At 30.2% G+C, this 115343-nt stretch carries 98 protein-coding genes and 1 tRNA gene (2 of these 99 running past the window's edge); 29 read left to right on the forward strand and 70 right to left on the reverse strand.

Annotated elements, in window-relative coordinates:
- The 5 genes from arsM to IPM32_04460 form a co-directional block, all read right to left on the reverse strand.
- Positions 1 to 308, reverse strand: partial view of an arsenite methyltransferase gene (arsM, locus tag IPM32_04440; protein MBK8944503.1) — the start only. 487 nt of this gene lie to the left of the window's left edge; 308 of the gene's 795 nt are visible here — the first part of the coding sequence; the start codon lies at positions 306 to 308; its stop codon lies off the left edge, out of view.
- Positions 309 to 325: 17 nt separating this feature from the next.
- On the reverse strand, positions 326 to 694 hold the full coding sequence (locus IPM32_04445) for a DMT family protein (protein MBK8944504.1): 369 nt from the start codon (positions 692 to 694) through the stop codon (positions 326 to 328).
- A 22-nt stretch (positions 695 to 716) separates the two neighbouring features.
- Complete coding sequence (gene arsB / locus IPM32_04450; protein MBK8944505.1) at positions 717 to 1748, reverse strand: ACR3 family arsenite efflux transporter; 1032 nt, start codon at positions 1746 to 1748, stop codon at positions 717 to 719.
- Between the two features lie 29 nt (positions 1749 to 1777).
- Positions 1778 to 2122 (reverse strand): winged helix-turn-helix transcriptional regulator, encoded by a 345-nt coding sequence (locus tag IPM32_04455; GenBank protein MBK8944506.1) that lies wholly within the window; start codon positions 2120 to 2122, stop codon positions 1778 to 1780.
- 66 nt (positions 2123 to 2188) lie between these two features.
- Complete coding sequence (locus IPM32_04460; protein ID MBK8944507.1) at positions 2189 to 2731, reverse strand: helix-turn-helix transcriptional regulator; 543 nt, start codon at positions 2729 to 2731, stop codon at positions 2189 to 2191.
- Positions 2732 to 3127: 396 nt separating this feature from the next.
- On the opposite strand from IPM32_04460, the gene IPM32_04465 reads away from it, so the two are divergent.
- A complete protein-coding gene (locus IPM32_04465) occupies positions 3128 to 3433 on the forward strand; it encodes a hypothetical protein (protein ID MBK8944508.1) in 306 nt (101 codons plus the stop codon).
- Positions 3434 to 3442: 9 nt separating this feature from the next.
- Positions 3443 to 4102, forward strand: coding sequence for a hypothetical protein (locus tag IPM32_04470; protein ID MBK8944509.1), 660 nt, complete (start codon positions 3443 to 3445; stop codon positions 4100 to 4102).
- Here the strand turns inward: IPM32_04470 and IPM32_04475 are convergent.
- Together IPM32_04475 and IPM32_04480 are read right to left on the reverse strand one after the other, a co-directional pair.
- A complete protein-coding gene (locus IPM32_04475; GenBank protein MBK8944510.1) occupies positions 4075 to 5346 on the reverse strand; it encodes a galactokinase in 1272 nt (423 codons plus the stop codon). The two genes, IPM32_04470 and IPM32_04475, sit on opposite strands and share 28 nt — an antisense overlap.
- A gap of 18 nt (positions 5347 to 5364) precedes the next feature.
- Positions 5365 to 6384, reverse strand: a complete 1020-nt coding sequence (locus IPM32_04480) for a UDP-glucose--hexose-1-phosphate uridylyltransferase (protein ID MBK8944511.1) — start codon at positions 6382 to 6384, stop codon at positions 5365 to 5367.
- 150 nt (positions 6385 to 6534) lie between these two features.
- On the opposite strand from IPM32_04480, the gene IPM32_04485 reads away from it, so the two are divergent.
- A tRNA-Lys gene (locus tag IPM32_04485) sits at positions 6535 to 6607 on the forward strand.
- A gap of 33 nt (positions 6608 to 6640) precedes the next feature.
- On the opposite strand, the gene IPM32_04490 is transcribed toward IPM32_04485, so the two are convergent.
- The 7 genes from IPM32_04490 to IPM32_04520 all read right to left on the reverse strand — a co-directional run bounded on the left by IPM32_04490 (position 6641) and on the right by IPM32_04520 (position 15606).
- Positions 6641 to 7297, reverse strand: coding sequence for a TrkA family potassium uptake protein (locus tag IPM32_04490; protein ID MBK8944512.1), 657 nt, complete (start codon positions 7295 to 7297; stop codon positions 6641 to 6643).
- Positions 7298 to 7300: 3 nt separating this feature from the next.
- Positions 7301 to 8677, reverse strand: a complete 1377-nt coding sequence (locus IPM32_04495) for a hypothetical protein (GenBank protein MBK8944513.1) — start codon at positions 8675 to 8677, stop codon at positions 7301 to 7303.
- 6 nt (positions 8678 to 8683) lie between these two features.
- Positions 8684 to 10795, reverse strand: a complete 2112-nt coding sequence (locus IPM32_04500) for a M3 family metallopeptidase (protein MBK8944514.1) — start codon at positions 10793 to 10795, stop codon at positions 8684 to 8686.
- A 143-nt stretch (positions 10796 to 10938) separates the two neighbouring features.
- Positions 10939 to 12399 carry a glycogen synthase GlgA gene (gene glgA / locus IPM32_04505; GenBank protein ID MBK8944515.1) on the reverse strand — a complete coding sequence of 487 codons (1461 nt, stop codon included), beginning with the start codon at positions 12397 to 12399 and terminating at the stop codon, positions 10939 to 10941.
- 43 nt (positions 12400 to 12442) lie between these two features.
- Positions 12443 to 14500: an acetate--CoA ligase family protein gene (locus IPM32_04510; GenBank protein ID MBK8944516.1), complete on the reverse strand. Its 2058-nt coding sequence runs from the start codon at positions 14498 to 14500 to the stop codon at positions 12443 to 12445.
- Between the two features lie 8 nt (positions 14501 to 14508).
- Positions 14509 to 14727 carry a hypothetical protein gene (locus IPM32_04515; GenBank protein ID MBK8944517.1) on the reverse strand — a complete coding sequence of 73 codons (219 nt, stop codon included), beginning with the start codon at positions 14725 to 14727 and terminating at the stop codon, positions 14509 to 14511.
- 183 nt (positions 14728 to 14910) lie between these two features.
- On the reverse strand, positions 14911 to 15606 hold the full coding sequence (locus tag IPM32_04520; protein ID MBK8944518.1) for a hypothetical protein: 696 nt from the start codon (positions 15604 to 15606) through the stop codon (positions 14911 to 14913).
- Positions 15607 to 15922: 316 nt separating this feature from the next.
- Between IPM32_04520 and IPM32_04525 the strand changes: the two genes are divergently transcribed.
- From IPM32_04525 to IPM32_04540, 4 genes are read left to right on the forward strand one after another with little or no spacing between them, the layout of a single operon-like run.
- Positions 15923 to 17632, forward strand: a complete 1710-nt coding sequence (locus tag IPM32_04525; protein MBK8944519.1) for an amidohydrolase — start codon at positions 15923 to 15925, stop codon at positions 17630 to 17632.
- Positions 17619 to 18566 (forward strand): 1-aminocyclopropane-1-carboxylate deaminase/D-cysteine desulfhydrase, encoded by a 948-nt coding sequence (locus IPM32_04530; GenBank protein MBK8944520.1) that lies wholly within the window; start codon positions 17619 to 17621, stop codon positions 18564 to 18566. The genes IPM32_04525 and IPM32_04530 overlap by 14 nt, the downstream gene beginning before the upstream one ends.
- Positions 18567 to 18609: 43 nt before the next feature.
- A complete protein-coding gene (locus IPM32_04535; GenBank protein ID MBK8944521.1) occupies positions 18610 to 19143 on the forward strand; it encodes a DUF2911 domain-containing protein in 534 nt (177 codons plus the stop codon).
- On the forward strand, positions 19144 to 20364 hold the full coding sequence (locus IPM32_04540) for a 4-hydroxy-3-methylbut-2-enyl diphosphate reductase (GenBank protein MBK8944522.1): 1221 nt from the start codon (positions 19144 to 19146) through the stop codon (positions 20362 to 20364).
- A 52-nt stretch (positions 20365 to 20416) separates the two neighbouring features.
- Here IPM32_04540 and IPM32_04545 read toward each other — a convergent pair whose 3' ends face one another.
- The 9 genes from IPM32_04545 to IPM32_04585 form a co-directional block, all read right to left on the reverse strand.
- Entirely contained in the window at positions 20417 to 21025 is a 609-nt protein-coding gene (locus IPM32_04545) for a hypothetical protein (GenBank protein MBK8944523.1), read from the reverse strand.
- Between the two features lie 12 nt (positions 21026 to 21037).
- A complete protein-coding gene (locus tag IPM32_04550) occupies positions 21038 to 21646 on the reverse strand; it encodes a hypothetical protein (GenBank protein ID MBK8944524.1) in 609 nt (202 codons plus the stop codon).
- Entirely contained in the window at positions 21618 to 22178 is a 561-nt protein-coding gene (locus tag IPM32_04555) for an RNA polymerase sigma factor (protein ID MBK8944525.1), read from the reverse strand. The genes IPM32_04550 and IPM32_04555 overlap by 29 nt, the downstream gene beginning before the upstream one ends.
- A 129-nt stretch (positions 22179 to 22307) precedes the next feature.
- Entirely contained in the window at positions 22308 to 23021 is a 714-nt protein-coding gene (locus IPM32_04560; GenBank protein ID MBK8944526.1) for a hypothetical protein, read from the reverse strand.
- Between the two features lie 174 nt (positions 23022 to 23195).
- A complete protein-coding gene (locus tag IPM32_04565; GenBank protein ID MBK8944527.1) occupies positions 23196 to 23615 on the reverse strand; it encodes a hypothetical protein in 420 nt (139 codons plus the stop codon).
- Between the two features lie 17 nt (positions 23616 to 23632).
- Entirely contained in the window at positions 23633 to 24244 is a 612-nt protein-coding gene (locus IPM32_04570; GenBank protein ID MBK8944528.1) for a DUF502 domain-containing protein, read from the reverse strand.
- Between the two features lie 178 nt (positions 24245 to 24422).
- Positions 24423 to 26318: a M1 family metallopeptidase gene (locus tag IPM32_04575; GenBank protein MBK8944529.1), complete on the reverse strand. Its 1896-nt coding sequence runs from the start codon at positions 26316 to 26318 to the stop codon at positions 24423 to 24425.
- A 220-nt stretch (positions 26319 to 26538) separates the two neighbouring features.
- On the reverse strand, positions 26539 to 28080 hold the full coding sequence (locus IPM32_04580; GenBank protein MBK8944530.1) for a M28 family peptidase: 1542 nt from the start codon (positions 28078 to 28080) through the stop codon (positions 26539 to 26541).
- A gap of 26 nt (positions 28081 to 28106) precedes the next feature.
- Positions 28107 to 28772 carry a DUF2461 domain-containing protein gene (locus IPM32_04585; protein ID MBK8944531.1) on the reverse strand — a complete coding sequence of 222 codons (666 nt, stop codon included), beginning with the start codon at positions 28770 to 28772 and terminating at the stop codon, positions 28107 to 28109.
- Between the two features lie 364 nt (positions 28773 to 29136).
- Between IPM32_04585 and IPM32_04590 the strand changes: the two genes are divergently transcribed.
- Positions 29137 to 32091: a PAS domain S-box protein gene (locus tag IPM32_04590; protein ID MBK8944532.1), complete on the forward strand. Its 2955-nt coding sequence runs from the start codon at positions 29137 to 29139 to the stop codon at positions 32089 to 32091.
- A gap of 438 nt (positions 32092 to 32529) precedes the next feature.
- Positions 32530 to 34782, forward strand: coding sequence for an NADP-dependent malic enzyme (locus IPM32_04595; protein MBK8944533.1), 2253 nt, complete (start codon positions 32530 to 32532; stop codon positions 34780 to 34782).
- 281 nt (positions 34783 to 35063) lie between these two features.
- On the opposite strand, the gene IPM32_04600 is transcribed toward IPM32_04595, so the two are convergent.
- The 12 genes from IPM32_04600 to IPM32_04655 all read right to left on the reverse strand — a co-directional run bounded on the left by IPM32_04600 (position 35064) and on the right by IPM32_04655 (position 45687).
- Positions 35064 to 35951 carry a hypothetical protein gene (locus tag IPM32_04600; protein ID MBK8944534.1) on the reverse strand — a complete coding sequence of 296 codons (888 nt, stop codon included), beginning with the start codon at positions 35949 to 35951 and terminating at the stop codon, positions 35064 to 35066.
- Positions 35952 to 35995: 44 nt separating this feature from the next.
- Positions 35996 to 36571 carry a DUF4126 domain-containing protein gene (locus tag IPM32_04605; GenBank protein ID MBK8944535.1) on the reverse strand — a complete coding sequence of 192 codons (576 nt, stop codon included), beginning with the start codon at positions 36569 to 36571 and terminating at the stop codon, positions 35996 to 35998.
- Positions 36572 to 36573: 2 nt separating this feature from the next.
- Positions 36574 to 37701, reverse strand: a complete 1128-nt coding sequence (locus IPM32_04610; protein MBK8944536.1) for a beta-lactamase family protein — start codon at positions 37699 to 37701, stop codon at positions 36574 to 36576.
- A gap of 326 nt (positions 37702 to 38027) precedes the next feature.
- Positions 38028 to 38558, reverse strand: coding sequence for an SRPBCC family protein (locus IPM32_04615; protein MBK8944537.1), 531 nt, complete (start codon positions 38556 to 38558; stop codon positions 38028 to 38030).
- A 19-nt stretch (positions 38559 to 38577) separates the two neighbouring features.
- Positions 38578 to 39942, reverse strand: a complete 1365-nt coding sequence (locus tag IPM32_04620) for a TrpB-like pyridoxal phosphate-dependent enzyme (protein MBK8944538.1) — start codon at positions 39940 to 39942, stop codon at positions 38578 to 38580.
- Between the two features lie 175 nt (positions 39943 to 40117).
- A complete protein-coding gene (locus tag IPM32_04625; GenBank protein MBK8944539.1) occupies positions 40118 to 40921 on the reverse strand; it encodes an MOSC domain-containing protein in 804 nt (267 codons plus the stop codon).
- A gap of 8 nt (positions 40922 to 40929) precedes the next feature.
- Complete coding sequence (locus tag IPM32_04630; protein MBK8944540.1) at positions 40930 to 41376, reverse strand: DinB family protein; 447 nt, start codon at positions 41374 to 41376, stop codon at positions 40930 to 40932.
- 112 nt (positions 41377 to 41488) lie between these two features.
- Positions 41489 to 41944 carry a DUF2147 domain-containing protein gene (locus IPM32_04635; GenBank protein ID MBK8944541.1) on the reverse strand — a complete coding sequence of 152 codons (456 nt, stop codon included), beginning with the start codon at positions 41942 to 41944 and terminating at the stop codon, positions 41489 to 41491.
- Positions 41945 to 41976: 32 nt separating this feature from the next.
- Positions 41977 to 42633 (reverse strand): hypothetical protein, encoded by a 657-nt coding sequence (locus IPM32_04640; GenBank protein ID MBK8944542.1) that lies wholly within the window; start codon positions 42631 to 42633, stop codon positions 41977 to 41979.
- A gap of 24 nt (positions 42634 to 42657) precedes the next feature.
- Entirely contained in the window at positions 42658 to 43893 is a 1236-nt protein-coding gene (locus IPM32_04645) for a metallophosphoesterase (GenBank protein ID MBK8944543.1), read from the reverse strand.
- Between the two features lie 53 nt (positions 43894 to 43946).
- Positions 43947 to 44582, reverse strand: coding sequence for an HAD family hydrolase (locus IPM32_04650; GenBank protein MBK8944544.1), 636 nt, complete (start codon positions 44580 to 44582; stop codon positions 43947 to 43949).
- A gap of 340 nt (positions 44583 to 44922) precedes the next feature.
- Complete coding sequence (locus tag IPM32_04655; protein MBK8944545.1) at positions 44923 to 45687, reverse strand: SDR family oxidoreductase; 765 nt, start codon at positions 45685 to 45687, stop codon at positions 44923 to 44925.
- Between the two features lie 142 nt (positions 45688 to 45829).
- Here IPM32_04655 and fbaA point away from each other — a divergent pair, with 142 nt between their 5' ends.
- The 3 genes from fbaA to IPM32_04670 all read left to right on the forward strand — a co-directional run bounded on the left by fbaA (position 45830) and on the right by IPM32_04670 (position 48874).
- Positions 45830 to 46861: a class II fructose-bisphosphate aldolase gene (gene fbaA / locus IPM32_04660; GenBank protein MBK8944546.1), complete on the forward strand. Its 1032-nt coding sequence runs from the start codon at positions 45830 to 45832 to the stop codon at positions 46859 to 46861.
- Positions 46862 to 46982: 121 nt separating this feature from the next.
- Positions 46983 to 47651, forward strand: coding sequence for a DUF4395 domain-containing protein (locus tag IPM32_04665; protein ID MBK8944547.1), 669 nt, complete (start codon positions 46983 to 46985; stop codon positions 47649 to 47651).
- A gap of 320 nt (positions 47652 to 47971) precedes the next feature.
- Positions 47972 to 48874: a DUF1684 domain-containing protein gene (locus tag IPM32_04670; protein ID MBK8944548.1), complete on the forward strand. Its 903-nt coding sequence runs from the start codon at positions 47972 to 47974 to the stop codon at positions 48872 to 48874.
- Here the strand turns inward: IPM32_04670 and IPM32_04675 are convergent.
- The 7 genes from IPM32_04675 to IPM32_04705 all read right to left on the reverse strand — a co-directional run bounded on the left by IPM32_04675 (position 48871) and on the right by IPM32_04705 (position 59877).
- Positions 48871 to 51465, reverse strand: coding sequence for a PAS domain S-box protein (locus IPM32_04675; protein MBK8944549.1), 2595 nt, complete (start codon positions 51463 to 51465; stop codon positions 48871 to 48873). The genes IPM32_04670 and IPM32_04675 overlap by 4 nt on opposite strands.
- On the reverse strand, positions 51462 to 52943 hold the full coding sequence (locus IPM32_04680; protein ID MBK8944550.1) for a HAMP domain-containing protein: 1482 nt from the start codon (positions 52941 to 52943) through the stop codon (positions 51462 to 51464). Before IPM32_04680 ends, IPM32_04675 begins: the two co-directional genes overlap by 4 nt.
- A 2-nt stretch (positions 52944 to 52945) precedes the next feature.
- The gene (locus IPM32_04685) at positions 52946 to 53815 is read right to left on the reverse strand and encodes a PhnD/SsuA/transferrin family substrate-binding protein (protein MBK8944551.1); all 870 of its coding nucleotides are present in this window, start codon (positions 53813 to 53815) and stop codon (positions 52946 to 52948) included.
- A gap of 52 nt (positions 53816 to 53867) precedes the next feature.
- On the reverse strand, positions 53868 to 54794 hold the full coding sequence (locus IPM32_04690; GenBank protein MBK8944552.1) for a PhnD/SsuA/transferrin family substrate-binding protein: 927 nt from the start codon (positions 54792 to 54794) through the stop codon (positions 53868 to 53870).
- A 24-nt stretch (positions 54795 to 54818) separates the two neighbouring features.
- Positions 54819 to 55724 (reverse strand): PhnD/SsuA/transferrin family substrate-binding protein, encoded by a 906-nt coding sequence (locus IPM32_04695; protein ID MBK8944553.1) that lies wholly within the window; start codon positions 55722 to 55724, stop codon positions 54819 to 54821.
- Positions 55725 to 55729: 5 nt separating this feature from the next.
- Complete coding sequence (locus IPM32_04700; protein MBK8944554.1) at positions 55730 to 57130, reverse strand: TolC family protein; 1401 nt, start codon at positions 57128 to 57130, stop codon at positions 55730 to 55732.
- Positions 57131 to 57264: 134 nt separating this feature from the next.
- Positions 57265 to 59877, reverse strand: coding sequence for a PAS domain S-box protein (locus IPM32_04705; protein MBK8944555.1), 2613 nt, complete (start codon positions 59875 to 59877; stop codon positions 57265 to 57267).
- A 157-nt stretch (positions 59878 to 60034) separates the two neighbouring features.
- Here IPM32_04705 and IPM32_04710 point away from each other — a divergent pair, with 157 nt between their 5' ends.
- On the forward strand, positions 60035 to 60679 hold the full coding sequence (locus IPM32_04710) for an HAD family hydrolase (GenBank protein ID MBK8944556.1): 645 nt from the start codon (positions 60035 to 60037) through the stop codon (positions 60677 to 60679).
- Positions 60680 to 60691: 12 nt separating this feature from the next.
- Here the strand turns inward: IPM32_04710 and IPM32_04715 are convergent, their stop codons facing one another.
- From IPM32_04715 to msrA, 3 genes are all read right to left on the reverse strand, one after another.
- Positions 60692 to 61288: a class I SAM-dependent methyltransferase gene (locus IPM32_04715; protein MBK8944557.1), complete on the reverse strand. Its 597-nt coding sequence runs from the start codon at positions 61286 to 61288 to the stop codon at positions 60692 to 60694.
- 35 nt (positions 61289 to 61323) lie between these two features.
- Entirely contained in the window at positions 61324 to 63075 is a 1752-nt protein-coding gene (locus tag IPM32_04720; GenBank protein ID MBK8944558.1) for a PAS domain-containing sensor histidine kinase, read from the reverse strand.
- An 81-nt stretch (positions 63076 to 63156) separates the two neighbouring features.
- A complete protein-coding gene (msrA, locus tag IPM32_04725) occupies positions 63157 to 63783 on the reverse strand; it encodes a peptide-methionine (S)-S-oxide reductase MsrA (protein ID MBK8944559.1) in 627 nt (208 codons plus the stop codon).
- Positions 63784 to 64117: 334 nt separating this feature from the next.
- On the opposite strand from msrA, the gene IPM32_04730 reads away from it, so the two are divergent.
- Genes IPM32_04730 through IPM32_04750 form a run of 5 tightly spaced genes read left to right on the forward strand, consistent with a single transcriptional unit; the run spans position 64118 to position 66622 of the window.
- Complete coding sequence (locus IPM32_04730; GenBank protein ID MBK8944560.1) at positions 64118 to 64702, forward strand: YceI family protein; 585 nt, start codon at positions 64118 to 64120, stop codon at positions 64700 to 64702.
- 3 nt (positions 64703 to 64705) lie between these two features.
- Entirely contained in the window at positions 64706 to 65155 is a 450-nt protein-coding gene (locus IPM32_04735) for a MarR family transcriptional regulator (protein ID MBK8944561.1), read from the forward strand.
- Between the two features lie 43 nt (positions 65156 to 65198).
- The gene (locus IPM32_04740; GenBank protein MBK8944562.1) at positions 65199 to 65345 is read left to right on the forward strand and encodes a CDGSH iron-sulfur domain-containing protein; all 147 of its coding nucleotides are present in this window, start codon (positions 65199 to 65201) and stop codon (positions 65343 to 65345) included.
- On the forward strand, positions 65345 to 65788 hold the full coding sequence (locus IPM32_04745; protein MBK8944563.1) for a hypothetical protein: 444 nt from the start codon (positions 65345 to 65347) through the stop codon (positions 65786 to 65788). Before IPM32_04740 ends, IPM32_04745 begins: the two co-directional genes overlap by 1 nt.
- A gap of 3 nt (positions 65789 to 65791) precedes the next feature.
- Entirely contained in the window at positions 65792 to 66622 is an 831-nt protein-coding gene (locus tag IPM32_04750) for an aldo/keto reductase (protein MBK8944564.1), read from the forward strand.
- Between the two features lie 27 nt (positions 66623 to 66649).
- Here IPM32_04750 and IPM32_04755 read toward each other — a convergent pair whose 3' ends face one another.
- The 5 genes from IPM32_04755 to IPM32_04775 form a co-directional block, all read right to left on the reverse strand.
- Entirely contained in the window at positions 66650 to 67585 is a 936-nt protein-coding gene (locus tag IPM32_04755; GenBank protein MBK8944565.1) for a glycoside hydrolase family 5 protein, read from the reverse strand.
- Between the two features lie 319 nt (positions 67586 to 67904).
- Positions 67905 to 68537 carry a cation transporter gene (locus tag IPM32_04760; protein MBK8944566.1) on the reverse strand — a complete coding sequence of 211 codons (633 nt, stop codon included), beginning with the start codon at positions 68535 to 68537 and terminating at the stop codon, positions 67905 to 67907.
- Entirely contained in the window at positions 68538 to 69827 is a 1290-nt protein-coding gene (locus IPM32_04765; protein MBK8944567.1) for a TolC family protein, read from the reverse strand. It lies immediately after the preceding gene.
- A 17-nt stretch (positions 69828 to 69844) separates the two neighbouring features.
- Positions 69845 to 73000, reverse strand: a complete 3156-nt coding sequence (locus IPM32_04770) for an efflux RND transporter permease subunit (protein ID MBK8944568.1) — start codon at positions 72998 to 73000, stop codon at positions 69845 to 69847.
- Between the two features lie 35 nt (positions 73001 to 73035).
- Positions 73036 to 74160: an efflux RND transporter periplasmic adaptor subunit gene (locus tag IPM32_04775; GenBank protein ID MBK8944569.1), complete on the reverse strand. Its 1125-nt coding sequence runs from the start codon at positions 74158 to 74160 to the stop codon at positions 73036 to 73038.
- A gap of 288 nt (positions 74161 to 74448) precedes the next feature.
- On the opposite strand from IPM32_04775, the gene IPM32_04780 reads away from it, so the two are divergent.
- Positions 74449 to 75342, forward strand: coding sequence for a hypothetical protein (locus tag IPM32_04780; protein ID MBK8944570.1), 894 nt, complete (start codon positions 74449 to 74451; stop codon positions 75340 to 75342).
- Here IPM32_04780 and trxB read toward each other — a convergent pair.
- The 4 genes from trxB to IPM32_04800 form a co-directional block, all read right to left on the reverse strand.
- Entirely contained in the window at positions 75334 to 76272 is a 939-nt protein-coding gene (trxB, locus tag IPM32_04785) for a thioredoxin-disulfide reductase (protein MBK8944571.1), read from the reverse strand. The two genes, IPM32_04780 and trxB, sit on opposite strands and share 9 nt — an antisense overlap.
- A 1-nt stretch (position 76273) precedes the next feature.
- On the reverse strand, positions 76274 to 76621 hold the full coding sequence (locus IPM32_04790) for a thioredoxin (GenBank protein ID MBK8944572.1): 348 nt from the start codon (positions 76619 to 76621) through the stop codon (positions 76274 to 76276).
- Positions 76622 to 76836: 215 nt separating this feature from the next.
- The gene (locus tag IPM32_04795) at positions 76837 to 77082 is read right to left on the reverse strand and encodes a hypothetical protein (GenBank protein ID MBK8944573.1); all 246 of its coding nucleotides are present in this window, start codon (positions 77080 to 77082) and stop codon (positions 76837 to 76839) included.
- A gap of 185 nt (positions 77083 to 77267) precedes the next feature.
- Entirely contained in the window at positions 77268 to 78389 is a 1122-nt protein-coding gene (locus tag IPM32_04800; protein ID MBK8944574.1) for an aminopeptidase, read from the reverse strand.
- A 77-nt stretch (positions 78390 to 78466) separates the two neighbouring features.
- On the opposite strand from IPM32_04800, the gene IPM32_04805 reads away from it, so the two are divergent.
- Both IPM32_04805 and IPM32_04810 read left to right on the forward strand, forming a co-directional pair.
- Positions 78467 to 79465, forward strand: a complete 999-nt coding sequence (locus IPM32_04805; GenBank protein ID MBK8944575.1) for an isoaspartyl peptidase/L-asparaginase — start codon at positions 78467 to 78469, stop codon at positions 79463 to 79465.
- A 350-nt stretch (positions 79466 to 79815) separates the two neighbouring features.
- The gene (locus IPM32_04810) at positions 79816 to 80958 is read left to right on the forward strand and encodes a CoA transferase (protein ID MBK8944576.1); all 1143 of its coding nucleotides are present in this window, start codon (positions 79816 to 79818) and stop codon (positions 80956 to 80958) included.
- Between the two features lie 102 nt (positions 80959 to 81060).
- Here IPM32_04810 and clpB read toward each other — a convergent pair whose 3' ends face one another.
- Positions 81061 to 83682, reverse strand: coding sequence for an ATP-dependent chaperone ClpB (clpB, locus tag IPM32_04815; GenBank protein ID MBK8944577.1), 2622 nt, complete (start codon positions 83680 to 83682; stop codon positions 81061 to 81063).
- Positions 83683 to 83906: 224 nt separating this feature from the next.
- Between clpB and mnmE the strand changes: the two genes are divergently transcribed.
- The 4 genes from mnmE (at position 83907) to murQ (ending at position 88903) form a co-directional block, all read left to right on the forward strand.
- Positions 83907 to 85265: a tRNA uridine-5-carboxymethylaminomethyl(34) synthesis GTPase MnmE gene (gene mnmE, locus IPM32_04820; GenBank protein MBK8944578.1), complete on the forward strand. Its 1359-nt coding sequence runs from the start codon at positions 83907 to 83909 to the stop codon at positions 85263 to 85265.
- Between the two features lie 138 nt (positions 85266 to 85403).
- Entirely contained in the window at positions 85404 to 87281 is a 1878-nt protein-coding gene (gene mnmG / locus IPM32_04825; GenBank protein MBK8944579.1) for a tRNA uridine-5-carboxymethylaminomethyl(34) synthesis enzyme MnmG, read from the forward strand.
- Positions 87282 to 87296: 15 nt separating this feature from the next.
- Positions 87297 to 87977 (forward strand): 16S rRNA (guanine(527)-N(7))-methyltransferase RsmG, encoded by a 681-nt coding sequence (gene rsmG / locus IPM32_04830; GenBank protein MBK8944580.1) that lies wholly within the window; start codon positions 87297 to 87299, stop codon positions 87975 to 87977.
- Positions 87974 to 88903, forward strand: coding sequence for an N-acetylmuramic acid 6-phosphate etherase (gene murQ, locus IPM32_04835; protein ID MBK8944581.1), 930 nt, complete (start codon positions 87974 to 87976; stop codon positions 88901 to 88903). The genes rsmG and murQ overlap by 4 nt, the downstream gene beginning before the upstream one ends.
- A 34-nt stretch (positions 88904 to 88937) precedes the next feature.
- Here the strand turns inward: murQ and IPM32_04840 are convergent, their stop codons facing one another.
- A complete protein-coding gene (locus IPM32_04840) occupies positions 88938 to 90353 on the reverse strand; it encodes a T9SS type A sorting domain-containing protein (protein ID MBK8944582.1) in 1416 nt (471 codons plus the stop codon).
- A gap of 169 nt (positions 90354 to 90522) precedes the next feature.
- On the opposite strand from IPM32_04840, the gene IPM32_04845 reads away from it, so the two are divergent.
- Complete coding sequence (locus IPM32_04845) at positions 90523 to 93777, forward strand: glycosyl hydrolase (GenBank protein MBK8944583.1); 3255 nt, start codon at positions 90523 to 90525, stop codon at positions 93775 to 93777.
- 39 nt (positions 93778 to 93816) lie between these two features.
- Here IPM32_04845 and IPM32_04850 read toward each other — a convergent pair whose 3' ends face one another.
- The 11 genes from IPM32_04850 to IPM32_04900 form a co-directional block, all read right to left on the reverse strand.
- On the reverse strand, positions 93817 to 93972 hold the full coding sequence (locus IPM32_04850; GenBank protein ID MBK8944584.1) for an Arc family DNA binding domain-containing protein: 156 nt from the start codon (positions 93970 to 93972) through the stop codon (positions 93817 to 93819).
- A 64-nt stretch (positions 93973 to 94036) separates the two neighbouring features.
- On the reverse strand, positions 94037 to 94897 hold the full coding sequence (locus IPM32_04855; protein ID MBK8944585.1) for an SPFH domain-containing protein: 861 nt from the start codon (positions 94895 to 94897) through the stop codon (positions 94037 to 94039).
- Positions 94898 to 95113: 216 nt separating this feature from the next.
- Entirely contained in the window at positions 95114 to 96421 is a 1308-nt protein-coding gene (locus IPM32_04860) for a metallophosphoesterase family protein (GenBank protein MBK8944586.1), read from the reverse strand.
- Positions 96422 to 96619: 198 nt separating this feature from the next.
- Positions 96620 to 99943: a UTP--glucose-1-phosphate uridylyltransferase gene (locus tag IPM32_04865; protein MBK8944587.1), complete on the reverse strand. Its 3324-nt coding sequence runs from the start codon at positions 99941 to 99943 to the stop codon at positions 96620 to 96622.
- A 5-nt stretch (positions 99944 to 99948) separates the two neighbouring features.
- Positions 99949 to 100812 (reverse strand): UTP--glucose-1-phosphate uridylyltransferase, encoded by an 864-nt coding sequence (locus IPM32_04870; protein MBK8944588.1) that lies wholly within the window; start codon positions 100810 to 100812, stop codon positions 99949 to 99951.
- A gap of 109 nt (positions 100813 to 100921) precedes the next feature.
- Positions 100922 to 101692: a creatininase family protein gene (locus IPM32_04875; protein ID MBK8944589.1), complete on the reverse strand. Its 771-nt coding sequence runs from the start codon at positions 101690 to 101692 to the stop codon at positions 100922 to 100924.
- 75 nt (positions 101693 to 101767) lie between these two features.
- Positions 101768 to 102523, reverse strand: a complete 756-nt coding sequence (locus IPM32_04880; GenBank protein MBK8944590.1) for a sulfite exporter TauE/SafE family protein — start codon at positions 102521 to 102523, stop codon at positions 101768 to 101770.
- An 86-nt stretch (positions 102524 to 102609) separates the two neighbouring features.
- Entirely contained in the window at positions 102610 to 103113 is a 504-nt protein-coding gene (locus tag IPM32_04885; GenBank protein MBK8944591.1) for a PaaI family thioesterase, read from the reverse strand.
- A gap of 89 nt (positions 103114 to 103202) precedes the next feature.
- On the reverse strand, positions 103203 to 103430 hold the full coding sequence (locus IPM32_04890; protein MBK8944592.1) for a ferredoxin: 228 nt from the start codon (positions 103428 to 103430) through the stop codon (positions 103203 to 103205).
- Between the two features lie 130 nt (positions 103431 to 103560).
- On the reverse strand, positions 103561 to 104799 hold the full coding sequence (locus tag IPM32_04895; GenBank protein ID MBK8944593.1) for a U32 family peptidase: 1239 nt from the start codon (positions 104797 to 104799) through the stop codon (positions 103561 to 103563).
- 150 nt (positions 104800 to 104949) lie between these two features.
- Positions 104950 to 106623: a thiol-activated cytolysin family protein gene (locus IPM32_04900; protein MBK8944594.1), complete on the reverse strand. Its 1674-nt coding sequence runs from the start codon at positions 106621 to 106623 to the stop codon at positions 104950 to 104952.
- Between the two features lie 134 nt (positions 106624 to 106757).
- On the opposite strand from IPM32_04900, the gene IPM32_04905 reads away from it, so the two are divergent.
- Positions 106758 to 107330 (forward strand): sigma-70 family RNA polymerase sigma factor, encoded by a 573-nt coding sequence (locus IPM32_04905; GenBank protein ID MBK8944595.1) that lies wholly within the window; start codon positions 106758 to 106760, stop codon positions 107328 to 107330.
- On the forward strand, positions 107327 to 110107 hold the full coding sequence (locus IPM32_04910) for a serine/threonine protein kinase (GenBank protein MBK8944596.1): 2781 nt from the start codon (positions 107327 to 107329) through the stop codon (positions 110105 to 110107). The genes IPM32_04905 and IPM32_04910 overlap by 4 nt, the downstream gene beginning before the upstream one ends.
- A gap of 23 nt (positions 110108 to 110130) precedes the next feature.
- Here IPM32_04910 and xth read toward each other — a convergent pair whose 3' ends face one another.
- From xth to IPM32_04925, 3 genes are all read right to left on the reverse strand, one after another.
- The gene (gene xth, locus IPM32_04915; protein ID MBK8944597.1) at positions 110131 to 110904 is read right to left on the reverse strand and encodes an exodeoxyribonuclease III; all 774 of its coding nucleotides are present in this window, start codon (positions 110902 to 110904) and stop codon (positions 110131 to 110133) included.
- Positions 110905 to 110978: 74 nt separating this feature from the next.
- Positions 110979 to 111935 (reverse strand): hypothetical protein, encoded by a 957-nt coding sequence (locus tag IPM32_04920; protein ID MBK8944598.1) that lies wholly within the window; start codon positions 111933 to 111935, stop codon positions 110979 to 110981.
- 30 nt (positions 111936 to 111965) lie between these two features.
- Positions 111966 to 113000, reverse strand: coding sequence for an alcohol dehydrogenase catalytic domain-containing protein (locus IPM32_04925; protein ID MBK8944599.1), 1035 nt, complete (start codon positions 112998 to 113000; stop codon positions 111966 to 111968).
- A 191-nt stretch (positions 113001 to 113191) separates the two neighbouring features.
- Here IPM32_04925 and IPM32_04930 point away from each other — a divergent pair, with 191 nt between their 5' ends.
- On the forward strand, positions 113192 to 115343 hold the 5' portion of the coding sequence (locus IPM32_04930) for a glycoside hydrolase family 9 protein (GenBank protein ID MBK8944600.1). It continues 314 nt past the right edge of the window; the window shows 2152 of its 2466 coding nt (coding positions 1-2152); its start codon is at positions 113192 to 113194; its stop codon lies beyond the right edge, outside the window.

Genomic DNA, 115343 nt, shown 5'->3' on the forward strand with positions numbered 1-115343 from the left:
TCAATTCCTATTAATTTTCCTTCTTCACCGACAAGTGGTCTTGCAACGAAAATATCATTTCCGGCCCCGCAACCTAAATCAACAACAATATTACCCTTTTTAATGCCCGCAAATTCTGTTGGAACTCCGCAACCCAAACCCATATCAGCATCTTTTACATATCCATCAAGATTTGAATAATCATCTTGCATCATGCTGTAATCAATAACTTTTGATTTTTTTCCGCCGCAGCAACATCCGGAATTTGCAACTGCAATTTCCGCATATTTATTTTTTACGGAATCTTTTATTTCTGTTTCGTTATTCATAATTTCTCCTAAAATTTTTATTTCTTAAAAATGAAGTAAACAGCCAAAACCAAAAATATAAATCCAATTACATGATTTGTTCTAAATGTTTCTGTTTTAAATAACAAAAGTGAAAACAATGTAAAAACCACAAGTGTAATAACTTCTTGCAGAACTTTTAATTCAACTAAACTAAATGAGCCGCCATTTCCGTTGTAACCGATTCTATTTGCAGGAACTTGAAAACAATATTCAAAAAATGCAATTCCCCAGCTGATTATAATTACTGTAAAAAGTCCGAAATTTTTAAATCCATCCATTTCTTTAAATTTCAAATGTCCATACCAAGCAAACGTCATGAACGTGTTTGATGCAGCAAGTAAAAGTATTGTGTAAATGGAATTCATAAATTTCCTATAAACATGATATTTATATAAAATATTTTTTCTTAAAATAGAGTGATAAATTTACCAAAGAAATTAGTATCGGAACTTCAACAAGCGGACCAATAACTGCAGCAAAGGCTTCACCGGAATTTATCCCAAATACTGCAATTGCAACTGCTATGGCTAATTCAAAATTATTGCTTGCAGCTGTAAAAGAAAGTGTTACCGAAATTTTATAATTTGCTCCAATTTTTTTGCTGATGAAAAACGAAGCGAGAAACATTATTATAAAATAAATTATTAGCGGAATAGCAATTCTAATTACATCAAAAGGAAGCTGAACAATATATTCTCCTTTGAGAGAAAACATTACAAATATTGTAAAAAGCAATGCAATCAATGTTATTGGAGAAATTTTGGGAATGAATTTTTTTTCGTACCAGTCTTTGTTTTTTATTTTTAACAAAAAATATCTTGTTAACATTCCGGCAAAAAATGGAATTCCCAAATAAATAAAAACACTTTCTGCAATTTGTCCAATTGTAATATCAACCGCAAAAGTTTGAAGACCAAACCAAGATGGCAAAATTGTTAAAAACACATAAGCATAAATTGAAAAGAACAATACTTGAAATATTGAGTTGAATGCTACAAGTCCGGCAGCATATTCTGTATCACCGTTTGCTAATTGATTCCACACAATTACCATTGCAATGCATCTTGCTAAACCAATTAAAATTAAGCCCGCCATATAATTTGGAAAATCATGCAAAAAAATTATTGCAAGCAGAAACATTAAAATTGGTCCAATCAACCAATTTTGAACAAGAGAGAGAATTAGAACTTTTACATTTTTAAAAACATCGGGAAGTTCTTCATAATTTACTTTTGCAAGCGGCGGATACATCATTAAAATTAAGCCAATAGCAATGGGAATATTTGTTGTACCAATGCTGAATGAATCCCAAAATTTCGCAAAGTTTGGAAATAAATAACCGGAAAAAACACCTAAAAGCATTGAGAGAAAAATCCACAACGTTAAGTATCTATCTATAAATTTTAATTTTGTTTTCATAATATTTCGTTAGTTAGCGTAATGACTTATTAATTACAACAAATAATATTTCTATCCAAACAAGAAATTTGCTTTTTGTCTTCAATTATTATTATTTCATCATTAATCCAAAAATCAAGCTGAGATAAAATTGCAGAAATTCTAACATCTTCCGGTTTAAAATTAATTTGATAATTTACCCATTTACCAGCTTTTTGTTCAATAATGAAGCCGGCTTCTTTAAGAATTTTTAAATGTTGGGAAACTGTAGAATTTGCTAATTTTAACAATTCTCTAATTTCACAAACGCAGAGAATTTTTGTTTGAAGCGCTTTTAATATCCGCAAACGATTTACATCAGAAAGAGCTTTGAATATTTTTGTTTTGTCGTTCATTTACATTTCGTTAGTTACCGAAATATAAATGATAATTATAATTTTGTCAATATTAAAAATCGCAATTTATGAATGAATTGATTTTCCCAGCCAATAACCAAAATTTAAGTTATCCTCAAATCCGTCAATTTGATAAATAACTCCCAACGTTGCGCCAATTGTTGCATTTTGAATCATAAATTCATCTTGCGAATTAATATTCATGACAACAATTTCTTTGCAAATTTTTGCAATTTTAGAATAAGACGGTTTAGTATAATCATCAGAAAGTTTAATTAACATTTTCCAATCTTTTTCATTAATCAATAATTTTCCACTGCTAACCAGAAAATTTGAGTAATTAGATTTTAGTAAATTTTTAAGTGAGTAAAATCTCTGCTTATTCATTAGAAAAAATTCATCGTTAATTTGCAGAGCAGATTTTAGTTTAAGTAGTGAATCTAAGGTTGGATTTGCAGTTCCACTTTCAATTGTTGAAAGAATAGGTCTGGTTATTTTAGTTAGTTTCAATAAATCTTCATGATTTAAATTTATTGATTTGCGTGCAACAAAAATAATTAGAGCAATTTCTTCTTTAATTTTCGCTAAATTTTGTTTTAATTCTTCCATAATGTAAATTATATTTTACTAAATTAATGTAATATTAAAATTATATAATTATTTAGACAATTTGAAATTTTATAATGTATAATGATTTTATTTTTAATTTACAGCATTTAGTAATATTGTATTGATAATTCAGAAAACAGTAATTTTAAGAATTTAAACAATTCTATTTCTTAAAAATAATATTAACAAATTACATTGTTTTCAAAATAATTTCGATTTGTAAAATATATTTTACAATAGTGCAGATAATTATCATTTAAGATAAATATTATAATCATTAGATCAAATTTAATTTTTTACAAAATTCAAAAAGGAAAATTTAAAATAAAAAAGAATGTTCTTTAAAAATTCGAAAAAAAATTGCATCTTAAATCACCAATTAAAAGTGGAGGAAATATGCAGAAATCAGTATTTGCAGAAGTTCATAATCATAAAATTGAAAACGAACAGTTTGAGAAATACAGAAAAAATAGTAGAGAAAAGGGAAAAAGATTTAAAAATCATTTTCCGATTGAAACATTTGATGTAAAGCAAGTTTTAGATTTAGTTTCTAAATCAAGTGTTGTTCGTTTGGGAATTGTGCAAGGTGTGGATGATAAAGGTCAAAAAATTTCAATGCTTGCCGCATATAATTCAAAAGGTGTAATGGTTGGAAAAGGTTTACAAACCGGCGATCCATGTCCCCCGCCAAAATGCGAATAGGATTTTAAAGTGCCAGAATATTTATCGTTACTTCGCGAATTAAGTGTAAATTCAATTTACGCACTTGCTGTTTTGGTAATAATTTTACTTTTTGTAAAAGGAAAAATCGTAAATCAAGAATTCAAGTTTGTTTATTATGTTTGGCTTCCTATCGCTGTAATTACACAATTTTTAATGACGTATTACCGAGTTATTTTAGGTAATTCAAATCTTCCGATAATGAATTTCTATTTAATGATTGAGTTTACACTTTTCGTAATTATTCTTTTACAAGTGAAGAAAAATATTTTTGGAAAAAAAATAAATTTTAAAATATGGGGATTTATAATCTTAATTGGTTTAGCTCTTCATCTAATTGATAAATTAGACACAATTCACTCTGCGGCAATGTTGTTTGTTGCAATAATTTATTTTCAACTATCAGTTAATAGTATTGATTTAGAAAGAATTGATGAGTTGCTGAAAAATCCGTTTACAGTTTTAAATATTACAATTTTTGTAAAGGCATTTGGATATTCATACTTTTTGATATATCAAACGGATTATACTTTTCCGCTTAGTATTTACAGCGGAGTAAATTTTCTTGTTCAAATATTATTTGCACTAACTTTGATAATGTATTACAAAAATCTTAATAAAAATTATAACATTAAAACAGAACCAAATTGACGAATACTTATAATGTTTACTGAATTTTCGCCGAATATTTTTTCCATAATTTTCTGATAATCTTTAACATTTTTTTGAGGTAGAAAAACTTGAATTGTTCCGGCAAAACCTCCACCGTGAACTCTGCAAGCTCCTTCACCAATTTCCTCTAAAAAATTTTCTGTGATTGCCAAAGCCAATGAAATGGGCTGTTCTTCAACATTTTTATTTGAATAAATATTTTGAAGGAATTTGTAAGATGAGCTCCCAGATTGTTTTACCAAATTTAAAAATTGATTTAAGTCATTATTTTCCAGCGATTTTATTTGTTCATCAACTCTAATGTTTTCGGTTAAAAAATGAAATGCGCGCAAAATTGATCTATCGTTTATAGATTTTCTTAATTCATTAATATTTTCTAAAAATTGATTCAAACTAATTTCCGAACATTTTTCTTTATTAAAAAAATTAGCGACTTCTTTCATTTCATTTGGAATTGCCGAATAATCATCCGTTAAATTTTGATGAGTTCCGCCGGTATCAACAACAATTAATTTATATCCAAAGTCCTCTAATTTAAAATTAACTTTATGAATTACCGGATTTTTATTATCAACAAAATCTATTTTAATAATTCCGCCAACAGCACACGCGGTTTGATCCATTAGTCCGCATGGTTTTCCAAAAAATTTATTTTCTGCAAATTGACCAATCTGAGCAATAACGAAATCGGGAATTTCATTATTGTTATATAAAAAATTTAGAACTGAACCAATTGTAACTTCCACCGATGCTGATGAACTTAACCCGGAACCTTGTAAAACATTGCTTGTGAGCACGGAATTAAATCCACCTATTTTAAAACCACGAATTACAAATTGTGCAGCAATTCCACGAATCAAAGAATTTGTTGTTCCAATTTCATTTTCGTGCGGAGAAAGATTGTTTAAATCAACTTTAAATATTTCATCATATTTATCAGATTTTATAGAAATAATATTTTCTGATTTTGCAAACGCAATTACCGTATCTAAACTTATGCTTGCGGCAATTACCTTTCCGCCGTTGTGGTCTGTGTGATTTCCGCTTAATTCAGTTCTTCCGGGCGTACTAATTATTGAAATATTTTTTTCTTCACCAAATATATTTTCAAAATTTTCTAATAATCTTTTATATCGTTCAATTTGATAATTAATTTCATCAACTTGATTTTCATAAATATTAGTGAAATTATTTTTTAGTATTTCAAGAATTTCAGATTTCATTTTAATCCAAATTTTTAACTATAATTTTCTTAACAAATCTGCAGCACTTTCCGCCGTAATATCCCTTTGCGGATTTGCAAGCATTTCATATCCAACCATAAATTTTTTAATTGTAGCCGAGCGCAATAACGGCGGATAAAAATGCATGTGTAAATGCCATTCTTTGTGAAGTTTTCCATCGGTTGGTGATTGATGAATTCCCGCAGAATATGGAAACGACACATTAAATATTTTGTCATATTTTGTTGAGAGAACTTTTATACTTTCCGCAAAATCTGTTTTAGTTTGTTCATTAAATTCCAATAAATTTGTTATGTGATTTTTCGAAATAATCATTGTTTCAAACGGCCAAACTGCCCAAAAAGGAACAACAATTATAAAGCTGGAATTTTCAAAAAAGATTCTCTCTTGTTTTTCAATTTCTATTTTTATGTAGTCTTGTAAAATTGTTGATTTGTGAACTTCGTAATATTTCTTAAAATTATTTTGTTCTTTTTGTGGTTCCATGGGAATTGTATGCTGCGCCCAAATTTGTCCATGCGGATGCGGATTGCTTGCGCCCATTACGGAACCTTTATTTTCAAAAATCTGCACATAATTTATTTCATTGTTATTTCCAATTTCCTCATATTCATTTTGCCAAGTTGTTACTACATTTTTTATTTCATCCAAATTCAGTTCAGTTAATGTTTTGTTATGGTGAGGAGAAAAACATACAACTTTACAAATACCATTTTCACTTTCTGCTTTTACCAAATTATTGATATTAAGAGTTTCCCTTTCACTATTCATTGTAAGCGAGCTGAAATCATTCACAAATACAAATGTGTTATGGTAATCGGGATTTTTTTCACCGTTTGATCTTGAATTATTTGGGCACAAATAACAAGTTGGATCATATTTCGGTTTTTCAATTTGCGAATGAGTTTCATTTTGTCCTTGCCAAGGTCGTTGAGTTCTATTTGGCGAAACAAGAATCCACTCATCTGTCAATGGGTTATATCTTCTGTGTGTATTTTTCAAATTAATGCCGGAAATTTAAATGAGTATTTAAAAATCTCAAAAATTTATGATGAAAATATAATTTTATTTCAGCTAAGATTGAGGAGAAAACTTTGAGAGATTTTGAGAAATGTAAATTTCAAACTTTCATTTTTTTGATTAACAGAATTTCCGTATTTTTGCACCGCACCCTTAGCTCAGCTGGTAGAGCAGTTGACTCTTAATCAATTGGTCGGGGGTTCGAGTCCCCCAGGGTGCACATTAAAAACCCTCTTTCTGAGGGTTTTTATTTTCATGTTAAATCATCTTGCAAAGCACTTATGCTTCTATTATCTCCAATAATATAAAGTATGTCGCTATCCTTAAAAACAAATTCTCCATCTGGAATTACAACTCGCTCGGGAATAATTTCTCGCACCATTGAAATTTGAACTTTGTATTTTTTTCGTAAATCAACTTCTTTTAATTTTTTACCAATCCATTCACGTGTAGGACTAACTTCAATTAAACTAAAACCTTCTGTAAGCGGAATAAATTCTAAAAAGTTTGGTGAAGCAATTGTATGCGCCATTCTAATTCCCATATCTCTTTCGGGAAAAATTATTCTTGTGGCACCTATTTTTTCTAATATTTTTGCATGATCTTCATTTATTGCTTTGGCAATAATTTCACTAATTTTTAATTCTTTCATGTATAAAGTAATTAAAATACTTGTATCCATTTTGCTTCCAACAGAGATGATAACCGTATCAAAATCTGCAATTCCAAGTTGGATTAAAAAATTTTTATCTCGCGCATCACCAATTACTGCTTTTCTCACAAACGGTTTTACTTGATTGACTAATTCCGGTTTTAAGTCAATTGCCATGATGTTAAAACCGTGTTCATTTAGTGCTTCGCACAAATAATAACCAAAACTGCTTAATCCTATTATTGCTATGTTTTTCATTTTTTATCCTACTAAAATATTATCTTCTGCATATCTGATATCAACTACTTCTTTTGAACCAACAAGTGAAGCAATTGTAAGCGGACCAACTCTTCCGGCAAACATTAAAATTATTAAAACTAATTTTCCATAAATTGATAATGATGCTGTAATTCCAGTCGATAAACCAACCGTACCAAAGGCAGAAACTGTTTCAAAAAATAATTGCATAAATTCATCACTGTTCGAATTAAAAGGAATATTTTCCATTTCGGTAATTGTTAAAACAAAAGATGAGATTACAATTATTGTAATTGCAAATGCTAAAATAATTACAGTTTTTGAAATTACTTGAAAAGGAAGACTTGTAAATTTTAGATTAACATTTCGGGAATCTTTTACTCTTGAACGAATGAATGCAATAATAACTGCAACCGTTGTTGTTTTAACACCGCCTCCCGTGGATGCTGGTGAAGCCCCGATAAACATTAAAGTAATAATCGCAAATATGGAAGGCATAGAAAAATTATAAATATCAATTGTATTAAAACCTGCTGTTCTTGACGTGACCGAATGAAAAATTGAAGTCATAATTTGTGTTTTCAAATCCATTTCTTTTAATGCAACATTATGATCAAAGATGAAAATTAAAATTCCTCCTATCAGAATTAAAAATAAAGAAACTTGCAAAACAACTTTTGTATGTAATGATAATTTTCTGAGCCCGTGCTTTTTCCCAATTGAATTTTTTAATTCGTACAAAACAATAAACCCAATTCCTCCAAGAAAAATTAATACTGATATAACAATGTTGATAAAATAATCCGATTGATATTCAACCAAATTTGTTGCAAAGTTACTAAATCCAGCATTGCAAAATGCTGATATTGAGTGAAAAATTCCGGCAAAAAGTGCATCATAAAACGGCATGTAAAAATTAAATCTAACCGTTAATAATATTGCACCAATTGATTCAATTACAATTGTATAAATAAATACAGATTTAAGTAATGATTTTAAATCCCTAGTATTAAAAAAAGAAATTGTTTCTTGAATTATTTCACGGCTGCCAATTCCAAATTTTCCTTTAAGAAAAAATAGAAAAAGTACGGAAAAAGACATTACGCCTATTCCGCCTAATTGCATTAAAGCTAAAAGAATAATTTTTCCAATAAGTGAAAATTTTGTTGCTGTATCAACAACCGTTAATCCGGTTACACATGTTGCAGAAGTAGATGTAAAAAGAGAATCAATAAAAGAAATGTCTTGTCCTCTTAAAGAAAACGGCTGCATTAAAAGTATTGCGCCAATCAACATTACAGCAATAAAAGAAAATACCAAAAATGCTTGCGGGCTGAATTTATGAACAAAACTATCATATAAATCTAAAAATTTCTGCATGTTATTTTAATTCAATCCTCTTTTATTTAGCAATGGATTTATTGATGGATCGGCACCTCTAAATTTTCTATATAATTCCATTGAATCTTCCGAACCACCAGATGCCAAAATAAATTGTCTATATTTTTTTGCTAAATCCGGATTATAAACATCGCCAGAATTTACAAAAGTATCAAACGCATCTGAATCTAAAACTGCCGACCAAATATAGCTGTAATATCCGGATGAATAGGAGCCGGAAAAAATATGTCGGAAATATGTACTTCTGTAACGTGGAATAATTTCGCTTATCAAACCAATTTTACTCATTGACTCTTTTTCAAATTGATCAACATTAATATTTTTTTCTTCAGAAATTGTATGCCAATCCATATCCAAAAATGATGCGGCTAAATATTCTACGGTTTCAAATCCTTGATTGAACAATTTTGCATTTTCTAATTTTTTGATTAATTCATCCGGAATTATTTCTCCGGTTTTAAAATGTTTTGCATAAGTTTTTAAAACATCGGGATGCAAAGCCCAATTTTCCATTACTTGAGATGGAAACTCAACAAAATCTCTCGGGGTTTCAGTTGCTGCAACAGATTCGTAAGTACAGTTTGAAAGCAATCCGTGAAGTGCATGACCAAATTCATGAAATAATGTATTAACTTCATCTAAACTTAATAGCGCCGGTTTACTGGAAGTTGGTTTGGAAAAATTTCCAACATTATAAATTATGGGCGAAATCATTTTTCCATCTTTTTTAAATTGCCTGCGGAATTCATCCATCCAAGCTCCGCCGCGTTTGCTTGCCCGCGGAAAATAATCCGTGTATAAAATTCCAATATGATTTCCATCTTTTTCTTTCACTTCAAAAACTTTTACATCGGGATGATATTTTGGAACATCATTTCTTTCTTCAAATTGAATTCCCCATAATTTTGTTGCTAATCCAAAAACTCCGTTAATTACATTTTCCACTTTGAAATACGGGCGCAATTGTTCTTCATCCAAATCATATTTTGCCTTTTTTACTTTTTCTGCATAAAACCACCAATCCCAAGCTTCCAACTGAAAATTTTTTCCTTCGGCAAAAATTAATTTCTGCATTTCGTCTCTTTCAGTTGTGGCTCTTTTCAATGCCGGTTTCCAAAGTTTATTTAGCAAATCATATACATTTTCGGGAGTTTTTGCCATTTGTTCTTCAAGCACAAATTCAGCATGATTTTTGTATCCAAGAATTTTTGCTCGTTGCAATCTTAAGTTTGCAATTTTTATAATTAAATTTTTATTATCGAGAGAATCGTTATTATCACCTTGCATAAAATAAGCTTTGTAAATTTTTTCTCTAAGATTTCTTTTTGTAGAATATTGTAAAAACGGAATCATGCTTGGCTTTTGAAGTGTAAAAATCCATTTATTTGGTTTACCATTTTCTTTTGCGGTTTCTGCTGCGGTGGAAATTACACTTTCCGGAAGTCCTTCCAAATCATTTTTATCTTCAATTATTAACTCAAACTTATTTGTTTCCTTTAAAACATTATCACCAAATTTCAGATTAAGCAAAGCCAATTCTTCATTTATTTTTCTGAATTCAATTTTTTGTTTTTCATCTAAATTTACTCCGCCGCGAACAAAATCTTTATAATATAATTCCAATAATTTTTGCTGTTCCGTATTTAAATTAAATTTTTCTCTGTTATCATAAACATCTTTCACTTTTGCAAATAACTTTTCATTTAGATTAATATCATCTTCATGTTTTGTTAAAACCGGAGTAATTTCTTCAGATATTTTTTGAATTTCTTCACTGCTCATCGATTCTTCCATTGCAGAAAAAATTCGATTCACTTTTTTCAGTAATTCACCGGATTGATCCAAAGCAACAATTGTATTTTCAAAATTTGGTTTTTGGGAATTATTAATAATTAGCAGAATTTCTTCATCGTGAATTTTTAACGCTTCTTTATACGCCGGCAAATAATGATCATTTTTAATTTCATCAAACGGAGGAGTTCCAAACGGAGTTTTCCATTCGGTTAAAAAAGGATTTTCTTCTTTCTCTGTTTTTGTATTTTGATTGCAAGCTGAAATTAAAAGTAATGAACTAAGAAAAATCATAATTCTCCCAATAAACATTTTCTCTCCAAAAAATGATTTAGTAAATAATTTAGTGTGGTTAAATTAAGAAAATAAAGTGAATTTTGATGATTAATGAAATCTAAATAGATCTCCTTAAAATTGAATTTGTCGTAAATCAATACGTATATTTCAAATTATTTTGCCAATGTCTTTTTATATAACTCAACATATTTCTTTGCAGAAGTTTCCCACGAATAATCTTTTATCATACCGTTCATTTGTATTTGATGCCAAACAGGTTTATTGTGAAAATCATTAATTGCTCTTTTTATTGCATGAATAAAAGCATTTGCGGAATATTCATAAAAAGAAAATCCATTTCCAATCGATTGCCCATATTCATTAAATTCATTCCAATCTTGCACAGTATCTGCAAGTCCACCTGTTTTTCTAACAACCGGAACTGTTCCATATTTCAATGAATAAATTTGATTTAAACCACATGGTTCATACTGCGAAGGCATTAAAAAAATATCTGCACCTGCTTCAATTTGATGTGCGGCTTCTTCACTATAACCGAAATATGCACCAATTTTATGTGGAAAATATTGAATTGCATCTCTAAAAATATCTTCATAATATTTTGATCCGCTTCCCAGTATAACAATTTGTGCATCGAGATTAAGCAATTGTGGAAGTGCTTCTACTAAAATATCTACCCCTTTTTGTGAAACCAATCTTGATACAATTCCCATTAATGGAACGTTTGGATTGAATGGCATTTCTAATTTACTTAATAAAAATTCTTTGTTTTTTATTTTACCACTTAAATCATTCATCGAATATTTATGCGGAATATATTTATCAACTTCAGGATTCCAAACTTCATAATCAACGCCGTTTATAATTCCGTAATAATCATTATATCTTTGCAATAAATAATTATACATTCCGGCACCATATTCCGGAGTGAGTAATTCCTTTGCATAAGTTTCGCTTACAGTATTTATTACATCCGAAAATAAAATTGCTGCTTTCAAAAAGTTTGAATCATTTTCGTGAACTAAAACCCCATTGTTATCAAAAAGATATTTTGGCAATTCTGCGCGCTTGTAAGATTCCAAAGAAAATCTTCCTTGGTAACCAATATTGTGAATTGTAAAAACCGTTTTTGTTTTATGAAATAAACTATCCCAACTGTAATTTTCTTTTAGAAAAACCGGCAGTAATCCGGTTTGCCAATCATTTGCGTGAACAATATCCGGCGCCCAGCCCAGCTTTTGCATAATTTGAATTACGGCTTTTGAGAAAAGAATAAATCTTTCATCTTCATCCCAATCTTCCGTATATATTTTGCTTCTGTGATAAAAATTTGGATAGTGCACAAAATACGCATCAACATTTGAGTGGGGAAGTTTTCCATAAAAAACGTGAACGCTATGCTGATAACCACCAGTGGAAATTTTCATTTCACCAATTAAGCTATCATAATGATGACCATATTCATGTTCATTCACTTGATAATATTTTGGCATAAAGACTTTAACTTCATGACCTAATTTTGCTAATTCAATTGGCAAAGTTCCGCTCACTTCTCCAAGTCCGCCGGTTTTAGCAAACGGAATTATTTCACTTGATGCAAATGCTATTTTCATAAAATTATCTTTTTTTGTTTTGCAAAAATAATGATTTAAATAATTAATCTTCCGATTTTATTCTAACGTCAACAGCAAATAAATTATTTTGTTCATCAACAATAATTGGATTAAAATCAAACTCCAAAATTTCTTCATTTTCAATCAACATTTTTGCAGACGAATAAATTAAACTTTTCACTTTTTCCAAATCAATACTTTTTTCACCGCGCACGCCTTTTAAGATTTTTCCAATTTTCGTATTCTCAATAATTTCAGACATATCATTTTCATTTAAGTATGCAGATTTAATTTTCGTATCTTCAAAAACTTCAACGTACTTTCCGCCGGAACCAAATATTATTATTGGTCCAAATGATGAATCTCTAAATCCACCGATTAGCAATTCGTGTTTGGTTTTTATAAATGACTGAATTAAAAATTTTTCAACTTCAATATTATTTTTTTTGAATGATGATATTATTTCATCAATTGCAGATTTTAATTCTTCATAATTTTTGATATTCAATTTCACAGCATTTAATTCAGATTTGTGAATTGCCTTATCAGATATACCTTTAACAACAATTGGAAATGTAAATTTAGAATTTACAATTTCTGTTTCATTCAATAATTTTTGTTCAACAATTGGAATTTTATATTTCTTACAAAGTTCGAAAATTTTATTTTGATCGAGAAATTTTCCTTCAACGGTCGTATTTATAAAATTATTTTTCTTTCCGGCAAAATCATATTTATTGTTTTTCTTTTCTTCAAACAATAAAATGTTGGAAATTATTTCTGCCGGATCTTCTGGATTTCTGAAAATCGGCAATTTATATTTTGATTCAGATTTATACTTTTCCCAAAACTCTGGCAAAGGCATACAAACTTGATAAATTGGTTTTTCTGACTTTATGGAATTTACAGATTCAATAACTTCAAATGCATTTACCATTACGGGTTCTACAAAAATTGAAATTACCGCATCTACATTTTCATCTTGAAGAATTACTTCAATTACATTTTTATAACTTTCCGGATTGCCGCCGGGTAGTAAATCTATTGGGTTATTTACACTTCCTTCCGGATGAACAATTTCTCTTAATTTAATTTTTGTACTTTCTGAAATTTGAGCGAGATTTAAATTTCTTTCTTCTAATTTATCAACAGCTAAAATTGCGGGTCCGCCGGCGTTTGTGATTACCACAATATTTTTTCCTTTTGGAATTGAAAAATTCTCAAAACCCTTTGCTGCATTGAATAATTCACTTAAATTTTTTACTCGTATAATTCCAAATTGATTTAAAAGCGAATCAACAATTTTATCATTGCTGCTTAAAGCTCCAGTATGCGAACTTGCGGCTTTCATTCCGGCTTTGGTTTTGCCGGCTTTTAAAATTATAACCGTTTTTTTTGTTTTTGCAGAATTTAAAATATTTAGAAATTCGAAACCATTTTCAAAACTTTCCAGATACATTGTGATAACTTTAACAGTGTCATCCTCAAGCCAGAATTGAAGTATATCGTTTTCAGAAACATCGGCTTTATTTCCTACACTAATAAATTGTGAAAACTTAATATTTGTTTCAGTTAATGAATTTAAAACCATTGCACCAAGTGCGCCGCTTTGTGAAAGAAATGAAATACTTCCGGGCTGCGGTTTTTCTCCAACGAATGTTGCATTTAGTTTTACATTTTCTAAAGTGTTGATTATGCCCATGCAGTTTGGACCAACCAATCTAATATTATTTTCTCTAACTTTTTTAAGAATTTTTGCTTCGTGAATTTTTCCTTCTTCGCCGGTTTCTTTAAATCCCGCAGTGATTAAAATTATTGATTTAATATTTTTTTCAATCAACTCATCAATTGATTTTTCCACAAATTGTTTTGGAACTACAATTATTGCCAAATCAATATTTTCGGAAATATCAGAAATTGTTTTATAACATTTAAATCCTAAAATGCTTTCTGATTTTGGATTTACGGGAAATATTTTACCGGTATAATTATTATCCTTTATCGATCTCAGAATTTCATAACCAATACTTTTTTCTTTAGATGAAGCTCCGGCAATGCAAATTGAATTAGGATAAAAGAAATTTTTAATTTCGGGATTCATAAAGTTTTCTATGAATTTATGATTGATTGAATTTTATCTAATCTGATTTTTACGTTATTTACTAACAAAAACTCGGCTTTGTTTTCGGAAAATATATTTTGAATTGTTCCTTCGATTTCTTCTGTCGATTGATTTTCGGTAAGATATTTTATTTTAACCTTTGATTTTGATAATGCGAGATTTTCCAATCGATCAAATAAATTGCAGCTTATTCTTTGATATTCCACAAACACTCCATTTTAACTTTTTAAAGTTATAAAGAGTATTTGTATTAAACATCTGCAAATTTCAAAATCTGTTTCAAATGTGGTTATTAAAATACACTCCCAAAAAGAGTAAGATTAAGAATAAGATTATGATTAAGAAATTTTAAAGTATTGCAAGATGTTGTTTGTGGTAATTTTTAAATATCAAAATAAAGACTTTATTCTAATCATAAAACCAAGTGAAATACTCACTGTTTCATACATTACAAAATCTTCTTTTAATAATTTTGAAGCAAAAATTATTTGTCCCTGAAATTTAAAATATGGTCCGCCTAATCTTTCAAATATTGCCGGCTCAAAGAAAATACTGCTTGGTTTTCCGGTAAATTCAAAGTTTTCAAATTTATATTTGGTGAATTCTAAATAAGCAAATCTAAATGCAATTCCTCCTTCAAAAAATTTCATTTTACTTCCTACATCGCCTTGAATAAACATTTTGTAAAATTCACCTTCGGCATAAGTTTTATCTTTCGAAAAAATATTATAATTATCCAATGCTGATGAATTTCCCAAACCGCCGCCACCAAAAATTTCTAAAACCATTGTCTCGTTGAATGGATAATAATATCCAAATGCTGTTTCATAATAATTGAGTTTATTCTGTGGATTATTTGCGTTTATTCTTTTTTTATCTTTTGCATTAATATTACTTTCACGATTTTCAGTATTTATTTGTACTGCAAAATTATCAAATATTGAATAAGCACCTTGAAAATTAATTCCATTTGTGCCGTAATTTGCATTAATTATTGCTTCGTCTTTTTTAGTAAAAAGTGGTACATTTACAATATTAGGAACGTAAATCGGAGCACATGAATTAGGTTTAATAGTGAAAAACACAATACAACTTTATGTTTTATTTTCATTTTGTTAATGTTTTTAGTAAAAAGTTTTTTATAAAATTCATTGTTTTATTAAAACTAAAAGACTTTTCATTAAGTCTAAAACCAGTGTTAAAAATAATTTTAATTATTAAAATTATGTTATTTCAATTTAAAAAAGTATTTAAAAAATTACTTGTCTTTGCCTTCCATACAGTAATAGAAACTTACAAGTCATCTAGTGGCTGATGAATATGAAATAAAACATATTTAGCATATTATTTGTTTTGATTATCTTGCAAATTAAAAATTCAAAAAGATAATTTGAGAAAAATATGTCGAGATTTATAAAATATATTTTGTTTACAATTATAATTTTTCAAATGACCAACTGCTCAAACAATAAAAAAATTGCGGATTTGGTTTTGTTGAACGGAAATATAGTTACGGTTGATTCCGCAAATGCTATTTCTCAAGCAATTGCAATTTCCGGAGATACAATTATTGCAATTGGAAAAAATGATGAAATAAAAAAATTAATCGGCTCATCAACAAAAGTTATTGATCTAAAAGGTCAAACTGCTATTCCGGGATTTATTGAAAGCCATGCACATTTTATTTCTACTGGTGAAGCTTTGCTGGAATTAGATTTATCAAACGCAAAAAATTGGGATGAAATAATTCTGCTTGCAAAAAATGCAGCGGAAAAATCTAAAATTGGCGAATGGATTATTGGAAGAGGATGGCATCAAGAAAAATGGAATTCAATTCCCGAAGATGCTGTTGAAGGCTTTCCCACACATAAAAAATTAAGCGAAGCTGTTCCAAATAATCCAATAATTTTTTCTCACGCAAGTGGACATGCAATTTTTGCAAATGCAAAAGCGATGGAAATTTCTAATGTTACAAATCTGACTCAAAATCCAGCTGGTGGAATAATAATAAAAGATAAAAATGGTTTTCCGACCGGAATATTTTTAGAAGATGCAGAAAAATTAATTACAAAAAAATACAATGAAGATTTGAACAAAAAATCTAAGCGAGAATTAAAAGATAAAATTAAAAAAGCAATAAAATTGGCAAATGAAGAATGCTTGAAAAACGGTATTACAACTTTTCACGATGCCGGAGAATCTTTTGAAAGTTTGAACATTATAAAAAATATGGTTGAAAATAACGAATTAGATATTCGTTTATATGTAATGCTCGGAGAAAATTATGTTGCGCTAAAAGATTCTTTAAGAAAATATTTTACAATCGGTTACGTAAATAATCATTTAACTGTCCGCTCAATAAAACTTTATATGGATGGAGCTTTGGGTTCGCGCGGGGCTTGGCTGCTTGAACCTTATTCGGATATGCCGAATCAATATGGAATGAATACAACAAGTTTGGATGAAATAAATTTAATCTGTAAAATTGCCGCAGAAAATGATTTTCAAATTTGTACTCACGCAATTGGCGATAAAGCAAATAGAGAAATATTAAATGTTTATGAAAATATTTTTAAAAATTATCCCGGCAAAAATTTTAGATGGAGAATTGAGCATGCTCAGCATATAAATCCAAATGATATTCCAAGATTTAATCAGCTTGGAGTAATTGCCGCAATGCAAGGAATTCATTGTACATCTGATGCGCCTTTTGTTGAAAAAAGATTAGGAAAAGATAGAGCAGAATCCGGAGCTTACGTTTGGAAATCTTTAATAAATTCCGGAACAATAATTTGTAATGGAACAGATTCGCCGGTTGAAAAATTAAATCCAATAAAAAATTTCCATGCAACCGTAACTAGAAAAACAAATGATGGAAATTTATTTTATGAAAATCAAAAAATGAGCAGATTGGAAGCTTTAAAATCTTACACAATTAACGGAGCTTTTGCAGCTTTTGAAGAAAATATAAAAGGAAGTTTAGAAATCGGGAAGCTTGCAGATATAACAATTTTATCTCAAGATTTGTTAAACATTTCCGATGACGAAATTCTAAATACTGAAATTATTTACACAATTGTTGGCGGTAAAATTCTGTATGAAAGAAAATGATATTTACGAAATAATCGAAAAAAATATTACTGAAGATGCAACCGTATTACAAAAAATTGAATTGCCGAATATTCAAAAAAATGTTAATGTATTTTTAAAACGCGAAGATTTAACACATCCGGTAATTTCCGGAAATAAGTGGAGAAAATTAAAATATAATTTAATTTACGCTAAAGAAAATGGATACAAAACTTTGCTTTCGTTCGGCGGAGCTTATTCAAATCACATTCATGCATTTTCTAAGGCGGGAGAACTATTTGGATTTAATACAATCGGAATTATTCGCGGTGAAGAAACTTTACCTTTAAATTCAACTCTTTCTTCAGCAAAAGAAAGCGGAATGAAAATAGAATATGTTTCAAGAACTGATTATAGAAAAAAACGTGAAAGTGATTTCATCGAAAATCTAAAAGAAAAGTTTGGTGATTTTTATTTAGTTCCCGAAGGCGGAACAAATAATTTAGCAATTAAAGGTTGTACGGAAATTATAAATAATATTAATATCGATTTTGATTATGTGGTTTCGGCATGCGGAACCGGAGGAACTTTATCCGGTTTAATTTGCGGATTAGACGGTAATAAGAAAGTTTTGGGAATTCCGGCTTTAAAAGGTGCAGATTTTCTTAACAATGAAATTGAAAATTATGTTTATAATTACACCGGAAAATATTTTAATAATTGGGAATTAAAACTTGATTTTCACTTTGGCGGTTTTGCTAAAATTGATAAACCTTTATTCGTGTTTATGCGTGAGTTTGAAAAAATAAATCAAATTAAAATTGAGCCAATTTATACCGCAAAAATGTTGTTCGCAGTAAAATCATTAATTGAAAATAATGAGATTACGGAACACTCAACGGTTATTGCTTTACATACCGGAGGTTTGCAAGGTAAAACCGGAATGCAACAAAAAATAAATAAAATTTTATCATAAATTATATTATAAAAAATATTTAAAAATCTAATTTGGAAGAATAATGAAATACTTAAATAAAATACTGTTAGCCCTTTTTGTGTTTAGTTTAACAATAATTGCACAAAATAATCCGCCAAGATTAAGTCCTAAATGTTATGTGGGACAAACAATTGGTTATACAAATGTAGAGATAAAATACGGATCGCCGGGAGTTAAAGACCGTAAAATTTGGGGCGAGCTTGTTCCTTATAATAAAGTTTGGAGAACTGGCGCAGACGAAGCTACAACTATTGAATTTGAAAATGATGTAATTATAAAAAATAAAATAATTCCCGCTGGAATTTATTCATTGTTCACAATTCCAAATGAAAAAGAATGGACAATAATTCTTAACAAAGTTTATGATCAATGGGGAGCTTTCAAATATGATCCGAAAGAAGATTTTTATCGATTTAAAACAACTCCAAAGCAAAATGAATTTACCGAAAGATTAAAATTTAGTTTCTATTATAAAGAACCTTATATTACTGAAGTTAGTATAAGATGGGAAAAAATAAAAGTAGCATTTGAAATAAATTCAGAAATAAAAAAGTAAATGAAAAATTTTGAAATTCCGGTTTATTATAAAAGCTCAATAATTCAGAAAATTAAAGAATTGAGAAAAAGTAAGGATCATTATAAAAAAGATTTTTCTCCAACAATTTTAAAATTTGATAATATCAAAATTTATTTAGCACGCCATTTCGGATTTTGTTACGGCGTAGAAAATGCTATAGAAATTGCATATAAAACAATTGAAGAAAATCCCGGTAAAAGAATTTTTTTGTTAAGTGAAATGATACACAATCCCGGCGTTAATGCTGATTTACAAACCAATGGAATTGAATTTATTCTTGATAATTTTGGAAACCAAATTATTGATTGGGATGAAATAACTGAAAATGATATTGTAATAATTCCCGCTTTTGGAACAACTTTAGAAACAGAAGAAATTTTACGCAATCGAAAAATTGATACTTTAAAGTATAACACAACTTGTCCCTTTGTAGAAAAAGTTTGGAAAAAATCTGATTTGCTTGGAAAGGAAAATTTCACCGTAATAATACACGGAAAAGCAAAGCACGAAGAAACCAAAGCAACTTTTTCACATGCAAAAGCAAATACGCCAAGCGTAATTATTAGAAATATTGAAGAAACGAAAATTTTATCAAAAATAATTTTAGCTGAAATTGATAAAAATGAATTCTACAAATATTTCGATGGAAAATTTTCTGTTGGATTTGATGTTGAAAAAGATTTGATTCAAATTGGAGTTGTTAACCAAACTACAATGCTGGCTTCAGAAACGCAAGATATTGCCGATTGCTTAAAAGATACAATGATAAAAAAATATGGCAGAGAAAATATTGATTCTCATTTTGCTGATACGAGAGATACTTTGTGTTATGCAACAAATGATAATCAGCAAGCTACAATTGAATTGTTAAAAGAAAATGTAGATTTGGCAATTGTCGTTGGCGGATATAACAGCTCAAATACATCTCACATTGTTGAATTGCTTGAAGAAAAATTCCAGACATATTTTATTTCTGATCAATCAAAATTAATTTCTAAAAAATTGATTAATCATTTTGATTACGGTACCAAAACAGAAATTTCTACCGAGAATTTTTTGCCGGAAAAAGAAATAATAAATATTATAATTACAAGCGGTGCATCTTGTCCGGATTCTGTTGTAGAAGCTGTGATGTTGAAATTACTAAGTTTTTATAATGTAGAAAATCCAATAGAAAAAATATTCTCTCAATATAGTTAACAAAAGACTCAATAAAAATTGAGTCTTTTGTTAAATTTTATTTACCAAATATCTATTCCCAATCTAAATATTTATCTTCTTGTAAAAGTTCTTGCATTCTTCTATTTATAATTTCATTTTTATTTTGCATTCTAACTTGTAAAGATTGTTTTAATTCTTTTAATTCTTGCTCAAGTCTTGCAACTTCTTGTTTTCTTTCTTCTTCTTTCTGATTAAATAATTCTGTTAACTGTTGTTTCAAATCATTTTTAATTTTTTCTTTTTCGGATTTATTTGCAGAATCATATTTTGATGCAAGAGATTCGGTTTTAACTTCCAACTCAAAAATTTTCTTTTCTCTATCTCGCGCTTCTTTCTCTTGTTTATTTACGAAAGGGAAATTCATATTCTTAAATTGTGATTCTCTCAGCAAATCAAAATATCTGTTTTTATTCACATTTTTAATATTCTTCAATTCCCTTTTTATTTCTTCCCTAACATTTTTTAATATTTCTTTTTCTTCTTCTTCACTTATCGTGTTAAAGTTTTGAAAATCGAAATCAAAATCATATACCGGCGGAGCTGGTGGCGCGGGAACTACTTCGTTTTCTTGCGCAGATAAATTCAACGAAATAAAAATTATTGTTACAAAAAATAAATATTTAATTTTTCCACTTTTCATTTTACACCTCTTTTATAATTCTTTACTATTAATTTCTTTTTTTAGTTCATCTATATTATTTCCAATATAATTTAGATTCTTATCAACATTTTCTGACGCAAATCCATATTTAGAATATCTTTTGTAATCTTCATCTTTTGCGAGTTTTAATAATGTTTCAACTTTGTTAACTTGATTTTCAAAATATTCCGGATTCCACTCAAGCAATTCGCTGTTTATTGTTTTGCTGAATTTATTAACCGGATTTGGTCTGTTTGAAATTATTGATATTATTACTGCAGCAACAATTAAGAAACTTGCAAATGCAATTTTTCCAAAATTGAATTCAGTTTCACTTGCAAAAATATTTGAGAAAATCTGCTTTGCTTTTTCAACAAATGATTTTTTCTCAATTGCTTTTTCTATCATTAAATCAAACTTATTTTCATCAACATTAATTTGATTAGAAAATTTATATTCATTTGAAATTGATAAATATTCATCCAAATATATTTTGAGAGATGGATTCTTTTCAATTTTTTCATCCCAAAATAATTTACGTTTTTCGTCAAGTTGATTATCAAGATATAACCAAACTTCTTTTTCAAAATCTTTATATAACTGATCTTCGTTGTGGTTCATCTTCTTTTGCCAATTGTTTTTTAATTTTTTTTACTGCATAGTGCATATGACTAATAACAGTATTTAACGGCTCATTTATTGCAACAGAAATTTCTTTAAAAGTTAATTCACCGTGCTGTCTTAATAAAAAAACCGATTTTTGTTTTTCTGTTAAATTTTCTACCGTACGATTTATAATTTCAATTCTTTCTTTTTTTACAAAATCTTCATCCGGTCTTGCAAAACTTTCTAAATCATTGTTTTCATTTATTGCCAAAATATTTGTTTCGGTTTTTCGTTTTCTTAAAGAATCCATTGCAACATTGTGCGCAATTGTAAAAAGCCATGACGAAAATTTTTGCTGATTATTATATTTTTTCAAACCTTTCCAAACTTTTATTAATGTTTCTTGAAACATTTCTTCGGCTTCAAATCTTGTACTGCTAAATCGCCAAAAATATCCAAACAGTTGAATTCTATAAATATTTATCAACTGCTTAAAAGCTGTTCCGTTTCCTTTTAAACATTTATCTAAAAGTTCATTTTCAAGCATAAGTTTTTCATCTTTCTGCTTATGTAAACGAATTAAATTTGTTTTTATTGTATCGAGATTTGAATTTTATTTAAAATACCTAATTATAAATAATTAGGCACTTTAAATGTAGAATTAAGTGAAATGAATCTATTTTGATATTTGTTTGAATTTATAAACGTGTGTTGTGTTTCCTAATGGAATAAATAGTTTTACATATTTTGCGTAAGAAAAAATCGGTACTAATAATATTCCTTGAACTGATTCTTCCGAATCAAGATTTGTAATTCTTAAAACATCATTTTTCCAAAAATCTTTTTGATTCTCAAAATAATTTTTGTCCTCACTATAAGAAATTTCTTCATTTATTTGATTATCAGCAAATATTGCAACATTTTCTGCAACTTCTTCAACATCATTATCTTCATCATCAGCTAAATCTACAATTGTACTTAAAAGAGAAAATGCAATATTTAATCCGGTTGCGACATTGTGATCGGTTTCTCTGTTCTCAATATCTTCATTTATTTTACTAATTTGATTTTCCGGATCTAAAGCAAAATAATTTTCTTTATTTATTGGCTTTCTATCTTCGTTATAAACTCTGAAATAAACTTCTTTTGGATCAACCGTAATTTTTTCACCGCTTTTGTTGTAAACGTATAAATCCAAAACATATTCTCTTTGTGAACTTTCTTCAAAAGTTAAAGATGAAAATGCAATGCTGTCTTCTTTTTCAATTATTTGCCTTCCCATTTCCAATTTTGATTCTTCATCCGGAAAAAGTGAATACAGTGTTGATGAGCAATTTGTTAAGCCAAATAGGAATGTGAAACTTAATAGTAAATTTTTTACAGTTTTCATAAATCACCAATGTTGATATTTGTAATTATGATTTCAACAAAAGTGCCAATAATTAATTTGAATTTGGTGAAGAATTTATTACTGAAAAAATGAATTTGTCTAATTTAAAATAAATTATGTTTTGTAAAATGGACAGAAATAAATGAATTTGTTTTGAGGACAAAAAGTGCTTTTTTACTTTTTCTTAAATCCGTAGTGTTCTTTGTATTTATAAACATGATATGCGGCTAAACCAATTGCAGCAGCGGCATTTGTATATCCTAAAATATCACCAACAACTCCTAAATCATTTTTGTTCAATCCTTTTTTGTAAATCTGCAAACTTTGATTTATATTATTTCTTAACTGCATTATAGAAATTGCTTCGGTCTGAGGAATTTGTTCCTCAAAATTTGGTAAAATTAATTGGGAATGTGGATCTTCATAAATTGGCATTTTAAAAGAGAAGAGCGGAGAAATGTAAAGTGAATTATCATTTAGTCGAAGTTTATATTCTGATATATTTTTTATTGAATCTTGATTTGTGTTGCTTTGTGCAAAAGAAACTAATGATGAAAAAATTAATATTGTGAAAATCAATTTTGATAAATTCATATAAGACTTCATGCAATTTATTTATTATTTTCAACATTATACATTTCAAGAATGTTTTTTGATCCCGCACCAAGGCTAATAATTGTTTTCATTGCTAAATCAATTGGATAATTAATTTTATGCACATATTTTGCCGGAAGATGATATGTAAACCCAGCAGTAGGCGCCGGTCCCGATGGAATAAAAACCGTAAACCATCCGTTTGAATGTTCGTCTGTAATAAATGCGGTTGTTAAAGTTTCATTTCCAAATAAATTTATTAACGCAACTCCGGAAAAAAGATTTTTTTGACTTCCGAAAAGTTGAACAATTGTTTCTTTAATTATCCTGTAACCCGGAACTTTTTTTAGAATATTTTCTTCAAATAAATTGTATGCAAAATTTCCGTAGCGAGTTCTCACAAATAATCCGAGCAAAAAACAAATTCCTAAAAAAATTATTATTGAAATTAAAAGAGCCAAATATTCATGAATTTTTGTTGTTTGAACAAGTATTGATGAGATTGGATTTAAATTTTCTGACACAAATTCAAAAATCCAATTTATTGTAATTGCTAAAATTACAAGTGGAAGAAAAATTAAAAATCCACCGATAAATGTTGTTGAAATAAATGATTTTACTCTAATCACCAAACACCTCAAGAAAATATTTTCGCATTCTTAAAATATTAAATTTATTCATCTTAATTGCGTTTAGATAAATTCATTTTAAAAATATAAAGGCTTTCACCAAGATTGATAAAAGCCTAATATTTATTTTAGATTTAAAGACGCAATCTTTTAAAAAGATTGCACCTTTGATTTTCATTTAATTTGTGGAAACTTCGAAAACATTATTTCCTTCAATGCTATCCGGTATATGTTTATCGCCGACAATTACTTTGTTTAATTTTTTATTGCTCTCAATATTTATCGAAATTGAATGATTTCCATCTTTCCAAACATTTGCAGATTTTTCAATTGTTTCATTTGTTCCGTCATCAAATTCAAAAATAACTTTTACGTTTGTGGGAATGTTTCCAAGTTTTACAACTTTTACGGAAATTTTTCCGTAAAGATTTTCCACATTTTCTATTGTCAAATCGGGATAACCAAATTCGTAAAACCAAGGTTTCCAAAACCATGATAAATCCTCTTTTGCAACTTCATTAATTGTATTAAAGAAATCCAACGGAATCGGATGTTTACCAAACCATCTGTTTATATATTCCAGAATTGCTTTTTTGAAAAGTTCATCACCTAATAATTCTTTTAATTGATAATATGCAACTGATGGTCTATCATAAAATCCAGTTCTTGAAAATGTAGTTAAGTGAGAATATGAAACAACCATTGGCGGAAGCTCTGCTTCTCTTCCCGCGGTATTTTGAAATCCATCAACTTCACCTTTTAAATAATCATGTGATGGAACAAATTTATCTACTACATCTCTTGGAAGAAACGATGCCCAGCCTTCATCCATCCAAGCATATTTTCTTTCGTTCGTTCCCATCATAAATGGAAAATAATTGTGCGCAATTTCATGGAAAATTAATCCAACATGATTTGCTAATTTTTCCGGCGCTCCGTCATTTGCCATCATCGGAGTTTCCATTCCGCCGCCTTTATTTCCGTTGCAGTAAGATGTTACATGAGAATACGGATATGGAAATCCCGGAAATTCATATGATAAATATTTAATTGATTCACGAGAATATTGTGCGGCGTTTTCATAGTGAATTGTTCCGTCTTTATATACAACATCTGTTAGAGCTCTTCTTCCGGTTTGGTTATCTACAATTACACTTGCTCCATCCCAATTATAGCTTTTGCTTAACGCGAATGAAAAATCCGTAACATTATTTGCAACAAAGTGCCAAATATTTTTTTTATTTTCTGAAGTTACTGATCCTTTTTTATAATCTTCTTGTGTAACAATTCTGATTGTTTCATCAGAAATTTTTGCTTTTTCATATTTATCAAAAATATCTTTTCTTAAAACTTTATCTGCATTTTGAAGTTCACCGGTTGCCCAAGCCAAAAATCCCGCGGGAATTTTAATCTGTATATCATAATTATTAAAATCATTATAAAACTCAACCGTACCTTGATAATCTTGATTATCCCAACCGTCAATATCATCAAACACAGCAATTTGCGGATACCAATATGCAACAAAGAAATTTCCGTCTCCGTAATTTCCCATTCTAATTTTAAAATCATTTGGAATTACAAACTGCCATTTAATTTCCAAACTCAGTTCAGAGTTTGGTGGAAGAATTTCTTTTAATCTCACATTTAAATTTGTTGAACCTCTAAAAACATTTTTGCTTGTATCGCTTAAATCATAAGATTTATTATTTACAATTAACTCTTTTAATTCAACGCCATTATTTAAATGTTTTGCATTTACATACCAATTTCTTGAGGCATTTGTTTTTGCAATATCTTGATAAAGTCTTATTACAATTCTTTTTAGTGAATCCGGACTATTATTATAATATTTAATTTTTTCCTCGCCAATAAGCAAACCTGTTTCTGTATTTACTTCAACATTAATTTTATAATCACTTTTGTTTTGCCAATAATTTTTTCCTGGTAAACCGTTTAATGTTCTCGTTTCATTTTTAATTGCATCTTTAATTTCAAATGGCATATAAAGCGAATTTGTCTGTGAATAAATTTGCGAAGTAAAAAATGCAAAAATTAGAAGTAACTTTTTCATCGAATATTTTTCCTTGAATGATATTTTATAAACTATATTTTAGAATCTTCATCAGACTAAATTAAATTGTTTTGTGTATTCACTTTTCTATTTTAATCGATTCCGGTATGTTTCGATAATCCGTTGGCTAATGGACAGCAACCGGAATGACAATTATTTTTTCTTTTTAACTTTATTATTTCTTTACGTCTCTACGTTTACGCGTCTCAACGCATTTATTTCAATCAATTTTAAATTTGTGATCAAGATTAGAAATTCTGTTTGTTAAATTTTCCAACAGATTTACCATTTTAACAATTTTAACAAAATTTATTTTTTCAACATCATCAGTCGGTTTATGATAATCTTCATTCATATAATCATAAAAGAATGCAATTGGAATTCCTTTTTCTGCATAATGAATATGATCGCTTCTATAATAAAATCTATTCGGATCATTCGGATCATCAAATTTGTAATTTAGATAAAACTTCGATGAATTTTCATTTGCTTCTTCAACTAAATTTCCTAATTCTTTGCTAAGTTTACTTGCACCAATGCAGTAAATGGAATCTTCACTTTCTCTTCCAACCATATCAATATTTATGTAAGAAATAATTTTATCAATAAAATTATTATGACTTGTTAAATACTCAGCACCTTTTAATCCTTTTTCTTCTCCAGTATGAAAAATTATTAACACCGGTCTTTCATTATTTTTCGATTGAGCTAATTTTCTTGCAGTTTCCAAAATTGTTACTGTGCCAGAACCATTATCATCAGCTCCGTTATAAACTTGATTTCCCTTAATTCCTTCATGATCATAATGCGCGCCAATTGCAACAAACTCATTTTGTAATTTGGGATTATTGCCTTCAATTATTCCGATTACATTTCTCGCAATTTTTGTCTCACTGGAAACTTTATAGTTTAGTTTAACTTTTGCATTGAGCTCAAAAGTAATTGGGTTTTCAAGATTATTTTTTAAGAATTCAAAATTATATTTTTCATTTACCAATATTGATTTTGCAGCATTTTCATTTAACACAAGTGATGGAATATCTTTTTGATCTTCCGAAATTATTTCTTGCTCAAGAAAAAAATTTTTCGATTTTCCCATTTGTCGAATAAATTCCCAATAGCTCAACAATTCATCATCGGCAATACTAATCATTGCAACCGCGCCTTTTTCTTTTGCAATTTTACTTTTTGCATTTGATCTTTTAAATTTTCTAACTGAACTTTCACTTAAAATTTCTTTTCCATCTTTTTTAGGTGTTCCAACCAAATACAAAATTACTTTTCCGTTAACATCAACATCTTTATAACTATTATAATTATCTTCTTCAGATTCAATTCCATAACCGACAAAAACTATATTAAAAATTTTATTAGCACTTTTTTCCGAAGGAAGTGATCTTGAAAAAAATATAATATCTGTTCCGTTTTCATAAATTATTTTTGAACTGTCTTCAAATTGAAAAGCAAGATTTGCACCTTCTTCAAAACTTTCAACAACAATATTGAAATTTTGAAAATAGGTTCCGTTATCTCCAAAAGGTTTAACGCCATATTTTTCCAATTCTTCAGAAATAAATAACGATGCTAATTTTTCTCCTCGTGAACCGAATTCTCTTCCTTCTAATTCATCAGAAGCAAGAAATTCTAAATTTGATTTTACGTAAGTGTAAGAATTTGTATTTACAATTTCTTTCTGCGAAAAAATTAACTGTGCAGATATAAAAAATATTAGAAATGAATTTATTTTAATTTGTGTTTTCAATTATTCACCTTAAAGTTTATTCAAATTTATTTAACCGCCTTTTTCAAAAAATCATTCATTGGCTGAACGATTAATGAAAGTTTTACCAAATCATCTGCTAAATTTTTGCTTAAGATTTTGTTCTGCGGAAGTTTGTGAAAATAATAAAATTGTTTATTTGCAATTAACGGTTGAACTTTTGCAGCTTCTTTAAATTCTGCTGGAAGCACTTTATTTTGTTCACCTTGTATGGTTTTAAAATATTTTTTAAAATCTTTTTCATTCAAAAGTTTATTAAATTCATTTAGATGCGATACAATATAACTTCTTGTACTGTAAATTTGCTCTTTGGTCATTTCATAAATGCCGCTGTAAAAATTTAATTCATTTGCTTTTATCTCAATATAAACACCTGGATCTCTAAAATTTTTTCTTCCGCCGTTTGCAATAATTGCAGAAACTTGGTTTTTGTAAGGAGTTTTATCTTTGCTGAATCTTATATCGCGGTAAATTCTAAAAATTGCTTCTTCCGGAGTTATATTTAAATTTTCATCAATTTCTTGAAATTTATAAATCATGTGCTGAATAAAATTTTCAAACGGAATTTTTACAAATTTTTCATATCGTGGTTTATTAGACGTGAACCATTCACGATTGTTATTTTTTTCCAACTCGCTCATAAATTCTATAAATTCTTTATTAAAAAAGTTCATATAATTCTTCCTTTATTTATTATTTTCTTTCCAAAAAAATTAGTAAATCATTTAGATAAAAAACCAAAAATTATTTTAACTTTTTAATGAATTTTCTTGCTAAAAAGAAACCTCTGAAAAATATAAATTTTTGTCATGCTGAACCTACTTGCAGTAGGCAAGCTTGTTTCAGCATCAAGAAAATTAGATTTTGAAATAAAACTTGCCGGACGGCAGTCCGGTTCAAAATGACAAACATTATGATTTACAATACTGTGTAATTTTTCAAATGTTATTAAAAAGTAGTTTTTCTAAGAATTTCTATAAATATTGCGATAATAAACTAAATTTATGCTATTGTTACTTTAAAAAGTAGAAAACTTAAATGTTACTTAAAAAAATAGATAAAAATGAATTAATACCAATTTCTGTGAGCAAAGCAGAGAAAGAAAATGAACTTCCTCCGTTTTCCACATCATTTAATATAAATGAACTTAACAAGCTTATTGTTGAAAATTCCCATGACGGAATAATTGTTATTGATGAAAAATTTAAGGTTGAATATGCCAATAACCAAATTTTTGAACTTACCGGTTTACCAATAGATTCAATTTTAAATCAAGATTTTAGCAAATTTTTTAATACTGCAAAATTATCTACATTTTTAAATGAATTCATTTACGATGCAAAAGATAAACTTCTCGATTCTGCAATTGAAGTTCCAATTTTCACCAAAAATGATCAAGAGAAAATTTTAGAGATAAGAAAAACAAAAATTATTAATTCTGATGGAAAAATTAAAATATTACTGAATTTTAAGGATATAACACAAAGTAAACGATTTGCCGAAGAGATTAAACAATCAGAAGAAAAATTTAGATCAATAGTAGAAAATTCTCATTTGGGAATTGTAATTATTGATATGGATTATAAATTCGAATATGTAAATGATCAATTTTGTAAAATTCTTCATTCAACAAAAGATAAATTAATCGGAACAGATTTTAGAAAAATATTATCAAAAGATTCGGTTGAATTGGTTTCCGAAAGATATAAAAAAAGACAGATGGGAATTGATGTTCCTTCCGAGTATGAAATAAAATTACTAAGAAATGATGGTGAAGAACGAAATGTAAAATTAAGTTCATCGATTGTAAATTTTTCTGGTAAAATTAAAACCATTGCTCAACTTTTAGATATTTCTGAAATAATTAAAAAAGAAAAACTTCAGACAGCAATTTTAAATATTTCGCAAGCCGTAAATGAAGTTTATAATCTAAAAGAATTTTTAAAAAAGGTTAGAGAAGAACTTGCCTCTATTCTTGATACTACAAATTTCTACGTTGCATTATATGATAAAAATTCCGACGCTTATCATTTTCCGTATTTTGTTGATGAATTTGATAATTATGATGAACTTACTCAACTTGAGTTAAAAGACAGTTTAACAGATTACGTTAGAAGAAAAAAGAAAGCAGTTCTTGTAAATAGTAAAATGCAAACCATTTTGGAAAACGAAGGTGAAATAAAAGGTGTGGTTGGCAGTAATTGTCCCGTTTGGCTTGGCGTTCCGTTAATTGTAGATAATCTTGCAGTTGGTGTAATTGTGGTTCAAAATTATTACAATGAAAATGCATATAATGAAACTGATTTAGAATTACTTAAAATAATTTCTGAAAATGTAAGTTCTGCAATTTGGAAAAAACAAATTGTTGATAAATTAACTGAAAGCGAATTACGTTACCGCGATTTTATTTCAAGAAGTTCTGAAGGAATTTACAGAATTGATTTTGATCCGCCAATTAATATAAGTTTATCTGAAAATGAACAAGTTGAACAAATCTTAAAATGCGGAAATATTGGCGAGTGCAATGATTCGTTTGCAAAAATGTATGACCAAAATACTTATAAAGATATTGTTGGAAAAAATCTCAATGTGTTTTACGGCAATAAAATTACAGAACAAATAATTAATTATTATTTGGATTTTATTAAATCTGATTACAAAACAATAGATAGTGAAACTATAAAAATTTCTGCAAGTGATGAACAGTTAAGTCATTTAAATAATTCAATAGGAATTATAAAAGATGGGTTTTTGTTAAATATCTGGGGAATTCAAAAAGATATAACAGAAAGCAAAAAATTACAAAATGCTCTTAAACAAATTGCGGAAGGAATTTCAACATCAATCGGTGAAACTTTCTTCAGATCTTTAGTTAGCTTTTTAGGTGAAACATTAAAAGTTGATTTTGCATTTATCGCTAAAATTTCGGAAGATTTTAAAACTGCAGATTCTCTAGCTTCTTGGCAAAAAAATAAACTTGTGGATAATTTTAGTTATAAGTTGGAAAATTCACCGAGTAAATATGTTTTAGAAAGAAATGTAACAACATTAATTACAGATGTTCAAAAAGATTTTCCTAATGATGAATTTTTAAAAAGTCTCAATATCAAAAGTTATATGGGAAGACCTTTAGTTGATACTAAAAATAAAATAATTGGAATAATAGTAATTCTTCAGCAAGGTGAAATTCGTAATGTAGAATTTACAAAATCGGTTCTAGAAATTTTTGCTTTGCGGGGTTCTCAAGAAATTGAAAGACAAAAATATGTAAAAGAAATTGTTGAATCTAAAGAACAAGCAGAAAGATCAAATAAATTAAAATCAGATTTTTTAGCGCAAATGTCTCATGAAATTAGAACTCCGGTAAATACAATTTTAAGTTTTGCATCTTTAGTTAGAGATAGTTTAGAAAATCAGTTGGATGAAGATCTTAAAGATTCATTTAAAATAATTGAAAATGGCGGAAGAAGATTAATCAGAACAATTGATTTAATATTAAACGTATCACAAATTCAATCCGGAAGTTTAATTTTAAATCCTACAAAATTAAATTTAGTAACAATTCTAGAAGATCTTGTTGCAGAATTTAAACAATCCGCATTAAAGAAAAACCTTGATCTTACTTTAGAAAAAAATCATGCTAACTTAAACCTTTTTGTTGATCAATATTCTTTAACACAAATTTTTGCAAACCTTATACATAATGCAATAAAATATACAAATAGCGGTTTTGTAAGAATTGTAGCAATCAAAAATGAACAAAAAGAAATTTTTGTTGAAGTTATAGATTCCGGTGTTGGAATGAGCGAGAAATATTTAAATGAATTATTCGATCCGTTTTCTCAAGAAGAAACCGGCTATACAAGAAAGTTTGAAGGAACCGGATTAGGATTAACATTAGTAAGAAAATATTGCGAGTTAAATAATGCAGAAATATCTGTAAAAAGTATAAAAAACGAAGGTTCTACTTTTACTGTAAAATTTAAAAAGTAAATAATTTTTAACTTCCCTAAAGAAACCCTCTAAGAAATTAGAAGCGCTGATCATTCTGAAGAGTCCAATAATTAAAAGATTCGAAATGACAATTTTTTTAATTTTTAAATAATTAAGAAGTTTCCCATGGTAATATTTAATAATAAAAATAGTAATGTATGAAAAAAGTCCTTATTTTTGATATGAATATTTAGATTTTCACATCTAAGAGCTGTTACGAAAAATATTCTAACCATATTAAATATTTGTCACGCAAATAACTTTGAAGGCAAATATCAAATCCAAAGTGTTCCAACGAAATTTTATACTATAAATCAATATTTTAAAACTTATATTTCTGTCACAAAAAAATATGACTTTGATATCGTAATTAAATTAATCAATAAAAATTTATGTTAAAAATAATTTTAGTTGGGATGTAAAAAAGGAGTATTAACCATGAGCGTAACAAAAGAAGAAGCACTTAAATATCATTCAGAAGGACGAAAAGGAAAAATTGAAGTTATTGCTTCTAAACCTTGCTTTACTGCAAGAGACTTGTCTTTAGCATACACACCGGGAGTTGCCGAGCCATGTAGAGAAATTGAGAAAAAACCCGAAGATGTTTATCAGTATACCGCAAAGGGAAATTTGGTTGCTGTTGTAAGTAATGGAACAGCGGTTTTGGGATTGGGTGATATTGGTCCGGAAGCCGGAAAACCGGTTATGGAAGGAAAAGGAGTTTTGTTTAAAAGATTTGCTGATATTGATGTTTTTGATATTGAGTTAAAAACAAAAGATCCTAAAGAAGTAATTAGAGCAGTTCAATTATTGGAACCGACTTTTGGCGGAATTAATCTGGAAGATATTAAAGCTCCCGAGTGTTTTGAAATTGAAGAAGAATTAAAACGTACAATGAACATACCCGTTTTTCATGATGATCAACACGGAACTGCAATAATTTCTTGTGCTGCGTTAATAAATGCCGCTGAATTAGCTAATAAAAAACTTGAAGATTTGCGATTAGTTGTTTCTGGTGCCGGAGCTGCAGCAGTTTCGTGCTGCAAACTTTACATTAGAGCCGGAGTAAAGGTTGAAAATATTGCAATGTTCGATTCAAAAGGTCATATTCACAAAGGTAGAACCGATTTAAATTCCCAGAAAATGGAATTTGCACAAGATGTTCATTTTCCTACTTTGGAAGACGGAATGAAAAATGCTGATGTATTTATCGGACTGTCAAAAGCAAATGTGGTTTCAAAGGAAATGGTAAAATCAATGGCACCAAATCCTATTGTGTTTGCTATGGCAAATCCCGATCCTGAAATTACATATGAGGATGCAGTCTCTGTAAGAACAGATATAATTATGGCAACAGGAAGAAGCGATTATCCAAACCAAGTAAATAATGTTTTGGGATTTCCATTTATTTTCAGAGGTGCTTTGGATGTAAGAGCGAGCGCAATTAATGAAGAAATGAAAATGGCAGCAACAAAAGCATTGGCATCATTAGCAAAAGAAAAAGTTCCGGATGCTGTTATTCGTGCTTATGGAGGAACTGATTTTGAATTTGGAAAAGAGTATATAATTCCCAAACCTTTTGATGCAAGAGTATTGTGGAAAGTGGCACCAGCGGTTGCAAAAGCTGCAATGGAAACTGATGTTGCGCGCATTAAAATTGAGGATTGGATAAAATATGAAGAGCAATTGAAAGAACGTCTTGGATATTCAACTGAAATAATTAGAATGATGATTCACAAAGCACAAAAAAATCCAAGAAAAATTGTTTATGCAGAAGGTGAAGAAGAAAAAATTATCCGCGCTGCAAATTCTGCTCTTAATGATAATATCAGCATTCCTATTTTGATTGGGAACAAACAAATTATTGAACAAAAATTAGATGAACTTGGGTACAATAAAAATAAATTTGAAATAGTTGATCCAAATAATTTTGCCAAACATGATGACTATGCAAATGAATTTTATAAGCTTAGACAACGAAAGGGCGTAACATTAAACGAAGCAAAGGAATTAATGAAACTCCCTAATTATTTAGGCTCAATGCTTGTTTTAATGGGAGATGCCCATGCATTAATTGGCGGATTGGGACATAGTTATCCCACAACAATAAAACCAGCTTTAGAAACAATTGGTGTTAAAAAAGGAATAAAAGTTGTCTCCGGTTTATATATTGTTATAATAAATCGTAAAGTATATTTCTTGGCAGATACAACCGTTAATGTAAATCCTAATGCTGAACAGCTTGCGGAAATTGCAATCAGTGCTGCAGATACGGCAAAACAATTTGATATTCAACCTGTTGTTGCGATGCTCTCATTTAGTAATTTCGGAAGCACTCATTACCCAGAATCAACAAAAGTAAGAGATGCCGTAAAAATTGTAAATGAATTACGACCTGATATAATAATCGATGGCGAAATGCAAGCAGATACAGCTGTTGTTCCTGAAATTTTAGAAAATGAATTTCCATTTGCAAAAATTAAAGGCGGAGCAAATGTTTTAATTTTCCCAAATCTTGATTCGGGAAATATTGCATACAAACTTCTTGATAGATTAACTGAATCAATAGTTATCGGACCAATTTTAATGGGAATGAAAAAACCGGTTCATGTTTTACAAAGAGATGTAACAGTTGATGATATAATTAATTTATCAGCAATTGCCGCTGTAGAAGCAATGAATAATAAATAAAGAATAATTCTTAAAAATTTAAAATGTAATTCCAGTGATCCATCATATTGCGGACGGAAATCTGAAGCATTCTCACTGGATGAGAATGCTTCATGGGTGTCATTCCGAATTTATTTCGGAATCTAGTTTGTAGAAAGAAGCAGAAATATTGATGCTGAAATGAATTCAGCATGACAAACAAGAATTATTTATTTTTCTGATGGTTATAACTATAGAATGGAACGCGGATTACGATGATTAAAATCATAAAAAATCATAATAATCTGCGTTCTATTTTTTTATCAAAAACAATTCGGTTGGGTTCCTTCAACAGTGCTATCTTGGTAAGTTCTAAAGTATCTATTTCCGTTTAGAAAAGTTTTTTCTCCGTCAAATGTTAAAACATAATCATGTACTTTTCCATCAGCAAAATTAAGCTTTAAAATTATCTGTTCACCATTTTGAATAACGTCCCAATTTCCCGAACCATTTTTTTCACCAGCAGAATATCCGCTTACATCTTCTGTGCTCATAACAACTTGACTTTCATCATAATAATTAAAATATCCTTGGGCACATAAATCAATCATTATTTTATCTTGAATTCCGCCGCTGCCAAAACCGCTGTTATAACTATTCATATATGTTAATCTGCAATTGTTTAATGCTTGTTTCCATTCATCTGCCAATGATGATTTAACACGTTCGGAAAAGTTTATACTTTCGCAAATTTGATTAACAACAATTTTATAATTTTCAGAAAAACTTTCTGATTCAACAAAAGCAAATACAGAAATTCCTCCACCAAATGGTGATAATAAACTTTTAGCAAATGCCGTTGCGGCTTGTCCTTCTAAAAATCCTTCAAATATTGCGGAAGCAAAATTTTCTTTTATTTCTAAATTATCCGTAAGAGTAAGATATGTTCCATTGTTTTCAGTAATTCCCATTTTTGCATTTTCAACAATTTCATCAACACTATTAAAATTGTGAGGAGTAATTAAAACAAATCCTTTATCAACATCAGAAACAAAAATATATCCTTGAGGGATTTTTTGACCTTTCCAGCTTTCAGGAATTTCAAACGAAACACCAATCGTTGAATCATTAACAATCCCAGTAATTGTTTGCGAGATTAGTATTTGAACAAATATAAAATTAGAAAAAGTGAAGTGTAATAATTTCTTCATATTATCCTTTACAAATTTTTAAATATTTCTTAATCTTTTTAAGATTAGTTTGAACTTGGTTTAAGTAATTTGTTGTAAACTTTTTTAACAGTCCACAATAGAAAAAGAATGATTAAAATGCCAATAAAAATTGGAAATAAAATTGCGAGAATTGAAATTCCAAAGGAAGCTCCCGCTTCGGTTGTTGAAACAATATGATTGCCAATTCCACCAGTTGTTACCGATGAAGCTCCGCGTGTAATTGTTGTTAAACTTTGAACCAATCCGGCAGCGCCGCCTCCGGCAACAATGGCAAGAACCCATTTAATTAACGGATCTAATTCAACAATTGATGACGCCATTACAATTGATCCGGCAATTACAGCCGCGGGTGAAGAAATTGTATCTAAAAAATTATCAATGAAAGGAATGTAATATCCGGCAATTTCAAAAAGTGTGGCAGCGCCAAAAATTATTAATGCTGGAATTGTTCCAATCCATTCAAATCCGGAAGAAATATTTAAATAACCAAGCAATGATGCAATGCTCATAATCAGCAGTGGAACAAAAATTCTAAAGCCAACAGCTGCGGCAAGACTTACGCCTAATAAAAAACTTATTACAGAATCAAAATTTATCATGGTTAATTAAATAATTGAATTAAGTCTTTTGTTCCAAATTTAGCTTTATTCGGGAGATTACTCAACACAATAATTGTTTTTTTCTTTCCCAATTCTCTAATAAAATATGAGCGAAATCCTTTCCACCATCCGGTATGATAAACAATTTTATTTGTAGAATCTTCTGCGTTTATTCTCCAGCCTAATCCGTAATTATCATTTATCAAAAGTCTTGTGTGCATTGGTTGAAATGCTTCTTTTAATATTTTATCTTCAACCGGATTACCATTGTATAAAGCTCTATCAAATTTTAATAAATCTTCAACCGTTGTGTAAACCCCTTTATCACCAACAACTCCGTTTAAAAATGTTTCTTGCGCTTTAATATTTTCTTTTTCGTAACCGGTTGCAATATTATTCTGTTCAACTAAATTTACCGCATTATAAATAAAAGTGTTTTTCATTTGGAGTGCATCAAAGACTTCTTCTTGCATAAAATCAATAAAATTATCTCCAGTGATTTTTTCAACAATTGCGGCAAGTAAACAATAATTTGTATTCACATAATTATATTTTTTATCGGGCAAATAATATCTGTTGGGAAATTTTTCTACCATTAAATCAATAACATCCGTATTTGTAATTGGTGTTTTTTTGTCTTCCCACAATTTATCTGCAAAATAAAAATATTCTGGCAAACCAGATTTATGAATTAGCAATAATTTTATTGTAATTCCTTTGTATGGAAATTCTGGAAAATATTGCTGAATGGAATCTTCAAGACTTAATTCATTTCTTTGTTTGAGCAGCATTATTGCATAAGCAGTAAATGGTTTGGAAACCGATGCAATTTGAAATTTTGTGTTAAGATTATTTTTTGTTTTTGATCTAATATCTGCGTAACCGAAAGAATTTTCATAAACGATATTTCCATTTTCTGCAAAAAGAACATTTCCGTTAAAACCGTTAACTTCATTTCTATGTTTAAAATATTTATGTATTTCTTTCGATTTAAGTATTTGCTCTTTGGTTAATTTATTTCTTAAAATTTCGTTATTATTTTCTTTGGTATAGAGTTTATCTTTTAAGATAATAAACAAAACGATAAGTAAAATGAAAATAGAAGAGGGAAGTAAAAATTTTTTATGCATGAATAATTTGAACGATAATTATTTTGAAAATCAACTTTTAAAAATAAATCTTTATTGAATAAATAACCCAGTTTATTTAAGCCAGACAAAAATTGTTTAAACAATAAATTATATATTTTTTTGTTGGTCTAATTTATTTAAAAATTAGTTTTGACCTAAAATTTACCAAATAAAATGTAGCATCAAGCTTTAGCTTGAGAAAATTACCGCAACTTGAAAGTCGCGGCTACAAAAGAATTAATTGTAGTCATCGACCACTTGATGACGGTTGTAAATACGCCACTGTTTGGACAGTGGCGGTAAAGACTGGATGGTTAAGTAAATAATTACAAAGCCTCACATTTTTCTTTAAGAGTTTTTGCACCTTCTTCAAAATTTGTACCAAGAAAACTATCCATCATTAATCCCATGTATCTTCCAACGGGATAATCTGCTTCTCCGATAATTGCCCAACTGAATTTTGTGGAGTTTCCGTTTGCTTCAAATACGAAATCAACAATTCCTTTTCCTTGTTGCGGAGTTAAAAATTCAATATCGGCTTTAATTAAATCAAAAGGTTTTAATTCGGTAAAAACCATTTGTCCGGAACCGATAATTTCTCCTTCCCAATAATATTTTTGACCAACTGTTGCAGAATCTCCGGTAACTTCAACTTTATGAGCGGGTTCAAACGGGCTCCACGGATTCCAATCTCTGAAATTATTAAAATCAGAAACATAATTAAAAACAACAGATGCTGGTTTGTTTATTTCAATGTTTCGTTCAACTTTATATTCCGATGGAAGAAACAATGCTACTACTAGAAACAGAACAATAATTACAAGAAGAATTTTGAAAATTATTTTAAGTATTTTCATATTATCTCTCTTTCTGATTTTAAATTGTTGGTGTGTTCAAATTTTTTAATCCCGAATGAAGTTCTTCTTCCGTAAAATAATGATCAATAAGTTTTCCTTCAAAATAATCTTGATAAGAACTCATATCAAAATGTCCGTGCCCGCATAAATTAAATAATATTGTTTTTGATTTTCCTTCTTCTTTTGCTTTATTTGCTTCGCGAATAACGGCTGCAATTCCATGTGTTGCTTCCGGAGCCGGAACAATTCCTTCTGCATTTGCAAATTTAACTCCGGCATCAAAACATTCTAATTGCTGAATTGCCAAAGCTTCAACTAATTTATCTTTTAAAAGTTGACTTACCAATGCACTTGCACCGTGATACCTTAAACCTCCGGCGTGAATTGGTGCCGGAACAAAATTGTGTCCCAATGTAAACATCGGAATTAGCGGCGTTAATCCAACCGAATCACCAAAATCATAACGGAATTCTCCTTTTGTTAATTTGGGACAAGAAGCCGGTTCCACAGCAATACATCTTGTGGTTTTTCCATCTACAATATTATGATGAACAAAAGGAAAAGACAAACCGGCAAAATTTGATCCCCCGCCTAATGGAGCAATTACTATATCGGGATAATCATTTGCCAATTCCATTTGTTTTAGTGCTTCTAATCCAATTACTGTTTGGTGAAGAAGAACATGATTTAATACACTTCCTAATGAATATTTAGTCTCGGGATCTTTTGCGGCTCTTTCAACAGCTTCGGAAATTGCAATTCCTAAACTTCCCGGAGAATTTGGATCTTCGGCTAATATTTTATTTCCGGAATCTGTAAAATTTGTTGGAGATGCAAAAACTTTTGCTCCCCATGTATTCATCAATAATTTTCTATATGGTTTTTGTTCATAACTAATTTTCACCATATAAACTTCAAGATCAATTCCAAATTTTTGACAAGCATACGCAAGTGCACTTCCCCATTGACCCGCACCGGTTTCTGTTGTAATTTTTTTCACACCTTCCATTTTATTATAATATGCTTGGGCAACCGCAGTATTTGGTTTGTGAGAACCAGCCGGACTAACACCTTCATATTTATAATAAATTTTTGCTGGCGTATCCAATAATTTTTCTAACCCTATTGCTCTAACCAAAGGGGTTACACGCCATTCTTTATAAACATCTCTTACTTCTTCTGGAATTTCAATCCATCTTTCTCTTGTAACTTCTTGTTTTATTAATTCCATTGGAAACAACGGAGCCAAATCTTGCGGACCAACCGGCTGCAATGTTCCCGGATGAAGCGGCGGCAACATTGGGTTGGGCATATCGGCTTGAATATTATACCAATGTGTTGGAATTTCTTTTTCATCAAGTAAGTATTTTTTTTGCGTATTCATAATTATCCTATTTTTGAATTATTGTAATTATTAACTGAGAGAATAATTGGAATAGAAAATATTACTATAATTTAATTGATGCAATGTGAAAGTAAAATTTTTACATTTTTTATTAAAATCTAGATGTGTTTATCTATTTTACTGAGAAAATATTCATTATATAAAATTGTCAATTTTATTCGAATGAAATCGTTTCACCGACTTTTATAATTCCCTCATTGTGACAAATTACATTTTGTCCGAACATAATTTTATTATTAAAATTTCTGTAAGTATTTAAAGTATTTAAAGGTTCTTTACTTTTATTTCCGCTTTGCTGATCTATTGTTGTAATTACGCATCTTGCACAAGGTTTAACAACTGTGAAATTTAGATTACCAATTTTAATATTTTTCCAATTATCTTCATCATGGGGATTTCCGCCGGAAAAAACGAAATTGGTTCTAAATTGATTCATGGAAATTGGATTTGATAATTTTTCATTTAATAATTTTAAAGACTCTTCTCCAATTATTAAAAACGGATATCCGTCTGCAAAACTTACATTTTTACTTTCCGGAAAATATTTCGTTGATGTTTTTCGTTCAAATAAATCGGGCATGTAAACCAATTTACAATTAAAATCCAGTGCTTCGCTAAACCAATCGTTTACAATTTTTTCATATTCAACAGAATCACAAAAATCTTCCCAAACCTGAACTTTAATTTTGTTATCCGGAAAAACTCTTAGGGAAATTTTTAATAGTTCTAAGTTTTTTCTTTTATGGTTAAAAACTAAATCTTCATTTTCAATTTTAACATCAATAAAAATCATTTTAGGAAAAAGTCGTTGCGTAATAAACATATTCTCGGAATCGACAAGCATCCATCTTCTATCAAATTTCAATCCTCTTTCTTCTACTAATGATTCTTGCAAAGAAATTCCCGATAAAGATTTTACCGGGAAAATGTTTATTTGAGTTAAAGTGTATTCCGACATTATTAATTTTAGTTTAGTTGAAATCTTCTAAGATAATTTATTTGTCCTAAATGATAATTAAGATGTGTTATTAAGTGAAGTAAAAAATGTCCAATCTCAACATCACCAAGAGAAATTTTTTCCGTATAAATTTCAGAAAATCTTGATTCATCAAAATCATTTAGAGTTTGTAATACAATTTTTTTTGTTTCATTTATGTTTTGGATTATTTCATTTTTAGAAATATTTTTTAGTGAAAATTCTTTGTCTCTTTCTCTTGTGTATTCAAAACCACCAAGTCTAAATCCAATAAAATGTTTTAAATTTCCGCAAAGATGTAAAGCTAAATTTCCGGCTGAGTTTTTAATGTCGCCCATAACAATCCATAAATTTTCTTCTATTTCAAAAAGTTGAATTTCCGAGATTAACTTTTCCAAATCTCTTTCAAATATTTTTATCAAATTATCTTTAAACATTTCTTTTCCTTTCCAATGCAAAGGTGGCATCTTTATTTTTTTGCTTTTACATTTTAATTATTAAAGATCCGTCTCGAAAAAGAAAAGATGTGATCTTTGCTTAATTATAAATTTAAATTTCACCTTCATACTTTAACCATTCTTGCGTTCTGTGGAAAAATAAAACATATCCGCGGACTTGCAATTTTCCATTTTCAACCCAAAGTTTGCAATCGTAAACTTTACCTTTTTTGGGGTCAAGAATTTCTCCATCTTCCCAAACTCCATCATCTCCTTTTTCCATATCGGTTATAATTGTCATTCCCAGTATTTTTTTATTTTTTCTCGAATCATCGTCATCACACTTATCACAAATTGGATCGGGATCTTCGCCGGCTTTTCTAAATAGTTTAACAATATCACCGAATACTTTTCCGTCTTTTACATAAACCTTAACAACAGATTTTGGCTGACCGGTTTCGTCATCGATAGTTTTCCATAATCCTTCAACTTTTTCTTTTTGAGCATAAATATTTGCACTTAATATAAATGCAACCAAAACAACAAATACATAAATTATTTTTTTCATTTAGATCTCCTAAAAAGTATTGTTATCAAAAATTAATTTAATTCTTTTTCCAATGCAATTTTTAATTCTTTACATTTTTGTAAAGTTTCTTTGTATGTTGTTAATTGTTGTATAATTGTTATCCTAAAACCAATTATAATGTTTTTTAGTTTTCTATCTACTTTTAGGTTTTCGTAGGTAAAATTTTTTGATAAATCTATTTTGTCTATAACATATTCGGTCCAATATTTGTCAAGAAACTTAATTGTTATATTTTCTATAAAAGGTATTTTTTTATAAAGTTCATAGGTTTCAATAATAAGATTTTTCAAATTTAAGTTTGATATTGCCTCAAACCCACCGGAATATTTAATCGACTCAAATGCTGCAGAAATGGTATTTATTTGTGAAATATTCCCCATTGTTCCAATGTGTGAAAACAAATTTTGAACATTAAATTTGTTTGATTTAATTAAATCGATAGCACTTTTATTATGCATTGAATCTTGTTCCGTGGATTTAATTTCTTTTTCTAAATTTTGAATATTTGCGTTAGTTTCTTCAATGATACTTTTTAAATATTTTACTTCTAATTCTTTATCCTTTCTACCCTCATTCCAATTATTTAAAGCAAATGCTGCCGTTATGCCAATAAAAACAACTATTAATTCTATAAAGTGATTTATCCAATTAATATTTTTATTAACCATTTCTAACTCCAATCTATTTTCAAACTATTTTTTACTTTCTAATTTAATAACAGAAACTTCCGGAGTTGAATTATATCTTACGGGAGCAAGTGACATTCCCAAACCTTTTGTAACAATCATTAACATATTTTCAAATTTAAATTCACCTCGCATATACGGAGTTTCAATCATTGTTGGTGAAAGATTTTGAAAAGGAAACAGAAATGTAATTTGTCCGCCGTGCGTGTGTCCCGCTAAAAATAAATCATAATTTTTTTCATGCGCTTTTTTAACCAAAAATTCCATTGGCTGATGTGTAAGAAATATTCTCAAATCTGCGTTGGAATTGTTTGAAGTTATCAAATCTAAAGTGTTTTCCGAAATTGTTTCAACGTAAGTGTTAGTAACAAATGTTACTTCAAGATTTGCATTTTTTATTCCCAAAATTAATTTGTTATTATCAATCATTGGAATATTAACTTTAGATAATGCATTTGTAACTTCGCTTAAACTTCTTTCATTATCACCACGATAAGCCCAATTATCATGATCACCAACACATGTGAAAATTCCATATTTAGATTTCAGTTTACTTAACTGATTTGCAGAAAGTTCAATAAAATCCGGCGTGCTGGTAATCATATCACCAGCCATTAAAATTAAATCTGGATTTGTAGCATTAACTTTTTCAAAAAAATTTGACAATCTTTTTTCATCGGTATATCTATCTGCTTGAATATCTGAAATAAATGCAATCTTAAATCCATCTAAACTTTTAGGCAAATTTGCTTTCGTGAATTTTATTTCATTTATATCAACTGCGTTGTAATCATAAACAATTCTTGAAGGAACGTAAATTAATGCACAAATAAATATGAGGAAAAAAAGTAAGGATTTTACATAAATAATTTTTGATTTAACATTTTTGATAAAAGGTAAACTTAACAGATGAAGTATTTCTATAATTAGAAAAAACAATGTCGCTTGAACAATTATCATTGTTCCAACCCAAAACGGATAAAGAACAAAATAATCGAAAAAAATATTTTCCGGCGGCTGGAAGTAACCGATTTTATTGATGAAAACGTAAATCCATGCAAAAATTGCAATTATTGGATAAATGTTAACGATTGTTAAAAAAAACCATTTTACTATTTTTATTTTCTTTTCAGAAATTTTAGGAAATAAAAACTTTATTGAACTTACTACTTTTTTTACAAAGTAAATTTCAAGAATTATTACAGAAAGCAAAACAAGAATTACTTTAATAGCGAACGGCATATTTTTTTATTTTTTAGAGAGTTTTTATTTCCAAAAATTACATTATTTATAAACTAAATTATATTAATTATTTCTATCAAATCATTTATAAAATAATCCGGATTGTAAGTTTTTAATTCTTCCAATTTTCTATATCCATAAGCAACAACTGCGGTTTTGGCTCCGGCATTTTTTCCGCAAAGTATATCTAATTCCGTATCCCCAACCATTAAAGAATTTTTTGGATTTGCTTTAACTTCATCACAAATTTTAAAGAATTGATCCGGAGCCGGTTTAATCTGAATTCCAATTTTTCGTCCTTCAATAACATCCAAATATTTTGTTATTCCAAAATGATTACAAATATTTTCCGCTTGATCCTGTGCTTTTGTGGTAAGCAATCCGGTTTTAATATTTTGCGATTTTAATTCTTGAAATAAATTTTCTGCATTGTTGTATAAATGCGAATCATCAATAAAATCAAAGTAAAGTTTTTTATATTCCTTAATAAAAAGTTCAACGTCGGGAACGTAAATATTGCATCCTTCAAAAATATCTTTAAAATGATGACCCAATAAATTGTAAAATATTTCTCTATCGATATTGGTTTGTAAATTCAATTTTTCTAAAGTTTTAACTGCAGCCTTGTAAATATTTTCATGAGAATTTACAAGTGTTCCGTCTAAATCAAATACTACACATTCAATCATTGTTACCCTTTTTCCTTTTCTTAATCTTACTCTTATTCTTAATCCTAATCTTCTTGGTTTGCAATCTTAAAACTGAGTAAGAAAAAGATTAAGATTAAGAGTTTTCCGAATAATTATTTATTTTATTAAATATTTTTTAACACAGATTCCGGTATTTCTCAAAAACAATAAAAACGAAATGACAAATTTATTTAATAACATAATTCTCTATTTACTATTTAAACTTCTTAATCTTACTCTTATTCTTAATCCTAATCTTCTTGGTTTGCAATCTTAAAACTAAGTAAGAAAAAGATTAAGATTATGATTAAGTACAAAACATTTATATTTGTGAAAGAAATTAAAATCCATAAATTGTAAAACCGCCATCTACAGCAATTGTTTGTCCGGTTATATAAGAAGCCTTATCCATACACAAAAATGCCGCAAGCGATGCAACTTCTTCCGGTTTACCAATTCTTTTCATCGGAGTTCTTTCAATTACAGCTTTCAAATATTCTTCATCTTTCATTAAATTTTCAACAAGCGGAGTATCAATATACCAAGGAGCTATTGCGTTTACACGAATATTAACTTCTGCCCATTCAACTGCTAAATTTTTTGTTAATTGAACCATTGCTGCTTTTGTCATTGCATAAGGTGAGCCGGTTCGCAGATGGGTTAATCCAGCAACAGAAGTAATATTTACAACACTTGAATTTTCAGATTTTTTCAACATTGGATAAAAAAGTCGAGATAATTCAAAAGTTGAAATCAAATTTGTGTTTATTACTTTTTCATATTCTTCAATTGTAAAATCAATTGTTTTTTTGCGAATGTTTGTACCAACATTGTTTATTAAAAAATCTAAATTTTCCCAATGATTTTTAACTTCGTTTACTAATTCATTTCTATCATTTGGATTACTTAAATCTTTTGATGAACTTAAAACTACATAACCGTGTTTGCTCCATTGAGCTAATTTTTCTTTAAGTAAATTTTTTGTGCGTGCTACAATAAAAATATCTGCACCAAGCTTTAAAAATTCATCTGCAATTGCAAGACCAATACCTTTTGTTCCGCCTGTAATTAAAGCTTTTTTACCATGTAAATTCCAGTTGTTCATTTATTCACCTCGGTAAATAATTATCCAGTAAAAGATAATACAATTTAACTTTTATTTAAAATGAAACAACAAGTTGAGCAAAAAATTAATTAAATTTACGATTGTAAAAAATTTTTATACAATAATTATTTGGAGATTAGAAATGCCAGTCGTTGATTTTAAGAAATATTGCCAAATGCTTGATAATGCTAAGAAAAATAAATTTGCGTATCCGGCAATTAATGTTGTTTCAGAATCTTCTGCAAATGCAGTTTTACAAGCTTTAGCTGAAACAAAATCTGATGGAATTATTCAAGTTAGCACCGGCGGCGGCGAGTTTGCTTCTGGTTTAGCAGTTAAAAATGCTGCTTTAGGAGCAATATCTATTGCGCGTCATGTACATTTCATTGCAGAACAATATGATATAAATGTTGCTCTTCACACTGATCATTGCCAAGCAAAAAAAGTTGATTCTTTCTTAAAACCGCTTATTGAAGAATCACGAAAAAGAGTTGCAAACGGAGAAAAACCATTATTCAACTCGCACATGTTTGATGGTTCTGAACTACCATTAAAAGAAAATATGGATGTTGCAGTTGGTTTGTTAAAAGAATGCAGTGAATTAGGAATTATTTTAGAAGTTGAAGCTGGCGTTGTTGGCGGTGAAGAAGATGGTGTAAATAACGAAGGCGCTCCAGCATCAAAACTTTACACAACTCCAGAAGATATGTTATACGTTTATGAAAGATTATCTGAAGTTAAAGGTGCGCGGTATATGTTTGCCGCAACTTTTGGCAATGTTCACGGCGTTTACAAACCAGGTAATGTAAAACTAAAACCAATTATTTTGAAACAAGGTCAAGACGCGGTTGTTGCAAAATACGGAGAAGCGGCTTCTTTTGATTTGGTTTTCCACGGCGGAAGCGGTTCAAGTTTGGAAGAAATTAGAGAAACATTAGAATATGGCGTTGTTAAAATGAATGTTGATACCGATACGCAATATGCTTTTACTCGACCAATAGCTGAACACATGTTAAGAAATTATGACGGTGTTCTTAAAATTGATGGTGAAGTTGGAAATAAAAAACATTATGATCCAAGAAGTTATTTAAAGAAAGCGGAAGAATCGATGAAAAATAGAGTAATTGAAGCGGTAAAAGATTTGCGTGCAGAAGGAACAACTTTAGGAAAATAATTTAGTTTATTTTCAAAAACCCAATTTCCAAAAGAAGTTGGGTTTTTTTATATCAAAACTTTTAGTTAAAATTAACGTCAAATAAAACACAAAATCCTTAAATAATTATGAAAGAAAAATTATGAGCAAAATTATCCAATTTGGTGAGGATGTAAAGGGTTACAATATCCGAGTTTTAAATGAAAGAGAAATTAGAGCTGCGGCTGGAATTCTTTTCGTATTAATGTTTATAGCAATTTTAAAAGTGATTTTTACAGCAGATTTTACATTGCTAAAATATGCAATTGTTATTTTTCTTACGGATATGGTTATCCGAGTGTTTATAAATCCAAAATTTTCACCAACATTAATTATTGGAAGATGGGTTGTAAAAAATCAAACTCCCGAATATGTTGGAGCGGTTCAGAAAAAATTTGCTTGGTATATTGGAATTGCTCTTGGAATTATAATGTTAGCTTTGCAAGTAATAGTAAATTCTTATAGTCCAATTACCGGAATGATTTGCTTAATTTGTTTAATCTTTTTGTTTTTCGAATCTGCGTTTGGAATTTGTTTGGGATGTAAATTCTATCCGATGTTATTCAAAGATAAAGTTCAATATTGCCCCGGTGAAGTTTGCGAAATTAAAGATCGTCACGAAATCCAAAAAACTAATTTTGTGCATTTAGCTATTGTGTTGGGATTTGTAGCATATATCATAATAACAGTTTTTCTTTTCGATGAAAATTTTAGTAAAAAACCGTATGATTTGTTTGGAATTGATAACAGAACGGAAGTTGTAAAAAATTAAAATTTGTTTTTGTAGAATTCGTAAAGTGAAATTAATAATGATGCCGTCTTTTAAAAAGATGGCTTTTTTATAATCATAGATATTGTTTTCATTTACTGAGCCGGGATTTTCATTTAGAATCTCAGTGTTTTTATTTGAATAGCTTTCTAATAAATTTTGTTTGAGATGTCTCACGAAATACTTTAGAGACAACCTAACTTTTCATTCTGAAACTCGAGGTGTTTTCTGGTAAAATATCTCTATTATTTTTTTTCGAGTGACAAATTGTAATATTTCAAATATTTATCTGTTATTGTTCATACAAATAATTTGAGGAATTTGTGAAATCAATTTTAATAATAATTTTTACTTCAATAATTATTTTTTGTTCATGCAAATCCGAAAAAAATATCAAACCGATTTCCGCAGAATATAAAAAGGAAATTGAAGATTGGCATAAAAAGAGAATTGAAAATTTAAAAAAAGAAACCGGATGGCTTAATTTGGTTGGACTTTTCTGGCTTCAAGATGGAGAAAATTCTTTTGGTTCTGGTGAAAATAATAAAATAATTTTTCCGAAAAATTCTCCTACCGAAATTGGAAAATTTATTAAAAATGATTCAAAAATTTTATTTGAAAGTAATCCGAATGTAAATGTTTTTTCTGATGGAAAAAAAGTTGATAAGATTGTTATGAAAATTGATTTGAGCGGAAATCCAACAATTTTAGAATCGGGCTCTTTAAAATGGTTTATTATCAAACGTGATGAAAAATATGGAATTCGATTAAGAGATTTAAATTCAGATCTTGTAAAAAATTTCAGTGGAATTGAAAGATTTCCAATTGATGAAAATTGGAAAATTACTGCAAAATTTATTCCGTACGAAAAACCAAAAGAAGTTGAAATTCCCACAATTATTGGAACGATTGAAAAAGAAATTTCGCCGGGAAAATTGAATTTAAAAATCGATGAAAAGGAATATTTTCTTGAGCCAACATCAGCCGGAGAAAAATTATTTTTAGTTTTTGCAGATTTAACAAGCGGAGAAGAAACTTATGGCGCTGGAAGATTTTTAGTTGTTGAAAAGCCAGATTCTAATAATAATGTAATTATTGATTTTAACAAATCTTATATTCCGCCTTGTGCATTTACAAAATTTGCAACATGTCCACTGCCAACAGATGAAAATAAATTAAGAGTTAAAATTACAGCCGGTGAAAAAAATTTCGGCGAGGAACACTAATCTGCGCAGTTAAATTTTACGGTAAATGTGCTTCCTTTTCCTTTTTTACTTTTAATAAAAATTTCTGCATTGTTTAGCGAACAGTATTTTTTTACGAGCGCAAGTCCTAAACCGTTTCCCTCAAATTTTCTTGAGTAACCTTGTGTTTCTTGCGTAAAGGGATTAAATATTTGTGTGAGAAATTCATCGGAAATTCCAATACCAGTATCGGTAACATCAACATATAATTTATTATCATCTAAGTTGTATGATTTTATTATAATCTCACCTTGATTTGTATACTTAATTGCATTATCAATTAAGTTAGTAAAAAGTTGTCCTACAGAATATGAATCACCGTTTATAAAAGAATTATTGCTGTTTCTTTCTAAGTGTAATTGTAACCCTTTGTTTACAGCATCAATTTTAAATTCATCAAATAATGGATATAAAACTTCTTCATTTAAATTTAGACGTTGTACAATTACTTCATAAGTTCCGGTTTGCATTTGCGACATATTTAAAATTGAATCAACTGTTCTAATAAGTCTTTGTCCGCCTATAGAAATTGATCGGAAAATATCTTCGAATTGAAATAAGTTTAAATCATATAATTCATCTTTTAGTAAAGAGCTGTAGCTTAAAATTGTATTAACCGGAGTTCTAATTTCATGCGACATGCTTGCAAGAAATTCGGTTTTTAGTCGGTTAGATTTTTCCGCACTTTCTTTTGCAGAAATTAGAGAATCCGCTGCCCGTTTTCTTTCTGTTAAATTTGTTATTATGGCAACAACAATTTCTTCACCTTCAGAAAAAATAATTGTAGAGCTTACTTCAATTGGAATAGTTTCTCCACTTTTCGAAATTTGTGAAGTTTCGAATTGATCAGAACCAAGTTCAACCAATCTCGGATATCCGACATTATCCCAAAAATCTTGATTCCAGTTTGGATCAAGATCGGGGACTTTCATTTTTGTAAGTTCTTCAAACGAATAACCCAACATTTTTACAGCAGCATTATTAACATATGTAATCTCTGCTTTTTTATTTATGAAAAATATAGGAGAACTACCCATTTCAACAGCCATTTGTGTTGTTACAAGTTTTTTTTGAGCCAGTTTTTGATAAGTAATATCTCTAACATTTGCAAGAATGAAATCATTATTATCAATTGAAATTTTTGTTAGAAAAACTTCTACGGGAAACTCAAAATTTTCTTTCGGTCTTTTTGCTTTCCACTCAAAAAGTTGATTTTCTCCGGCAACAACACTTCTCCAATATTCTAAAGCTTTGTCCATCGGACTATCATCGCTTGATATTTGGCTTATATTCATTGATAAAGCTTCATTCTTGCTGAGGTTATACATACTTAAAACTTTATCATTTACATCAATTATTTCTCCATTAACATCATGAATAAATATTGCATTGTAAACATTATCAAAAACTTTTCTTAAAATTTCCTTTGTTCGTATTAAAGTATTGTTTGATCTTTTTTGCTCAGTAATATTTCTAAGATTTGCAAGAATGTAATTATTTTCTTTTATGGATAATTTTGTTAAATAAATTTCAATATCGTAAAGTTGAGAATCTTTTAAGGAATTTGTTTTAATTTCAATTACTTTGTTTTCGCCATTTAATACATTTTTCCATTCGGATCTTAATTTTTCTAAATTGGAAGGACTTTTTACAATATCTGAAATATTTAATTTAAGCGCTTGCTCAATTGTAATATTATGAAAGCTTAAAACTCTCTCATTAACTTTTATAATTTTTCCGTCAAGATCATGTATTATAATTCCATTATATCCGCTGTTAAAAACGGTAGATAAAATTTCCTCGGATTCTTTTAAATTATTTTCTGCAATTTTTCTTTTGGTAATATCTTCAACGGTTCCTTCAAAAATAACATTTCCATTTTCATCAATATCTTTGCGGGCACTTTCAGAAATGTAAATTATTGAGCCATCTTTTCTTTTCCATTCGGATTCAAAACCAACAATATTTCCGTTTTTATTAAGAAGTTCTATAAATTCGTCTCTTCTTTTAGGATTAACATATCCGGAACCAACAGAATTTTTCGCTTCAATTTCTTCGTCAGAATCGTATCCAAGCATATTTTTTAATGCATTGTTTGCCATTAAAAGTTTGCCGCAAATAGAAGTTCTATAAAGTCCAAGAGTAGCATTTTCAAACAAACTTCTAAATCTTTTTTCACTTTCAATTAGTTTTTTTTCCATTGAAGATTTGAACAAAGCAATTTCAATAGATGTGTGAAGCTCACGGACTTCAATTGGTTTTATTATAAAAGCATATGGTGAAGAAACTTTTGCTCGCTGAAGAGTTTCATCATCAGAATAAGCAGTCATATAAATTATTGGAACATTATATTTTTCTCTAATTTGTTTTGAAGTTTCAATTCCGTCTAAATCGCTACGCAAATTAATGTCCATCAAAATTAAATCTGGTAAAATTTTTTCTACAGATTGAATTGCATCTTCACCGCTGAAAACGGCATCGGAAACGGCATAGCCCAAATCTTCAAGTCGGCTTTGTATTTCAAGAGAAACAATGCTCTCGTCCTCAACAATTAAAATTTTGGGCTTATTCATGTTTCTTTAGTTCTTATTTTATTTCTATCAATAAAATTAATTTTATATTCGGTTCCGTTTACAGTATTTATTTGAAGCGAGCCTTCAATTTGATTTACCAAACTATTTATAAGCTGAAAACCAAGTGATTTTGAAGTTCTTTTTTCAAAATCAGAAGGCAATCCAATTCCATTATCGGCGATTGTTAAATTATATTTTAACTCATCAAGTTTTTTTAACGAAACAATAATTCTTGGTTTTTCAACTTTGTGATGTTCCGGAAAAGCATATTTCATGGAGTTTGAAACTATTTCATTTAAAATCAAACCACACGGAACAGCGGTATCAATATTTAACTTAATTTCTTCCGATTCAACAATAGTTCTTATGCGCCCATTATTTTTATATGAACTAAAAATGTAACTTGTCAAATTTTGAATATACTCTTTGAAATCAATATGAGAAAGTGTTTTTGATTGATAAAGTTTTTCATGCACCAAGGACATTGATTTCACGCGAGTTTGACTGTCTTTAAATATAGTTTGAATTTCTTCATTTTCAAATTTTTTACTTTGAAGATAAAGTAAACTTGAAATAATTTGCAAATTATTTTTAACACGATGGTGAATTTCTTTAAGCAAAACTTCTTTTTCACTTAATGAAGTTTGTAGAAGTTGTTCCCCCTTTTTTCTAACTGAAATTTCTTTTTCCAAGGCAATATTGGATTCCGCCAATTCAGCCGTACGCTCCAACACTTTTTTCTCAAGATTGGTCTGCGCCTCACCCAAGGCTTCTGTCATTTTATTAAAAGATTCAGACAACCCTTCAAGCTCATCTCCGGATTTAATTTCTGAACGGACAGACAAATTTCCTTGTGTAACTTTTTTCGTAACTTCATTTAGATGGTGTATTGGTTTGCTAATTTTTCTCGCAATAAAAATTGATGCAAATAAACCAATTAAAATGGCGACAAGCGAGGAAGTAAAAGTTCTTAAATAAATTTGTTTTATGCCATCAGTATAGTTTGTTAAGCTTAATCCAATATGAATCCAACCCCATTCAATTCCTGAGTAGCTGAAAGGATATTTATAATAAAATATTTCTTCATTCAACATTGGTTCAAAAATAAACTTACCGCGCAAACTATCAATGCTTTCTTCAACCCACATTCCATTTAAAGTATCCATACTCCAACCAGAATCAAGGATTTTAAGAGAAAATCCGTCTTTCTTTGTAATTATTGTATATTGAATTGATTTACTTTCTTGAACCACAGTTAAACAATGTTCCAGAGCAAAACTATAATCCTCTGAAATAATTGCAGTTGCTGTAACTTGACTAATTGAAGAAGCAATATCTCTTGCCTCGGTGTTCATTCTTTCAATCAACATTTGCTTTTGAAACGGAATAGTTGAAAAAATAAAAATGGCAAGCGTTACAATAATTAACAACCAAGAAAGAAATGTTATTCTAAAGAATATTGTTTTTCTGTTTTTCATAATCAGCGTTGTTTTTTCTTTACCAGATCTTGATATTCATTAAATAGCGATCTTATACCATTTAAATCAGATTCTTTTACCTCCGAAGCACCAAAGGTTTTAAATATTTTGTAAACCTGGTCGGTTTTTGGCAATTTTTTATGGTTAATAGAAAAATTTAGAATTAATTTCCGATTTTCCTCAGTTAAATTTTTGTTTACGCAAATAAGATCATTTGTCAAACGAGTTCTTTTAAAGAGTATTTCTAAAGATTTTGGAATCTGCGGATTCATTTCTGATAAAAGTTCCAACGAACCACTATTTACCAGACAAAGATCCGTTTTCTTTAAGAAAACCGGAAGCACAGTCTGTAATGGCTTTTCTGTGAACTCTACTTTTCTAAAAAATTTGTTTCTATCAGCTATTCCATTTTGTAAACAAAGTAAATCAAGCCAAAGTTCATTTATCTTTTTATACTTTCCGCCCTGAACTAAAATCTTTTTATCTTTCATAGAAAGAAAATCATTAACATTGGATCCTTTGTATGAACAAATTACAATATCATAAAAGACATTTTCATCTATATGTGTTTTTACAAGCGGAACAATATTTAAATTCCCTGTATTTTTTAAATATTGCAAAGAACTAATATATAGAATATCAACCAATTCTTTATTTGCCGCTTTTAGCAGCTCATCATCATTGTTAATAAATATTACGTCAAGCTTTTCAATTTCTTTCATATTTGAAGCTAGTAACTTAGTCCATAAATCAAGTGTTACTTTTGCATCTTTAATATTTACATCTTCTAATAAATCAACAGACATTCCCAACGTAAAATTAACTTTAATATTTGTCTGGGCAAAAAGGGACTCATTATTTTGATTAACCAAAATAAAAGTCAATAGAAAAAGATTTAACAATATTTTAATGCAATTATTCAAATTAGTTTTTCTTTTTATTTTTAAGTTTGTTGTAGTCTTCCCAAAATTCAAAAGTTGAAGCCAGATCGGAATCACTTAATAGAAAAGACCCATCAATTTTAAATATTTTATAAACCTGGGAAGATTTTGGATCTGAATCAATTTGATTACCAAAACCAATCGCCCTTGCTACTTCATTTTTCGGAATATCATTTCGGAAACAGAACAAATCGTTAACTAAATTTTCTTTCTCACTAAATATTCTTAAGGTATTGTTTATCTGTGGATTCATTTCTGAAGTTATTTCAAAAGTGCTGTTTGTAACAATACATGCATCAGTTTTTCCAAAAAAAGTGCTTAAAATTGTTTTTGAAGCATTATCATCATATATAATTTTTTTGAAAAACTTCTCTTTTTCAGTAACACCATTTTTAAGACATAAATAATCAAGAAATAATTCCCCCATCAATTTAAACCTTCCACCTTGCACCGCAATAGTGGAATTCTTTAATTCACTAAAAAATTTAATGTTCTTATTGTTTCTAATCATAAGATAAAAATCAAAAGACTTCTGTTTATTTATCAAAGTTCCATAGTAGGGTTTTAATTTTAACGATGATTTATATTTTAAATATTGAGGAGTACTTAAAAAAATATAATCAACCTTTGTTTCATTAATATCCTTTATTAATTGTTGCATATCTTCATATATGAAAGAAGATGATTTAACATTGTACGCAACCTTTTCATGAACCATTTTTGCCCACAAGTTTATTATTGCCTTTGCATCTCTAATATTTACATCGGAAAACATCTCTTTTGTAATTCCAATATTTGCTTCGGACTTTGTTTCAACAATTTGAGCAAATAAAATTTTACCGTTTATTGAAAGCAATAAAGTTATAGTAAAATAAATACAGAATATGTTTTTTATAAAAAGCTTTTTCATTAATCAAAAACTTGATTTATTCTTTTACATTTTTTTCTTTTTAATTTTTGCATACTTTTCTGTTAATTCAAGAATATTTTTAAGATGTGAGTCTTCAAAAAGAATAAGATTTTCAGATTTAAATAAGTTTAAAATTTGTTTTCCGGAAACAGTTTTTTCCAATTTCACACAAACATCAAGAAGTGCTTTTTTAACTGGCGAATCTATATTTTTGCTTACACACATAATTCCATTAAGGAGAATTGGACTTTTTTCTATAATTGTTAGTTCATTTTTTAATTGAGGATTTAATTCTAGTATAGTATAAAAAGACTCCGCCGGAACAATGCTGGCATCAATTTGATTGAAAAATACCGGCAATAAAGATTTTGAGGGCTTTTCGGTTTCCCTTACTTCCGCAAAGAACTTATCAAAATTCTTTCCTTTTTCATTAAGCAAAACCGTTAACCATATTTTTATTAAACCGCCCCCGGTTTTTGAAGGAATATTTATTATCTTATTTTTTAAGTCTTCTATCTTTTTATAGTTTTTATCCTTTCTAACAACAACAATAAATTCATATCCGGGTTTTCCGTTTACCAACGTAGTTAGATTGGGTTCAATTTCTGTTTTGTTTCTAATTTCTAAATAATCTGTAACAGGCAAAGCAATTAAATCGATTTTTTTACTATTTAGCGCTTCAACAATTTCGGCATTCGTTTCGTAAATATTGGTTTCGGGAGTGAATTTTGCATCCATACCTTTTAATAACTCATCACCCCACATTTTAATTGCCGCGGTTGCGTCTCTAATATCAACATCGTTAAACAACGAAATTGAGAAACCAACGTAAATAGGTTTTAAATTATTCTTTACACTTTTTGACTGAGAAAACAATCCGCCCGTAAAAAGTAAAAAAACAAAAAGAATTTTTATAATAGAATTTTTCATAAAAATTAATTCAGATTTTTTCCAATTGTAAACTCAAGTTCGGCTAAAGCTTCATAATAAGTAAATTGTGCCTTATAATATTGAACTTTCATAATTGCTTCGAACAATTGAGCTTCCAACAAATCTCTCAATTCTACAAGTTCACTTTGATAAGCTCTATCATTTAGTTCGCAGTTTTCCGTTGCAGAATACATTGCAGATTTTAACGATGCCAATTGATCGGAAGCAGAATTAAATTCCACCAATGCTTTTTTAACCAAAATTTCTAAACCATTTTCTAATAATAATTTCTGACTTTTAATTTTCTCCAATTTATAATTTGATTCATCAACTTCTGCGGATGTTCTAAATCCGTTAAATATTGGCATTTGCACTCCAAGTCCAACGGTCCAATTAAATTTATTTTTATCGCTAACTAATCCATATTTGTAAGAATTTTCAAGTAAACTTAAAGAACCCATCAATCCAACTTTTGGCAAATATCCGCTGAAAGCTTCATCAACTTTATTTTCAAAAATTGATTGAGCAATTTCTAAGGTTTTCCACGTAGGATTGTTTTGATAAGCTGTAGAAAGCAGTTCGTCAAAATTTAAATATGCACTATTGAGTTTAAGAGAATCCCTTATAACGGAAATATTGTATTGTAATTTTTCACCCAAAGAATTTAGCAATGCAGATTTAGCTAATTCTAAATTATGTTTGAATGAAAAATTTATTGATCGAATATTATCAACCAGAATTTTATTTTTTAGAAAATCAGTTTTTGATACTGTACCGGAACCATTTAAATATAAATTTTTTGTAAGCTCTAAAGTTGTTTCTAATCGAGCCAAAGATTCATCACCAATTTCAGTAAGTTTTTGAAGAAGATAAACTGCATAAAACCTTTTTTTAACATCGGCAACTATTTGCAATTCATTTTTCTTTGCTTCTTCTTGAGCAAGCAGCAAAGCACTTTCCGCTTGTCCGATTAATGAAGAAATATATCCACCGGTATAAAGCGGATAAGTTAATTCCAGAGAACCCATAATCATTGTTTTATCAAATAATTTAATATCTTGTTCAGGAACTTCTATTCCGCCTAATTCAAGCCCGGGAATTTCCAAAGGAATATTAAAAGTTGATGCGGGAAAAATAAAATTGGGCGCTTCATCCATTGTAGAAATTGAAGCAGATAAATTTATTTGAGGCCAATAAGCAGAATTTGCTTGATTAAGTTGAGATTCAGAAATTCCGATTGAATTTTTGTTTACAGAATTCATTGGATGATTTTTTAATGCGTGAGAAATGCATGTTTCTAAATCCAATTCTTTTTCAAAAACATTTGTCTGTGCTTGAGAATTGTATGATGTAAATAAACAAAGAATCAAAAAACAAAGTATTAAATTTCTTCTAATTCCATTCATTTTTAATCCTATAAATTATATAATAATTACTATCGAAAAGTTTTTATCGAAAATTAAAAAAGATAAACAAGGACTATTTGTTTGATATATGTTTCAAATAATAATTTGGCTATTATTTTGGTTATATATAAAATTTATTTAGAGGATTTTAATAATTTTACAGTAAATGTACTTCCAATACCCTTTTTGCTTTCAACATAAATAATACCGTTATTTAATTCTATATATTTTTTAACCAAAGCAAGACCTAAGCCGTTTCCTTCAAATGATCTGGTATAACCCATTTCTTCTTGAAAAAATGGTTCAAAAAGTGTTGGTAAAAATTCTTCAGAAATTCCAATTCCACTATCAGAAATTTTTACAACCACGAAATTTCCATCATCAGAAATTTCAATAATGATGCTACCAACTTTTGTATATTTTATTGCGTTATCGATAAGATTTATAAATAATTGTGTGATGGTATATGAATCCGCATTAATATTTGGATTGTTAGAGTTTATTATTAGCTCGAATTTTAAATTTTTCTGTTCGGCAGCAAGTTTAAATTCTCGGTAAAGTGGGCTAATCAAATTTACTATAGAAAGTTCTTCAAGTTTCAATTCATATGAACCTGCTTGTAATTGTGACATGTTAATTATTGAATCAATGGTTCTAATTAATCTTCGGCTTCCACTATCAATCATTTCAAAAGAGGATTTTGTGTCTTCATTAATATTTTCTCCCAAGTCTGATTTAATAAGTGAAATAAAGTTTAGAATTGTGTTTATTGGAGTTCTTATTTCATGAGACATTCCAGCTAAAAAGTTAGATTTTGTTTTGTCAGATTTTTCAGCCATCTCCTTTGCTGAAATTAATGCCTCCTCAGCTCTTTTTTGTTCTGTAATATCTCTAACGTTTGCAAGAATATAATCCTTTTGATTTATCGATATTTTTGTTAGAAACACTTCAACATCAAAAGTCAAATTTTTAAAAGGTCTTTTTGCTTTCCATTCAAACAAAAAAGTTTCACCCAACAAAGCCTTTTTCCACATTTCGATAACTTTTTCAAAAGGATTATTAACATCTGAAAAATCTTGAATTGTTAAGTTTTTTGCTTGAGAAATTGTAACATTGTATAAATTTAAAACTTTGTCATTTACATTTAGGACTTTTCCGTTAACATCGTGAATAAAAATAGCGTTATATACATTATCAAATACTTTTTGTAGTAATTCCTTCGATTGCTGCAATTCCAATTCAGCTAATTTTCTTTTTGTAATATCTTCAACCGTTCCTTCAAAAAATAGATTTCCGAATTCATCAAAATCTTTTCTTGCACTTTCCGAAATAAATATTTTCGATCCGTCTTTTTTACGCCACTCTGATTCAAATCCTATTATATTACCGTTGGATTTTACAGTATCAATAAATTCTTTTCTTCTTGAGGGATTTACATAGCCGTTTGAATTCAAATCTGTGTTTTGCATTTCTTCAAATGAATTATACCCAAGCATTTTAAATAGAGCATTATTCATCATTAATACTTTGCCGTTTTCAGTGGTTCTATAAAGACCCCGCGTTGCATTTTCAAACAATCCTCTAAATCTTTTCTCACTTTCGAACAAATCTTTTTCCATATTTTTTCTTAATGTGATGTCTTGTTTTATTGCAACAAAGTGAGTTATTTTATTTGAACCATTTCCGTTTACCGGAGTTATCACCATTTCCTCATAATAAAGTTCGCCGTTTTTCTTTTTATTTATTATTTCACCCGACCAAACTTTACCACTTAAAACAGTATTCCACATATTTTTATAAAACAAATCATCATGTTTTCCGGATTTAAGAATTCTAGGATTTTTTCCAATTATTTCATTGTGGTGAAAACCGGTTACATCGGAAGTTGCAGAATTGCAGAAAATAATTTTTCCGGCTCTATTAATAATTAAAATACTGTTTGCTGCTGACTCTATTGCTTTACTTTGCAGCATTAATTTTTCTTGAGCTTGACTTATTACTTTTTTACTTTCGCTAATTTTTTCACTTAAATCAAAATTCAAATCATGAGTATTTTTAATCATTAATTGTTGATAATATTCTCGGCGAGAATAATATTCTAAAGCATATGCAATACCAATTCCGGCAATGTTTGCTGCAAATAAATAAAATGAACTGATAAAATAAATTTGAGATTCTAGGGTAATAATGAAATTTATCACAATTTCATAAATAAAAAATATTGAAAAACCCGCCACCGCTGCCCAAAAATATTTGAGTTTTAAAAAAACATAACTCCAAAAATAAATTAGAATTATACCAACATAATATGAATCGTTTAGTTTTGGAAAGGCAATAACAATAAATGAAATGTCAACTGCGCCAACTATTATTGATGCAGTACTTAAAAGAATTTGTGCAAGCTTTGAATTTTTCAGATTGCTTGATGTAAATGCAATTCCAACAATAAATAATGAAACAACTACCCGGAGTGTAAAAAACTCATTAAACAAATGCGGAACCAAGTATAAATCAAAAGGGAAAAATGCAATAAAAAAAACGGATCCAATAATTGAAGAAATTTTAATTTGTAATTCGGCATTTTTATGGTAATAATTTAAAAACTCATGTTCTAAAATATCTGGAAACCTTAACTTTATAGGATGGAGTTTAACATTAACATCGTTATGCTTATCCTTGGTTTTATCATATAGAGATATTTTTCCCCAATTAAAAACTCTTTCTAATATTTTTTTAATTACATTCAAAACAATCAAAATAAAATTTACAATTTATTACATTATCGAGCCCTTTAAGAATTTTTTAATTTAAAATTGGTTGAAATAAATTTATGCTAATAATTTTATTGAATTGTTTATTTGATTAGATTTGAAAAACCAAAATTAATTTTAATTATATACAAAAATGCAATTAAAGAAATATAAACACGTTATTTGGGATTGGAACGGTACTATTTTTAATGATTTACAACTTTGTGTTGATGTTGGAAATAATTTATTTAGAAAAAAAAATCTTCCGGAAATTAGTGTAGAAAAGTATAAATCAATTTTTACAATTCCGGTAATAAATTACTACATTTCTGCCGGTTTTGATTTTGATAAAGAATCATTTGAAATTGTTGGTAAAGAATGGATGGATGAATATGAAAAACGAAAATTTGAATGTTCACTACATGAAAATTTAATTGAAACAATCGAAAAATTTAAAGATTGGGGAATTCCGCAATCATTGCTTTCCGCATACCGACAAGATAATTTATTAAAAATGGCAGAACATTTTAATTTAACGAAATATTTTTCACACATTGTTGGATTAGATAATATTTACGCTGCCGGAAAAATGGATTTAGGAAAAAATTTGATGAAAATTCTTGGAAACGGTCACGGAGAAACTTTAATGATTGGAGATACAATTCACGATTTTGAAGTTTCACAAGAAATTGGCGCCGATTGTATTTTAATTGCAAATGGTCATCAAAATTTGGAAACTCTTGAAAAAACCGGCGCAAAGATATTCAATAGTCTGGGTGAGTTACTTAAATTATTTTAAGAGGCGAGGTCTTTATATCTTTTGAGCCAACAAATCAACAACAGAAACTTTTCCATTGTGGTAATTTCCTTCAAAAATTTCTTTTTCCACCGAATATAGCTCAACCTCTTTAAGAGATCCAAAATCTGTTTTAATTATTTCTTCGGAAAACAACACATCAAAATTTCTTGGTCCGCCGGAATTATGTTTAATTTGATTTTTAGAAAAACCTTCCAGTATTAAAAAGCCCCCGTGTCTTAAATATTTAATCAAATTTTGATGAATTATTTTTCTTAAATTTTCCGGTGGATGAACAAAAATTAAAGCGATGCAATCAAAATAATTTTCTTCCCAGGTAAAATCTTCTAATGTGCTAAAAGAATAATTTACTTTAATATTTTTTATTTTGTAAAGTTTTTCAGCTTTTTCAATTGCAATTTTAGAAGAATCAAATGCGTAAACCTCCCAGCCAAGTTCTGCGGCAAATGCGGAATTTCTTCCTTCACCTTCTGCCGGAAATAATATTTTTCCGGGTTTTAATTCAGTTAAAATTTCTTTAAGAAATTTATTTGGTTCGGTTCCGTATATATATTCTTCTTTTGAATATCTTTCATCCCAAAAGTTTTGCATAAAAATTTTCTATTTGTTTTAATTGGTGGTGAAAACTAAATGTCGGTCTTGTGAAAATCAAGAATAAACGTTGTGCCAGCTCCCTTTTCACTTTGAACAGAAATGTTAATATTATTAATTTCGCAATATTTTTTTACAAGTGATAAACCTAAACCATTTCCTTCATATTTTCGGCTGTATCCGCTTTCTTCTTGACTGAATTTTTCAAATAGATGCGGTAAATATTCTTTACTAATTCCAATCCCGGTATCAGAAATCTTAACTATAAAATTTCTCTCAAAATCGTCAATGGAAATATTTATTCCGCCAGAATCTGTATATTTTATTGAATTATCTAGCAAGTTTGAAATAGCTTGGTATATTGTATAAATATCAATTTTGGTTTTGCAGCAATTTTTATTTTTGGGATATGTTAATGTTAGATATAAATTTTTATTGTGCGCAGCGGGAAAAAATTCATTTGCCGCCGGTTCCAAAACTTTTTCCAAAATATTTAGATTTTCAAAATTGGGTTCATAAGTTCCGGCTTCAACATCAGAAATATTTAGAATTAAATCTATTGTACGTATTAATCTTTGAGATGATTTTTGAATCGCTTTAAAACTTCCGGAATTGTCTTCACTTACTTTATCTCCAAACTCCATTTGCAGCAAAGAAGTGTAATTTAAAATTGTATTAATTGGGGTTCGAATTTCGTGTGACATTTGTGCAAGAAAATCTGATTTTAATCGATCCGATTTTTCAGCATTTTCCTTGGCAAGTTTTAATTTGTCCGATGCAATTTTCCTTTCTGTAATATCTCGAACACTTGCAAGAAGTAATTTATTATTATTTAATTCAATAGCATCTAATCGAACTTCCGTAAAAAATTCTGTTCCATCTAATTTGCAATGCGTCCAATCAAAAATTTGTGAATTTCCCGTTAAAGCAGAATTTATTTTTAAATGTGCTTTTTCTTCGGATAAAATTCCATCAGGTTGAAACATGGGTGAAAATTTATATGGAGGTTGACCAATAATTTCGTTTCTTTCGCAACCAAACATTTCTAATGTTCTGGGATTACAATCAATGAATGTGCTTCCATCCATTAAAAATATTGCATCATTTGAGCATTCGAATAATGTTCTATAATGTTTTTCACGTTCGGTTAATGCTTTTTCTTTTTGCTCTAAATATGAAAAAGATTTTTCTATTTCTTTGTTTTTTTCCTCTAACTCAAACTGAGTTTTTTCGCGTATAAATTCAATAAAGTAACTGAGTATAGAAACCGCTAAAAAAGATCCCAAAAATCTAAGTTTAAAGTTTATAGAATATTGATTTATTGTAATGTTGAAAAAAAATAAAACACAAACAATTATTATAAATGCAATTATATAAATTCTGCCGACTTTTCTTCCAAGAACAAACATAATTACGGTTGGAAAAATATATGACCACAAAGAAGAAGATAAGTTAACACCGCTGCTGTATATTAAAAAAATTAAAAAGATTCCGAACAAATTAATTATTACATAGCTTAATAATTTTTCATTGTGATTTTTTAAATAAACCACACGGGCTATGGAAACTATTATTAGAACAGTAAAATCGGTAACTCCCACAAGATAATTGTTTTGTGATATTGCAAGGAAGCCAAAGAAAAATAAATAAACGGTAGTAGAAATGATGATATAATTTATCATCATTGTTTTTCTTGAAACGTTTATATCTGATTCGGATTTATAACTCTCATCCCAAAAAAATTTTTGTAATATTGTGAGAAAACTTTTGTTAGTATTCGTTTTCATACTTATCATTATCGAATAAAAACGAAATCAATTAAAAAAGCTAAAATTTGTTACTTATAAATTTATGGATGCTGAGAAAATTTATTTTAACTTTGATTCAAAAACTTTCTTAAATTTTTCTACTTTTGGAGTAATCACAAAACTGCAGTAAGGTTGAGACTTATTTTGTTCGTAATAATCTTGATGATAATTTTCCGCCGGATAAAATTTTGTGAATTTGGTAATTTCCGTAACAATTGGATTGTTATAAACTTTTGCAGATTCTAATTTAGATTTATATTCTTCTGCTAATTTCTTTTGTTCATCGTTGTGATAAAAAATTGCTGATCTGTATTGAGTTCCAACGTCTTCACCTTGTCGGTTTAAAGTTGTTGGATCGTGTGTTTTCCAAAAAACTTCCAACATTTCCTTGAACGAAATAACAGATGGATCAAAAGTAATTTGAATAACTTCTGCATGTCCGGTATTTCCGGTGCATACCTCTTTATATGTGGGATTTTCCTGTGTTCCGCCGCTGTAACCAGAAACTGCCGATTCAACACCTTTTAATTTTTCAAAAATTGTTTCTGTACACCAAAAACAGCCGGTTCCAAAAGTTGCAATTTCAGTCTGCATATTTTTTTCTTTCTTAATTTTTTGTGAAAAAATATTTTCGTTGGTTGATAAAATAATAGTAATAACAATAACTAATAAAGTAATTTTTTTCATTGTGTAAAGTTCTTTCTTAAATATTTCTTAATGTTCTACATTTTATTTACAAAAAAGTTTTCGAAATTAAATGATTGTGTTAAAATAGGTAAAGAAGCTATAAAAGGAAAAACGGAAAACAAATCTTGGTATAAAATTAAGTCAACTAGTTAACAGATAGCAAAATTTTATGATAGGTTCATTTCAAATTTTATAAAATTAAGAATTAAAAAAATCTATTACACCATTATTTTTTTCGCAAACAAAAAATATGTGTTGCAACATTTAATGTTATAACGTATATTTGAATTATAAATAAGACAAATTATCTTAACAAATAAAGAAAGGCAATAAAATGAAATCATTTAAAATAGCAGCACTTCTTCTTTTAACCGCTGGAATTAATTTTGCTCAAATAAATTGGGGGCTCGATAAATCACATTCTAAAATTGGTTTTAGCGTAACACACATGATTATTTCTGAAACCGAAGGTCAATTTAATAACTATGACGTAAAAGTCGTTTCAAAAAGTGAAAATAATTTTGAAGATGCACAAATTGAATTTTCAGCAGATGTTAACAGCATTGATACAGATAACGAAAAAAGAGATCAACATTTACAGTCTGATGATTTCTTCAATGTTGAAAAATTTCCAAAAATTAAATTTGTGGGAAAATCTTTCAAAAAAGTTAGTGAAAAAAACTATAAATTAGTCGGTGATTTTACAATGAGAGATGTAACCAAATCAGTTACTTTGGATGTTAAATATAATGGAACTGTAAAAGATCCTTGGGGAAACACAAAAGCGGGATTTAAAGTTTCTGGTGTAATTAATAGATTCGATTACGGTTTGAAGTGGAATGCAGCATTGGAAACCGGCGGACTGGTTGTAAGCGAAGATGTAGAACTGCAAATAAATCTTGAACTTAACAAACAATAATTGATGAAATTAGAAGAAGAAATTAAGCAAAAAAAGTTTAAGTCAGATTTTCAAAAACTAGCCGTGAATATTATATTTACTCACGGCTGGTTAATGAATTATCAAAAGAAGTTTTTTGATAAATATGGCATAACCGGAAATCAATTTAATATTTTAAGAATTCTTCGGGGACAACATCCACAACCAGTTTCTGTAAATGTTTTAAGAGACAGAATGTTGGATAAAATGTCTGATGCGTCAAGACTTGTTGAAAGACTGCGAATAAAAAAATTATTAAATAGAAATATTTGTAAAAACGATAGACGAAAATCCGATATAAACATTACCGAAAAGGGACTTGAGGTGCTAAAAGACTTAGATTCAATAGATGACGAGTTTATAAAATTGTTTAGTAACTTAACCACTAAAGAAGTTAATACATTAAACGAATTGTTAGATAAAATGCGAGGATAAATTGGAAAAGACAAAGATTTCGGTTTTACTCAACGGTCCACTTATGATAGAAGGAAGCTTAATTGTAAAAAATAGTTCTGGCGAAACAATAAAAGAATCAGAAAAGGTTTTTCTTTGTAGATGCGGGCAATCAGCAAACAAACCGTTTTGTGACGGAACACATAAAAAAGTTGATTTCAAAGCTGAATAATGAATTTTGAAACTTTTTTTGAGGATTTAATAAATCTAAAACCAGAGACAAAACCTTTGTGGGGAATTATGACTCCCCAGCACATGGTTGAACATTTAACTTTGGCTGTAAAATCAAGTAATGGAAAATTTTCAGTTGATAAATGTTTAAATCCTCCAGAAAAATATCCAATTTTGAAAAAAATTCTATTAGGCCCAAAACCATTGCCAAAAAATTTTATTAATCCGGTGCTAGGTGAAGGACTACAACCATTAATTTTTAATAGTTTAGATTCTGCAAAAGATGAGTTGAAATTACAAATTAAAGAATTTTTCAATTATTTCAAAAATAATCCAAACAACGAACCAATTAATGCAACTTTTGGTCCATTAAATTTTAATGAATGGCTGGTGTTTCATAAAAAACATTTTACACACCATTTTACACAATTTGGGTTGATGTAAACCATGGTATACGAAAAAAACAAAACAATAGTTTTAAATAACGATGTAATTATGCCCATACTGGGTTTAGGTGTTTGGCAAATGGACGATGCGAGCGAAACAGAAAAGTCTGTAAGTTATGCTTTGGAAATAGGTTATAGAAGTATTGATACCGCTGCTCTTTATGGCAACGAAAAGGGTGTAGGAACCGCTGTAAATTCTAGTGGAATAAAAAGAGACGAAATCTTTATTACAACAAAAGTATGGAATTCAAACCAAGGTTATGAAAAAACCCTTAAGGCTTTTTCAGAAAGTTTAAAAAAATTACAAACAGATTATATAGATTTGTATCTAATTCATTGGCCGGTTACCGGAAAAATTAGTTCAACGTGGAAAGCGCTTGAAAAGCTATATAATGAAAAATGTGTTAAAGCAATTGGGGTAAGCAATTTTGCTATTAAACACCTGAAAGAGTTGATGAAAGTTTCTGACATTCACCCAACAATCAATCAAGTTGAATTGCATCCATACTTAACTCAAAACGATCTATTGAAATTTTGTAAAGAAAATAAAATATTTGTTGAAGCGTGGGCTCCGATTATGAAAGGAAAAGTAAATGAAATTGATGAAATTATTAAAATTGCACAAAAACACAAAAAGACCCCGACTCAAATTACATTAAGGTGGAATATTCAAAAGGGAATTGTTACAATTCCAAAGTCTTCGCGCAAGGAAAGAATTTTAGAAAATTCGCAAATTTTTGATTTCGAAATATCACCAGAGGAAGTAAATATCATTGATTCTTTGAATAGAAATTACAGAATTGGTCCAAATCCGGAAGAAATTGAGTTTTAATATTCTTTCGAAAAGAAATTAACATTACTAAATTATTGAATTTAATAAACCTCTTTTCCACTCATTTTTGGGGATATCAAAAACCCCAAAACCAGCTCCAAACTCCCAATAAATATAACTAAAACCGTTTGTTTTCGCCAAATCCGAAACAGTTTTGTTCCACCTAATTCTGGATTCTATATCAGCTTTGTGATAAGCACCGAACTCACCTAAGTTAATTGGAAAATTATTTCTATTTCCCCAATTGCTAATAAAATTAAAGTGTTTTTTAATTTTCTGAATTTCTTTGTTGGTAGCATTCCAAGTTTTGCCTTTGAAAAATTTGCTAAATCTTACCCATTCTGCTTCTTGGTGAGTAAAAACAAAAGGTTTGTAATAATGAAATGTTATAATAATATTCTTAAACTCTTTTGGAACTTCTAATTTTCTTAAACCTTCCAGATTATTCCATTTTGCGGGACCTATTAAAAGAATACGGTCTCTGTTTTTATTTCTAATTACAGGAACAACTTTTTTAATTTGATTATTCCAAATACGTGGTGTTAAGAAATGATGCGGCTCGTTTAGAATTTCAAAAAGTAAATTTTCCGGATAATTTTTATAATGTTCACTTATTTGTTTCCAAAGTAAATAAAATTTTTCTTCAAATTTAAATGGATGGAAATACAATTCATTAAAATGATGAATGTTAATTATTACAATCAAATTATTTTGTAATGCTTGATTTATTACTTCATCAACCCTTGCAAAAAAATTCTCTTTAATTTCAAATGTTGTTTGATTATAAATGTGTGCAGACCAACGAATTGGAATTCTTACCGAAGAAAATCCCGCGTCCTTAATAAATTTAAAATATTCTGGCAGAATTTTAACACCCCAATCACCTTCGTTGGGAGCTTCGAGGGCATTTCCTAAACTTATTCCGCGACTGATTTTTTTATTTATTTCAATGGATTTTTGCATAGAAATTTTTAATAACTTGTTAAAATTACAAATTAAGTTTTTGAAACATGTAAAAAACGTAAATTCATTATTTAATTTTGGGATTTTTCGTAATAAACATTTGACAAGATAAAATTTTATTTACCATTCGAATTCGCTAACCAACCGATGAGAATTCTAAATAATTTATAGTGTGAATTAAAAAGATGGCCTCTTTTATATTAATTATAATTTGGTAAATGCGGAGCAATAACAAAAAATTGATTCTGTTGTGAAGACTAATGCGATCTCGACATATCGTTAAGTCCTTTAATAAAAACTTTTAACTATGGATTTTTTATTATTTATGACATCCGCAAGTGCAAGAAAGTTTTTCTGATTTTGATTTTTCTATTGCTTCTTTTCCTTCTTTAAAAGAAAAGTATGCTATTCCAAGTGATCCTAAAATATCCAAAAATCCAATTTGAAAAATCTCATAAAATGCGCTTGAGAAAAGAAGAATGAATGAAAGATAAAAACATGTTTTTGTACAGTTCGCATCTGCAATTATTGCATCTGAGTTTAATTCTTTACCGATTTTTAATTTTGCGTTCATCAAAAAATACATTGTGAAAATTGAAATCACTGAAATAACAATTCCTGCAATGGTTGTTTCCGGTTTGTGCTGATAAACTAAATTTAAAATTGCACCAATTATTAATCCCGCTGATAAAATATAAAATGAATTTCCCGTAATTTTTAAAGCTGTTCGTTCAAAATTGTCTCTTTGTGTAATTTCACTTTTTTGCATTCGTAAAATCATGTGAAGAATTCCAACGCCGGAAATTACTTCCACAAAACTATCCAAACCAAATCCAAATAAGGCTAAAGTTTCTTCTTCCGCACCGAAAAACACAGAGATAAATCCTTCGCCAATATTATAAGCTATTGTAAAAAAACTTAAGTGTTTGGCAGAGTTTATTAATTTGTTCATTTAATTTTCAGAAATTATTGATCCGGTAATTCTTGCTAATTCCGTGTCGGTTTCTTTTAAATTATAAATCGCGTTCAGTTTTTGAACCGACGCATTTAGAAAAATAATTTGTATATCTCTAAAATTGAATGAACTTATTGAACCATTTTTAAATTTTTCTTGAGATATTTCCAAATTCAATTTTGCTGCTTCCAGATTTTCATTGGCAACAATTAAAAGTTCCTTTCTAATGTTATATAATTCAAAAAGTTGCGAAAGTGTGTTTGTTAATGAGTGTTCAATTTGCTCGGTTTCAATTTTGCTAATTTCGTTTTCAATCTTCGCAATTTCCAATGCCCGCTTGGTGTTCAGACCGTTAAATATATTCCAGCCTAAAACTAAATTAGCGTAATAATCATATCCTTTTGTATTTACTTTTGGAAGATTATTAATTGTCTGGTTCGAATTTTCATAATCGTAGCCGGCGTTTAATCGCAGTGTTGGATAAAAATCATCTCTTGTAATATCAATGTTTTTTTCTGAAATCATCTGGTTTATATATTGATTTTTAAGAGTTCTGTTGTTTACTAACATTTTGTTTTTTAAATCATCAAACAAATATTGATTTTCTAAAACCGAAAAATCATCAATAAAATCATAAGTTTTATCATTCTTCTCACCAATAAGCAAATTCAAAGAACGAATGGAATTATCTAAAAATAATTTTTGAGAAAGATATGTTGATCTGTCTTCCAGCCAAGAATTTTTTGCTTGAAGAACTTCATAACTTACAGAGCTGCCTATTTCTTTGCTTAATTGCGCGCGGTCATATCTATCTTTTGATAATTTTTCAACCTCTTCAAAAACATTTAATTTTTCTTTTTGCAGAAGTACGTTATAATATCCTAAAATAATTGATTGGATTCTGTTCTCAACAAGAAAAGCTACATTGCCTTCCGTAAGATTATAAATTTTTTCTAATCTGTCTTTTGTGTTATAAATTTTGAATCCGTTAAACAATGTCCAATTTAATGTTGCTGATGGAACCAAGCTATTTGTCTTAACTTCGTTAGTTCCGGTATCATCAAATCTATTTACCGATGTTAGGCTAACATCAACTGTTGGATATCTTCCGGCGGTTCCCCATGAATTGTTTTCATCGGCAATTTGCAAATCTTTTTTTGCAATTCTAATATCGTAATTGTTTTCGAGTCCTAATTTTATTGCATCAGAAAGGGTAAGTTTTTCTTGTGCAAAATAATTAATTGACGAAAATAAGATTAAACCATAAATATATTTTTTAAATTTCATTAAACTTTTCCTAAAAATTAATCTACAGAAATTTTGCTATTGATTATTGCCGGTTCAACTTCTTCCGGTGATAAATTTCCTCTTCCTAATAATTTTGCTTTAAAAACTCTTATATCGTTTAGTGTATAAATTAAAACCGGGAAAAACAATAATGTAAATCCGGTTCCTATTAAAACTCCGTAAGCCAATGAAATTGCCATCGGAATTAAGAACTGTGCTTGAAAGCTGTTTTCTAAAATTATTGGATATAAACCCGCAACGGTTGTGATTGATGTTAACATTATTGCGCGAAACCTTGATTTTCCGGCATCAAACACCGCATCGTGAACATTCATTCCTTCCAAAAGATTTTGATTATATTTTGAAAGAAATACTACGGCATCATTAATTATAACTCCTGAAAGTGCAACCATTCCCCACGCGCTCAATATTGAAATTGGTTGTCCGTGAATTCCATGTCCCCAGACTGCACCAATAAACGAAAGCGGAATCATCATTAAAATAATTCCGGCATGCGACATAGACTTGAAATGTAAAATCAAAATTAAAATGATCACAGCAAAAGCAATTCCAAAAAGTTTTTGCAAATCTGCAACGGCTTCATTACTATTTTTTTGCTGCCCTTGATATTCAACATTTACACCGGGAAATTGTGCTTGCATTTGTGGAATTATTTGTGAAGCAACTCTTTCTAAAATTGGCGGAACCGGGGCATATGGATCTATTAAATCTGCTTCAACCCTAACTTCTTTCTCAGCATTATATCTTTTAATGCTTACCGGACCTCTTTCAATATTATATGTAACCAATTCCGAAAGCGGATATTCACCAAGTGCGGTTTTAATTTTAGTTTTTTCCATTTGTCCGATTGTTAATCTATCACTTTGCGGATAACGAACCCAAACTCTAATTTCATCTTTGCCTTGCTGCAATCTTTGAACTTGACCGCCGTAAAATCCTTGTCTAATTTGATTTGTAATATCATTTAGTGTTAATCCCAAAAAGTATGCTTGCGGTTTTAGTTTTAATTTTACCTCTTGTTTTCCTTCAGCATTGTTGTTTGTAATGTTTTGAAGTTCAGTAAATTCCCTAAGTTTTGCTTCCAAATATTTTTTAGCGTTTTCCAATTCGGAAATTTCTTTTCCTAATAAACTTATTGATACTGGTGCTCCCCAACGATTTATAGAGCCAACTGTAAACTTTTCCGCTTCGGGTATTTCACCGATTGCTTGTCTTACGCGTTCAGCAACTTCGTAAGTTGTAATTGGTGCGCCTTCCATATCACGCATCATAACGTTTATGTTTCCGGCGTGGGAGCCTATTTCTTGTCCTTGAAACGCAGACCCGATTGATCTAAAAGTATATGTAATAAATTTATTTGTATCGGCAAATTCTTTTTCAAGTTGAAGTTCAACTTCTTGAATTTTTTTATCAAACTTTTCTAAATACTCTGTGGTTTGTTTTTCACCGGCACCGGGAGTGAATGCAATGTTTACCGAAAACATATCAAACGCAACCGAAGGGAAGAAGGTTGTTTTAATTACTGTTCCTTGAATTAAACCAATGGTAACTAAAATTAACGCAACCGGAATTGTAACCACTATCCATCGCCATTTTAAAATTATAACTAACAATTTTGCATAAGTTTTGTTTCTTATTTTATCAATAAAATTTTCTATTGCGTTTTTAAATTTACTGTGTTTTTCGTTTCGCTTTAAAACATGTGGGTTTGCCAAATGTGCGGGCAAAACAAAAATTGCTTCTATTAATGAAACCCCTAAACTTACTACAACAATAAATGCCATTTCATACATCATTTCCATTTGTCCAACTAAAAATAAAAGCGGAGCAAAAGCGACCATTGTTGTTGTTACAGAAGTAATAATGGAAGGAATTACTTCTATTGTTCCATCAATTGCGGCACGGCGTGGACTTTTTCCCATTTCAAAATGTGTGAATATGTTTTCGCCGATTACAATTCCATCATCAACCAGAATTCCAATTACTAAAATCATTCCAAACAACGAAATCATGTTGATTGTAATTCCGGAAAGATTTGCAATCACAAACATTCCCAAAAACGCCGAGGGGATTCCCCACGCAACCCAAAGCGAAACACGCAAGCTTAAAAACAATGCAAGTGAAATTACAACAAGAATTAAACCGGAGCCGCCGTTGTTGATAAGTAAATTTAATCGGCTGTTAAGCATATAAAGAAAATCATATGTTACTTCTAATTTTACATTGTTATGTTTTTCGTTAAACTCTTTTACATATTTATTTATGAAATCAGAAATTTCTCCTAAATCTTCCGTATCTAATTTTGCGATGTTAAAGAAAATTCCTCGCTTTCCGTTTATGTAAGATTTGTTTACAACTTCAGAAAATTTTCTTTTGATGGTTGCAATATCTCTAATTCTCAAATAGCTTCCGTCTGTGTTTGCACGAAGAATAATGTCTCCAATTGTGCTTGGATCAACAGAACGATTACGCGCTCGAATTAATATTTCCTCTTCTTCGGATTTTATTTCTCCCGCAGAAATATCTCTGTTGTTGTTTGCAATTGCAGCGGAAATTTGGTCGAATGTTAAATTATAACGCAACAAAACATTTTCGGGAACTTCAACCGAAATTTCTAAATCCGGAAAACCGCTGATTGATATTTGAGAAATTAATCCGGAGTTAAGAAAATCATCTTCAATATCGTATGCATAATTTTTTAAGGTTTCTAAATCTACTTCGCCGGAGAGTCCTAAATTTGCTGCGTTTGTTGTTTCTCTTTGTTTAAAAACAATAGGTCGTTCGGCATCAACCGGAAACGAGCTGATTCCATCAACAGCGTTTTTAATTTCCATTAAAGCTTCGTCAATATCGTATCCCGTAATTATTTCTATTTGAACGCGAGCAAAATTTTCCGAGGATGTTGATGTAAACTCTTTAATTCCAACAATTCCTCTAATCGCTTGTTCAACGCGCGATGTAACGCCTTCTTCCATTTCTTTTGGCGATGCGCCGGGATAAGCAACCGTAATATTTATAAAGCGCGATGATCTTTCCGGAAAGAATGATTTTTTCATCGAAAGTAAACTTAACATTCCGGCAATTACAATTGCGGCAATTATTATGTTTGCATAAAACGGATATTTTACAAAAGTTGTTAAGAGTTTTTTCATTAATATTTCTCCAAAAGTTCCTTTTTCAAAAATTGTTATTCAATAATTTTAACTTTGGTTCCTTCCGCAGCGTTAATTAATGGCTCAACTACAACGTTTGCGTTTTCGTTCAATCCGTTGAAGAAAAGAGTTTTGTCATTGGTTTTTACAACATTAATTTTTGTTTTTACAAGAGCATTATTTTCGATTGTGAAAACTTCATTTGAATTGAAAACAGAGTTTCTTGGAATTTCCATAACATTATTTAAAGGAATGTTTGAGAAAGTTGCTTTCAAATATTGCCCGCGATAAACCGGCTTGTGATTATTGTTTGCGAGCTGAACATAAACACTTATTGATTGTGTTTGCTGATTTAAGTCGCCGGCTTTTCTAATCACATTTCCAAACCATTTATATTCGTTTAGTTCATCGGTTAAAGAAACTTTATCGCCAACGTTTATCCATTTTGCATTTTCAATTTCCAACGGAATCTCAACTTCCAAAATATTTGTGTTTATAATTTTTGCGAGTGCTGCTCCAGCGTTTGCAATTGCTCCAACTTCTAAATTTACTTGTGAAATTGCTCCATTAAACGGCGCATAAATTGAATACTTTTTAAATTTTGATTCGTTGCTTTTTAAAGTATAATATTTAGTTAAAATACTTTTGCTTGAAAGAAAAACTTTTTCTTGGGTAGATTTTATTTCCGGCAAATTTGGCAAGTCTTTATCAATTTCAATTTGCTCAAAAAACTTATACCAAGTTGGATATGTTTCGGGAAAATCAATTTTCATATCCGGTAAAATTCCAGCAAGCTGAGTTAAAAAGGAACTTACTTCTGCTTTTAAATTTAGCGCGGCTTCGTTATCATAAATTCTTAAAAGCAAATCACCTTTCATAAAAATTTGTCCTTCTTTAAACGCAACATTTCCTTCAAGAATTTTTCCGGTAACTTCTGCGCTTAATGTAATTTCAGATTGCGAATAAACTCTACCGTTTGCAATATGCGTAGAGGAAACATCGGAATATTTAATCGGTTTAGCTTTTACAAACCTTACTATTTCTTCTGCTGGTTTTGTTTTTGGTTCTTCTTTAAATCCGCTAATCATTTTCATTGAGAAAAATGAAAAAATAATTATAGCCGCTCCGACTAATATTATTGTTAATTTTTGCTTATTCATTTTTTACCTAATTTACTTTATTTATAATATTTCTTATAACTTAAACTTTCTGATGTTTTTTTAACGAAATTATTTCTTTAAATAATATTTTACCTGTGAAATAATTTTATGAGAATATTTTTCTTGATGTGGTTTATGCAGATTAACAAATTGCAACATTCATTGTTTCTTTCTATAAATTCGATTTACAAAAGTAAATTTACAAATTATGTTTACTAATTATTTCATTAATTTTATATATATGACGCGCGGCAAATCACATTTACTCATTTTTAAAATGTTGTTACAATGAAAACAGTTTTTTTATTGTTTGCAATATCGCTGGGAATTTTGTTTCCATTTACTCACGAGTTATCCTATTTAATAAAATATCTTTTAATGATAATGTTATTCTTTTCCTTTTTAAAAATGGAGGTAAAAAGAAAAGACTTTGTAATAAATCATTTCTATATACTTTTTGCAAATTTTTTAATTCCGTTTACTTTTTATTTTTTACTAATCTTTTTTGAAAACAAAACACTTGCACAAGTTGCGTTTATTACCGGAATTGCGCCAACGGCGGTTGCTTCGCCAATAATTATAAACATTCTGAACAAAAAAATTGAGTATACTGTAATTTCAATTTTGTTAACAAATTTTGTTATTGCTTTTATTTTACCTTTTTTAATTCCAGAAATTTTAAATGATTCCTCAAGTATTTCTTTTGTTGATGTACTTCGTCCGGTTTCTGAAATTTTTCTAATTCCGTTTGTTTTATCAATTTTGATAAAAAAGTATTTTCCATCCGCAAAAAAATTTTTAATCGGTTTTAACAAGTATGTGTTTTACGTTTTGGTTTTTAATATCAACATTGGCACTGCAAAAGCAAGTAATTATATCAGAGAGGAAATTGGTTTTGGTGATCCGATAATTTATAAAATAGCTTTCTTCTCACTTATAATTTGCTTTCTCTCTTTTTATATAGGAAAATTAATTTCCCCGAAAAATTTTAATGTGGAGAGTTCACAATCGTTAGGACAAAAAAACAATGGTTTTACTTTGTGGGTTGCACTAACTTTTATTAGTCCAATTGCGGTTTTGGGTCCGGTGTTTTATATTGTTTTTCAAAATATTTACATCTCTTGGCAGATACACAAAAGTAAGAGACAAGAAAATCTGGTCTCTTACTCAAAATTAAGCTAATACTTCTTTATGTTTCTCCACATATTCCGCTGCGCTAAGCGCGGCAATTGTTCCATCGCTAACAGATGTTGTTATTTGTCGAAATCTTTTTGCTCTCGAATCTCCCGCAGCAAAAACTCCTGGAATGTTTGTTTCCATCAAATCGTTGGTAATAATTTCGTTTCTATTGTTTACTTCTATTATTCCCATTAAAGATTCTGTGTTTGGAACATATCCGATTAAAATAAATACGCCGTCGATTTCTTTCGAGGAAAATTCCCCGGTTCGCATATTTTTAATTATAACTTTCTCAAGTTTATCTTTTCCTATAAACTCTTGAATTTCGGACTCCATAATAAAATTAATTTTTGAATTTGACTTCGCTTCGTGAACTGCGCTTTCAAAAGCTTGAAAATGATCAAACTGATGTACAACGGTTACAGAGTTTGCGTACTTTGTTAAAGAAACAGCTTCTTCAAGTGCTGAATTTCCTCCACCAACAACAATTATATTTTTGTCCTGAAAAAAATCTCCATCGCAAGTTGCACAATATGAAATTCCTTTTCCTTTAAATATGTCTTCGCCTTTTGCACCTATTGTTCTTGATTTTCCGCCAGTTGCAAGTATTATGGATTTTGCAAAAAATGTTTCATTGTTATTTATTTCTACAGATTTTATATCGTCACTTAAATTTAGATTTGTAACTTTTATATTTGATTTAACTTTACCTCCAAATTTTTCGGCTTGTTTACGCATGTTTCGGGAAAGTTGGTATCCGCTTATACTTTCTATTCCGGGATAATTTGCAACTTCGTGGGTTAAAACCATTTGTCCGCCAGCCGCGCCTTCATTTAAAATTAATGTTGAAAGTTTTGCTCTGGATAAATAAATTCCAGCTGTTAATCCAGCCGGACCGCCGCCGATAACAATTACATCAAAATTGTTTTCCATTTTAGCTTTTAAATTCCTTATCTAAAATACTTGTAACTTGATCCATATTTTGAATGCTTGATGTAGCTTTTGCAACTTTTCCGTTTTTATAATAAACCGTGAATGGTAATCCGGCAAAGCTTCTGCATTCTGGAAGATTTCTAATTATTCCGGCTTCGGGGCTATCAAACGCCATATCAAAGAATTTTACGTGTGAATACTGATCTTGAATTTCTTCCATAACTTCATAAACTGGTATGCACATTGGTCCCATTCTTCCGCAGCAAACCATTACGTTTTCGTTTTCATTTATAATTTTTGTTAACTCATTTGCGGTTGCAATATGATTTAATCCGGTTTGTAGTGTCATTTTTGTTCCCTTTTAAATAATATGTTTGAATTTTTTAAGATTTGATGCATAAAGTTTACTTTAGATTCTAAAACATCTTTCTTGTGTTTTGAGAATTGTTTTGATTTTAAAATATTTCCTTAATCTTTCTGAAAGAAGTTTTTTGCCAAATCTTTTCTTTAAAATAAAAAGGCAGAGTTTCCTCTGCCGGAGAATCTATCTAATTTAGGTAAGGGTTATGCTTGTGGTTTGTTATAAATTATTTTTCTAATTGAATCAAATTGAAGATATGGATAATCTTCTTGAATTTTCTCTATTGCATCGCCGGCGCTGATTTCTTTTTCTCTAAGATTATCAAATCTTTTTCTAATTAGATAATCTCGAACTGATTTTTGATTTATCAATCCGCGACTTTCTAAAACAGAATAAACTTCGTCGCTGATTAATTCAGCTAATGGATTTTCTATGTTTGTTGTATTCATAGTAAAACCTTTCTTAGTTTTGTTAAATATATAACATATAGACTTCCAATAGGGTAATTTTGTTCCCTTTAAACCGTATCTTTTTGATGTTTAGACAACGTGGTTCTGTAAAAAGTTTAATTATTAGGGATTTTTTAAACTTTTTACCTGTTTATTTTTTTGATGTGGTTTTTCATTTATATAATTCAAATTCCCATTTTTTCTCTAATATTTTTAGGAATTGAATCTTTGTGCACAATTATTGCAACGGTTTTTAGTTTAACATAATTTTCCGACATATACCAAAATCCATCAAATTTTCTTTTTTCTGTTCCCCAAGAATTTTTTGTGTAATAAAACCTTGTTCCGTTTTGATTTTCTGCTGTTCCAACAATATGCATCAAATGATCATCGGTTACATCAAAGTTTTCAAATGCTGCTTGTCGCATTTCTTGGGTTATTTCTTTTTCTACTTCTGGTGTTAGAGAATCTGTTTTAATTTTTTCATCCGGAATTACAGCGTAACATTCTTCTCGATAAAAATTATCTCTTCCGCTGTCACCATCCCAGCAAACAGAATAACCGTTCTTTATTGCGTTTTCAATAGTTTCAATAATTTCATCTATTGGAATATTATAATATTCTGAGTGTGTCCAATTATCCGGCAAAGGCAAAATAATTTTCTCATAAAACGGAGCGTCTGTGTAGGATGTAATTTCCACATAATCATCCGGATTAAATTTTGTAAATTTGGCAAATGTTTTTGGTGAGTATTCTTTTCCTTTATATTCAAATCTTTCCGGAGTTTTTCCTAAATAATTATCAATTACTGCTTTTACTGCTTCTTTCCATTTTGGAGTTAGTTTTGCATCTTCATTTTTTAAAATTCCATCTAACATTCCTTGCAAAACATTTGTCATTTCAGAATGATTATGAATTTCCAATCCAATGTTTTTTCCAGAATAATTGCTTTCCGGAACCATACCATATTTTTCTACGGCATGAAACAAATCGTGGGCTTGTCCGCCTTCTCCAAAATTAGATTTTCCGTGATATCTTACATAATTTTCTGCCATTGAAAAAAGTTTATGATTAACCGTAAACATTTCAGATAAATCTATTTCTTCGAAGCCCATTCTAATTAATTCTGTTTCTACAAAAGATGTTGTTGCAAAAACCCAGCAGGTTCCAGAGTTCCCTTGACTTTTTACCGGTGTGGTTTTTAAAATTTCTAAATTCTTAAATTGTTGTTTTTCTTGCGCAAATATTAATGTAAAGGATAAAAGAATTAAAAAAATTATTTTTTTCAAGTTTGCCTCATTTAAAATTTATTTTCAACTTATGGTAAAATAAAAATATTTATTTTATCATATTCAATTTTGCAATAATTTTTTTGGAAAAACTTATGAAATATAAATTTTTATTCATTTTTATTTTTTCGCTTCTATTCGTTTCTTGCGTAAAGGAAATTAAAAATAATGACGTTGAAGAATCTGAAAAAAGAAAAACAGATTTTGCTTTGGTCATTCATGGTGGAGCTGGTTACATTTATAAGGGAAGATATACTCCGGAGCAGGAAAAAGAATATATTTTAAAATTAGAAGAAGCACTAAATGAAGGTTATAATATTTTAGAAAATAATGGTAGCTCCGTTGATGCCGTAGAAACAACTTTAAGAATTTTGGAAGACTCTCCGTTATTCAATGCCGGGAAAGGTGCAGTTTTAAATAATGAAGGAAACGTAGAATTAGATGCTTCAATTATGAGCGGTGAAAAAATTGAAGCTGGGGGTGTTGCCGGAATAAAGCATATCAAAAATCCAATAACTTTAGCACGTTTTGTTATGGAACACTCGCCTCATGTTTTAATGTTTGGTGATGGCGCAGAAAAATTTGCTGATGAATTTGGATTAGAAAAAGTTGAAAATTCTTATTTCAAAACTCAAGAAAATGTTGATGAATATAATAAAAGTAAAAAAACTGAAAAATCAAAACACGGAACGGTTGGTTGTGTAGCAATTGATAAAAAGGGAAACTTAGCCGCTGGAACATCAACCGGCGGATTAAGCGGAAAAAAATTCGGTCGCGTTGGTGATTCTCCAATTATTGGGGCTGGGACTTATGCAAACAATAAAACTTGCGCAATTTCATCAACCGGACAAGGAGAATATTTTATTAAAAATGTTGTATCTTATGATATTTCCGCATTAATGGAATATCAAAAGTTATCACTTTCCGAATCTGCAGAATATGTAATTAATGATAAGTTAAAAAAACAAAATGCTCTTGGCGGAATTATTGGGATTGATAATAAAGGAAATATTGTAATGTCGTTTAACACAGATGGAATGTTTAGGGGTTATAGAAAAAGCGGTGAAAATTCAATTATTGAATTATATAAATAATTTTTTTTATCTTGCTCTTAATCCTAATCTTACTCAATTTTTATATCTTTTTAAAAAAAGCAGAGTAAGATTAAGAGAAAGATTATGATTAAGAAGAAAAAACATAAACTTATCAACACACTATATTATTAATTTCCTTAATTAATTTTAAATAATAATAAATAATAAGTCTGTTAGTATGTGGATAAATCCGAAAACGTTTCAAAATAATATAAAAACAAAGAATATTCAATTAACAAAATGTTGATAAAACATTTATAAAAGTTATATTTCAACAAAAGCTGAATTAAGTAAAAGTTACCAACAAAATACTTTTAAGTTATCAACACGTTTTAACAAAATACTAACACATGAAAATTTTTAAAGGATTACGTGTTTTAGAAATTTCCTCGGTTTTAGCCGGACCATCAGTGGGAATGTTTTTTGCAGAACTCGGTGCAGATGTTATAAAGGTAGAAAATCCTAAAACAAAAGGAGACGTAACTAGAAGTTGGAAACATCAGCAAGAAAATCAGCAGAGTGATTTATCAAGTTATTTCTGCTCGGTAAATTGGGGAAAAAAATCCATTTCTCTTGACTTGGAAAACAAAGAAGATTATAAAATATTTATTGAGCTTGTAAATATTTCTGATATAATTACGGTAAGTTTTAAATTTGGTGATGACAAAAAACTTAAGGCAGATTACAAATCAATTAATAAAATAAACACTAAAATAATTTATGCGCAAATTACTGGATTTGGATTAAATGAAGAGCGAACCGCCTTTGATGCGGTAATTCAAGCTTATTCTGGATTTATGTATATAAATGGCTTACCCGAAACCAAGCCGCTAAAAATGCCCGTTGCGTTAATAGATATTCTTGCAGCACATCAAATTAAAGAAGCAATTCTTTTGGCGATTATTGAAAAACAAAAAACCGGAAAAGGAAGTTTTGTTCACGTTTCACTTTTGGATGCGGGAATTTCTTCATTAGCAAACCAAGCCTCAAATTTTTTAAATGTTGGAATTATTCCAGAAAGAGTTGGCTCAAATCATCCAAATATTTTTCCATACGGAACAACATTTTTGACAAAAGATAATAAATATATTTTGCTTGCAATTGGAAACGACAAACAGTTTAAAACATTTTGCGAAAAGTTTGATAAAAATTATAAAATCAATTTAGATAAATTCTCAACAAATTTTAAGAGAGTTAAATTTAGAGAGGAATTAACAAAAATAATTTCTGAAATTATATTCCAAGTTGATTCAAAAAAAACAATAAAAATTTTAGATGAAAATAAAATTCCCGCAGCGTTAATAAAAAACATGAAAGAAGTTTTTGAGCAAAAACAAGCGAAGGAATTAATTTTAAGTGATATAAAAAACGGTAAAATTTATTTTGGAGTTAGAACCAACGTATCAAAAATCGACAACAAAAAATACTTTAAACTTTCTTCACCGCCGCATTTAGATGAAAACAGAAAAGAAATTTTAAGGTTAATAAAGTAAGATTGGTCAGAGTTTAAAAGTTGCCATCTTGATAAATAAAAAATAGGGAATGAAAATATTCATTCCCAACAAAAAAGTTTCTGCGGTTCAACGTCTTTACAATTACTCATCCTTTACAAAATTAATTTTTCCATCACCAGAATAATTTACAACAATCGTATCGCCGGAAGAAAACTTATTCATTAATAACTCTGTTGAAAGAGGATTTATTAAATGTCTTTGGATTGTTCTTTTAAGTGGTCTTGCTCCATAGGTTATATCAGAACCAATAGAAAGAAGAAAATCTTTTACTTCATCTTTAATAACAAGAGTTATGTTTTTTTCTTCAAGCAATTTTCCAACTTTTTGAAGTTGAAAATCAATAATGTTTTTTAGCTCGCTTTTTAATAACGGTTTGAACAAAACAATTTCATCAATACGATTTAAAAATTCTGGCCTAATAGTTTTTCTTAAAAGTTCACTTAATTTTAATCTAATGTCGCTTAAAATATCTTCATAATTTTCTTCGTCAAACTCGTGAAGTTTTTCTTGAAACAAATGAGAACCCAAGTTGGATGTCATAATAATAATAGTATTTTTAAAATCGATGGTTCTTCCTTGATTATCCGTCAATCTCCCATCATCTAAAACTTGAAGCAAAATATTAAACACATCGGGATGTGCTTTTTCAATTTCATCCAAAAGTACAACCGAATATGGTCTTCTTCGCACAGACTCAGTTAATTGTCCGCCCTCTTCATATCCAACGTATCCGGGGGGCGCACCAACCAAGCGGGAAACGGAATGTTTTTCCATATATTCCGACATATCAATTCTAATCATTGCGTGTTCGTCGTTAAACAGAAATTCTGCCAAAGCACGTGCGAGTTCAGTTTTTCCTACACCGGTTGTGCCAACAAAAACAAACGAACCAATTGGTTTTGTTGAATCATGCAAACCAGCACGAGAGCGTCTTATAGCATTTGCCACAGCGTAAACAGCTTCGTTTTGTCCCACAACTCTTTTGTGAAGTTCATTTTCCATTCTGATCAGTTTACTTCTTTCGCTTTCTAACATTCTGCTAACGGGAATTCTTGTCCATTTTGCAACAACATCTGCAACGTCTTCGGCATCTACTTCTTCCTTTAACATTTTACTCGACCTTTGAATTTTAGAAAGTTCCTCGGTTTCTATTTTTAGTTTCTTTTCTAAATCAGCAATTACTCCATACCTAATTTCTGCAACTTTCCCCAAATTTCCATCGCGCTCATATTTATCAGAAAGAACCTTGGAGTTTTCAACCTCACTTTTTAATGTTTGAATAATTTTAATTTTATTCTTTTCTAAATTCCAATGTGATCGCACTAAATTTCTTTCTTCTTGAAGATTACTTAATTCCGCAGATAGTTCTTCCAATCGTTGAATAGACTCTTGATCTTTTTCTCTTTTTAAAGCTTCTCGCTCAATTTCAATTTGTTTTACTTTTCTTTCAAGCACGTCTAATTCTTCCGGCATTGAATCAATTTCTATTCTTAATTTTGAAGCCGCTTCATCAATAAGATCAATCGCTTTATCCGGCAAAAATCTATCAGTAATATATCTGTTTGAAAGTTGAACTGCGGCAACAATTGCTCCATCCGTAATTCTTACGCCATGATGAACTTCATATCGTTCTTTTAATCCGCGTAAAATAGAAACAGTATCTTCTTCGGTTGGTTCAGAAACAATAACGGGTTGAAACCTTCGTTCAAGTGCAGCATCCTTTTCAATGTGTTTTCTATATTCGTCAAGAGTTGTTGCACCAATTGCATGAAGTTCACCGCGAGCCAACGCCGGCTTAAGAATGTTTGCAGCATCCATTGCTCCATCTGTTTTTCCAGCGCCGACCAACTGATGAATTTCATCAATAAATAAAATTATTTCTCCGTTTGAATTTTGCACATCTTTTATTATTGCTTTTAAACGTTCTTCAAACTGTCCGCGGTATTGAGTTCCAGCAACAAGAGCACCCAAATCCAAAGCAACAATATTTTTAGTTTTTAAATTTTCGGGAACATCGCCGGAAATTATTCTATGTGCAAGTCCTTCTGCAATTGCAGTTTTACCAACACCTGGTTCGCCAATTAAAACGGGATTATTTTTTGTTCTTCGTGATAAAACTTGAAGAACTCTTCTAATTTCTTCATCACGACCAATTACCGGATCAAGCTTACCGGAGCGAGCCAAAACATTTAAATTTCTTCCGAATTTTTTTAACGATTCATAAGTATCTTCCGCATTTTGAGAGGTTACTCTTTGTGTTCCTCTAATATCTTTCAACGCAGAAAAAATTACATTTTTTGTGATATTATTTTTCTTTAGCAGTTCACCGACTTTTCCCGAATCTTCCGTAAGTGCCAAAAGTAAATGTTCGGTTGAAACAAACTCGTCCCTCAAATTATTTGCATCAAATATGGCACGATCAAAAAGACGAGCCGTATTTTGAGATAATTGTTGATTTCCAATTCCCGCCCCAGTTACTTTAGGCAAAGTTTCTAAAAGTTCGCCAAGTTTAATTTTCATTTGAGAAACAAGTGCACCGGTTTTTTGAATCACGGATTCCGCAACACCGCCGTTTTCTTGCAGCATCGAAGCCAAAATATGTTCCGGTTCAACAACTTGGTTATTATAATTTTGTGCAATTTCAACAGCGTTTTGCACAACCTCTTGAGCTTTAATAGTTAGTTTATTTAAATTAAACGACATTTTTTCCTCACAAGTTCATTTTTTCATCTAACAAAAAAATTAAATAAAAAGTTTCATCAAACTTAATTTAATCTTAAACAAAGATTGTTTTAAGACAACAATGTCTGTAACTCACTTAAATATAATAAGTTAGAAGATATGGGCAATTGTTATTCTTAAAAATTAATGTTAAGTTTACTTCCTTGTTTAAATAACTTTTGTAGAAGATTTGGTTGCGAGAAAATATGTTAATTTCTAATGAAGAGACAATTGCCGCAATTGCAACACCAATTGGAACCGGAGCAATTTCGATTATTCGAGTTAGCGGTCCAGAAAGCATATCTTCTGTCGATAAAATTTTTATTGGTAACCTGAAATTAGAAAAAGCAAAATCACACACAATTCAATACGGAAAAATTATTGATAATAACAATGAAGTAATAGACGATGTTTTGGTTTCGGTGTTTAAAAATCCCCATTCCTACACTGGAGAAAATTCAGTTGAAATTAGCACACACGGAAGTCCGCTTGTAACAAACAAAATTTTGGAAAGACTGATTAAAGAAAACGTAAGACTTGCAGAACCCGGTGAATTTACAAAACGAGCCTTTTTAAATGGAAGGATAGATTTATCGCAAGCTGAAGCAGTAATTGATATTATAAATTCTAGAACAAACGCATCTTTAAAAGGTGCACGTAATCAATTTGATGGATTGCTTTCGCAGAAAATTGATGGTTTACGACAAAGTTTGGTTAATACATCTTCGTTAATAGAACTTGAATTAGATTTTGCAGAAGAAGACATTGAGTTTGTTTCGTTTGATAATGTTAAGAAAGAAATAAAAAACATTGTTTACGAAATTGAAAAACTTATTGATAGTTACAAATTCGGAAAGATTTTGGTTGATGGAGTAAACGTGGTTTTTGTTGGAAAGCCAAATGTTGGAAAATCCTCTTTGTTGAATTATCTTGTAAAAGAATCGCGCGCAATTGTAAGTCACATTCCAGGAACAACAAGAGACGTAATTCGCGAAGAGGTTTCAATCGACGGAATTTTATTTAGACTTTATGACACAGCTGGAATAAGAACTTCTGAAGACGAAATAGAAAAAGAAGGAGTTTCGCGAAGCAGAAATGCCGTTTTGAATGCAGATTTAGTTGTATTAATTTCCGACGTAAATTCAGAATTTCCAAAAGATTTGTATAACGAACTTTTATCAATTACCACAGAAGAAAAAATAATTTTTGTGTTGAACAAAATTGATCTAAGTGAAAAAGTTGAAGACAACGAACAAATAGGAATTTCTGCAAAGACCGGTGAAGGAATAGAAAAATTCTTGTCAATACTAAAAGAAAAAAGTTTTGGATCTGAAACATTCAGCGAGAAAAATGCAATTGTTTCAAACCTCCGACACAAAACAGCTTTAGAAAGAACAAAAGAGCATTTGCTTAAATCCATTGATTCTATAGATGAAAAATTAAGCGGAGAGTTTATTTCGGTTGACCTGAGAAACGCTGAAAACACACTTGGTGAAATAATTGGAAAGGTTACATCTGAAGATATTTTAAATAATATTTTTTCAAAATTTTGTATTGGAAAATAACTTTTATTTGAAACGTTCCACGTGAAACAAAAACAGCAAATTTTAAAATTCGTTTCACGTGAAACTTTTTAAATATAAATATCGCATTCAAATCTAAAATCTGAATTTTAAATTCGGAATTTATAATGAAAGAAATATATGAAAGAATTTGATATTGTTGTTGTCGGTGGGGGTCATGCTGGAATTGAAGCCGCAGTAGCTCCAGCTAAAATGGGAAACTCAGTTGCTTTGATTACAATGGAAAAAAATGCGTTGGGAAGAATGTCGTGTAATCCTGCAATCGGCGGAAGCGCAAAAGGTCATCTTGTGCACGAAATCGATGCTCTTGGCGGTGTAATGGGAATTATTGCCGATAGATCCGGAATTCAATTCAGAACTTTAAATAAATCGAAAGGTCCGGCAATTTGGGCTGGACGTTGTCAATCAGACAGAAAACTGTATTCCGAAGAAGCGGTAAAGATTGTTGATTCAGTGGGGAATTTGGAAATTATTGAGGATTCCGTTGTTGAGGTTTTAGTTGAAAGCAAAAAAGTGGTTGGCGTTAAAACTCTAAAGGGAATTGAAATAAAATGTAAAGCTGTTATTGTTTCAGCTGGAACTTTTTTAAATGGTAAAATGCATACCGGTTTTAACGCAACAATTGGCGGAAGATACGGAGAAAAATCATCAACAGGATTAACAGAAAATTTAAATTCTTTAGGGTTCAAATCAGATAGGTTAAAAACCGGAACACCACCGAGAATTTTAGCAAGTTCAATTAATTTTGGAATTCTTGAAGAACAACCTGGAGACGAAAAACCCGAACCATTTTCTATGAGAACAGATAGAAGAAATTTTCCCATGCTTCCGCAAGTTAGTTGCCATATTACATATACAGATGAAAAAGTTCATAAAATTTTAGAAAAAGGATTTGATAGGTCACCACTTTTTACCGGACTAATAAGTGGAGTTGGACCAAGATATTGTCCATCTATTGAAGATAAAATTGTGCGTTTTGCAGACAAACCACGACATCAATTATTTATTGAGCCGGAAGGATTAAACGATCCGCTTGTTTACTTGAACGGTTTTTCGTCATCTCTTCCAGCAGAAATTCAGTTAGAGGCGTTACATTCAATTGTGGGATTGGAAAATGCCGAAATGGTTAGACCGGCTTATGCGGTTGAATATGATTATTTTCCACCGTATCAAGTTGATTTAACGCTTGAGACAAAATTAATTGAGGGATTATATTTTGCCGGACAAATAAACGGAACCTCCGGATATGAAGAAGCGGCCGCACAAGGATTAATTGCCGGAATTAATGCAGCCTTAAAAATCCAAAAAAGGCAAGAACTAATTCTAAAAAGAAGCGAATCCTATATTGGAGTTTTAATTGATGATTTGGTTGGAAAGTCAACAAATGAACCATATCGAATGTTTACATCAAGAGCTGAACACAGATTGCTGTTACGTCAAGATAATTCGGATAGAAGACTTTTAAGATATGGTAACAAAATTGGTTTGGTTGAAGACGTATTTCTTAAGGAATTGGAGAGAAAAGAAATCTTAATTTCTAAAACAATTGAAATGGCAACAGAAATTAAATTTACACCGGGTTCCGCAAATGAACTTTTAAAAGACAAAAATTCTACACTATTGGAAAACGGAGAAACATTAAACAAACTTGTTAAACGACCAGAATTAAATTTAAAAGAATTACTTTTACTTGTTGATGCTGAAAAATTTCCATTTGTTAATGCGTTGTTGGAAAATGAAGATACATTAACACAAATTGAGATAGAATTAAAGTATGAAGGATATATTCAGAGACAACATGACTTAATTTCGAAAATGGAAAAGTTGGAGAATTTAAAAATTCCACACGAATTCGATTACTTAAAACTTAAAACAATTTCAACCGAAGGAAAAGAAAAATTACACAAAATAAAACCAAGGTCTTTGGGGCAGGCATCAAGAATTTCGGGAGTCTCACCTTCAGATATTTCTGTTTTATTAGTATATTTAAAAAGCTAAAATTTTAGGTGTTGCTTGAAAACAAGAAAGGATTACACAAAAGAACTAAAAACTCTTTTTTTGGAAAACCAGCTTACCGTAAGCGATTATCAAATTGAAAGACTTGCTCACTTTGCAGAGCTGGTGGTTAAGAAAAACCAAGAGTTAAATTTGGTTTCTAGAAAAGATGAAGAAAATATAATCGAAAATCATATTTTTATTTCATGGTTTGTAACAGAATATCTTCCGGAAAATGTTAGTAATTTTTTAGATATTGGAACCGGCGGCGGATTTCCGGGAATTCCACTTGCGATTGCAAAGCCAATGTTAAAGGGAGTTTTAGCTGATTCGACGGGAAAAAAAATAGACGCAGTAAAGGAATTTATTAATAAATTAAAACTTAGTAATGTTATTGCAGAAAACGCGCGTGTTGAAGAAGAGGAATTTAAAAAGCAGTATAATAATAAATTCGATTTAATAATTAGCAGAGGAACGGTTCCGCTAATTATTTTATTCAGATACTCTATTCCATTAATAAAAGAAAAAGCATACATTTTTGCAATTAAAGGTGGAGATATTGAAGAAGAATTTAACACGGCAATTCTTAAATATAAACCACATGTAAAAAAATCAACAATTTTTGAACTTGCATACAAACCCACAAATTTGCGAAATATAAAAGGTAAAAAGCTTGTTTTGCTGGAAATTACAAAATGAGTTTAGACAATTCCAAACTTTTCCACGAAATAAGCAATTTAGCAACCGAGCAACGCAATCCAAAATCAACAAACATTGATTTTTTATCAACCCATGAAATTTTAAAAATAATAAACGATGAAGATAAATTAGTGCCGCAAGCCGTGGAAAAAGAACTTCCATTTATTGAAAAAGCTGTTGATAAAATTGTTGAGTCATTAAAAAACGGTGGCAGACTTTTGTATTTTGGTGCGGGAACAAGCGGAAGATTGGGCGTTGTTGATGCTTCAGAATGTCCGCCAACCTTCGGAACCGATCCGGAATTAATTAAAGGATTTATTGCCGGTGGAAAGGAAGCAATGTTTGTGGCGCAAGAAGGCGCGGAAGATTTAGAAGAAAACGGAGCAAAAGATATTTTATTAGCACAAGCCACAAAAAAAGACATCGTATGCGGAATTGCGGCAAGCAGGCGAACGCCGTATGTAATCGGCGCTGTAAAAAAAGCAAAAGAATTGGGAGCAACTACGCTTTATATTACTTGTACACCAAGAGAAACTTTTAATATTGAAGAAGTTGACATTGCAATTTGTCCGTATGTTGGTCCCGAAGTTGTTATGGGATCTACAAGAATGAAAAGTGGAACGGCTCAAAAATTAGTTTTAAATATGCTAACCACAACTTCAATGATTAGGCTTGGAAAAACATACGAAAATATGATGATTGATTTGCAAATGACAAATAAGAAGTTGATTGAGCGGGCAAAACGAATAGTTATGACAATTACCGGTTTGGATTATGAAGAATCAACAAAATATTTGGAATCATCTAATTACCATGTTAAATCTGCATTGGTTATGATTTTGGCAAACGTAAGTTTTGAAGAAGCAAAATCAAGATTAGAAAAAGCGGATGGTTTTGTAAGAAAAGCAATAAGTTTAAATAAATAAAACCTTAAAGCTCACAATTTATAAAACATCAAAATCATTTAAGTAAAACCATACTTTTTGTGATAGAAAAATCTACAGAAAATAATTTATAAAAATAAATTCCGCTGGATAAACTACTTGCATCAAAAACAGTTTCATAGTTTCTTGGATTTAAATTTTGTTTTACCAATGTTGAAATTTCTTTTCCCAAGGCATCATAAATCTTTAATTGTAGTAAACGAAAATTTTCGTTCACTACGGAATTAAGAGGCATTTCATATTTAATTTTGGTAACCGGATTAAACGGATTTGGGTAATTTTGGTAAAGTACAAATTTTTCCGGATTTGTCGGATTTTGATTTGATCCAATATTAACTGGATCTTCATCCGTCCAATTCATTTTTAGTTTAATAAATTTTGATAAACTATCTGCCATTTCTTGATGGTGCCGAACGCGCGGATGTTTCTGCCAATTTTCATCAAAAGGAAAAAAGAACGTTTCCAAATTTATATCATTTTCCGATCGAAGATTTTCTACAGCTTGCTGAATATATCCAGGCCAAGGAGAACCGATTTTTGTAGCATCCATACTTCCTAAAGCGCAAATTATTAAAGATGTTGGATGCGCAGTTCTAATTTGTTTAATAAAATTTTCATACGCGTGAACAATTTGAGAAGAATCTGGAACCGGACTTAAATTCTTAATTAACCAGCTATCATTTTGAAATAAATTAATAATCACAACATCGGGAATATATTTTTCAAAATCCCATCGACTGTTTGGGTCATCGGGATTTAATCGGTAAAAATAATCCGGAATAATTAAATCAAACCAACTAATTATTATTCCAATTCCACTTTTTGCCGTACACATATAATCTGCATTTAATATTCTTGAAGTAATTGCGCCATATGCTGTAAAATTATTTTCGTCTTTCATTTTATCATCGTCGGCATAGTCGGCAGCTTCGTTTCCCATTCCACAAGTTATTGAGTTTCCGTAAAATGCAATTTTTCGTTTTGGTCTTTCGGTGGGCGGAAAAATATTTTTATTATCTAAAATTTGAATTCCCAAAAATTTTGTTGGACCGGTTGATGCTTCGGTTCTTCGGAAAATTAATAAACTGTGAACCGTATCTTTTAAAGTTGCGGAAACCAAATAACTTTTTTGTCCGGGTTCACAATCTATAATTAACGGAGCATCATAATTTTCATCAACGAAAACATTATAAAAAGATTCGCCAGTTTGATCATCCAAAACAATCATTAAATATTTTCCATCAAACTTTGTGCGGATATAAGTTCCGGGCCAAAAAATAATTGGTTTTGTGGAATCGGAAAAATCAATTCTTCCGGTATATTGAAAATTTGGATTATCTGCAGAAATTGTATTTAATGCAAAAGAATCACATCGTAAGAAAACAACAAGTGTTAACAAGTATAAAGCAATTGCAAGTTTTTTAGGAATCATAATTCACCATTAAAATTTTAATGTTTTCAAATTAAACTTTATGAAAGAATCTTAAATACAAAAATATTTACTCAATCTTAAGTATGATTTTTTTATAAACATTTTTATTTTTAATACATCTAAAGGTTAAAAATAATTAACCATTTTTCTAACTTATTTTGAATACATCATGAATAAAAAAACATCAACAATTATAATTTTATTAATTTTTTCAATAACATTTTTTGCACAAGAAAGTGAAAAAAGCAAAGACACAAACAAAGTAAATTTTGACGGATTAAAGTGGAGAAGTATAGGTCCCGCTTTTGCTTCCGGAAGAATTGCGGATATTAAAGTTAATCCTAAAAATAAAAACGAATATTATGTTGCAGTAGCAAGCGGAAATATTTGGAAAACGTCAAATTGGGGAACAACCTTTGAACCAATTTTTGATAAATACGGAGCATATTCTATCGGATGTTTGACAATCGATCCGGAAAACCCAAATGTAGTTTGGGCTGGAACCGGCGAGAACAATCACCAACGTGCGCTTGGTTATGGTGATGGAATTTATAAAACTATTGATGGTGGAAAATCTTGGAAAAATATGGGATTGAAAGATTCGCGTCAAATTGGACAAATTGCAATTGATCCGAGAAACACAAATATAGTTTTTGTTGCGGCGGAAGGTTCTGTTTGGGGACCTGGCGGAGAAAGAGGTTTATACAAAACTTCAGATGGCGGAAAATCTTGGAAAAAAGTTTTGGAAATCAGCAAACACACCGGAGTTAACAATGTTATTATGGATTTGAAAAATCCCGAAACAATGTATGCAACATCGGAACAGCGAAGAAGACACACATTTACAAAAATAGGCGGTGGTCCAGAATCAGCGGTTTATAAATCTGTTGACGCCGGTGATACTTGGGAAAAAATTATGGAAGGTTTGCCCAAAGTAGATATCGGCGGAATGGGAATTGATATTTCTCCGGCAAATCCGGAATATATTTATTTAAGTATTGAAGCCGCAGAAGATAAAGGCGGATTTTTTAGATCAACAAATCGCGGAGCAACTTGGGAAAAAATGAGTGATCAATTTTCATCGGGGCAATATTTTAATGAAATTTATTGCGATCCGATAAATCCCGAAAAAGTTTATTTAATGGATGTTTATTCAAAAGTTACTGTTGACGGCGGAAAAACATGGACGAATATTGGAATAGAAAATAGACATGTTGACGATCATGCGATGTGGATTGATCCAAATGATAATTCACATTTTATGATTGGCGGAGACGGCGGAATTTACGAATCTTTTGATAATGGAAAAACTTTTGACTTCAAAGAAAATTTACCAATCACACAATTTTACAGAGTAAACGTTGATAGTGATTATCCGTTTTATAATGTTTTTGGTGGAACGCAAGATAATAATAGTATGGGCGGACCATCAAGAACAATTAGTAGTGATGGAATTATTAATGACGATTGGTTTGTTACAAACGGCGGCGATGGATTTTGGACAGCCGTTGATCCAAATGATCCAAACACGGTTTACGCAGAAGCCCAATATGGAAACATGGTTCGTTATAATAAAATTACGAAAGAAGCTGTTGATATTAGACCCGAACCTGGAAAGGATGAATTAACTTATAAATGGAATTGGGATACGCCGCTATTTATAAGTCCGCACAAATCAATAAGAATTTACTGTGCAGCAAATAAAGTTTTTAAAAGTGAAGACAGAGGAAATAGTTGGGAAACAATTAGTGAAGATTTAACAACCCAAACCGATAGAAATTCTTGGCAAGTTATGGATAAATTTTGGAGCGTTGATGCTGTTGCAAAAGATAAATCAACATCGCTTTGGGGAACAATAATTTCTCTTAGCGAATCACCAATTAAAGAAAATTTACTTTACACCGGAACTGATGACGGATTAATTCAAATTACGGAAGATGCAAAAACTTGGCGAAAATCTTCTCAAGTTTCGGGAGTTCCGGAATTTACATACGTGAGCGATATTCTTCCATCAAAATTTGATGAGAACATTGTCTTTGCATCATTTAATAATACGAAGCGGGATGATTTTAAACCATACATTTATAAAAGTTTGGATAAAGGAAAAACTTGGAAATCAATAAGCAGTAATCTTCCTCAGAACGGAGCCGTTCAAACAATTGAGCAAGATTTTGAAAATCCGGAGTTGTTATTTGTCGGAACTGAATTTGGATTCTTTTTCACAAACGACGGAGGAAAAAGTTGGAATCAATTAAAAGGAGATTTACCGACAATTTCCGTCAAGGATATTGCAATTCAAAAAAGAGAAAATGATTTGGTTATCGCAACATTCGGCAGAGGATTTTACATTCTTGATAATTATTCCGTTTTGAGAAATGTTAATGAAAACACACTTAAAAATGAAGCAAAATTGTTTCCGGTAAAAGATGCTTTGTGGTTTATAGAAGGAAGCGGAAGATACGGACAAGGAACCACATATTTCAAAGCCAAAAATCCCGAGTTTGGCGCAACTTTTACTTATTACTTAAAAGAGGTTCCAAAAACTTTAAAAGAATTTCGTAAGGAAAAAGAGAAAGAATTATTTAAAGACGGAAAGAAAATCCCTCAGCCTACAAATGACGAACTGCTGATTGAGAAAAATGAAATATCACCATATTTAATTTTTACAATTTTTGATGAAAACAATAATGTAATTAGAAAAATTTCTAAATCTGCAAAAAAAGGAATCAACAGAGAAGTTTGGGATTTGAGATATGAAAGTCCAAATCCATTAACGGAAAAAGATAAATTTGATCCAACCGCAAAACCAAGAAGCAGTACTTTGGTTCTGCCGGGAAATTATAAAGTTGCACTTTCAATTGTTTCAAGAGAAGGTGAAAAAATTCTTTCCGAGCCGATGGAATTTAAAGTTGTGCCAATTGATAAAAACCCGATTTCTACAGATAAAGAAGAATTGGTTTCGTTTCAGAAAAAAGTAAACGAACTTTCTAGAACAATTACGGGAACAGAAAACTTTCTGAAAGAAATGATTTCCAAGGTTGATAAAATGAAACAAGCAATTTCATTAACACCGGGAACCTCTTTTGAATTACTGAAAGAAGCTGATAAAATTAAAAATGAGTTAAATGATATTTCTCTAAAATTTAGTCGTCAAACTAATTTCCCAAGTACTGAAGAAAATCCGCCGTCTCCAGTTACAATAAATGAAAGACTTGATGTTTTAAGATATACTCATTATAGATCAACAGAGCCAATTACTAAAAAAGAAAAAGTTGCATACGATGTTTTAACTGAAGAATTTCCGCATGTTTATGAAAAAATAAAAAATATTTCCGAGGTTGATATTTTTAATTTGGGAAGGAAATTGGAAAGTCTTGGTGCTCCAACAATTCCGGGAAAATTACCTCTTTTGAATTTGAAATAAAATATAAAGTAGGGAACGAAAAATTTCGTTCCCTACAAACTATTTTTTACTTTCTCCGGTTCTTTTTTTTATGGCTTCGCGCAGAACGTATTCAATCTGAGCATTAAGACTTCTAATTTCATCTTTTGCCCAAATATTTAAATCATTCCAAAGTTTTGGATCAATTCTTAATATTACTGCTTTTTTTTGTGCCATTATAAAATTCGATCAACTTTTTTGTGAATATCTTATTTTTCAGTGTTATCAGTGTTCTATTATTTTAGTACAAAGATCCGGTATTAATTACGGGCTGAGTTGCTCTATCCGAACACAAAACCACCATTAAATTGCTCACCATATTGGCTTTTCTTTCTTCATCCAAATCTATAACATTTTGTTTTTTCAATCTTTCCAAAGCCATTTCAACCATACTTACCGCGCCCTCAACAATTTTTTGTCGTGCCGCAATAATTGCCTCTGCTTGTTGTCTTTGTAACATTGCTTGAGCAATTTCCGGAGAATATGCCAAATGATTAATTCTTGCTTCCAAAACAGTAACGCCGGCGGCACTTACCCTTTCATGGATTTCTTTTTGCAGATGTTCTGATACAATATCGATTGAAGAACGCAAACTAAGTTCATTACCTTCGGAATTATCATAAGGATATGATGTTGCCAAATGTCTTATTGCAGATTCAGATTGAACGTGTACGTAATTTAAATAATCATCAACTTCAAAAACAGCTTCAGCCGTATCGTCAACTTTCCAAACTACGACAGCAGAAATTTCAATAGGATTTCCTTTTTGATCATTCACTTTTAATTTTTCGCTGTCAAAATTTCTTACACGCAAAGAAATTTTCTTTTTGGTATAAAACGGATTTGCCCAGCGGAAACCAACAGTTTTTTCGGTTCCGACATATTTACCAAAGAGAATTAAAACAATAGCTTCGTTTGGTTCAACAGTAAAAAATCCAAAGTAAAGCAAAAAGGAAAGTAGAAAAAGAATAATTCCTAAAGCTAAAACAAATCCGCCGCCATCGGTATGCCAGCGAGATAACATAATAATTCCATAAATAAAAAGTACAATTGAAATAAGCGAAAGGATAATATTTGAGAATAAAATCGTCCAGCCGCTCATTTCAGATTTTGTAATTTCCTTGCTCATTTTTCCTCCAAAGAAAAATAAATGTGATATTAAAGTGATATCATATTGCTATATAATAAAAAACAATAAACAAGTCAATAGAAAAAATATTTTTAAAGGATGTTAATTTCGAAATGTTCTAAAATCAAAGGTGATTTTTGTAAACCACCCTTGAGAATTTTTTTGAATGTTAAAAATGTGGAATTAAAATTAATCTCTAGAATTAAAATCTCTTTCGGGCGGACCGGGATTTTTATCAATTAATAAATTCGGTTTGTTTTTTTGTTTCACCAAATCAAATTCATCATAGACTTTTCCGGTAACGGTAATTGCTTTGTAATTTAATTTATCTCCATCAACGCTTATAACTTGGAATAGTTGAGTATTTTGAGCCGCGCGATCCATCCATCTTTCTTCATTAATTTTGTACATTTTGGGACCGCTAACTGAAACCACATACATTGTTCCACCAGATTCATCTTTAACATTTATACCGCTTAATAAATTTCTTCCGCGTGCGTAAGTATGATCGTGCCCTTGTAAAGCAATATCAACCTTATGCTTATCGAAAATTGGTTTCCATAAATCGCGAAGTTCTTTATTGTCTCTTCCGCTACCGCCGGAATACAATGGATGATGATAAGTAACAACAACCCATTTTTGTGTATTGTTTTGCAAAAGATTATCAAGCCATTTGGTTTGTTCCGCTTGCTTTTCGTTAGAATTTAAACTAATAATTCTCACATTTTGATAATCGACAAAATAATTCGATTCTTCCAATCCGGCAATGCCATTTTCCGGAAGTGTAAATTGCGGCTTCCAAAATTTACTTAAATATCTATTACCCAAATCATCTTTTGAATATTCATGATTTCCTGGAGAAGGAATTGACGGAACCATTGCATGAATCCAATCGCCGGCATCAAACCATTCACGCCATTCACGATCTTCGTTTGCTCTATTTATTAAATCCCCAGCATGAATCATAAACTTTGCTTTTGGCGCTTCAGAATATGCGGATCGAATTGCTCTTGACCATAAAGAAAGAATATTGTTTTGAGCATCACCAAAGTAAATAAAACTAAAGGGTTCATTGCCCGCAGAAGCAGTTCTGAAGTGAAACCATTCGCTCCAATGTTCATTTTTTCCAACGCGGTAAGCATACAAAGTGTTTGGGGTTAAATTAACAAAATTTACCGAGTGATAATATTTCAAACCGGTTTCCGCCGTGAGAGTATCTGTCTTTGCTAAATATTTTATTGCAGATTGAAGAAAATCTGGAGACGCATCAGCTAAGGCAATTTCTGCAAATCCGGAATCTACACTAGAATCTGTTCTCCAGGTTACAGCTTGCGTTGTTGCAGTATTACCCTTCCAAGTTAAAACTATATTTTCCGGAGCTCCGTTATTTGAAAATGAAACCAAAGCATCTGTTCTTGTCGGTTTTTGTGCAAAAACTAATAAGCTTAATGAAATAAAATATATTATTAGAAATTTAGTTTTGGATAAAATGCTCATCGATTGTTCTCGTAAAATTAAGAAGTTTGTGATTGTTGAAAGGAAAATACGAATTTATTTTGTTTTATATATTAAAAAACCATGAAATAATTTTAAAGAAATTATTACAAAAAATTCTTTTCTTAAGAATCATTTAAACTTATTTTCGAAAGTTGAAAAAGCGTTTAAGAAATTTAAATCACAGAATAAAATAAACAACTAACGCCAATCGCAGAGCGAATTTACAAGTTCTGCTGAACCATCTCTAACCCAACCATCCAATTGACCAGGTTCTTTTAGTTGTTGCCCTCTAAACCTATTTACTTTAATATAATTACAACTTACTTCTGGAAGCGCTGTTATATCGCCCCAAATCTTTTCAAATTGTGCAACGGGAAAAATATCTTCTTGTCCCTTTCCCCACCTTTTTTTTACTTCTTTTAGTGTAACATAAGTTGGCATTCTTGAAGCCAAACTTCTAATTGATTTAGCAACTTTTTCACCATCATTCAAATCTTCCCTCGTTAATCCAAAAACCTTTAGAATTTTATTAATATTAATCCAGAAGGTATTTGTATTATAATAAGTTAGATCAAATTCAAGCTCTTCTTTGGGAAAAGCCAAGCCTTCTACTATTCTCAAATGACCATCAACTTTTGCAAGTCCTCCACCACGATCGTTAATATTTCTTGAAATAACTTCAACACTTAGAGCTTTGTTTTTTTCAATATGATAACCTAAAATATATGGATTTATATCTGTCCCAAGAGTATCAATATTATGCATTAAAACATGTTTCAGATTCGGATTTTGGTTTAATAATTTTAACAAAACGCCATTTTTTAGTAAGTTGGGAAATTCATACCAATGCCCCATTGGATGCAAACATTGCAATGGTAAATTATCAGTATAATCACTCGCTTCTCCTTTTGATTCAGCCCAACCAATCAATGAATTGCGAAGACTTTCGATAACTTTTTGTGCTCGTTCATCAAGTATTTGTTGAGGCATTTCTTCCCAAGCAAATCGTAAATCTCGAACAGTTGGGATTAGTCTTAAACCAACACTTTTCCCCGGGGACAAAAGTAGACGACCTTTATAATTATAGTTCTTTTTATACTTTAAGAATTCTTCAATAGGTTTATGAGTCAAGTAACTCGTAGAAATTATATGCGGAATTGATTTATTACTCAACCTGGAAGTTTTCCTACTTTTTGCTAAATGAATTTCTATAAATGTCCTATGGATCCCCTCAAATTTGTAAAAGGGATTAATGCCTTTTACAACACCAGCGCCTTTCGTCCACCTACTTCCAGAACCAGCAGCTAAGGTGAAAACAGCAACCTCATCATTTTTTAATGCGGATAAACCAAGATTATAATATTTATCAATACCTTTTTTAGTTAAGTCAAAAACATCGCTTGAATTAACATCATGAATTTTTGTATTAATTGACAAGCGATTTTGAGCTAGACCGATTCTTCCGTTTTTTAAATTTAATCTAATTTGTTCGTGGGTTTCTTTATCAAACCCGTATAATTTTAGTAGATCATTTAAATTATAGGATAAAGAATTACTTTTTTCATTTGATGGAAGCATTCTATCAAAAAGTAATTGAACAATTTCGGAATATTCTCTGTTTGATTTGCTCGCAGATCCAAGAATTGCCAACTCAGAGCGCTGAAAATCAGTCAAATTGTTTTGTTTTAATAACAACGATGGAACAGTTAGAGCATAATATTTTACAGGTAAAATTGCTCGCGAACCTTTCAAAATTTCTGAAAAGCTTCCCTTTTCATTAATTGAAAAGTCATATACAACCGGATTCATAGCAAACGGAATGGCATGAATCAATTCTTTCATTGTTTGATTCATTATTTCTTGAATACAAATTTTTGCAGCTGACTTTTTTATCGGATTAAAAATAAAACCCATTCCGCCACCAGACATGCCGCCCAGCATCCAAAACCCCCAAAAATCCCTACCAAATCTTTTTTTGACTTTTTTAATAAGCAATTCTGTATAAACATTTGAAGCCCAAGGTATAATTGTTTGAATAGGGCCTTCAAAATTATTTTGCGTAGCTTTTCCAATATCTTTAATATTTCCATTTTTTAGCAAGCCAACAATTTCATCAAATGTTTTAATTGCTTTCTTTCTTCCGAGCCATTCAGACCTTGAACGCAGAAGATATTTTTCTGTAACCATTTCTAAAACGGGTCCAACATCTTGAGCCATTCCACCATGAACCAATACCAAACTATCGTGGAGTTTCTTTTTTAATCCAACCGCTAAATCTTCATTTGAGAGAATAACATGTTTTGGTAAAAGACATCCATTGCTAATTTTAAACTCTGGATCGGTTTCACTTGCAATTACACCAACAATTGTTTTTAATCCGGGCCACAAGCCTCCGGAATCTTGCCAACCACCCCCGGAACCACCAAGCCACTCACCCAATATTGATCGAGCAGCAATTAAACGTCTGTCTTTTTCAGTTAATTCACCTAAAAAGCTTTTTGTTTGACCAGTTGCTCTCATACAAACAGCAATAAGTGATGCCAATAAATTAGTTGAAACAGCAAGTCGTGATCCTTTGGGAATATTGTTAACTTTACTAACTAACTCAATGCCAAAACCGGGCGTAACTAATTTTGAAAGCAATTCTGTTAATGGTTGGTTTGTGCCCTCCATACCAGGAAGAACCAAACCAGAAGCAATAAGCGCAGCTTTCAACAAACCCAAATAGTCTTTGGCAAAATCAAAAACTTCGTTAATATTTGTTAATTCAACGGAGGTGTCCAAATCAATACTAGTAAGTTTTATAATTGGTTTATCAATAATTCTAAAGTATGTTTCAATTGGTGGTTTTGGGAGATCGTGATTGTTTTTTTCTATTACTTTTAAATCAATTGAAATATTTAATACTCTTGCACCTTCGGGAAAATCCATCCCTAAAAAGAAAATGTCACTCCAACCACTGTGCGTAAGATCCATTCGGACTGGGGTCTTTTCTTGTAAAACCGGAAATAATCCAGAAGAAGAATCTTTAATAAGTAATTCGGATTTAACCCTAAGGGGGTAATCAAATGGATGTCCAATTCTAAACATCCATTGGTTTCCACGAATACTTTTAACACTCTTTCGTACTTGATCAGCCAACTTTTGAAATCCAAGTCGATAATAACTTGATGCCAAAGCGCTGGATACACCCTGGTTAATACCGTTACTCTTGTTATAATTTAGAAAAATCTCAATCGCTTCTTCAAACCTCCTCTGCAAAAGACTTGTATATCCTTCAAATGGAATTTTTCCAACATCTGAAATGTTTGGCGAAGTACTTAAATAGAATCTATGTAATGAATAAAGGAAAAAAAGGGCTCTAACTTTTTCATATAAATTGTTTGTTTCTCGCCAAAACTTTTCCAACGAATCACATTCTTGCAATAATTGTTTAACATTTTTATTTGCACAAACAACATCAATAGAAGTATTTCTCACATTATTATTTTTTGATGTTATAATTTGAACAAGACTATTCATTGATTTTACCTATTGTTATTTTCACCCAATTTTTGCATAGCAAGTATTTCTAATAGATTTGATAGAACAACGTCTCGATCAACACCATTTAAAGCTAGCGCCAATTGGGCTGTTAGATAACCATATTTTTCACCAAGGTTATAACGCCATCCATTATCTTCAATGGCTAAATATTGTTCATGTTTACACAGCTCATTCAAAGCATCAGAAAGAGTAACAGAAGTTAAGTTTTTTGATTTATTCAATAAATTCTCTAAAATAGAAAATACAGTTGAAGTTAAAACATGTGTACCAAAAAAACAAAGATAATTACTTGCTCTTAAACCGGGAACAATGAGGTCCTGTTCGGCTTCGGTGGGAGTAGGTTTTTCAATTACTTTTTCAATTTTGTATAATCCTTGTTTTCCTTGAATTCTCTTTCCACCAATTGCCCCGAAATATGGAAGCAAGGACTCATTTGTAGGCTGAACAGCGGAAACGGAACATTTTTCGGATTTCGCTATTCTAACAACCTTTGCAGCGCACCCTTCATTAACCCGACTGATATTTAGGTGGTCACCCACAAGATGTAAAAAAGGAGTGTTGCCGATAAAATCTTTTGCACAATAAATTGCATGACCATAACCAAGAGGTTCTTTTTGTTTTACGAATTCCAGCTTGTTTGAAAAATTTCCAGCAACCGAAGAATAAGCTTTTTCATCACCAGGTCTAACAACAATACCAATTTCCTCTATACCTGCCTTAAGTATGTCTTCAATAAAAATATTTAATATTGATTTTTCATTCCCATCTCTGTCAATCAGTTTTTGGAGGGGTAAATTTTGACGATCCTTTCCGGCTGAAGTTATTAAAGCTTTTTTAATATTCATGTTGAATCCTTGTGATTAAAATTTGTTCACAATAACAAAAAATAATAAGCCAAATGTATTCCGTTAAATTAAAAAAAACATAAATAAATTATTCAAGTTTATAAGTAAATTACTTTTCGTAGATATTTTCAATGTCCGTTTCGGAAAGCTCAAAGAGTGTTTGAGAAATTTTTGTGATAATATCGTTCAAATATTTTTCACCCTTTTTAGCTAAAGCTTTTCTGGGATTTCCAATTCCAGTATCATGTGTAGCTTTGTGCCAAAGCCGAGGAGCCCAAGCCCAGCCTTCATTAAAACCGGTAATTGTAAATTTATTTAACCTTCCTTCACCGGCATCGTTAAGCGGCAAAACCAAATCTGGTTTAATTGCGAGCATATTGCTTGTTTCCATTTCATCTGCATGTTCGCCAGCTTCTTCAAAATAATTTGAGTGTTTTAATATTTGGAACCAATTAATTTGCCCAATAAAAATATCTGGAAAAATATTCTGCAGCTCTCTAATTGCTGGCTTAAAATCATTTCCGCCGTGTCCATTTAGAATAATCAATTTTTGAATCTTTTGCTTTGAAAGTGAATCAACAACATCATTTAAAATAGAAAACTGAGTTGAAGGATTAATATTTATTGTTAATTTAATTTTTAACTGCGCAACATTTACACCGAACGGAATTGTTGGAAGCACAAAAATTTTTGCACCTTTTTCACAAGCAATTTTTGCAGATTCAATTGCAATGTATTCACTTTGATATGAATCTGTTGAATAAGGAAGATGATAATTGTGGGCTTCGGTTGCACCCCATGGTAAAACGGCAACATTGTAATCCGATTCTTTTACAGTTTTCCAATTTAATTCAGATAAAACATACGGTCTGATTGACATTTTTCCTCTTAAATTCTTGTTGAAATAAATTTTGCTATCGTAAAAAAGAATGAAAAATTTAATGAATCAAACAAATTATAATAAAAAGATTGCAGATAAACTTGTACTTATCAAAATAAAATATCTGTAAATTTTTTCTGGAAAAAGCTTAACTAATTTTATTCCTATTAAAACACCAATAAGCATTGTGGGAATTCCAAAAAAATCAATTGACAATGTATTAAGCGTAATTGTTTTCCAACTAAATATATGAAAGGGTAATTTAATAACATTAATAATGAGAAAAAACCAAGCGGATCTACCGATATAATTATTTTTTGGTAGGCACATCGAAAGTAAATAAAGCGACATAATTGGTCCCGCAGCATTTCCAATCATTGATGCAAAACCTCCCGTTAATCCCAATAAACCGGCAAACCACCAATTATCAAGCATTTTATTTTGATTACGTTTAAAATCTTGCCATAACATTATTAAAATTGCCGCCAATATTACAATTGCCAAAGTATTTTTGAATTGTAAATCGTTAATTTGATTTCCAAACATTGTTGCAATTATAACACCGATCAGGGCCCAAGGAATCGACAAAAAAATATATCGCCAATTTGCATGGCGATGATAATAATAAACAGCGAATAAATCTGCAAAAATTAACATCGGTAAAACAATTCCAACAGAAAGTTTACCTCCGAAAATATGAGCCATAATTGGTACAATCATTAAACCGGCTCCGGAAAGCCCAGTTTTAGCCATACCTATTAATATTCCACAAAGTATAAACAGAGACCAAAGATATGGAGTATTTATATATTCCAATATATTTTCAAACATATTTTAATTAAGATTTGTTAGAAAGATTGAGATTAATTTTTCGGGAAAATTCTTGTTTTAAGAAAATATTAGAAATTGGCAACAAGTTATATTTCTATTTCTTTTGGATCGTTTTCATTTTCCACATTAAACCATTGATCGGCGGTAAAATCAACATCGGTAATTTTATCAACATGCATTTTGAAATATTTTCCTTCTGCAACAACAGCTATATCACCATTAGGTAAAACAATTCTACCCACGCCTTCAAAAGTTCTGGATGTTTCATTTGTAATTTTGCAGATAACTTTTAGCTCTTCATCATACGGAACGGGTTTTTTAAATTTTACATTAAGCTCCAAAGTTACACCCCACATATTTTCATCTTTCATAAGAATTGCGCGACCGATAGCTTCATCTAAAATTGTTGAAGCAATTCCGCCGTGAAGTCTTCCGGGATAACTTTGATGTAATTCGCAAGGTGTAAAAGTGGCAACAAGTTCGTTGTTTTCCATTTCATAAAATGATGCTTTTAATCCAATGTGATTTTCCATTCCACAAACAAAACACATTTTAGAATTATTTTGTTTGTTAACAACTTTTTGTTTCATATAATATTTAATTATTCTCTTATAGGAGGAATTTCAACAAATGAAAATTTAAACTCCCAATAAAATTTTATTGATGAATCTGTAATTAATTATTTAATTGTAAATTTAATAATTTTTGCTGGACAATTTTTTGATGCGGCTTCTAAAGTTTGTAATTCATCATTTCCGACTTGTATAGTAAAAATTCCTTTCTTTTCTTTACTGCCAATTAAATTACATTTTCCGTCTTTCTTTGAAACTCTCCACCTCTCCGGATTTGCTTCTACACAAGCATTGCAACCAATGCATTTATTTCTGAAATATGAAATGGATATCATAATTTTTTTTTCTTAATCTTTTTCTTAATCATAATCTTACTCTTTTTTAAATTTTCTTTCAACACAATCTAGATTAAGAGTATGATTAAGATTATGAAACGCTAATTGAGGGTTTCATAAACGTAAAAAATTAACTTTCTACAACTTTATATAACTTATCGGATGGTCTAATTAATTCATCAATTTTTATTGAGAAGTTTTCGCCTTGTTTTACTTCATCAACAATTTTATCATCAACACGAATTTCATTAACTGAAGTTTCAATTACTCCTGTTGTTGGTCCAGTAATTAAAATACTATCACCTTTTTTCAAAGAATGAGCTTCAAGCAAAAACTCAGCAACATTAATTTTTGAAAAATATTTTATTCCTTTTGCAAGATATATTTTCTTTGTCGTAGCTTTGGAACCGTAAGCATCGCTCCACTCTCCCATTTTTCTTCCAAGATAATAACCATCCCAAAATCCGCGATTGTAAACTGTTGCTAATCTATTTTTCCAATCTTCAATTTTTTCTTTTGTGTAAGTTCCGTTTAATATTGAATCAACAGCTTCTCGGTAACATTTTACAGTTGTATAAACATAATCCGCAGCTCTTCCACGACCTTCAATTTTTAAAACTTTTACTCCGGCATTTAAAACTTTATCAAGAAAATCAATTGTTGCCAAATCTTTTGCGCTCATAATATATTCGTTATCAATATCGAGTTCAATACCTTCTTCTTTATCAATAACCGTATATTCTCTTCTGCAATTTTGAATGCAAGCACCGCGGTTTGCCGATGAATTGTGTGAGTGAAGACTTAAATAACATTTTCCGGAAATGGCCATACAAAGCGCACCGTGTGCAAAAACTTCTACTTCAATTAAACCACCGGAGGGACCAACAATATTCTTTCGTTCAATTTCATTTGTTATATATGCAACTTGCTGTAAGCTTAATTCACGAGCCATTACAATAACATCTGCATAATCTGCATAGAATTCCACCGTTTCAATATTACTTACATTTGATTGAGTAGAAATATGAACCGGATAATTTATTTTTTTTGCATAACTCATTGCAGCATGATCTGAAACAATTACAGCATCAATTCCATTTTGCTTTGCGGAATCCATTATACTTTTCATTAAAGTAATATCATGATCATACAAAGTTGTGTTAAGAGTAATGTATGATTTGATTTTATTTTCTTTACATATTTCTGCAACTTTTGCTAAATCTTCAACTGTAAAATTTATGGAAGAACGAGCGCGCATATTTAATTGTTCAACACCAAAATAAATTGAGTTGCATCCCGCTTTAATTGCTGCGCTTAGGGCTTCCCAAGAACCAACCGGAGCCATAACTTCTATACTATTTTGTAACATTTAACTTCTTTCTAAATTTAATTAATTCAATGTTTTCACTTTTGTGAGTGTAAAGATAAAAAATTGTAAGGTTTATAAGAAGAGTTAATCATTTAGCGGAAGTTAAAAGAACCCCGAAAATACTTAAACTTCCGGGGTTCTTTAAGACAATTAATAAATTGAAATATTATAGGTTAGTTTGACTTGGCAATTATCGCTGCCCAAAGTAATTATTTGTGTAGCTCCCGAAGGTAATGCTGCTCCAGTGCCGGCAACTCCCCAACCTCCGGATGAATTAAATTCATATGTAATAGCTCCCTCTCTTGCATTCATTCTATCATCTGAATAAACAACACCGAAAATACTTTTATCGGTTTCCGTGCACACAAATTTAACCGTAAACTTCTGTCCCAACGATTTCTCCATTTTTATCTGATAAGTTTTGTTTATCGGATTTGATTGCTCGCCACTTGTAAGTGATTTAGAATAATGGTGCAAATTTCCACCGCCTCTATTTTGAATATAAACATCAAAATTAAATTCTCCATCACCTTCAATTCCGTCACAATCTGAAATAGGAGTAAAATTACTCAAGAAAATATCAATTGTATTATATTTTTGTGTAGTCACGCATTCATTTGCGGTATATTCAGTTGTGTATCCCAATTTTGCCAAGGAATTATCTTTTAAATAAAACACAGAATAAGCTATTGGCACGCCGGGATTGCTTCTTCTGTAAGTCGCATTTTCACCGGAAATTATATCTCTAACTTTATCCAAAATTGAGGTTGCAGAATTTGAATTTGCTGAACTTATTGGTTCAGTAGCAACAGCAGCATTTCCGCCAATTGTTACCAAATCGATTGAAGATTCTTTTAAAATTTCTTCGTAAGTTGATTTCAAACTTCCATCAACAGAATATCCGGCGGCATACTCAAAAGCAGCTTCTATATCTGCTGATTTATAACTGATTTTCGATTCCATTCTAAACATAATTATTCTTCCATAAGTTACAGATTTTATATATGCCGGAGCCGCGGCATTATTAATTATACTTTGTACTTTGCTCAAAGAAGCTTCTTCACCAAAAACTTTTTCCGGAGAAGTTGGAGTATCAAAAATTACATCAAAAAAAGCTTGTTTAAAAACTGCCATTACAACCTTTTTGGTGTCATCACTAAAATAATTAAACTGTGAACTAACATTTCCGGAAGCCCACTCTGCGTTTAATCCAACATCCAAAGAAAGTTGTTTTGAGCTATATGAAGTGCTTAAACTAAATGATGAATTTGCTGCATTTGAATATCCATCTTCGTAAGCGTTGGCGTTCCACCATTCTAAAGATGAATCAATTGCGGCTTGAACATTGGAAGCCGCAGGATTTTTTACAGTACGAATTCCATTTTCACCTATTCCCGGCAAATTGACGCTTATTGTAATTGGCGCTCTTTCAATTCCAATTGATTCGGGAATTCCATCCATTAAAGATTGATTTCCCTTAACCAATGCGCCTGGCCAAACTATTCCAGTTGTTGGTCTTAAAATTGCGACCTGATCAAAATTTTTCTTCAAATTATAAGTTGTTGTTCTGCAAACGGTTACTGTGTTACCATCGTTAATAGTCTCTGAAGTATCTTGCAAAACTTCTTTTAGGGATTCCTCACCCCCGGTATCTTGATAATTTAACATTTCCTCGGGATTATAATTTAATTTAGAAATGTATTCTTGAATATCTGCGGCATTTTTTTTCGTATCTACTTCATTGGGACCATCCTCGGTACAAGACGCAATAAAAAAAGATATTAAGACAATAAAAGAAAATAATTTTGTTATTTGGTTTTTCATTTTTTCCCCATTTAATTGATTTAATAATTTTTTATATTTGATAAAAAGACATTTCGTCAAATTTTTTAATCACATACCTTACACGCAAGAAAAATGTTATTAAGTGATAAACATTTTATAAAAAAGTGAACAAAATGAATGAAGTAACACAAATGTTGGTTAGAGTAACAGAAGGAAATAAAGAAGCCGTTAACTCCCTTTTTCCAATTGTTTATAAAGAGCTTAAACAAATGGCTCAAAGTCAGCTAAGGCACGAAAGAATAGGCCACACTTTAAACGCAACCGCATTGGTTCATGAGGCTTATTTCAAATTGGTTGATCAAAGAATTGTACAATGGCAGAATAAAGCTCATTTTTTTGGAATTGCATCGCAAGCAATGAGAAGAATTTTAATTAATTATGCAAACAGCAGATCAGCACAAAAAAGAGGAAGCGGTGCTGCAAATCTTACCTTAATAGATGGTGCGGATGAAAAAATAATTAATACCGAAGATCTTATTGATTTGAACAGCGCACTTTTAAAGTTAGAAGAATTAAATGAGAGACAAAGTAAAATTATTGAGTATTGGTTTTTTGTTGGATTAACACACGAAGAAATTGCCGAAGTTATTGGAATGTCACTTCCAACCGTAAGAAAAGATTGGAGATTAGCCAGGGCTTGGTTAAGCAGAGAATTGAAAACTAAAAAGATTAGCAATTCTTTATGAAAAATAATTGGGAAAAAATTAATGAATTATTCGCTAAAGCTTTAGAATTAGATGAAAAAAACCGAATTGAGTTTTTAAAACAAAATTGCGGAAATGATAAACAATTATTTGATGAAATAATTTCCCTACTAAATGAAGATGAAAAAATTCATCCACTGCTTGATAAAAAAGCAAGTGAATTAATTAATGTTGAAGAAAAATTAAATTTCATCGGACAGCAAATTGGCAATTACAAATTAATTAAAGAAATTGCCAGCGGCGGAATGGGAACTGTTTTTCTTGCAGAAAGATGCGATGGAATTTTTGAACAGAAAGTTGCACTCAAAATTATTAAACCCGGATTAAGCACAATTCCGATTATTCGCAGATTTCAACACGAGCGACAAATTTTAGCAAATCTTCAACATCCCAACATTGCAAGACTTTTTGATGGCGGAGTTACGGATGACAGACGACCGTTTTTCACAATGGAATTTGTTGATGGAATTCCCATTGATGAATATTGTGATCAGCAAAAATTAACAATTGCGCTGAGATTAAAACTATTTATTAAAGTTTGTGAAACTGTTCAATATGCTCATAATAATTTGGTAATTCATAGAGATTTAAAACCAAATAATATTCTTATTCAAAATGATGGAACAATAAAACTTTTAGATTTTGGAATATCAAAAGTATTAAGTGCGGAAGTGGATAATCATGATTTGCCAACAATCACGCAAGCAGAAATTAATTTATTAACTCCGGAATATTCTTCGCCGGAGCAAATTAAAAACAGTAAAGTTTCGGTTTCCACAGATGTTTATTCGCTGGGATTAATTTTATTCAAACTTCTTTCGGGAAAATCTGCGCACGAATTTAATTCGAGAACTTTTAACGAATTTGAAAAAGTAATTTGCGATCAAACAATTCCCAAACCCAGTACAGTAATAACAAATTCCAACAATGAAGTTTTTGATAATAGAAAAATTCATTTTGTGAAATTAAAAAAATTGCTGAACGGCGATTTGGATAATATTTGTCAAATGGCTTTACGCAAAGAGCCCGAACGAAGATATGCATCGGTTGAAATGCTTTCTTATGATATTGAACGATACTTAAATAATTTACCAATTCTTGCAAGGAAAGAATCATTTTCATATTTGGCAAAGAAATTTATTATTCGTCATAAAAAGGCAGTGATTGCAAATTTTGCACTTTTTATAATTATAAATGGATTGATTTTTTACTACACAATTCAACTAAAAGAACAAAGAGATAAAGCAAATTGGGAAGCGAGAAAAGCTGAGCAAGTCGCATCGTTTTTGCAAGAATTATTTTTAGTTGCCGATCCGGATGAATCAAAAGGGCGGACAATAACTGCGCGCGAATTATTAGATAGAGGAGCTTCTAAACTAATGGTAGAATTAGAAGAAGATCCCGAAATTAAATCGCAGCTTCTAAACACAATTGGAAATGTTTATACAAATTTAGGCTTGTTAAATTCTGCAGAGAAAATTTTTTTGGAAATAAAAAACAAAAAAAACTTATCCGCAATTGATAAACAAACTTATGTAGAAACTTTAACTAATTTAGGCAGAACATACGGACTAAATGGAAAATATGATTTAGCCGGGGAGATTTTATTAGTTGCAAAAGATGAAGCTGAAAAATCATTATCTGCGAAACATCATTTATTAGGCGAACTTTACAATAGTTTGGGAACACACTATTATCAAATTGCAAAGTTTGATAGCTCCACAAAATATTATAAAAAAGCCGAGCAAAATTTTGTTTCAAACTATGGAAACGAAAATGAACAGCTTTCAACTATTCTGTATAATTTAGGAGTTTTAGAATTTGATAAAGGTAATCTTGAGATAAGTGATTCACTTTATCGGAAATCTTTGGAAATGCATGTAAAAATTAAAGGTGAATTAAATGCACAAACAGCAACAATTCAAAATGAATTAGCAAGTGTTTTAAGACATAGTGGAAAATATAAAGAAGCTGAAGAATTATATAAAAAAGCATTAAACACAAGAATAAAAATTTTCGGAAACAACCATGCAGATATTGCCCACACGCTAAACCATCTTTCGCGTTTATATTATAATCAAGAACAATTTGAGAAAGCCGAACATTTAGCAAGACAATCTTTAGAAATAAGAGAAAATTTATATGATGAAACCCACCCGGAAGTTTCTGCAAGCAGAAGCAGTTTAGCGGGAACTTTAATGGGATTAAATAAATTTCAAGAAGCTGAAAAATTATATCGTTTAGCATATAATGCTTCAAAGAAAAAATTTGGTAATAGCCATCCGTACACTCCGGCTCTATTAGGTAACATTGGTAATTCGTTAATGGAGCAGCAAAAATTTGATGAAGCAGAAAAAGCCATTAAAGAATCAATAAGCATTTTGGAAAAACTTTCATCTTATAGACCAGCATTTAGATCGGGAAGAATTGTATCACTTGCTGATCTTTACAATAGAACCAAACGTTATAAAGAAGCTGAAGAATTGTTAAGAAATGAAATAAAAATTTTAGATGAAAACAAAATAAAAGACGGATGGCTTACTGGCACTATAGAAAGTCAACTTGGTTTCAGTTTGCATAAACAATCAAATGATATTGAAGCCGAAGGATTACTAATAAATGGATATAATCATATAAAAAAAAGCAAAGTAGAAAATAGTTTACAGACCAAAAAAGCCCTAAATAAAATTATAGAATTTTATACCTCAAAAAAAAGAAAAGATAAAGTTGAAGAATATATAAAACAGCTGCACAAATGAATCCAATTATTTAAAACATATAATTAAAATTTCATTTCTATACCAACGGGACAATGATCAGAGCCCATTATATCCGGTAGAACAAAAGCATTTGTAATATTTTTCTTCAAATTTTCGCTAATGAAAAAGTAATCAATTCTCCAGCCAACATTACGTTCGCGCGCTCTTGTAACTTGATCCCACCAAGTATAAACTTCCGGCTTATCATTAAACATTCGCAATGTATCCATAAATCCATCTGCTAAAAATTTATCAATCCATTCTCGTTCTTCCGGTAAAAATCCAGAAACTTTTGAGTTTTCTTTTGGTCGGGCTAAATCTATTTCTTTATGCGCAGTATTTACATCACCGCAGACAATAATTTTCTTTCCTTTATTCAACAAATCGACAGCATGAATTTGAAAAGCATCGTAAAAATCCATTTTATATTTTAAACGAATTGCATCTTTCTTTCCATTTGGATAATAAATATTGTATAAAACAAAATCTTTAAATTCTGCAATTACAAATCTCCCTTCACTATCAAACTCTGTAACCCCGATTCCTTTTTGCACATTTAATGGTTTTTCCTTGGAATAAATTGCCGTTCCGCTGTAACCTTTTTTTTCTGCTTGAGAAAAATAAGAATTGTATCCATCTATTTTTGTAAGAGAATCATCAAGCTGTTCTTCCCACGCCTTTGTTTCTTGAATGCAAAGAATATCCGGGTTTTCAGAATTGAGCCAATCGTGAAATCCTTTTTTTGCCACCGCTCGAATTCCGTTGACATTCCAGGAAATCATTTTTAAAGTTTTCATAAACTTCCTTTCTACAAAACAATTTTAAGTTACAAATAAGATATAAAATTGTATTAAATAATTTTCAAGAAAAATTAGGTTAATAAATTAGGATAAATATTCAATTTAATTTTTTTTGATTCTTTGAAAAAATAATTTACCGTAAATATCGAATAATCAAAAATTTCCGGGCTGTATTCAACAATAATAGATTGAACATTATTGTCAACTTCAGCAATTAGCTTTTTATTACTAAAGATTTTATAGTACCAAATATTTTTACTTTTAGAAGAATTCCAAGTCAGTTTTATTTTTCGTTTTTCAATAAATTCGTATCTGAAATTTTCCGGAGATTTTGGTGAACGCGAAGAATAATTTTTTCTTTGAGAAAGAAGCCAGTTTAAAATTGTCTTTTCTTTCCAAGCATAAACCCACGAATCGTGTCCAATGTTTGTATATTCTGTATATCTAACTTTTTTACCACCCGAATCAACAATTGCTTTATATAAATTTCTTGATTGCTTAACAGAAACAATTGGATCTGCATCACCATGAAAAATCCACAAAGGAATATTTTTTAATTTTTTTGCTGTTGATGGAGAACCACCTCCGCAAATTGCAAATGCAGCAGCAAACATTTTTGGTTCTTTTGCCAACAAATTAAAAACTCCAAAACCTCCCATTGATGCGCCGTGAACATAAAATCTATTTTCATCTAAATTAAATTCTATTTTTAATAAATTTAGAATTTCTAAAACCGTTAGCATTTCGGGAGTATGTTTTTCATTATAACTTGTTCCCCAAGCAAAATTTGGATTTGAAGTTTTTGGCGTTACAACAATACAAGGATCATTAGAAACAATTGGTTCGTTGTACCAAGGTAAATTCCATGATGTTAAATCAAGCTTTCCGTGCAAAGCCAATATAAGTGGATATTTTTTTTCCTCATTATAATTTGGCGGAACAAATAACCCAAACCGTATTTCGTTATGTTCTCGTTCTGCATATCCGGTTGGAAGATTTGTTATATTTTGAAAGTGTATTTTCTGCATTAGAAATTTTAATCAGGATGGTTAAAATTATTAAATAGAAATCATAGCCTTCATTACGCCATCTCTATAATTTGAAACCAACTCAAAAGCTTCGTTAGTCTCTTCCATTTTAAAATGATGAGTTACCAGCTTATCCATATTTATTTTTCCGCTTGATAATAAATCAATGGCCTTTTGAGTTTTTTTTGATTGTCGGCGAATATTTAAAATTGTAATTTCCTTTCTTCTTAATTCGTGAATCGGAAACGGAATTTCATCAACTTCCGGAATTCCTACAATTACAAAAAGACCACCGGGTTTTAGTAATTTAATTGCATGTTTATAAGCTTCTGGATTGCCGCTGCATTCATAAACAATATCCATTTCTAATGGCTCAATATTTTTTATTTCATCTACCACATTTGTTCTATTTATATTTCCCACAAATTTTGGATTTAATTGTTTTGCAAAATCTAAGCGATAATCAATTCTATCTGTAACAAAAACATTACCAACATGAATTGTGCGAAGCGCATGAAAAACAGACATTCCAATTGGTCCAACACCAAGTATTGCAACATTTGAACTTGGTTTAGGATTAGATTGATCAACGGAATAAACACCAATTGCTAAAGGTTCAGAAAGCACAGCTTGTTCAAAAGTCATTTCATCATTTATCGGAAAACAATTATGTTCCTTTAAAATTACGTAACTGCACATTGCGCCAACTTTCTGATGTGGAGCACCCATAAAAACTAATTCTCTACACGTATTCGCTCTTCCGGATAAACACTGATCACATTTACCGCAAGATACGGCGGGATCTATAGCAATTCGTTGTCCCGGTATTAATTTTGTAATTTTACTTCCAACTTTTTCAACAATTCCGGCAGCTTCGTGTCCGGTGATAAAAGGAAATTTTACAATTTGTGATCCAATTCTTCCGGTTGTATAATAATGAATATCACTTCCGCAAACGCCGACCATTTTAATTCTTACTAAAACATCGTCCTCGTTAACCAATTCCGGTGCGGGAATTTCTTGAATTTCAAATTTTCTAATATCTTGAAGTAAAACGGCTTTCATTGTTTTTCCGAAAAATTTTTAAAATAATTTAATTTGCTCACAATAATAAACAAACGAGAAGACAAATTCAGTTTGTGAAAAATTATAATAAAATGAGCTCAATCTTTTGAAATAGAAAAATATTATTTTTGATTGTCGATATGCAAAAATTATAAGTTATTTAGTTTGATAAAAACATTTTTGGTGAAACCATGAAACAAATAAAAATATTTATTCTCTTCAATCTAACATTTGTAAATCTATTATTTGCACAAAACGCAGAGTTAAAAATTAATGATCAAGAATATTATGAAATTCCGAGTTTGAACATTATGATGTTCAGTGATTTTTATCCCGAAGGACACCAAGGCGGATTAACAATTGTTCAGTTTGGAAATAGAATTGCAGCAAACGGTGATATAAGATTAGAACCTACGCCAGGGCAATGGTCGCCGGTTCCAAAATTAGGGAAGAGAATTGTTGATAAAGAAAATGGAATTATTTCGGCTGAGTTATGGTATCCAGATTCAAGCAAAGATAGAAAGGGATTTAATCCGGTTATTTATCCCGGTTTTCAATTTAAATATTTTGTAAAAACTGAAACTGTTGGAAATAAAATAAAATTAACAATCGATTTGGAAAAACCATTACCGAAAGAGTGGATAAATAAAATTGGGTTTAATTTAGAAGTCTTTCCGGGAATTTATTTTGGCGAACATTTTATTATTGATGAAAAAACGGGAATATTTCCGCAACAACCAAATGGACCAATGTTAATAGATTCCGATGGAAATTTGCAAATAGAAAAATTGGCAGAAGGAAATAATTTAATAATTGCTCCGGGAATAAAAGAGAAACAATTAAAAATTCAGAGTGATAAAAATAATATTGAATTGCTTGATGGAAGAGTTTTGCACAATAACGGATGGTTTATTTTAAGATCGGCAATTACAACAAGCGATACGAAAAACGTAATTGAATGGTTAATAACGCCAAGCATTGATGCAGATTGGAGATACAAACCGGTAATTCAAGTTTCGCAAGTTGGTTATCATCCAAAGCAAGTAAAATTTGCCGTAGTTGAATTGGATAAATTAACAGAAATTTTCGAAAAAATTCAGTTAATTAAAATTGATGAAACCGATGAAAAAATTATTAAGGAAAATTTACAGCCAAATATTTGGGGAAATTTTTTGAGATACAAATACATTCGTTTTGATTTTAGTGAGATTTCAGATGAAGGACTTTATCAAATTAAATACGGTAATATTATTTCAAATAGATTTGAAATAAAAAGCGATGTGTTTGCAAAAAATGTTTGGCAGCCCACTATTGAATATTTTTTACCAGTGCAAATGTGTCATATGAAAATTGACGAAAAATACAGAACATGGCACGGCTTATGTCATATGGATGATGCAAGAATGGCGCCAACAAATCACAATCATTTTGATGGATATCTCCAAGGTAATTCTACTTTAACAAAATATAATTCCGGTGAAAATGTTCCAGGATTAAACATTGGCGGATGGCACGATGCCGGAGATTATGATCTAAGAGTTGAGTCGCAATCGGAGACCGTTTACAAACTTGCTTTAATTTATGAACTTTTTAAAAACGTGATTGATGAAACCACAATTGATCAAACTAAAAGAATTGTTGAAATTCATCACCCCGATGGAAAGCCAGATATACTTCAGCAAATTGAGCATGGAGTTTTATCAATTATCGGCGGATATGAAAATTTGGGCAGATTATACAGAGGAATTATTTGTCCTACTCTTGATCAATATGTTTTGCTTGGCGATGGTTCAACAATGACAGATAATCTTAAATTTGCTGAGGACAAAAAAGATCCAATTTTAAATTTACAATTACCCGAAGATGATCGATGGGTATTTACCGAAATAAATCCATTTAGAGAATTGATGGTTGCACAACACCTTGGTGCAGCAAGCCGAGTTTTAAAGGAATTTAATTCTGAGCTGAGTAAAAGGTGTATTACAATTGCGGAAGAATTATTTGAGGCAAACAAAGATTTCAAAGATGAATTTAAAATTAATACGGCTGCGGAAATTTATTTATCGACACAAAATAAAAAATATGCTGAGTTTATTTTTGAGAACGTTGATGTGATAAGCAATAAACTAAGTTCATACAGTATGGTTTTGGGCCGTTTTGTAAAAAATTCAAATAATAATGAATTCAATGAAAAAATAAAAACTGCGGTTAAAAATAGTTTTGATCAAATTGTAGAAATGCAAAAGGAAAATCCATATGGAGTTCCGTATAAGCCCTATATTTGGGGTGCTGGTTGGGGAATTCAAGATTTCGGAGTTAACTTATTATTGATGCATTTGGGTT

It is taken from the genome of Ignavibacteriota bacterium (assembly GCA_016716225.1).
GTDB lineage: Bacteria > Bacteroidota > Ignavibacteria > Ignavibacteriales > Melioribacteraceae.

Coding starts and splice junctions, on each gene's coding strand:
- IPM32_04445 (MBK8944504.1), bottom strand. CDS start 694: ATGAATTCCATTTACACAATACTTTTACTTGCTGCATCAAACACGTTC.
- arsB (MBK8944505.1), bottom strand. CDS start 1,748: ATGAAAACAAAATTAAAATTTATAGATAGATACTTAACGTTGTGGATT.
- IPM32_04455 (MBK8944506.1), bottom strand. CDS start 2,122: ATGAACGACAAAACAAAAATATTCAAAGCTCTTTCTGATGTAAATCGT.
- IPM32_04460 (MBK8944507.1), bottom strand. CDS start 2,731: ATGGAAGAATTAAAACAAAATTTAGCGAAAATTAAAGAAGAAATTGCT.
- IPM32_04465 (MBK8944508.1), top strand. CDS start 3,128: ATGCAGAAATCAGTATTTGCAGAAGTTCATAATCATAAAATTGAAAAC.
- IPM32_04475 (MBK8944510.1), bottom strand. CDS start 5,346: ATGAAATCTGAAATTCTTGAAATACTAAAAAATAATTTCACTAATATT.
- IPM32_04490 (MBK8944512.1), bottom strand. CDS start 7,297: ATGAAAAACATAGCAATAATAGGATTAAGCAGTTTTGGTTATTATTTG.
- IPM32_04495 (MBK8944513.1), bottom strand. CDS start 8,677: ATGCAGAAATTTTTAGATTTATATGATAGTTTTGTTCATAAATTCAGC.
- glgA (MBK8944515.1), bottom strand. CDS start 12,399: ATGAAAATAGCATTTGCATCAAGTGAAATAATTCCGTTTGCTAAAACC.
- IPM32_04510 (MBK8944516.1), bottom strand. CDS start 14,500: ATGAATCCCGAAATTAAAAATTTCTTTTATCCTAATTCAATTTGCATT.
- IPM32_04525 (MBK8944519.1), top strand. CDS start 15,923: ATGTCGAGATTTATAAAATATATTTTGTTTACAATTATAATTTTTCAA.
- IPM32_04530 (MBK8944520.1), top strand. CDS start 17,619: ATGAAAGAAAATGATATTTACGAAATAATCGAAAAAAATATTACTGAA.
- IPM32_04535 (MBK8944521.1), top strand. CDS start 18,610: ATGAAATACTTAAATAAAATACTGTTAGCCCTTTTTGTGTTTAGTTTA.
- IPM32_04540 (MBK8944522.1), top strand. CDS start 19,144: ATGAAAAATTTTGAAATTCCGGTTTATTATAAAAGCTCAATAATTCAG.
- IPM32_04545 (MBK8944523.1), bottom strand. CDS start 21,025: ATGAAAAGTGGAAAAATTAAATATTTATTTTTTGTAACAATAATTTTT.
- IPM32_04550 (MBK8944524.1), bottom strand. CDS start 21,646: ATGAACCACAACGAAGATCAGTTATATAAAGATTTTGAAAAAGAAGTT.
- IPM32_04555 (MBK8944525.1), bottom strand. CDS start 22,178: ATGCTTGAAAATGAACTTTTAGATAAATGTTTAAAAGGAAACGGAACA.
- IPM32_04560 (MBK8944526.1), bottom strand. CDS start 23,021: ATGAAAACTGTAAAAAATTTACTATTAAGTTTCACATTCCTATTTGGC.
- IPM32_04565 (MBK8944527.1), bottom strand. CDS start 23,615: ATGAATTTATCAAAATTGATTTTCACAATATTAATTTTTTCATCATTA.
- IPM32_04575 (MBK8944529.1), bottom strand. CDS start 26,318: ATGAAAAAGTTACTTCTAATTTTTGCATTTTTTACTTCGCAAATTTAT.
- IPM32_04585 (MBK8944531.1), bottom strand. CDS start 28,772: ATGAACTTTTTTAATAAAGAATTTATAGAATTTATGAGCGAGTTGGAA.
- IPM32_04590 (MBK8944532.1), top strand. CDS start 29,137: ATGTTACTTAAAAAAATAGATAAAAATGAATTAATACCAATTTCTGTG.
- IPM32_04595 (MBK8944533.1), top strand. CDS start 32,530: ATGAGCGTAACAAAAGAAGAAGCACTTAAATATCATTCAGAAGGACGA.
- IPM32_04600 (MBK8944534.1), bottom strand. CDS start 35,951: ATGAAGAAATTATTACACTTCACTTTTTCTAATTTTATATTTGTTCAA.
- IPM32_04605 (MBK8944535.1), bottom strand. CDS start 36,571: ATGATAAATTTTGATTCTGTAATAAGTTTTTTATTAGGCGTAAGTCTT.
- IPM32_04610 (MBK8944536.1), bottom strand. CDS start 37,701: ATGCATAAAAAATTTTTACTTCCCTCTTCTATTTTCATTTTACTTATC.
- IPM32_04615 (MBK8944537.1), bottom strand. CDS start 38,558: ATGAAAATACTTAAAATAATTTTCAAAATTCTTCTTGTAATTATTGTT.
- IPM32_04620 (MBK8944538.1), bottom strand. CDS start 39,942: ATGAATACGCAAAAAAAATACTTACTTGATGAAAAAGAAATTCCAACA.
- IPM32_04625 (MBK8944539.1), bottom strand. CDS start 40,921: ATGTCGGAATACACTTTAACTCAAATAAACATTTTCCCGGTAAAATCT.
- IPM32_04630 (MBK8944540.1), bottom strand. CDS start 41,376: ATGTTTAAAGATAATTTGATAAAAATATTTGAAAGAGATTTGGAAAAG.
- IPM32_04635 (MBK8944541.1), bottom strand. CDS start 41,944: ATGAAAAAAATAATTTATGTATTTGTTGTTTTGGTTGCATTTATATTA.
- IPM32_04640 (MBK8944542.1), bottom strand. CDS start 42,633: ATGGTTAATAAAAATATTAATTGGATAAATCACTTTATAGAATTAATA.
- IPM32_04645 (MBK8944543.1), bottom strand. CDS start 43,893: ATGCCGTTCGCTATTAAAGTAATTCTTGTTTTGCTTTCTGTAATAATT.
- IPM32_04650 (MBK8944544.1), bottom strand. CDS start 44,582: ATGATTGAATGTGTAGTATTTGATTTAGACGGAACACTTGTAAATTCT.
- IPM32_04655 (MBK8944545.1), bottom strand. CDS start 45,687: ATGAACAACTGGAATTTACATGGTAAAAAAGCTTTAATTACAGGCGGA.
- fbaA (MBK8944546.1), top strand. CDS start 45,830: ATGCCAGTCGTTGATTTTAAGAAATATTGCCAAATGCTTGATAATGCT.
- IPM32_04665 (MBK8944547.1), top strand. CDS start 46,983: ATGAGCAAAATTATCCAATTTGGTGAGGATGTAAAGGGTTACAATATC.
- IPM32_04675 (MBK8944549.1), bottom strand. CDS start 51,465: ATGAATAAGCCCAAAATTTTAATTGTTGAGGACGAGAGCATTGTTTCT.
- IPM32_04680 (MBK8944550.1), bottom strand. CDS start 52,943: ATGAAAAACAGAAAAACAATATTCTTTAGAATAACATTTCTTTCTTGG.
- IPM32_04690 (MBK8944552.1), bottom strand. CDS start 54,794: ATGAAAAAGCTTTTTATAAAAAACATATTCTGTATTTATTTTACTATA.
- IPM32_04695 (MBK8944553.1), bottom strand. CDS start 55,724: ATGAAAAATTCTATTATAAAAATTCTTTTTGTTTTTTTACTTTTTACG.
- IPM32_04700 (MBK8944554.1), bottom strand. CDS start 57,130: ATGAATGGAATTAGAAGAAATTTAATACTTTGTTTTTTGATTCTTTGT.
- IPM32_04710 (MBK8944556.1), top strand. CDS start 60,035: ATGCAATTAAAGAAATATAAACACGTTATTTGGGATTGGAACGGTACT.
- IPM32_04715 (MBK8944557.1), bottom strand. CDS start 61,288: ATGCAAAACTTTTGGGATGAAAGATATTCAAAAGAAGAATATATATAC.
- IPM32_04720 (MBK8944558.1), bottom strand. CDS start 63,075: ATGAAAACGAATACTAACAAAAGTTTTCTCACAATATTACAAAAATTT.
- msrA (MBK8944559.1), bottom strand. CDS start 63,783: ATGAAAAAAATTACTTTATTAGTTATTGTTATTACTATTATTTTATCA.
- IPM32_04730 (MBK8944560.1), top strand. CDS start 64,118: ATGAAATCATTTAAAATAGCAGCACTTCTTCTTTTAACCGCTGGAATT.
- IPM32_04735 (MBK8944561.1), top strand. CDS start 64,706: ATGAAATTAGAAGAAGAAATTAAGCAAAAAAAGTTTAAGTCAGATTTT.
- IPM32_04740 (MBK8944562.1), top strand. CDS start 65,199: ATGATAGAAGGAAGCTTAATTGTAAAAAATAGTTCTGGCGAAACAATA.
- IPM32_04745 (MBK8944563.1), top strand. CDS start 65,345: ATGAATTTTGAAACTTTTTTTGAGGATTTAATAAATCTAAAACCAGAG.
- IPM32_04750 (MBK8944564.1), top strand. CDS start 65,792: ATGGTATACGAAAAAAACAAAACAATAGTTTTAAATAACGATGTAATT.
- IPM32_04755 (MBK8944565.1), bottom strand. CDS start 67,585: ATGCAAAAATCCATTGAAATAAATAAAAAAATCAGTCGCGGAATAAGT.
- IPM32_04760 (MBK8944566.1), bottom strand. CDS start 68,537: ATGAACAAATTAATAAACTCTGCCAAACACTTAAGTTTTTTTACAATA.
- IPM32_04765 (MBK8944567.1), bottom strand. CDS start 69,827: ATGAAATTTAAAAAATATATTTATGGTTTAATCTTATTTTCGTCAATT.
- IPM32_04770 (MBK8944568.1), bottom strand. CDS start 73,000: ATGAAAAAACTCTTAACAACTTTTGTAAAATATCCGTTTTATGCAAAC.
- IPM32_04775 (MBK8944569.1), bottom strand. CDS start 74,160: ATGAATAAGCAAAAATTAACAATAATATTAGTCGGAGCGGCTATAATT.
- IPM32_04780 (MBK8944570.1), top strand. CDS start 74,449: ATGAAAACAGTTTTTTTATTGTTTGCAATATCGCTGGGAATTTTGTTT.
- trxB (MBK8944571.1), bottom strand. CDS start 76,272: ATGGAAAACAATTTTGATGTAATTGTTATCGGCGGCGGTCCGGCTGGA.
- IPM32_04790 (MBK8944572.1), bottom strand. CDS start 76,621: ATGACACTACAAACCGGATTAAATCATATTGCAACCGCAAATGAGTTA.
- IPM32_04795 (MBK8944573.1), bottom strand. CDS start 77,082: ATGAATACAACAAACATAGAAAATCCATTAGCTGAATTAATCAGCGAC.
- IPM32_04805 (MBK8944575.1), top strand. CDS start 78,467: ATGAAATATAAATTTTTATTCATTTTTATTTTTTCGCTTCTATTCGTT.
- IPM32_04810 (MBK8944576.1), top strand. CDS start 79,816: ATGAAAATTTTTAAAGGATTACGTGTTTTAGAAATTTCCTCGGTTTTA.
- clpB (MBK8944577.1), bottom strand. CDS start 83,682: ATGTCGTTTAATTTAAATAAACTAACTATTAAAGCTCAAGAGGTTGTG.
- mnmE (MBK8944578.1), top strand. CDS start 83,907: ATGTTAATTTCTAATGAAGAGACAATTGCCGCAATTGCAACACCAATT.
- mnmG (MBK8944579.1), top strand. CDS start 85,404: ATGAAAGAATTTGATATTGTTGTTGTCGGTGGGGGTCATGCTGGAATT.
- murQ (MBK8944581.1), top strand. CDS start 87,974: ATGAGTTTAGACAATTCCAAACTTTTCCACGAAATAAGCAATTTAGCA.
- IPM32_04840 (MBK8944582.1), bottom strand. CDS start 90,353: ATGATTCCTAAAAAACTTGCAATTGCTTTATACTTGTTAACACTTGTT.
- IPM32_04845 (MBK8944583.1), top strand. CDS start 90,523: ATGAATAAAAAAACATCAACAATTATAATTTTATTAATTTTTTCAATA.
- IPM32_04850 (MBK8944584.1), bottom strand. CDS start 93,972: ATGGCACAAAAAAAAGCAGTAATATTAAGAATTGATCCAAAACTTTGG.
- IPM32_04855 (MBK8944585.1), bottom strand. CDS start 94,897: ATGAGCGGCTGGACGATTTTATTCTCAAATATTATCCTTTCGCTTATT.
- IPM32_04860 (MBK8944586.1), bottom strand. CDS start 96,421: ATGAGCATTTTATCCAAAACTAAATTTCTAATAATATATTTTATTTCA.
- IPM32_04865 (MBK8944587.1), bottom strand. CDS start 99,943: ATGAATAGTCTTGTTCAAATTATAACATCAAAAAATAATAATGTGAGA.
- IPM32_04870 (MBK8944588.1), bottom strand. CDS start 100,812: ATGAATATTAAAAAAGCTTTAATAACTTCAGCCGGAAAGGATCGTCAA.
- IPM32_04875 (MBK8944589.1), bottom strand. CDS start 101,692: ATGTCAATCAGACCGTATGTTTTATCTGAATTAAATTGGAAAACTGTA.
- IPM32_04880 (MBK8944590.1), bottom strand. CDS start 102,523: ATGTTTGAAAATATATTGGAATATATAAATACTCCATATCTTTGGTCT.
- IPM32_04885 (MBK8944591.1), bottom strand. CDS start 103,113: ATGAAACAAAAAGTTGTTAACAAACAAAATAATTCTAAAATGTGTTTT.
- IPM32_04890 (MBK8944592.1), bottom strand. CDS start 103,430: ATGATATCCATTTCATATTTCAGAAATAAATGCATTGGTTGCAATGCT.
- IPM32_04895 (MBK8944593.1), bottom strand. CDS start 104,799: ATGTTACAAAATAGTATAGAAGTTATGGCTCCGGTTGGTTCTTGGGAA.
- IPM32_04900 (MBK8944594.1), bottom strand. CDS start 106,623: ATGAAAAACCAAATAACAAAATTATTTTCTTTTATTGTCTTAATATCT.
- IPM32_04905 (MBK8944595.1), top strand. CDS start 106,758: ATGAATGAAGTAACACAAATGTTGGTTAGAGTAACAGAAGGAAATAAA.
- IPM32_04910 (MBK8944596.1), top strand. CDS start 107,327: ATGAAAAATAATTGGGAAAAAATTAATGAATTATTCGCTAAAGCTTTA.
- xth (MBK8944597.1), bottom strand. CDS start 110,904: ATGAAAACTTTAAAAATGATTTCCTGGAATGTCAACGGAATTCGAGCG.
- IPM32_04920 (MBK8944598.1), bottom strand. CDS start 111,935: ATGCAGAAAATACACTTTCAAAATATAACAAATCTTCCAACCGGATAT.
- IPM32_04925 (MBK8944599.1), bottom strand. CDS start 113,000: ATGAAAGCCGTTTTACTTCAAGATATTAGAAAATTTGAAATTCAAGAA.